Genomic DNA, 111,402 nt, shown 5'->3' with positions numbered 1-111,402 from the left:
CAGATCGCCGTCAACGCCGCCGTGGCCGGCGTGGGCGTGGCCTACGTGCACGAGCAGTACGCCGTGCGCGAGCTGGAGGCCGGTTCGCTGGTGCGTTTGCTGGAGGATTGGTCACCGGGGCTGGGCCGGCCTTTCCTGTACTACCCGCGCCAGCGCTATGTGCCTTCGGCCTTGCGGGCCTTCATCGATTTTGCGAAGGCGCGGGGTGGGGGTGCGGTGGCGGCTTAGATAGGTCTGGGGAAGGGCGGCGTGTCATGCGTTGCGTCGCAAGGCCACCACGCTCCACCACACACCGTCGCGCCCCAGCACGTCGCCGCGCGTGCCCTGGTGGTGGCAGGTGAAGCCGTGTTCCGCCGCCAGCGCCATGGTCTCCTCGGCCGACACGTCGAACATGCGGCGCTCGTCCGGCACCGGCCCATGGCGCAGGGACATCACCACCTGGCCGCCATCGGCCACGAGTTGCGCGAGGGCCGGCATGCCGGCTGCGCGCTCGGGCGCATCCAGGTGCATCCAGACGGCGGTGAGCAGCACCAGGTCGAAGCGCTGGCCCAGGGCGCGCACGCGGTGCAGGTGCGGCAGGTGGTCGTCCACCCAGGCGAGGCCCAGCGCGGCGTGGCGGCGCTGGCCTTCGGCGCGCAGTTCTGCCGTCGGCTCGACGGCCGTGACCTGGTGGCCCGACTGCGCCAGCGCTGCGGCGTCGCGCCCCGAGCCGGCGCCGATGTCCAGCACGCGGCTGGGCGTGGTGGGAAACAGGTGCAGCACATCGCGGTGCAGGTCGGCGAACGACAGGCTTTCGTACTGGTCGGCCAGGGCGGCTGCGTGGGCGCCGTAGCCGGCTGTGCCGGGGATCTGGGTCATGGTGGCGGATGGTCGCATGGTGGGGGGACTGATCGTCCGCTGGCTCCCGCTCGGCGCGCGCGCATGCGGCGATTGTTCAGCGCGTGGAAACGATCCTTTGCCCAGTGGCTGGTTTTTCTTTCGGAGTGCGGCTTCCACAATTCAACCCATCGATGAGGCGCACACAAGCCGACTCATCGAGGACGGGGAAGGAAGGTCCAGCCCCGCCGACATGAGCAATCGCAACCGTCACTTTCAAAGGAATCCATCATGAACAAGTTCATCGCCTCCGCCCTGATCGCCGCCGCCGGTTTTGCAGCAGCTCCCAGCTTCGCTGGCGACAACATCAGCGGTGAAGTCGGCTACGTGCCCCCCGTGAGCAGCGCCAAGAGCACCCTGACCCGCGAAGCCGTGCGCGCAGACTACCTGCAAGCCCTGCGCAACGACGCGCTGCCCGAACTGGGCGAAGGTGCCGACGTGGGCGCCGTGGCCACAGCCAAGAGCACGCTGTCTCGCGATGCCGTCCGCGCCGAAGCCGTCTACGCCGTGCGGCATGGGCAACTGGTGGGCGGCGAAGTCTGAGAGGCTTCGAACGCTCCGTGACGAAACCGCCTTCGGGCGGTTTTGTCGTTCCTGGCGGCACAGTCGGCGCATGCCACGTCTGCTGCCGCCTGCGCGCACCGGCTGGCCGGCCCGGGGGCGACGCCCTTATTCGCCGTTCCCCGACTCGCCACTGCGCGCAGTCCGCCTCGCTTCCAGCTCCCGCCGCGTCCTGTCCAGTTCCGCGGCCAGCAGCTTCTCATCCGGCAGCACGGTCTGGTACTCGGCGGCCAAGACCTTGTTGGACAGTCCTTCCAGCGCGTAGTGCGCTTCGTTGCTGCCTTTGCTGGCGCACAGGATCAGGCCCACGGGTGGGTTCTCGCCGGGCTTCATCCAGTGCTCGCGGGCGTAGTTCAGGTACATATGCATCTGGCCCGCGTCGGCATGGCTGAACTTGCCGATCTTGAGGTCGATGACCAGCAAGCACTTCAGCTGGCGATGAAAGAACAGCAGGTCGACCCGGAACCAGATGTCGTCCAGCCGCAGGCGGCGCTGGCGGCCGACAAAGGCAAGTCGTCGCCCAACTCCAGCAGGAAGTCGGCCAGGTGCTCGATCAGCGTCTCTTCCAGGTCGGATTCGGAGTACTCGTCCTTGAGGTTCAGAAACTCCAGCACGAAGGGATCCTTCAGTGCCTGCTCGGGCGTGATGGCATCGCCAGACTCGGCGTGTTCCGCATTTCGCAGCATGGCCGCCTTGTTGCGCGACAGCGCGATGCGCTCATAGAACTGGCTGTTGATCTGGCGGTCCAGCTGGCGCACGCTCCAGCCGCAACGCAGGGCTTCGGTCTCGTAGAAGTTGCGGGCGCCGGGGCTCTTGAGGGAGAGTAGGCGCACGTAGGCGGACCACGGCAGCGGGAAGGCCTGCGCCAGCGGCGCCTGGCCTCCAGAAATCGCAGACAGTGTCTGGCGAATCTGGTTCATGGGCCACGCTTGGTAAAACATGCGCATCTGCTGAAGGTTCTGCCTGATGAAGCCACACCCGAAGCGCGCCGACAGGTCGGTGGACAGGCGCTGGATCAAGGCGTCCCCATACGCCGCCCGGTCCTTGCCACCCTGCTCGAATTCCACGATGCGCTGCCCGACTGCCCAATAGCTCGCCGCAATGAGCGAATTGACGCTACGCGCAGCGGAGCGGCGGGCGCTCTCCAACAACGCAACGATGTCGTGATGGATCCCGTCGTAGTCCTGCATGCGTCCGACGGCGCTGGGCAGGGCATCACCCACAGGGCCATCGGCGGAGGGGTGGGCCTTGGTCTTCTTGGTGTCCGACATGGATGATCATGCTGGCGCAAGGCTTGGGGTGACTCGCTGCGCCAGCGCGGTAGCGTCGCGGCCCGAGCCGGCGCCGATGCCCAGCACGGGCTGGGTGCCGTGGCACCGAATGGCGCCGCCACTCAATCGCCCGGGTGCAGCCTGCGCCCGAACGCCCCGTCGCCACTCACGCCCACGATCAGCCGCTGCGTGGCGCGCGTGGCACCCACGTAGAACAGGCGTGCCTCCTCCTGCTCGTCCTGGTCCGGCGCGGGCATGTGGCCCATGCCAGGCATGGCGACCACTGGGAACTCCAGCCCCTTGCTCACCCGCACCGTCATCACCGTGATGGCGTCGGCGGCGGGGTTGTAGTCGCCCGCGCGCTTGCGCAGCTGCAGCGGCAGGCCGCGCCGCCGCAATGCCGATGCGCAGGTGTCCATGGCCGCATAGTCACGGCAGACGATGGCCATGTCGCTCCAGGCGTGCCCTTCGCCGTCGTGCAGGCTGCCGAGCAGGTCGACGATGCGGTGCGCCTCCTGCTGCAAGGTCGGCAGGCGGATGAACACCGGCTCTGCGCCTTCGCGCCCGCACGAGACGGGCTGCACCAGCGGAATGCCGTCCTCGTCCTTCTCGTCCGGGCTCAGCAACTCGGCGGCGATCAGGCTGGCCGTCTGCAGGATCTGGCGCGTGTTGCGGTAGTTGATCTTCAGGATGGTGGTGCGCCCTTGCGCCTGGATGCCCACGCTCTTGAAGCTGAACTGCCGGTTGCGCTGGCGCTCGTAGATGCTCTGCGCATCGTCGTAGAGCAGCAGCAGGCTGTTCGTCTCCGGGTCCACCATCTGCGTGACCAGACGCAGCCAGGGCGGCGCGAAGTCGTGGCCTTCGTCGATCAGGATGGCCCGGTACTGGCCCGACGGAGTCTGCCGCCGGTCTACCGCGCGGATGACGCCCTCGACCATCTCGTCGAACATGCCCGGCCCCTGGCCCGGCAGCGGTTGGCCGAAGGCCACCAGCTGCTGGCGGCACCACTTGTGGAAGTGGCGCGCATGCACCAGATCGCCGAGGCCGCGTGCCAGCATCATGGCCGCCAGCTTCACGGCCAACGGCTCGTTGTAGCAGAGCACCAGCACGGGTTTGCTGCCCGGGCCGGCCGCTTTGGCCAGGTATTCGGCCCGGTAGCCCAGGATCATGGTCTTGCCCGAGCCCGCCACGCCGTGGATCACGCGGTGACCATCGCCCAGCGAGCGCGCCAGTTGCTCCTGCTGGAGGTCCAACACGCGCAGGATGTTGGGCAACTGCGCCTGCTCATCCTCGTCGTCGAATAGCGCGCCCTGGGTCTGCACGCGCACCTCGGGAAACACGATCCAGCGCACACGGTCGATCTGCGGCAGCGAGAGCACGCGCGACCCGAAGGCATGGGAAACATTGCCCACAGCCGCTGCTGGAATCGCTCGGCGTCTTCGCCCTCGTGCATCTCGTCCGCGCAGATGACGAGGTGCGGCTCGATGGCTTCGCCCAGACCGGATGACTCGAACTGCCGGCGCGTGATGCGCGTGAACACCACACCATGGCCCCAGGGAAACGCGAGCTTGCCCTGGTGCGGGCCGCTGGCCTGCAGGAGCTGGGCATCGCGCTCCAAGGCATTGACCACTTGGATGGCGCAATGCCGGGCCTGGGCCAGCGGGTTGATGACGGTCTTGGGCCGCCCGTCGGCCAGGATGTCCCAGCGCTGGGGCGTGGTGTTCACGATGGTGTCCAGCCGCCAGTCCTTGGTCTCCAGGATCAGCAGGCCACGCCGCGGGTGCAGGACGACGAAGTCCGGTGCGTCTGCTTCGGGCCGATGGGCACGTCGTACCAGAGTAGGTAGTCCTCATCGAGTTGCTGCTCCAGGCGTTCGGCGAGGCGGCGCTCGCCGCTGGTCATGCGGGGTTTGCAGGAGCCGAGGGAGGGGATGAGGGTGGCCATGGCGGGCGCCTTAAACGGTGCGGCTTCCCGCCAAGCTGGCTTCAGCAGCGACGTGCCTGTCGGTGGCTTTCAAGCGCCGGGGTGCGGCGGTGATCTTGCCGCTACGCATCCGGCGCTTTCTCGCCGTCCTGGATCAGCGCAGTCAACTCCGTTTCGATTTCTTCGACGGTCGGCAGTTGTGACTGCACCGACAAAGGAATGTCCTTGGTGATGAATGAACTCACGCCCATGGGTTTGTGGATGTCTCGCAAGGCGTACTCCACGTCCAGCTTGTCCTTGTCCTTGCACAGAATCAGGCCGATGGTCGGTTGGTCGTCCGCTGCGCGCAGTTGGTCATCGACCGCCGACAGATAGAAGTTCAGCTTGCCCACGTACTCCGGTTTGAATGCGCCTGCCTTCAGTTCAATGACCACATAGCACTTGAGGCGCGCGTGGTAGAACAGCAGGTCGAGAAAGTAGTCTCTGTCATTCACCACCAAGGGATACTGCCGACCCAGAAATGCAAACCCTTTGCCCAGCTCCAGCAGGAAGCGTGTGATCTGGGCCACCAGCTGGTTCTCGATGTCCCGCTCCACCGCCTGCGGGGCCAGCGTGAGGAAGTCGAACACATACGGGTCTTTCAGGCTTTGCTGTACCAGCTCCGACTGGGGTGCCGGCAAGGTCTTGGCGAAGTTGCCCACGGCCTGCCCCGCGCGCTCGTGGAAGCGTTGCGCAATCTGCCACTCCAGCACCGTGCGGCTCCAGCCGTGCTCGGTGCAGGCTTGTGCGTACAGCAACACCTGGTCCACCGACTTCACCTTGGACAGCAGCGTGCGCACATGGCCCCAGGGGATTTGTCCCACAGGCTGTGGGACGATTTCGAACTGCGGACTGAAGAAGGCATAAAACTGCCGCATCGCGAACAGGCTGGTGCGCGAGAAGCCTTTCATGCCGGGGTACGTGGCCTGCAAGTCCAGCGCCATCTGCTCAACCACTGCTGAACCCCAGGCGCGCTCGCGTTGCAGGACGTCCAGCTGTCGGCCAATATCCCAGTACAGACTCAGTAGCTCGGCGTTCACGGCCAGCACGGCCCGGGTCTGCGATGTCTGGATGCGCTGCTTGATGGCGGCCAGCGCCTGGCGGTAGTCGGTGTGGCGAGTGATCTCGGTCATGCCGTCAAGCTCCGTCCTGCTGCCAGACACGCGCGGACCCGATGCGTCGATACGGGGCCGCGCGCCGTGGGATGCAGGTCAAGTGTTCTTGTGTCGATGCGTTGGTGCAGGCTGGGGCAGCTGCGCGCTGCAGCTTTTGTCGGCATCGCGCGCCGCCGAAGCGGGGGCGTGCCGCTCTGAATCGTGTCCAGCCGGCAGTCCTTGGTCTCCGGGATCAGCAGGCTACGCCGCGGGTTTAGGACGACGAAATCCGGGTCCGTTTGCTTCAGGCCGACGGGCACGTCGTACCAGAGCAGGTAATCCTCATCGAGTTGCTGCTCCAGGCGTTCGGCGAGGCAACGCTCGCCGTTGGTCATGCGGAGTTCGCAGGAGCCTAGGGAGGGGACGAGTGTGGTCATGCCAGCGGACCTCACATAATGTGTGCGTTGCGCCGGCAAATGTGAAGATGCAAAGTCGACTTTCTCTCTGCAGGCTTCACGCTTCAGTGGGATTGCTCAGTGCCGCAGGCGCCAATGAGTTTCGGGTTATGGACATTCCGCCAATTTCGCAGCAATCAGAAAATTCCATCACAATTGCCCCTGATGGGACAAAGGGTTAACCGGCATGGTTGGATATTTGTGGCATCCCGGGCGTCGAGGGATGAGGTAATTTTACTGCGAACCAGAGTATATGAGGGAAGCCTTGCGTATATCTTCATCTTTATCGGCGCTTCCAAGGTCAATCATTTTGAATTCGTGAACTTTTCTGGCTGCAGTGTATTGACTTAGATCAAGCATGTAGGCTTCGAAAAGCTCGCCTGACGCTCCTTTTTTCAAGGTTACTCTTGATTTAACCGGATGCACCAATCGCAAGTCAATCAGTTGATCGATTGATTCGCGAACCGGTCCGACGAGTTTCTGAGAAACCAGGAAGACATTGCATTTTGATGTTTCGGTGCAAAAATCAACCAGCGATTTGAACTCGTCCTCGAGTATTTTTCGCTCAGAGTCTGTGTCCAGTTTAAACTCTTCCTGCTTCAGGGGTGAGTAGTCGCCAGTAGCAAGATTCACATCCTCCGCCCCAATTTTCGGTCCGCGATGATGGCTTTTGTCACGATTTCTGGCTTGATTAATTGAGTTTGCAAAAATTCCGATGAAGTCACGCGTGACTCCACCCGAGGCAATTATTAATCGATCAATGGCCGTAGGGTTGAGCAACCCGGATATGGTGAGTGGGGGCGTCTCATCGAGGAGATTTGTAAGTATTTTCCTTAGAAAGTCCCGAAGGGTTCCGTACTTCTCCAAAGAAATATCTAAGTTTATCTTTAGCTTGATCTGATCTTCGAATATGGTAGAGATCGTCGAGAATTAGAAATGCAGCACCATCCGAAAGCACTGATAATTGGAGAAAAAACTCCTTGAAGCGAAGGATGTTTTGATGTAAATACTCCACCTTGTGTGAAACATACTTTGCCTGTTCTTCCGTCTCTTCAGAGTCCTTGACGGCAATATTGGCTTTCGCCTTTATGCTTGCGCCAGGAATTCCACCATCTGCTTCAGCATTCAGCTCGGATGTCTGGTCGCCCGACTTTTTCTTTGTTTTCTGCTTTTCACTCGATTCGGGTTCTCGGAGCTGGTCCTCGAGATCTTTTATTAGCCGCTTTAGGGCGTCCGATAGTTCTGCTGTCTTATTTTTGTTGAATGGGGCTCGTGCTGGCTTAGCCTGAAAGATCTTGAGCCAGAAAGATTTTTTGCTGGCTGGGGCAGTTGCTGCTTCAACTAGCCATTTATTAAACTCTTGTAAGCTTTTTATCAAGACGCTGATGAGTACGTCGGGGTAGGTATGCCCCTTGAATGTTTCCATGTCGACGAAAGCAATTGGCCGCCGGTCAACCGTAAAATCAGCAACCGATTTTCTTAACAGACTTGACTTTCCAGAACCACGCCTGCCGAAAATCATGTGATGTTGCTTTGATTTTGCACGTGACAACACGCTGGGGGCGGGCTCAATGAATCTCTTTGCGCCCTCAGGAGTGGCTCGTGTCACCTCTTCGCACAGCACCAAAAGCTCATCTACAGCACTTAGTTCAAGTTGAGAACTTCTTTCGACAATTTTGGCTTTGGCCATATTAATTTATAGGTTGTTCGCGGCTCGTTTACTAGGCCGCTGTGGCCCTCCTGAGGGCGAACGCCGGGCCATCATACAAAGACACGAAATGTCTCCATCGCCTAATTTCTACAACGCAGCGCGGCGTAGCAGATCCAATCCGCCTTATGCAATACGCGTGTGGGTCCGTGGTCCTTCAACGGCTCCCTAGTGACGACCACCAAACATCCCCTCAATCTCCCCCGCATACGCCTTGTAAACACTCGCCCTGCGCACCTTCATCGTCGCCGTCACCTCCCCATCGTCGTGGTCCAGCTCCTTGGTCAGCAGGTGGAAGCGTCGAATGTGCGCCACCTGCGCCAGCCGAGCATTCCCACGGTCGATCTCGGCCTGCACCAGGTCTCTGACCTTCGGCAACTCCACCAGCGACCGAAAGTGCGTGAAGGCCAGCCGCTGGGCTTCGGCCCACTTGCCCACGGTCTCGTAGTCGATCTGCACCAGCGCGGCCACGAACTTGCGGCCGTCGGCCACCACGATGCATTCCTTGATGAAGGGGCTGCCCTTCATCTGGTTCTCGATCTCCGACGGCGTGAGGTTCTTGCCGCCGGCCGTGATCATGATGTCCTTGAGCCGGTCGACGATGCGCAGGTGGCCATCGGCGTCCTGCTGCACCACGTCGCCCGTGTGCAGCCAGCCGTCCTGCACCGCGGCGGCAGTGGCCTCGGGGCTCTTGTAGTAGCCCGCGAACACCATGTCGCCGCGGATCTGCAGCTCGCCCTGTTCGCCGATGCGCGCCTCGACGCCCCGCGTGGGCGGGCCCACGGTGCCGCTGCGCAGCTGGTCCACGGCCTGGCCCGTCACCATGCCGCTGGATTCGGTGAGGCCGTAGACCTCCACCAGCGGCACGCCCAGCGTGCGGAAGAAGCGCACCACGTCGGGCGGGATGGGCGCCGCGCCCGTCAGCGCCACCTTGGCGGCGCGCAGGCCGATGAAGTTCTGCAGCGCGCGCAGCACCGTCCAGTAGGCCATCGCAAAGCGCAGTCGCTCGGCGAGCGTCCACTGGCTGCGCGGCTTCTCGGCCAGCGGCGCGCCGGCGGCCAGGGCGCGCGCAACCAGCGCGCGCTGTAGTGGGCCGGCTTCCTGCACCTTGATGCTGATCGCCGCGTGCAGCTTCTCCCAGATGCGCGGCACGCCCAGGAACATGCTGGGCGCCACCTCGCGCAGGTCTTCCTGAACGGTGCGGATGGATTCGCCGAAGTGCACCTGCGAGCCCAGGTACAGCGGCACAAAGCAGCTCAGCATCTGCTCGGCCACGTGGCACAGCGGCAGGTACGACAGGTGCGTGGTGGCGCCGCTGAGGCCCAGCCGGTCGACGATGCCGGGCACCACGCCGCGGATGTTGCGCCACGACAGCATGGCGCCCTTGGGCGCGCCGGTGGAGCCGGATGTGTAGATCATCAGGCCGATGTCGTCCAGCGTCTGCGCGGCCAGCGCGGCGTCGATGCGGGCCAGGCCTTCACGCGCCTGCAGCTCTGCGCCCAGGCGTTCCAGCTCAGCGAACGAGACGATGCGCGCGCGCACATCGGGCGGGTAGCTGGCCAGGCCCTTGGTCTCCACCACCACGATGCGCTGCAGGCGCGGCAGCAGCGCCTGCGCGTCGAGGATCTTGTCCAGCTGCTCCTGGTCTTCGCAGACCACCACTTCCACGTCGGCATGGCCCACCACGTAGGCCACCTCGTTGCTGGGGCTGGTGGGGTACACGCCCACCGTCACCGCGCCGACCAGGCCCGCGCCCATCTGCGCCAGCACCCATTCCACGCGGTTCTCGGAGATCACGCCCAGGTGGCCGCCCGTGGGCAGGCCCAGCGACGCCAGGCCCAGGCCCACGTGGCCGGCGCGGCGCAGGTAGTCGGCCCAGGTGATGGGTTGCCAGATGCCGAAGTCCTTTTGCCGGATGGCCACGCGCGCGCCCTGGCGCTGCGCCTGTTCGCGCAGCATCTGGGGCAGGGTCTTGTGCGGGAGATCAGGCGCGGTCATGACAACCAGCGCTTGCGGCGCTTGTAGTGCTTGAGATCCTTGAAGCTGCGGCTCTCGCCACTGCCGCCCACGCCCAGGTAGAACTCGCGCACATCGGGGTCGGCCGCCAGCCGCTCGGCGCTGCCGTCGATCACGATGCGGCCGCTCTCCATGATGTAGCCGAAGTCGGCCACGGCCAGCGCCACGCTGGCGTTCTGCTCCACCAGCAGCATCGACACACCGCGCTCGGCATTGATGCGCGCGATGATGGTGAAGATCTCCTCCACCAGCATGGGCGACAGGCCCAGCGAAGGCTCGTCCAGCAGGATCAGCTGCGGCTCGGCGATCAGCGCCCGGCCGATGGCCAGCATCTGCTGCTCGCCGCCCGAGAGGTAGCCGGCCAGGCCCTTGCGGCGCTCGTGCAGCCGCGGGAAGTAGGCGTACACGGCGTCGAAGTCCTTGGGCGCGGCCTTGCGGCCGGTCAGCGCGTAGGTGGCGGCCACCAGGTTCTCTTCCACCGTGAGGTCTTCGAACACGCGCCGGCCTTCCATCACATGGGCCAGGCCGCGGCGCACGAGTTGGTGGGCGGGCTGCGCGTCGGTGGCCGCGCCGTCGAAGCGGATCTGCCCGGCCTGCAGCTCGCCGTCCTCCATGGGCAGCAGGCCGCAGATGGCCTTGAGCGTGGTGGACTTGCCGGCCCCGTTGCTGCCCAGGAGCGCCACGATCTGCCCGCGCGGCACGGCCAGCGACAGGCCGCGCAGCACCTGCACGACCTTGTTGTAGACCACCTCGATGTTGTTGACTTCGAGGATCGCGCCGGCGGCTGCGCTCATGTCAGTGAGCGCCCGGCCGCCCGAAGCCACTGAGCGCCCCCTTGGGGGGCAGCGATACGCGAAGCGATGAGCGTGGGGGCTTCATTTCTAGAGCTTGATCCAGTCGGAGGCCGCGACCATCTTCTGCGCCTTCATGTCCGCCCGGTACACGCGGCCCACCGGGATCGAGTTGCCCGAGATCGTGATCGGCGTGCCGATCAAACCGCCCGTGTCGAAGTCCTTGATGGTGTTCAGCGCGGCCTTGAGGTTCTTGCCGTCCAGCGGCTTGCCCGCGTCCAGCGTGCGCTTGGCCGCTTCGGCGAACAGCATGGCCGTGAGGAAGCCCTGGATGTAGGCCGTGCTCTGGTACTCCGGCCGCAGCGCGCGGATCTTCTCCAGCATCGGCGCCTTCTCGGTGTCGTAGTAGTAGCGGAAGGGCATCACGCCCATGAAGCCGTCGCCGGCCTCGCCCATCTTCATCACGGTGGAGCTGTCCATGGTCCAGAAGGTGCCCATCCACTTGCTGGTCATGCCCTGCTGCTTGCCCTGCTGGATGAACTCGGGGATGGGCGCGAGGATGTAGCCGTGGAAGATCGTGTAGTCGGGCGCGGCACGGCGCAGCTTGATGACCTCGGTCGACACGTCCACGCTGCCGGCCGGCGTCATGATCTTGACGGGCACAGACAGGCCCAGCTTCTTGGCCGTGGCCTCGCTGGTCTCGATCGGATCGCGGCCGAATTCCGAGTCGCTGTAGACGAAGGCCACCTTGGCGCCCGGCTTCTCCTTGGCGATGTGGTTCAGCAGGATGCCGAACATCTCGGTGTAGTCCGGCCCCACGAGAAACTGGTTCGGGTACTTGGCCGGGTTGTTCAGTTCGCTGGCGAACGATGCGCCGGCCATCAGCATCTGGCCGCTGCGGTCCAGCTCGGGGTTGATGGTCTTGGCAAAGCCGGTGGAGTCGCCGTAGTACAGGTTCACCTTGTTCTGGCTCGTGATCTTCTTGAAGGCCGCCACCGAGACATCGACCTTGTAGCCCGTGTCTTCCGGCACGTAGCGCAGCTTGCGGCCCTTGATGCCGCCCGCGTCGTTGACCATCTTCACGTAGTCGGCGATGCCCGCGTTGATGCCGATGCCGGCGAACGCGAACACCCCCGTCATGGGGATGGAGCCGCCGATGACGATGTCCTCGCCCTGGGCGCGCGCCAGGCGCGGCATGGCCCCGGCGACGAGGGCGGCGCCCCCGGTCAGCACCAGGGCGCGGCGGCGGGTGGAAGCAATGGCTTGTGCAGCACGCATGGCAGGTCTCCTTCAGTTTCTAAAAGGCCAGAGATGGAAGAAGCGGCGGATGCGCCGCCAGACTTCGGCGAGCCCGTGCGGCTCGAACACCAGGAAGCCCACGATCAAGAGGCCGAACACGACCGTGCGCACGGGAGAGAGAAACACCGTCATCTCGGTGCCGCCGGGCAGCAGGTCGAAGACCAGTTTCAGCACCTCGGGCACCAGCGTCATGAACACCGCCCCCAGGATGCCGCCCAGGATGGAGCCCATGCCGCCGACGATGATGGCGGCGAGGAAGAAGATCGACATCAGGAGCGGAAAGCTCTCGGGCGTGACCACGCGGAAGAAGTAGGCCCACAGCCCGCCCGCCACGCCCGCGTAGAACGAGGACAGCCCGAACGACAGCAGCTTGGTGCGCAGCAGCGGGATGCCCAGCACCTCGGCCGAGATGTCGCGGTCGCGCACGGCGATGAAGGCCCGGCCCACGCGTGTGCGGAACAGGTTGGCCGCGCCCAGCACCATGAGCAGCATCACCGGCACGATCAGCCAGTAGATGCGGAACGAGGTGTCCAGCGGCAGGCCGAACACCGTGGCCGGCTTCAGCGACAGGCCGGTGGTGCCGCCCGTGAACTTGAGGTTGGCGAACAGGAAGTGCGCGATGAACGAGGCCGCGATGGTGGCGATCGCCAGGTACAGGCCCTTCACACGCAGCGAGGGGATGCCCACCACGAGGCCGCCGACCATGGCCACCAGGCCGCCGGCCAGAATATTCAGGCCGAACGGCGTGCCCCAGCGCGCCTGCAGGATCGCCACCGTGTAGGCGCCCAGGCCCATGAACGCCGCCTGGCCCAGGCTCACGAGGCCGGTGTAGCCGGTCAGGATGTTGAGGCCCGTGGCGCTGGCCACGTTGATGGCCACCAGGCAGGCCAGGTAGAGCCAGTAGTCGCTTGCGATGAAGGGGAACAGGATGAGCAGCGCGGCAGCGATGGCGAGCCACACCTTCTGCGTGCGCGAGTCGAACAGCGCCGCATCGGCGGTGTAGGTCTGCTTAAGGGTGCCGATGCGCATGGCCTACAGTCTTTCGATCTCGTGCGTGCCGAACAGGCCGTAGGGCCGGATCATGAGCACGAACACCAGCACGATGAAGGTGGCCAACAGCTTGTACTCGCCGCCCAGGAAGGCCCCGGCCAGCGCCTCGATCAAGCCGATCAGCAGCCCGCCGACCAGCGCGCCGAGCACGCTGTCGAGCCCGCCCACGATCACCACCACCAGCACCGACAGGCCGAACACACCCATCGACGAGGAGATGCCGCCGATGGCGCCGACCACGATGCCGGCCACGGCCGCGATCATGGCCGAGGCCACCCAGGCCAGCGAGAACACGCGCGGCACATTGATGCCCATCATGGTGGCGGCGCCCTGGTCCGACGCGGTGGCGCGCAGCGCCACACCGCCGCGCCAGAAGCGGAACAGCAGCAGCACGAGCGCGATCAGCACCAGCGCGGCCAGCGCGCCGTAGGCCACCTTGGGTGCGAGGAAGGCCTCGCCGACCATCACGGGCGCGGTCGGGAAGAACTCGGGCAGCCGGCGTTGGTCTGCGGTCCAGATGATCTCCACCAGCCCCACGAGGATGGACGCCAGCCCCACCGTGACCATGAACACCGAGATCGGCGGCTCGCCCAGCAGCGGCCGGATCATGGTGCGCTCGACCACCGCGCCCAACAGGCCCGTGCCCAGCACCGCGCCCAGCACCGCCAGCCAGATCGGCAGCGCCATGGTGGTGGCGAAGGCGAAGAACAAATAGGCGCCCACCATCAGCATCTCGCCGATGGCGATGTTGACCACGCGCGTGGCCTTGTAGACCAGCACGAAGGCCAGCGCCGCGAGCGCGTAGAGCCCGCCGCCGGCGACGCCGGTCAGCGCGATCTCGAACAGGTAGGCCCAGTCCATCATGCGGGGACCGCCGTGCCGCGCAGCTTGGCGCGCAACGCGCCCACGTCGCCCGCGCCGAGGTAGGCGCGCACCACCTCCGGATCGGCCTGCACCTGCTGCGGCGTGCCCTGCGCGATCACCTGGCCGAAGTTCAGCACCACCACGTGGTCCGACAGGTCCATCACCATGGCCATGTCGTGCTCCACCATCAACACGGTGATGCCCCATTCGCGCCGCACGTCGAGGATGAAGCGCGCCATGTCTTCCGTCTCCTCGCGGTTCATGCCGGCCACGGGCTCGTCCAGCATCAGCACCTTGGGTTGCATGGCCAGTGCGCGGGCCATTTCCACGCGCTTCTGCAGGCCGTAGGGCAGGGCGGCCACCGAGGCGTGGCGGATGTGGTCGATCTCCAGGAAATCAATGATGCGTTCCTCCACGTCGCGGCGCAGCTCGGCCTCTTCGCGGCGCGCGCGGCCCAGGTAGAACAGCGCGTCGAACACATTCGTCCTCAGGTGCGCGTGGCGGCCCAGCTTGATGTTGTCCAGCACCGTCATGCCGCGGAACAGCGCGATGTTCTGGAAGCTGCGCGCCAGGCCCATGGCGGCGCGCTTCGGCGCGGCAACGCGGGTGATGTCGGCACCTTCGAACTGCACGCTGCCAGCCGTGGGCCGGTAGAAGCCAGAGATGGTGTTGAACAGCGAGGTCTTGCCCGCACCGTTGGGGCCGATCACGGCCGTGATGCTGCCGGGCTGCACGTCGAAGCCCACGCCGTTGAGCGCCTTCACGCCGCCGAACGCCAGCGTCAGCGCGTCCACGCGCAACACGGGTTCGGCAGGGCTGGGCGACAGGGCAGCTGGCATGGCGGCTAGGGTTTCTTCCTGCATGCCGGCGGGGCTACTGGTTCGTAGAATTGCTACCCGCCGGTAACGCGCGATCTTCGTGACAACGCGTAACCCTCGGCATCGGGAAATACCCTGCGCATCCACGCCATGAGCACCACGCCGCGCCGCCGCACCGCCAAGGCCATCGCCTCGCCGTGGCTGGCCGGCGGCGCCCGCGTGGACCAGCGCGAGAAGAAGCGCCAGGCCGTGCTGCAGACGGCGGCGCGGCTGTTCAACGAACGCGGCTTCCACGCCACCTCGCTCGACGACATCGCCGAGAAGCTGCATGTGAGCAAGCCCACGCTGTACTACTACGTCAAGAGCAAGGACGACATCCTGCTCGAATGCGTGCGCACCGCGCTGGCCATGATGCAAGAGGGCATTGCCGAGGTGCGCCAGCGCGGCGGCCGCGCGCTCGACCAACTGCAGGCCTGCATGCGCAGCTATGCCGCCATCGTGATGGACGACTTCGGCCAGTGCGTGATCCGCATCGGCGAAGACCCGCTGCCGCCGCCGCTCAAGAAAGAGCTGCGGCGCCTGAAGGCCGGCATCGACCACGAGTTCCGCCGCCTGATCGCCGAGGGCGTGGCCGAAGGCTCGCTCACGCCGTGCGACCCCAAGCTCGCGGCCTTCATGCTGGCCGGCGCGCTGAGCTGGGTCGGCCGCTGGTACCGGCCCGACGGCAGCATGTCACCCACGCAGATCGCCGACCAGGGCATCGCGCTGCTGCTGGGCGGCGTGCTGGCGCCGGTGCCTGCTCCTTCTTCTTCCATTGCCTTGCCCAAGTTGGGTAGGCGCGCACCACGAAAGACAGCCACATGACCGAAGACAACGCCCCCCTGCAGATCGGCCGCGAAGGCGCTGTCGCCACGCTGCGCTTCAACCGCCCGGCCGCGCTGAACGCGCTCGACGTGCCCATGGCCGAGGCCTTCCTCGCCGCGGCCAAGGACATCGCTGCCGACAAGAGCGTGCGCGCCGTGCTGCTCTCCGGCGCCGGCAAGGGCTTCATGGCCGGCGGCGACCTGGCCGTGCTGCAGGCCGACCCGCAGGGCGGCGCCAAGGCGCTGATCGGCCCGCTGCACGAGGCGCTGGTGGTGCTGGCCGGCATCGACGCGCCCATCGTGGCGCAGGTGCACGGCGTGGCGGCCGGCGCCGGTCTGTCGCTGATGCTGCAGGCCGACTTCGTGCTGGCCGCCGAGGGCACGCGCTTCAACCTGGCCTACGTGAACATCGGCGCCAGCTGCGACGTCGGCGCCTCCTGGGCGCTGCCGCGCTGGGTCGGCCTGCGCCGCGCGCTGGAGATCGCCATGCTGGGCGACATGCTCGACGCCGCGGCTGCCGAACGCATGGGGCTGGTCAACCGCGTGGTGCCGGGCGATGCGCTGGCCGGCGAGGCCATGGCACTCGCCCAGCGGCTGGCGAACGGCCCCACCGTGGCGCTGGGGCAGTTGCGCCGGCTGATGCGCGCCAGCTTCGACCGCGCGCTGCCCGAGCAGCTCGATGCGGAGTCCGCCGCGTTCCAGGTCTGCGCCGCCACCGAGGACTTCCGCACCGGCGTGGACGCATTCTTCGCGCGCGGTAAGCCGGCCTTCCAGGGCCGCTGAGCGCCGGGCGGCCGCTGCGGCTCAGCCGGCCGGCGCCGCGCCTTCGTATGCTGCCTGCAACAAGGCACGCAGCGGCGCGGCCTCGATCGGCCGCGGGTTCGGGTAGGCGTCGCGCAGGGCCAGCGCGCAAGCCTTGTCCAGATCTTCCTCGCGCATGCCGATGTCGCGCAGCGCCACCGGCGCGCCCAGCCGGCGCGCCAGCGCCTGTACACCCTGCGCTGCGTCGGCCGTGCCCAGCGCGGCGGCGATGCGCTGCATGGCCTGCGGCGCCGCGCCGGCGTTGTAGGCCAGCACATGCGGCAGCACCACGGTGTGCAGCTCGGCGTGGGGCAGGTTGAAGCTGCCGCCCAGCGTGTGGCACAGCTTGTGGTGCAGCGCCATGGCCACGCTGCCCAGCACCAGCCCGCACAGCCAGGCGCCGTACAGCGCGTCGCTGCGCGCGGCCAGGTCGTGCGGCGCGGCGTGCAGCGCGGGCAGCGCGCGGCCCAGCGCGGCGATGCCTTCGGCCGCCATCAGGCTGGTGACGGGGTTGCCGTCGGCCGCGTACAGGCCCTCGGCCGCGTGGGCGATGGCGTTGATGCCGCTCACGACCGACAGGCCCACCGGCAGCGCCAGCGTGAGCTCGGGGTCGTACAGCACGCTGCGGGGCAGCACGCGCGCGTCGCGGCCGGTGCGCTTGAGGCCGTTCTCGGTGAGACCGTAGATGGGCGTCATCTCCGAGCCGGCGTAGGTGGTGGGGATGGCCAGCACCGGCAGCGGCGACACCAGTGCGATGGCCTTGGCCAGCCCCACCGTGGAGCCGCCGCCCACGGCCACCAGCGCGTCGGCGCCGGCCGCCGCCGCCGCGGCGCGCGCGGCTTCGGCGCTGGCCATGGGCACGTGCATCACGGCACCGTCGAAGATGCCGGCGGCGCGCGGCCCGAGCAGCGCCGCCACCTGCTCGGCCTGGGCGCGCTGCGGCGCGGTGCACAGCACCAGGGCCTTGCGCGCGCCGAGCCGGTCCAGTTCGTCGGGCGCCTGCGCCAGCATGCCGGGGCCGAACAGCACGCGCTGGGCGCGGCTCTCGTAGGTGAAGGGGCGGTTCGGCATGGCGCTCACTCCACGCTGATCTTGCGCTTGGCGATGAGCTGGCCCCAGCGCTGGCTTTCGCGCTGCACCAGCTGGTCCATGGCGGCGCGGTCGCCGGCCACCACCTCGAAGCCGTTGTCCGCCATCCGGCGCGCCAGCGCCGGATCGCGCAGCGTGGCCGTCATCGCGGCAGAGAGCTTGTCCAGCACCGGTGCCGGCGTCCTGGCCGGCGCCACCATGCCCACCCAGGAATAGACCTCGAAGCCCTTGTGCACCTCGGCCACGGCCGGCACCTGGGGCAGCGCGGTGCTGCGCGCTTGCGAGGTGACGGCCAGTGCGCGCAGCTTGCCGGCCTGCACGTGCGACAGCACCAGCGGCAGGCTGGCGATCATCGAATCGACGTGGCCGCCCAGCAGGTCGGCGATGGCCGGACCGCCGCCCTTGTAGGGCACGTGCAGGCCGCGGCTGCCGGCGGTCTCGTGGAACAGCTCGGCCGCCAGGTGGTTGGAGCTGCCCGCGCCGACCGAGGCGTAGGTCACGTCGCGCTGGCGCGCGGCGGCCACGTAGTCCTCCAGGGTCTTGTGGGGGGAGGCGGCAGGCACCACCAGCACCATGGGCGAGCGCACGGCGTAGGAGACGCCGGCGAAATCGCGCAGCGTCTCGTAGGGCAGCTTGCGGTGGATGTGCTGCTCGGTCGCGTAGGAGTCGAACACCATCGCCACCGTGTAGCCATCGGGCGCGCTCTTGGCCAGCTGCGCCATGCCGATGGTGCCCCCGGCACCGCCCCGGTTGTCCACCAGCACCTGCTGGCCCAGCCGCTCGCGCAACGGCTCCTGCAGCATGCGGGCCACCTTGTCCACGGTGCCGCCGGCCGCGAAGGGCACGATCAGCGTGAGCAGGCGGCTGGGGTAGTCCTCCGCCCGCGCCGGCGCTGCGCCGGCCAGCAGCAGGGCCATGCCGGCCCCGAGCAGGGCCTGGCGCCGGCGCAGGTGGGTGGCGGGAAAGCGCGCGCGCTCGCGGGTTGTCTCGTGTGTGTGCATGGCGTGAAGGGGCAATCGGAAGAAGCGGCCGATGCTATTCTTTGCGCCACACGGGTGGAATGCCGCCCGCAGGCCAAATGCCTTTGCGCGAGGTGCACAGATGAATTCCCTGGGTTTTGCCGAAAGTCTGTCCCTGTTCGTCGACGTGGTGCAGGACAAGAGCTTCTCCGCCGCGGCGCGGCGCCGCGGCCTGGCCGCCTCGTCGGTGGCGCGCCAGATCGACGCACTCGAGCGCGAGATGCAGGTGCCGCTGCTGACGCGTTCCACCCGCGCGCTGGCACTGACCGAGGCCGGCGCGCTGCTGTACGAGCGCGCGCTGAAGATCCTGCACGACCTGATGGACACGCGCAGCGAGGTGGTGGCGCTGGACGGCAGCGTGCAGGGCCTGCTGCGCGTGAGCTGCGTGCCCGCCTTCGGCCGGCGCCATGTGGCGCCGCACCTGCCCGCGCTGTTCGACCGTTACCCGGCCCTGAACGTGGAGCTGGAGCTGACCGAGCGCGTGGTCGACCCGGTGGCCGAGCGCTTCGACCTCGTCATCCGCATCGGCGACCAACCCGACAGCGCGCTGGTCAGCCGGCGCATCGGCAGCCAGCGCTACGTGATGGGCGCTTCGCCGGCCTACCTGCGCCGCCACGGCACGCCGCGCTGCATGGCCGACCTGGCAGCGCACCGGCTGATCGACCGCCAGCACAGCACCAGCGTGCGCGGCTGGCGCGAGCTACCCGGCATCGACTGGCGCCAGCCGCCGCAGTTCGCGCTGGAGAGCAACGACTGCGACACGCGGCGCATGTGCGCCGCGCGCGGCCTGGGCATCGCGCTGATGCCCAACTGGGCCATCGGAGAAGACCTGGCGGCCGGCCGCATCGTGGAGCTGCAGCTGGAGGATGCGCCGCCGGCCGAGGTCAGCGGCATCCACCTGCTGCGCCCCGGCGGGCGCGCCAATGCCAAGGTGCGGGCCTTCACGGACCACCTGCTGCACAGCATCGGCCCCGCGGCCGGCTGGGTGGGGGCGGTGGTGCCGCAGGCGCGGGGTCCGGTGCCGCAGGCGGACACCATGCCGGCGTGAGGTCGGCCGGGCTGCCGGGCTCGGCGCAGGCCTCGGCCGCGCGGAGGGCAGTTGCCGGCCCAGCGCCGCCCCCGCCGATCCCCCAGCGGTCAGGCGGTCCAGAGCCGCTCGTAGCCGTGCGCCTCGAAGCGGTCGATCATGGCCTGCATGAACAGCCGCACCTTCGCGGGCAGGTGCCGCCGGCTCTGGAACGCGAAGTTGATCGTCAGGCGCGGCAGGTCCCAGTCGTCCAGCACCGCCACCAGCCGGCCCGCGGCCAGGTGCTCCTGCACGATGTACTTGGGTTGCACCAGGATGCCCAGGCCCGACAGCGCGGCCTGCACCACGATCTGGCCGTCGTTGGCTTCCAGCAGCGGCTTGACCACCACTTCCTCCCTGGCGTCGCCCTGGCGAAAGTCCAGCCGGTGCGGGTCGATGGCGTGCGTGTAGATCAGCATGCGGTGCTGCGCCAGGTCGGCCGGGGTGCGCGGCACGCCGTGCCGGTCCAGGTAGGCCGGCGCCGCCGCGAGGATGCGCCGCGTGGTGGCCAGCCGGCGGATGGTGATGTTCGAATCCGCCTCGAACTGGCGCGTGCGGATGGCCAGGTCGATGTTGTTGTCGATGATGTCGTAGTAGCGGTTGGCTGCGACCACCTCCACCGAGATCGCGGGGTAGCTGCGCGTGAAGGCAGGCAGCAACGGCTCGATGTGCAGCAGGCAGAACGACAGCGAGGCCGTCACACGCAGCACGCCGGTGGGGTTGGCGGTCGATTCGGTGACGGCTTCCTCGGCCTCGCGCAGGTCGGAGATCAACGCCCGCGTGCGCCGGTAGAACTCCGTGCCCGCATCGCTCAGCTGCAGCCGCCGGGTGGTGCGCTGCACCAGCCGCACGCCCAGGTGCTCCTCGAGCGCGAACAGGTGGCGGCTGGCGGCAGAGGTCGACATGCCCAGCGCCTCCGCCGCGCGGGTCAGGCTGCCGGTTTCGGCCACCTGCACGAACAGGCCCACCGATGCGAAACGGTCCATGGCTTTCTTTCCCGATTTGCGGGAAAGAATTTCCCGAAGATGCTCTTTTCTGCCGCCGGGCGCGAATCTACCATCTGCCCATGATCAAGCACATCGTCATGTGGAACATGCGCGGCGACACCCCGGCCGCCAAGCAGCAGGCGGCCCTGTTCCTCAAGAGCCGGTTCGAGAGCCTGCTTGGGGCCATTCCCGGCATGGCGCGGCTGGAGATCGGCCTGGACTGCAGCGGTGTCGACTACGCCTGCGACGTGGTGCTGTATTCGGAGTTCGAGTCGCAGCAGGCGCTGGACGCCTACGCCACCCACCCCGCGCACCTGCGGGTGCGGCAGGAACTGGAGGGCATGCGCATCGCCCGCCACCAGGTGGACTACGCCAGCGCTGCGGCCCCCTGATTCCCGCGCAACCGCCTTCATCCACAGGGCCGGCCATCGGCCCCTGCAACACGAGAGACAAGCATGACCCATCCCTCCCTGCGCTTCCTCCAAGGCCCGGCCCTCGCAGTGGCCTTGCTCGCGTCCGCCACCTGCGTGCACGCGCAGGACCGCTACCCGAGCAAGCCCATCCGCGTCATCGTGCCGTTCCCGGCGGGCACGGCGCCCGATGTGATGGCGCGCTACTGGGGCGACCGCGTGTCCAGGCAGCTGCAGCAGCCCGTGGTGGTGGAGAACCGGGCCGGCGCCTCGACCATCGTCGGCACGCAGGCCGTGGCTGCCGCGCCGGCAGACGGCTACACGCTGCTCTACACCGCCAGCGGAACCGTCACGATCAACCCCTTCGTCTACAAGAAGCTGCCCTACCAGGCGCAGGACCTCGTGCCCATCACGCGCATGCTGTCGATCCCGCTGGTGGTCTCGGTGTCGAGCCAGTCGCCCTACAAGACGGCGGCCGACCTCATCAAGGACGCCAAGGCCCGGCCCGGCAGCGTGAGCTATGCCTCCTACGGCGTGGGCACCGTGCCGCACATGTCCATGGCCTACTTCGCCAACAGCGCGGGGCTCAAGCTCAACCACGTGCCCTACCGCGACGGCGGCGTGACCGACCTCATCGGCGCGCGGGTCGACACGGCGTTCTCGCCCATCGCCGACGTGCTGCAGCACATCCGCTCCGGCAAGATCCGGCCGCTCGCAGTGTCCAGCGCCCACCGGCTCGAATCGCTGCCGCAGGTGCCCACGGTGGCCGAGGCCTTCCCCGGCTTCGAGGGCGATTCCTGGCACGGCCTGTTCGCGCTCAAGGGCACGCCACAGGCGGTCGTCGATGTGCTGGGCAACGTGTCGCGGCAGATCGCGGCGTCCGACGACTACCGCCGCTTCCTGGCCGAGCAGGGCCTGGTGCCCGTCGGCGGTTCGGCGGCAGACTTCGTGCAGGTGATCGACGCAGAATCGAAGCGCTGGGCCAAGGTCGTCAAGGACAACGACATCACGCTCGAATGAACCCCTCTTTCCCCCAACTGGCCAACCACCCATGAAGAACCTCGACGTCGTCGCGCTCTGCGGCAGCCTGCGCAGCGCCTCCCTCAACCGCCGTGCCATCCGGCTCGCACAGGAGGTCATGCCCTCCCACATGGCCATCGAGGAGCTGGACTGGCGCGCCGTGCCGATCCTCGATGCCGACGCGCTGGCCCATGGCTATCCGGCGCCGGTGGCCGCATTGCGCACGCGCATCCGCGCCGCCGACGCGGTGCTGATCGCCACGCCGGAGTACAACTTCAGCATCCCCGGCGGCCTCAAGAACCTGATCGACTGGCTGAGCCGCGGCGAGGACCAGCCCTTCGACGGCAAGCCCGTCGCCATCGTGAGCGCATCGCCCGGCCCGCTCGGCGGCGCGCGCGTGCAGTACGACCTGCGCAAGGTGCTGCTGTTCGTCAACGCGATGCCGCTCGTCAAGCCCGAGGTCTTCATCGGTGGCGCGACCGCGAAGTTCGACGCCGAGACCGGTGCCTGCACCGATGCGACCACGCGCGACTTCGTCACCAAGCAGATGGCCGCCTTCGCCGGCTGGATCGCCGCCGTGCAGAGAATGCAGGGCAGCACCGCCCCCGCGCGGCCCTGAGCCCCCGGCCGGCGGGGCGCACGCGACACCAACGAACAGGAGACACCATGGCCATGCGCCCATCCGACACCGGCCCAGGCGGCCTTGCGTACTTCCAGGAAGACAGCTCGGCCGAGGTCGTCAACGCCCGCATGGGCGAGGACGTGTCGCCGCGCCTGAAGCAGGTCATGGCCGCGCTGGTGCGGCACCTGCATGCGGCCGTGAAGGAGATCGAGCCCACGCACGAGGAGTGGCTGGCCGCGATCCGCTTCCTGACCGAGACCGGCCAGATGTGCAACGCCTGGCGCCAGGAATTCATCCTGCTGTCGGACGTGCTGGGCGTGTCGATGCTGGTCGACTCCATCAACAACCGGCGCCCGAGCGGCGCCACGCCCAACACCATCCTCGGGCCCTTCTTCGTGGATGGCGCGCCGCGCTACCCGCTGGGCGCGGACATCTGCCGCGACGGCAAGGGCGAGCCGACGGTGGTGCGTGGCCGGGTGGTGGACACCCATGGTCAACCTGTGCCCGGCGCCATGCTGGACGTGTGGCAGACCAACGACGACGGCTTCTACGACGTGCAGCAGCAGGGCGTCCAGCCCGAGGGCAACCTGCGCGGCGTGTTCGAGGCCGATGCCGATGGCCGCTATTGGTTCAAGACCGTCAAGCCGCGCCACTACCCGATCCCGTCGGACGGGCCAGTGGGCCAGCTGCTGGGCCGGCTGGGGCGGCACCCGAACCGCGCGGCGCACCTGCACTTCATCGTCACCGCGCCCGGCCACCAGCCGGTCATCACGCACATCTTCACGCCCGACTGCCCCTACCTGGGCGAGGACGCGGTGTTCGGCGTCAAGCAGGAACTGGTGGCCGACTTCCAGAAGGTGGACGATCCCGAGGAGGCCCGCCGCTACGGCATGGCAGCGCCGTTCTGGCGGGTGGACTGGGACTTCGTGCTGGCGCCCGCGGCGGGCGCGGCCTCGCGCGAGGAGCTGATCGGGCGCATCACGGCGGGCTGACCGTGCGGCGCGGCGCCAGGCCGCCGCCCGCCAGCGCGTGAGGTCTCGGCCGCGGCTGGCTGCCTGGGGCGTGGTGGGCCTGCCCGGTCTACTCGGTCTACTCGGCCGTGATGTTCGCCGCCTGGATGATCTGCGCCCACTTCTGCGTTTCCGCGGTGATGAAGGTGCTGAACGCCGCGGCCGTGCCGCCGCGCAGCTGCAGGCCCGCGGCTTCTGCCTTGCGGCGCACCTCGGGGTCGGCGATGGCGGCGTTGATCGCGCCGCCCAGCCGCTCCACGATGTCGGCCGGCGTGCCGGCCGGCGCCATCATCCCGTACCAGCCATAGCCGACGACCGAGGCCAGGCCCTGCTCGCGCAGGGTGGGCGCATCGGGGTAGAGCGGCGAGCGCTCCTCGTTGGCCACGCCCAGCACACGCAGCTTGCCAGCCTGCACGTGCGGGATGGCGGTGGAGATGGCCGTGAGCGTAGCGTCGATGCGGCCGGCCAGCAGCTCGGTGTAGGCCGGCGCGTCGCCCCGGTACTGCACGACGATGCCCTTGGCGCCCGCGGCGCGCAGCAGCAGTTCGGCCGTGAGGTGCGGCGCCGAGCCCGCGCCCGGCGAGCCGAAGGTTGCGCCCTTGGGGTTGGCCTTGATGTGGGCGATGAAGTCCTGCACGGTCTTGTAGGGCGCCGCGGCGTTGACGACCAGGAACAGCGGGGCGATGGCCGTGCTGGCGATCGGTGCGAAGCTCTTGTGCACGTTGTAGGGGAGGTCTTTGTACAAGGCCTCGCCGATGGCGATGGGCGCCGCCGCGTGCAGCAGCGTGTAGCCGTCGGGCGCCGCCTTGGCCACGAAGTCGTTGGCGATGCGCGTGCCCGCGCCGGCCTTGTTCTCCACCACGATGGCCTGGCCCAGCCGGCGCGACAGGTCGTCGCCCAGCACGCGCGTGAGGATGTCGTTGGAGCCGCCGGCGCCGTAGGGCGCGATCAGGCGGATCGGGCGGGCCGGCCAGCCCTGCGCGCTGGCGGGTGCGGCCCAGGGCAGGGCCAGGGCGGCGGTGCCGGCGAGGAAGTGGCGCCTGTTGAAGGTCATCGTTGTCTCCAGTCTGCTTTGTGCGGCCTCAAACGGGCCGGATGGGGGGATAGGTGAAGCGCTGCTCCAGGTGGTCGGCATGGGGCTGGTACAGCCGCAGCACCACGTAGAACGCCTCGTCGCGTGGCGCGGGCAGCCAGTTGGCGTCCGGCCCCGGGTCGTCGGCCTGCAGCCGGATCGTGAGGCTGCCGTCCGGCGCATGGCGCAGCCCGGGCGTGCGGTCGCCGATGGAGTAGCGCGCGATGGGGTTGGCCACGAACAGGCAGTCGCTGCGGCGGTACATGGTCAGCGACCAGAAGGCGCCCACGCGCGGCCCCGCGCCGGGCGCGAAGGTCAGCGCGTAGCGGCGCCCGCCGTGCAAGGCTGCGCCGTCCACATCGACCTCGGCCGTGGGGTACATGGCCTCGTCCATGCCGAGCGCGCCGATGAAGTTGCGCGCGATGCGGGCGCGGCTGCGCAGGTCGTCGCCCCAGTGCGTGCGCACCAGCACCGGGATGGCCCAGCCGCCGCCCAGCGCATGCGGCTGCTGGTCTGCGCGCAGCCGCGCGTAGACGGCGGGCAATGCGCCGGCCAGCGCCTCGGGTGTGGCGGGCGGCCACAGCAGCCGCTCGCCGGGCGGCGGCGGGTTGCGCTGCAGCGCCGTGGCGACGGTGGCGCTGTAGAGCTGGGGGTCGGGCACGCCGGTGTCTGCGGCATCGAGCCCCGTGTCCACGCGCATCGCGGCATCGCTGCCGTCCAGCCGCTCCATGCGCAACTGGGCCTGCAGGGCGCGCACCTGCGCGGCATCGGGGCCGTCGTCGTCGACCAGGATGCGGCCGATCAGCCAGACATCGTCGCCCGGCGCGGCGATCACCTGCGTAATGCCGGCCGGCACCGTGCCGAGCCACGACGGGCCGTGCACCAGCGTGCGCTGCGGGCGGTTGCCCGTGGCCCGGCGGCCGACGTAGGCGAACGGGTTGGTCCAGGCGTCGAGCAGGCCCAGCGTCCAGTAGCGCTCGCCCATGTCGGGCGAATCGATCACCACCGGGCCGGCGGAGAGGTCGAGCCAGGCGTTGCTGTAGACGGTGTCGTTGTTGGGGCTGACGACCTCGCGGTCGTCCGGCCCGAGCCGGCGGTGGGTGTGGGTGAACTGGTTGACCCAGCGCATGGCCGAGGCCCGGCCTTCGCCAGCGAAGCCGTGGCGCGGATGGCGCCGCGCGGTGGTGGCCGCGCGCATGCGCATCATCTCGAACAGGGGCAGCGTCTGGACGACGGCGGCGTCGGCGCCGTCGCTGGCGTGGGGCAGGGAGGTGGTCATGGTGGGGCGTTCGGTTGGGTTCAGCCGACGGCGCCGGCGCGCCGCAGCACGGCGATGTCGGACGCGCCGTAGCCGCAGGCGGCCAGCACGGCGTCGGTGTCGGCGCCGCAGGCGGGGGCGGCGGGCGGCGCGGCGCGCGGCGCGTCGCCCAGGCGGTAGGGCAGGGCCAGCGCGCGGTAGTGGCTGCCGTCGGCGGCCACGGCGTCCACCAGCATGCCGCTGGCGTGCAGGTCGGGGCTGTCCAGCACCTGGCGGTAGCTGCGCACGGCACCGGCCACGATCTGGTGGCGGCCGAGCAGGGCCACGCATTCCTCGCTGCTGAGGTCCGACAGGCATTCGCGCAGCACGGCGCGCAGCGCATCGCGGTGCTGCACGCGCTGCGCGTTGCTGCAAAAGCGCGCGTCGGTGGCCAGCGCCCGACGGCCCATGGCGTGGCAGAAGCGCACCCAGTGCGCATCGGCATAGGCCGACAGCACGATGTGGCCGTCGCGCGTGGGCACCACCTCGGCGGCCGGCGCGTTGTTCGGCTGGCCGGCGCCGATGCGCGTGGGCTCCGGCGCGCCGCCCAGGTAGTCGCACCAGGTGGTGGCCTGCAGGTGCAGCGCCACCTCCAGCAGCGAGGTGTGCAGCGTCTCGCCCGCGCCGGTCTTCTCGCGGCCGTAGAGCGCCGCCAGCACGGCCTGGGCACCCAGGTGGGCGGCCGCGGCATCGATGATGGGCACGCCCACCTTCTGCGGCAGGCCGTCGGGCTCGCCGGTGACCGCCATCAGCCCGCTCTCGGCCTGCGCGGCCACGTCGTAGCCGGGCCGCTCGCGCGAAGGCCCGTGCTCGCCGAAGCCGGTGATGGACAGGTAGACCACGCGCGGGTGGCGGCTGCGCACCGCCTGCGCGCCCAGGCCCAGCGCCTCGGCGGCGCCGGGGCGCAGGTTCTGGATGACGACATCGCTGTCGGCGATCAGCCGCCATGCCACTTCGCGGCCGGCTTCGCTCTTGAGGTCCAGCGCGATCGACTGCTTGCCGCGGCTGTAGCTGCGCAGCATGGACTCGCCGTAGCGGCCGATGTGGCGGGCCTGGTCGCCCGTGAGCGGCTCGATCTTGACCACGCTGGCGCCGAGTTCGCCGAGCACCATGGCGGCGCCGGGGCCGGCGATGTACTGGCCCAGGTCGAGCACGCGCACGCCCTGGAGCGGGGTGGCGGGGCGGGCTGTCTCCGGCGTGTTGTCGTTCTGCTTCATGGCCAGCGACGTTATCCTCGCCGGCGATTCTTGAAAATTCGCAAATCGTGAGGCTTCGATCACGGATCATGATCACCTTGGACGCCAAGACCGACCACCTGGTGCGCAAGCTGCGGCTGCGCCACCTCGAACTGCTGGTGGCGCTGGCCGACGTGTCCACCATGCGTGGCGCGGCGGCCCGGCTGCACCTGAGCCAGCCGGCCATCAGCAAGATGCTGGGCGAGGTCGAGGAGTGCTTCGGTGCGCGCCTGTTCGAGCGCGGGCACCAGGGCATCCACGCCAACGCGCTGGGGCACGGGGCCATCTACCGCGCCCGCGCCGTGCTGCACGAGCTGGCCCGGGCCACGGAGGACGTGGACGCCATGCGCGGCGGCGCCACCGCCGTGCTGCGCGTGGGTGCGCCGTCCGTCACTGCCACGGTGCCGGCCGCCATCGCCCGGCTGCGCGAGCGCCTGCCGGGCACCGCGGTGCACGTGCGCGAGGGGCGCGTGCAGGAGCTGTTCCAGCGCCTGCTGGACGGCGAGCTGGACTGCGTGTTCGGCGCGATCACGCCGCAGCTGCAGTCCGGCGACCTGCTGCCGCGGGTGCGGCCCGAGGTGGTGCTGGACGATGCGCTGTGCGTGCTGGCGGCGCAGGCCAACAGCCTGTGCGCGCGGCGCCGCCTGCGCTGGGCCGACCTGCGCGGTGCGGCCTGGGTGGTGCCGTCGCGCGAGACGCTGGTGCGCCAGGCCTTCATGACGGCCTTCCTCAACGACGGCGTGACGCCGCCCGAGCCGGTGGTCGAGGCGATGTCCTCGGTCACCGTGGGCGCCGTGCTGCGGCTGGACGCCAGCTTGCTGTGCGCCGTGCGGCGCGAGCAGGCCGTCGACGAGATCGCACGTGGCGGCGTGCGGCAGCTGGCGATGGAGCCGGCCATCGCGCTGCCGTCGTTCGGCCTGTTCACGCGCAGCGAGCGGGTGGAGCAGCCGGCCGTGCTGCAGGCCTTCGTGCAGGCCGTGCGCGAGGTCGGTGCGCGCGCGGCGCGCGGTGCGCAGATGGCGCCGCGGCGCGCGCGCGTCAGTCGAGCAGCTTGAGCCGCTGCACCTTGCCCGAGGGCCCGCGCGGCAGCTCGGCCACGAAGCGGAACTGCGCCGGCGTCTTGTAGCGGCCCAGCTTGTCCAGGCAGAACGCGCGCAGTTCCGCCTCCATCGCCGCAGACCCGCAGGCCATGCCGTCGCGCAGCACCACGCAGGCCAGGATCTCCTGGCCGTAGTGTTTGTCGGGCACGCCCACGGCCGCGGCCTCGCGCACGGCCGGGTGCTGCAGCAGGGCCTCGTCGATCTCGCGCGGCGCGATGTTCTCGCCGCCCTTGATGATGAGTTCCTTGATGCGGCCGGTGACGAAGAAGAAGCCGTCGGCGTCGCGGTGGCCCAGGTCGCCCGTGCGCAGCCAGCCGTCCGGCGTGAAGGCCGCGGCCGTGGCCTCGGGGTTCTTGTAGTAGCCGCGCATCACGTTGGGCCCGCGGATCGCGATCTCGCCGCTCTCACCGTCGGGCAGCGGGCGCAGGTCGGCATCGATCACGCGCGCCTCGCAGCCGCTGGCCCGGCCCACCGCGCCGAGCTTGCGCAGCGCCGGCGCCAAAGGGTTGGAGAACGCCGGTGCCACGGTCTCGGTCAGGCCCATGGTCTCGATCACGCCGATGCCGAACTTCTGCTCGAAGCCGCGCAGGTGCTCGGGTGGCAGCGCCGCCGAAGCCGAGCGGCAAAAGCGCACACCCGCCGTCGCGCCGGGCGGCGGTGCCTCGCCTTCGAGCAGGAAGGAGATGATGGTCGGCACCACGTTGATCCAGGTGCAGCGCTGCGCCTCGACCTGCGGCCAGAACGCGGTGGCCGAGAAGCGCGGCGCGATGGCCACGCTGCCGCCGTGCGCGAGCGGGGCCAGCATGGTCACGGCAAAGGCGTTGATGTGGTAGAGCGGCAGCACGCCTAGCACGCGGTCCCCGGGGCCGAGAGCGTGCTCCGCGCCGATGGCCTGCGCGTTGGCCGCCAGGTTGGCCTGCGTCAGCATCACGCCCTTGGGCCGGCCGGTCGTGCCCGAGGTGTACATCAGCAGCGCGGTGGCGTCCGGCGCGGGCGGTGCGACCCCGCCGGTGGGAGCAGCGGCGGGTGCCCCGGCGATCCGGTCGGCGGCCGGGTCGACCACCTGCAGCGCGATCGGCCGCGCGATGCCATCGAGCAGCGCGCGCACGCGCGCCTCCCACTCCGGCGCCACGAACACGAGCTTGCAGTCCGAATGGTCCAGCACATAGCGCATCTGCTCGGGCTGCGACAGCAGGTTGACCGGGTTCACGCAGCGGCCGCCGTACATGGCGCCCAGCAGCAGCAGCAGGGTCTGCAGGCCGTTGGGCATAACGAAGGCCACTGTGTCGCCAGCGGCCACGCCGGCACGCTCCAGCAGCGCGCAGGTGGCGCGGCAGTGCATGCGCAGCGTGGCGAAGTCGACGCTGCGGCCGTCCTCGCAGCCCAGCGCGTAGACGGCGTCGGGCCGGGTGGCCGCCTGGTGCTCGACCAGCGCGAACACCGTGCCCGGCGGGGCGGGCGCGGCCATCAGGCGTCTCCGTACTTGTCGAAGAAGCTGCCGAAGATCTCGCGCTCGGTCGGCACGCGCTCGGGGATGGGCCGTGACACGCGGGTGATGTTCAGGTAGTGGCGGTAGTTCATGTTGTCCGAGAAGTTGTTGCCGCCCCAGGTGCCGCAACCCATGGACAGCGAGAACGGCAGGCCGTTGTCGAAGCTGCCGCCCGTGGCGATGCAGTGCGGCTGGTTCAGGATCACGCGCGAGACCGGCAGCTGTTGGCCCAGCGCGAGCGCGCGCTCGGGCCGTGCGCTGTGCAGGCCCACCGAGTGGCCAGCGCCCTGGTAGGCGTAGAGCTGGCGCACGGTGTCGGCCGCCTGCGCGAAGTCGGCCACGCGGTACAGCGCGAGCACCGGGCTGAGCTTCTCGCCGGAATAGGGACGGTCTTCGCCGAAGCCGTCTTCCTCGATGACCAGCATGCTCGGCCGGCCCGTGGCAATGGCCTGCCATTCGCTGCGGCCGGCGCCTTCGCGCGCGGCCATCTTCTCGGCGATGCGCGTGGCGGACTGGCCGATGACGGCCGGCGACAGGCGCCCCTCGGGCCACATGAGCTGCTGCAGTTCGGCCTTGCGCGCGGCGCCCAGCACCGCGGCGCCGTGCGCCTGCAGCGCCGCCAGCAGCGGCGCGGCCACGCTGCCCACCGCCACCAGGCTGTTCTCGGACGAGCAGCTGGTGGCGTTGTCGAAGGTCTTGGACAGCACGATGCGCTCGGCCGCCAAGGCGGCATCGGCTGTCTCGTCGACGATGCTGGCCACGTTGCCGGCCCCCACGCCGAAGGCCGGCGTGCCGCAGGTGTAGGCCGCGCGCACATTGGCCTGCGATCCCGTGGCCACCACCAGGTCGCACTGGCGCATCAGCTCGTTGGTTGCGGCCTTGTCGATCGGTGCCGGCAGGCATTGCACAAGATCGCGCGGCGCGCCGATGCGGTCGAGCTGCGCGTGGATGTATTCGATCAGCCGCGCGCAGGTGCTCCAGCCCTTGGGCGAGGGGGCCACGATCACCGCGTTGCGGCCCTTGAGCGCGTTGATGATCTTGTTGGCCGGCGTGGCCGCCGGGTTGGTCGAGGGCGTCACCGCGCAGACCACACCCACGGGCCGTGCGATCTCGGTGATGCCCTTCTCTGCGTCCTCATAAATCACGCCGACGGAGCCCGCGCCCTGCAGGTCGCGCAGCAGGCCCATGGTCTTGCGGTGGTTCTTGCGGATCTTGTCGTCCACCTTGCCGATGCCGGTGTCGGCCACCGCCAGCTCGGCCAGCGCGCGGTTGCGGGCCGGCTCCATGATGGCCCAGCCTGCGGCGGCCACGAGCTCGTCCACGCGCTGCTGGTCGTAGCCATCGGCCACCTGCTGCGCCACGCGTGCGCGGGCGACGAGCGCGGCCACCGTGCGTGCCGCGGAAGAATCCTTCGCTTCGTTCATCTGCATGTCATTCCACCTTGATATTGGCATCGCGGGCCAGGCGGGCCCACTTCACGAGTTCGCTGTCCACCGTCTGCGCCAGTGCCGAGGGCGTTCCGCCCACGCCTTCGCTGCCCTGCTCGAGCAGCTTGGTGCGGATGTCGGGCTCCTGCAGCAGTTCGTTGAGGATGCGGTTGAGCTTGTCCACCACCGCGCGCGGCGTGCGCGCGGGCACGAACATGGCGTACCAGGAGTCGACCTCGAAGTCCGCCACGCCGGCCTCCTGCATGGTCGGCACATCCGGGAAGGCGGCGCTGCGCTTGAGCGTGGACACCGCCAGCGCCTTGAGCTTGCCCGCCTTGACATGCGCAGCCGCGGCCGGGATGGACACCCACAGCAGGGGCACCTGGCCGCCCAGCACGTCGGTCACGGCCGGGCCGCCGCCGCGGTAGGGGATGTGCGTCATCTGGATGCCGCTGCGCAGCTTCATGAGTTCGCCGGCCAGGTGGCCCGGCGAGCCGTTGCCCACGGTGGCGTAAGACAGCGTGCCGGGCTTGGCCTTGGCCTGCGCGACGAGCTCGGCCACCGTGCTGGCGCCGAACTGCGGATGGGCCACCAGGATCTGCGGCAGCGAGGCCACGGTGCCGACGGGCTCGAAATCGCGTGCCGTGTCGAACGCCATCTTGGTGTAGATGGCCGGGTTGATGGTGTGCGAGGACAGTGTGAACAGCACGGTGTAGCCGTCGGCCGGCGCCTTGGCCGCCAGTTCGGTGCCGACCAGGCCGGCCGCACCGCCGCGGTTGTCGATCACCACGGGCTGGCCCAGCAGGGCCTGGAAGCGCGGCTGCACGATGCGCGCGATCACATCGGTGCCGCCGCCCGGCGGGTAGGGCACGAGGAACTTGACGGGTTTGTCGGGATAGGCGTGCGGTCCCTCGGCACGGGCAGCCCAGGGCAGCAGCGCCGCAGCGGCACCCCCCGCAAGGCTCAGGCAGCAGGCTCGTCGGCCGCGTTGGAAGGTTTCCATGCTGTTTGTCTCCGGTGTGTCTCTGACGGACGTTGGAATGGCGGCGTACCTGCCGCCTGCGGGCAGCCCAGCATGTGGCTCGCTTCGCGGGCACATGCCACAAGCATCTCGGACAGGGCGCGCGACTGCGCGCGGGCGAATCGGATCGAGGGCACGCTCATGCCGACCGCCACCACGGCCTGGCCGCGCGCGTCGAACACCGGCGCGCCCAGGCCGCACACCCCGGTGCGCCATTCCTCGCGGTTCTCGGCGAAGCCGCGGGCGCGCACGCGGCCCAGCTCGGCCAGCAGCGCGGCATGCTCGGTGATGGACCGGGGCGTGTGCGCGACGAGCGCCCCCAGCAGCGCGCGCAAGGCCTCGGCATCAGGCTGCTGCGCGGCCAGCAGCGCCTTGCCCGAGGCCACGCAATAGGCCGGCGCACGGCCGCCGATGCGCGAATAGGCGGCCACGGGCAGCGGGCTGTCGAACTTGTCCAGATACAGGATCTCGGCGCCGTCCAGCGCCGCCAGGTGGATGGTCTCGCCGCTGGCCTGGGCCAGCCGCGCCAGCAGCGGGCGCAGCAGGGCCGGGATGTCGGCCGCCGCGCCGGCCTGCGCCCCGAGTTCGAACAGCTTCATGCTGGCGCGGTAGCCGCTGGTGGCTGGGTCCTGTGTGGCCCAGCCGCATTCGACCAGGGTCTGCAGCGTGCGGTGGGCGTTGCTGCGCGGCACGCCGAAGGCCTGGGCGACTTCGGTGACGCGGCACTCTCGTCCGGCACGTGCGAGCCACTCGAGCACGGCCAGACCCTTGGCAAGCGTAGAATCCATGTGGTTCCAATATATAGAACGGTGTTTGAAATATTGGGACAATGTAGGCCTTGGGCCGGAGCCGGTCAAGCTGCGGGCGGGTGGCTGGGCGCTGGCTATAGTCCCCCGATGGCCAAAGACAAGTCGATCTACACCTGCAGCGAATGTGGCGGCACCAGCCCCAAGTGGCTGGGCAAGTGCCCGCATTGCGAAGCCTGGAACACGTTGGTGGAGACCGTCGCGCAGCCGGCTGGCAGCGGCAAGAACCGATTCGCCTCGCTGGCGCCGACGGCCGAGCTGCAGGTGCTGGCGGACATCGAGGCCAGCGATGTGGCGCGCACGCCCACCGGCCAGGAGGAGCTGGACCGCGTGCTGGGCGGCGGCATCGTCGATGGCGGCGTGGTGCTGATCGGCGGCGACCCCGGCATCGGCAAGTCCACGCTGCTGCTGCAGGCGCTGGACGCGCTGCAGCGCAGTGGCATGCCCACGCTGTACGTGACGGGCGAGGAGAGCGGCGCCCAGGTGGCGCTGCGCTCGCGCCGGCTCGGGCTGGACAACAGCCAGGTGCCGGTGCTGGCCGAGACGCAGCTGGAGAAGATCCTCGCCACGCTGGACGCGCGCAAGCCCGGCATCGCGGTGATCGACTCGATCCAGACCGTCTACAGCGAGCAGCTGACGTCCGCGCCCGGCTCCGTGGCCCAGGTGCGCGAGTGCGCGGCCCACCTCACGCGTGCCGCCAAGTCCTCAGGCACCGCCATCGTGCTGGTGGGCCACGTGACCAAGGAGGGCGCGCTGGCCGGCCCGCGCGTGCTCGAGCACATGGTCGACACTGTGCTGTACTTCGAGGGCGACACGCACAGCAGCTTTCGCCTGGTGCGCGCGATCAAGAACCGCTTCGGCGCGGTCAACGAGATCGGCGTGTTCGCGATGACCGAGCGCGGCCTGAAGGGCGTCAGCAACCCGAGTGCGATCTTCCTGAGCCAGCATGCCGAGCCCGTGCCCGGCAGCTGCGTGCTGGTCACGCTGGAGGGCACGCGGCCCCTGCTGGTGGAGATCCAAGCCCTGGTGGACGACGGGGGCCCCAGCCCGCGCCGGCTGTCGGTCGGCCTGGACCGCGACCGCCTGGCCATGCTGCTGGCCGTGCTGCACCGCCACGCCGGCGTCGCCTGCCTGGACCAGGACGTGTTCGTCAACGCCGTGGGTGGCGTGCGCATCGCCGAGCCTGCCGCCGACTTGGCGGTGCTGCTGTCCATCACGAGCAGCCTGCGCGGCAAGCCGCTGCCCAAGGGCTTCGTGGCCTTCGGCGAAGTCGGCCTGGCGGGCGAGGTGCGGCCGGCGCCGCGCGGCCAGGAGCGCCTGCGCGAGGCGGCCAAGCTGGGCTTCTCGGTGGCGGTGGTGCCCAAGGCCAATGCGCCGAAGAAGCCCATCGAGGGGCTGACCATCCACGCGGTGGACCGGGTCGACGAGGCGGTGGCGGTGCTGCGTTCGGCCTAGAGAAACCGCGCCGGCGCGGCCTCTCGGTGCGGGAACAGCGCCAGCCAGGGCTTGGCCTGTGGTCCTCAGGCCGGTGGCGTGGCCAGGCCCGCGGCCACCGCGGCCAGCAGGCCGCGCAGCCAGCGGTGCCCGGCCTGGTGCTGCGAGCGCTCGTGCCATAGCTGGTAGAAGCGCATGCGCGGAAAGCCGGCCGGCACTGGCACCGCCACGAGCGGCAGCTGGCGTACGAACTGCGCCGCGAAATGCCGGGCCGTGGTGAACACCAGGTCGGTGCCGACCAGCAGGTGCGGCGCCAGCGCGAAGTAGGGCACCGTCATGCGTGCATCGCGCGTGCGCCGCAGCGTGGCCAGGTGTGTCTCGACCACGCCGCGCTGCGCCTGCGTGTAGGGCGTGGGCACCAGGTGCTGGGCCTGCAGGTACTGCTCCAGCGTCAGCGCCTCTTCGCTGGCCAGCAGGTTGCGTGCGCTCATGAGGCAGACCAGTTCGTCTTCCAGCAGCAGCGACAGGTGCAGCCGCTCGGGCGGCTGCGGCCAGTTGCCGATGACGATGTCGAGCTCGCCCTGGGCCAGCGCGCGTTCGTAGTCGTAGGTGGTGCTCAGTGCGTGCACCACGAGCCGGGCCTGCGGCGCCTCGGTGCGAAAGCGGGCCGTGGCCTCGACGAGGAACTGCGCGGCCAGGTAGTCCGGCAGCGCGATGTGGAAGGTGGATGTGCTCGCGAAGGGCTCGAAGCGCTCGGGCCCGGCCAGCATGCGGTCGATCTCGGCCAGCGCGTCGCGCGCGCGGTCGCGCAGCTGCAGCGCGCGCTCGGTCGGCACCATGCCGCTGCGCTCGCGCACGAGGATGGGGTCGCCGAACAGGTCGCGCAGCCGGCGCAGCGCCGTGCTGATGGCGGGCTGGGTCTGGTTCATGCGCGCCGCCGCGCGCGAGACGCTGCGCTCGGCCACCAGCGCCACGAGCACGCGCAGCAGGTAGGTGTCGATCGGGTCGGTGGCGCGGGACATCGGGTGGATGGGTCGGCGGGGACTATCGCAAAACCGTGATGCCGCACATTCTAGAAAGCGCACGCCGCCGCGGGCTGCGCTGCCTACAGTCGCCTGGCAGTCCCACCACACCCTTCAAACAACAGGAGACAACCATGGCCACGGATGCAGCGATCGCACCGATTCTGGACAAGCCCGCCGCGACGGAACTCGACGGCGTCTACCGCAAGATCATCTTCCGATTGATCCCCTTCCTGATGCTGCTCTGGGTGCTGGCCTGGATCGACCGCGTCAACATCGGCTTCATCAAGCTGACCATGCTGGACGAGCTCAAGTGGAGCGAGGCCGTCTATGGCCTGGGCGCCGGCATCTTCTTCCTGGGCTACTTCTTCTTCGAGGTGCCGAGCAACCTGCTGCTGCAGAAGATCGGTGCCAAGAAGACCATCATGCGCATCACGATCGGCTGGGGGCTGACCTCGATCGCCACCATGTTCGTGACCACGCCGACCATGTTCTACAGCCTGCGCTTCCTGCTGGGCGTGTTCGAGGCGGGCTTCTACCCCGGCATCATCCTGTACCTGACCTACTGGTTCCCGAACGACCGGCGCGCCAAGGCCTTCGGCATGTTCATGTCGGCTTCGGCCTTCGCGGGTGTCATCGGCGGGCCGCTGGCCGGCGCCATCATGAACAACCTGCACGGCGTGAACGGCTGGTCGGGCTGGCAGTGGGTGCTGCTGATCGAGGGCATTCCATCGGTGCTGGCCGGCATCGCCACGTACTTCTACCTGACCGACCGGCCCGAGCAGGCCCACTGGCTCACGCCGCGCGAACGGCAGCTCGTGCAAACCGACCTGGAGCGCGACCGCAAGGCGCTGGGCGAGCGCGAGCACAGCCTGCTGGCCTCGCTCAAGGACGGCAAGATCTGGCTGTTGATCCTGGTCTTCTTCTGCATCATCGCGGCCAATTCCTCGCTGACCTTCTACGGCCCCACGCTGGTCAAGGAAGTGGGCTTCACCAACCCGCTGATGGTCGGCTGGATCATGTCCGGCGCCTACCTGTGCGGCGCGGCCGGCATGATCTGGAACGGCTTCCACTCCGACCGCCACCAGGAGTCGCGCTGGCATTGCGGCCTGGCCGCGGCGCTCGGCTCGGCGTCGCTGCTGGTGATCGCGCTGTTCCTGCAGCACAGCCCGGCCATCGTGCTGACCGCGCTGACGCTGGCCATCGTCGGCACCATGGGCGCCATCCCTGTGTTCTGGCAAATGCCCAACCGCTTCCTGGCCGGCACGGCCGCGGCCGGCGGCGTGGCGCTGATCAACTCGGTGGCCAATCTGGCCGGCTTCGGCGCGCCCTGGATGCTCGGCCTGATCAAGACCTCGACCGGCAGCCTGTCGCCCGGGCTGTACGTCGTGGCCGCGGTGGAGATCTGCGCCACGGTGCTGATCCTGCTGTGCGTGCCGCACCTGAAGAAGGCTGCACGCTGAACGTCCTCAACTTCCTGGAGAACCCCATGCCAACCGCCTTCGAGCTCGCCGAGCTCAACGCCATGGACCGCGCTGCCTTTGCCGCCGCAGTGGGCAGCAGCTTCGAGCATGCCGCCTGGGTGGCCGAAGCCGCCTGGGCCGAGCGTCCCTTTGCCAGCGTGGCGCAGTTGCACGCCGCCATGCTGGCCGTGGTGCGCAGCGCGCCCGACGAGCGCCAGCTGGCCTTCCTGTGCGGCCACCCGGAACTGGCCGGCCGCGAAGCGCAGGCCGGCACCATGACCAGCGAATCGGTCGGCGAGCAGGGCAGCGCGGGCCTCGATGCGCTGAGCCGGGCCGAGCTGCTGGAGATCCAGCGGCTCAACCAGGCCTACCGTGCGCGCCACGGCTTTCCGTTCATCGTCGCCGTGCGGCGCAGCAGCAAGCAGCAGATCTTCGCGGCGCTGCGCTCGCGCACCGAGGCGCCCACGCCGGCCGAGCGCCAGGAGGCGCTGGCGCAGATCGGCCTGATCACGCGCGGGCGCCTCGAAGCGCTGGTCGCGCAGTCCGAGGAGGTCGCGCCATGACGCTCCCCACCCACGACGAGCGCCACATGCTGGACGCGATCCGCCTGGCCATGGACAACGTGCACGCGCGCCGCACCTGGCCCTTTGGCGCCGTGCTCGTGCGCGACGGCCAGGTCGTCGCCACCGGCGTGAACCAGGTCGAGGCCCTGTGCGACCCCTCCGCCCATGCCGAGATGCAGGCCGTGCGCGCAGCCGCCCAGGCGCTGGGCAGCACCGACCTGTCGGGCAGCACGGTCTACGCCAGCGGCTATCCCTGCCCCATGTGCCTCACGGCCATGCTGCTGGCCGGGGTGCGCGAGGTGTTCTACGCCTACTCGAACGAGGACGGCGCGCCCTTCGGCCTGTCCGCCGAGCGCGGTTATGCCGAGATCGCCCTGCCGCCGGCCGAGCGCAGCATGCCGCTGCGCCCGCTGCCCGTGCGCGACGCGGGAGAAGACCTCTACGCGGCCTGGGCCCGCCTCGCGCCGGCGGGCTGACACGCCGGGGGCATTGCCGGGCGCCGGTGGCGTCGGGCGACAATCGGCCCATGAACTTTCAGAGGATCCTCATCCCGGCCCTTGGCCTCATCGCGGTGTTTTTCGCCTGGCGCAACTACGGCTTCGGCGGCGTCGCCCTCGTGGCCGGCGCGCTGGTCATGTGGGGCATGCTGCACGTGACCCGCATGATGCAGGTCATGAAGCGCGCGTCCGACCGGCCCATCGGCTTTGTCGGCAGCGCCGTCATGCTCAACGCCAAGCTCAAGCCCGGCCACACCCTGCTGCACGTGGTGGCCATGACGCGCGCGCTGGGCCAACTGCTCAGCCCCAAGGACGAGCAGCCCGAGGTCTACCGCTGGACCGATGCCGGCGGCTCCTATGTGGACTGCACCTTCCAGGGCGGCAAGCTCCAGCACTGGCAGATGACCCGTCCGCAGGCCGAGTCCGAGCCGGCCGGGGCGCCGCCGGCCGCGCCGTAAAATCCGCCGTTTTTCGCCCCACCGGCAGCTTCCCCACCAAAGGACTTCGCGCATCATGAGCCTCATCCCCCCCGCGCCCTCCATGGCCGACCGCGACGGCAAGATCTGGATGGACGGCCAGATGGTCGACTGGCGCGACGCGAAGATCCACGTGTTGACGCACACGCTGCACTACGGCTGCGGCGCCTTCGAAGGCGTGCGCGCCTACAACACGGTGGACGGCACCGCCATCTTCCGGTTGCAGGAGCACACGCAGCGCCTGTTCAACAGCGCCAAGATCCTGCGCATGCAGATCCCGTTCAGCCAGGAGCAGTTCAACCAGGCCCAACTCGACGTCGTGCGCGAGAACCAGCTGGAAAGCTGCTACCTGCGCCCGCTGGTCTGGATCGGCTCGGAGAAGCTGGGCGTGAGCCCCAGGGGCAACACCATCCACGCCATGGTCGCCGCCTGGGCCTGGGGCGCCTACCTGGGCGAAGAGGGCATGAAGCGCGGCATCCGCGTGAAGACCTCCAGCTACACGCGCCACCACGTCAACATCACGATGACGCAGGCCAAGGCCGTCAGCAACTACAGCAACTCGATCCTCGCCAACATGGAAGCGCTGGACGACGGCTACGACGAGGCACTGCTGCTCGACGCCTCCGGCTTCGTCAGCGAAGGCGCGGGCGAGAACGTGTTCGTCGTCAAGGACGGCGTGGTCTACACGCCCGACCTGTCGGCCGGCGCACTGAACGGCATCACGCGCAACACCGTGCTGCACATCTGCAAGGACCTCGGCATCGAGCTCGTGCAAAAGCGCATCACGCGCGACGAGATCTACATTGCCGACGAAGCCTTCTTCACCGGCACGGCCGCCGAAGTCACGCCGATCCGCGAACTCGACCGCGTGGAACTGGGCAGCGGTTCGCGCGGCCCGGTCACCGAGAAGATCCAGAGCGCGTTCTTCGACATCGTGAACGGCCGCAATCCCAAGTACGCCCACTGGCTGACCAAAATCTGATTCCCATGAGCACCACCGCCACCATCGAACTGCTGGCCAAGGACCTGAACTCCCAGGGCGGCGTCTTCTGCCCTGCGCCCCAGGCCGGCATGCAACTGTGGAACACCCACCCCAAGGTCTACCTGGACATCGCCAAGACCGGCGTGGCCAAGTGCCCCTACTGCGGCACCGCGTACCAGCTCAAGGCCGGCGAGCACTTTGGAGCCGGGCACTAAGACCCGTTCGCTCGTCATCGCGCCGCAGTGGATCGGCGACGCGGTGATGACCGAGCCGCTGATGCTGCGGCTCCACCAGCGTGGCGAGCGGCTGAGCGTCGGTGCGCTGCCCTGGGTGGCGCCGGTCTACCGCGCCATGCCGCAGGTGGCCGAGGTCATCGAGTTCCCGTTCCAGCATGGTGGCCTGCAGTGGCAGGCGCGCCGCGCGATGGCGCGCCAACTGCGCGGCCGCTTCGACAACGCCTACGTGCTGCCGAACTCGGCGAAGAGCGCCTTGCTGCCCTGGCTGGCCGGCATCCGGCGCCGCGTCGGCTACCACGGCGAGATGCGCTACGGCCTCCTCACGCAGCGGCTGCCCAACCCGCCACGCGACGAGCGACCGCCCATGGTGGGCTTCTATTCGGCGCTGTCGGGCGAGCGCGGCACCGAGGCCGACCAGCCGCGCCTGCTGTTGCCGCCGGCGCAGATCGACGCCGTGCTGCAGGCCCATGGCCTGGCGCGGCGCGGCTTCCACGTGTTCGCACCCGGTGCGGAGTTCGGCCCGTCCAAGCGCTGGCCGCCCGGGCACTACGCCGAGCTGGCCACCGGCCTGGCCCTGCCCGTGCTGCTGCTGGGTTCGGGCAAGGAGCGCGCGCTGTGCGAGGAGATCGCCGCTGCCGCCAACGCCCGCGCGCCGGGCCGCTGCATCAACCTGGCGGGCAAGACCGCGCTCGTCGATGCGTTCTGCCTGATCGCCGCGGCCCACAGCGTCGTCTCCAACGACTCCGGCCTGATGCACGTGGCAGCCGCCTTCGGCACGCCGCAGGTCGCGGTCTATGGCTCCACCAGCCCCGAGCACACGCCGCCGCTCAGCGGTGCGGCCACCGTGCTCTGGCTCAAGCGCGACCCGGCCTACCAGCCGCCGCTGGACTGCGCGCCCTGCTTCCAGCGCGAATGCCCGCTGGGCCACAACCGCTGCATGGTCGACATCCGGCCCGTGCGCGTGGCCGAGGTGCTCGCTACCATCGCCTGAATTTCTTCAGGAGACCGGCCATGCGCCACGCATTCCTGGGCACGGAACTGCCCATCGTCCAGGCCCCCATGGCGGGCTCGCAGCGCAGCCGGCTCGCCGCCACGGTCTGCGCGGCGGGCGGCCTGGGCTCGCTGCCCGGCGCGATGTTCGACGCGGCGGGCTTGCGCACCGAGCTGCAGGCCCTGGCCGCCCAGGTGCGCGGCGCCTGGAACGTCAACTTCTTCGCGCACCAGCCGCCGGCGCCCGACGCCGCGGCCGAGGCGCGCTGGCGTGAGCGGCTGGCCCCGTACTACGCCGAGCTGGACATCGACCCTGCCGGCGTGCCGGCCGGTGCCGGCCGCCAGCCCTTCACGGCCGCCATGGCCGAGGTGCTGGAAGAGTTCCAGCCCGCCGTGGTCAGTTTCCACTTCGGCCTGCCGGCACCCGAGTTGCTGGCGCGCGTGAAGGCCCGCGGTGCCCAGGTGTGGTCCTCCGCCACCACCGTGGCCGAGGCCGTCTGGCTGCAGCAGCATGGTGCCGACGTGGTCATCGCCCAGGGCCTGGAGGCCGGCGGCCACCGTGGCCATTTCCTGTCGCACGACCTGGGCCTGCAAAGCGGCACCATGGCCTTGCTGCCGCAGATCGTCGATGCGGTGTCCGTGCCCGTGGTCGCGGCCGGCGGCATTGCCGACGCACGCGGCGTGCAGGCCGCGTTGGCGCTGGGCGCCGCGGCCGTGCAGGTGGGCACGGCCTACCTGGGCTGCGACGAGGCCGAGACCAGCGCGCTGCACCGCGCCGCGCTGCGCGACCTGGCCGCGCCGACCGAATTGACGCGGCTCTTCACGGGCCGCCCCGCGCGCGGCATCGTCAACCGGCTCATGCGCGAACTCGGTGCGCTGAGCCCGGACGCACCGGCCTTCCCGACCGCGACGGCGGCGCTGGCTCCGCTGAAGGCCAAGGCCGAGGCGCAGGGCCTGACCGATTTCACCTCGCTGTGGTCGGGCCAGAACCGCAGCGGCTGCAACGAGCCCAGTGCGGCGCGGCTGACACGCGCGTTGGCCGGCCTCTGACAGGGCAGCGCGGCGGCGCTGCCAGCATCGTTTCTTTTGCCTTCGAGGAGACACGCCATGCAGAGCAAGAACACGATCTGCCTGTGGTTCGACGGCGACGCCGAGGCGGCCGCCACCTTCTACGCCAGGACCTTCCCCGACAGCGCGGTCGGCGCCGTGCACCGCGCGCCGGGCGACTTCCCGTCGGGCCGGCAGGGCGACGTGCTGACGGTGGAGTTCACCGTCGCCGGCATCCCCTGCGTGGGCCTGAACGGCGGCCCCGCGTTCAAGCACAGCGAGGCCTTCTCGTTCCAGATCGCCACCGACGACCAGGCCGAGACAGACCGGCTGTGGAACGCCATCGTCGGCAACGGCGGCCAGGAGAGCGAATGCGGCTGGTGCAAGGACCGCTGGGGCCTGTCGTGGCAGATCAGCCCGCGGGTGCTGCTCGACGGCTTCGCCGACCCCGATCCGGCCGTGGCCAAGCGCGTGTTCGAGGCCATGATGACCATGCGCAAGATCGACGTGGCCGCCATCGAGGCGGCGCGCCGCGGGCCTGCCTGATCAGGCAGGCTTGTTCTTGAGCTTGCCCTTGGGCATCACCGTCGTGGTGGGCGGCGTGGGCCGGGTCGAGGTGCTGGTGCTCAGGCTTGGTGGAGCACTGCTGTCCTTCTTCGGTTTCTTGGTCATCTTGTTGCTGCGCTGTTCGCCTTTGGCCATGCTGTTCTCCAAATTGAGTCGCCGAATATAGCGAGCTTGCAGGCGCATACTCGCGCCCCGATGGAACATCCCGTACCGACGCACACCGCCGTCCTGCAGCCCCGGGCCGAAGGGGCGGCGCTGCAGGCGCTCCGGCGGCCGGGGACCCAAGGCGAGCAGCGCGCAAGTGCGGTCGGCCACGGCCCGTCCGCCTGCGTGGCGTGAGTCCGCAGGCAAGGGCATGGACACCCGCCAGATGCGCTGCGTGGTGGCGGTCGCCGAGACCGGCAGCCTCACGCGCGCGGCAGAGCGCCTGGGCCAGGCCCAGCCGGCGCTGACGCAGACGCTGAACCGGCTGGAAGCCGAACTCGGCACCCGGCTCTTCGTGCGCAACCGCCGGGGCGCAGTGCTGACCGAGGCCGGCCAGGCCATCGTCGACGACCTGCGCGCCAGCCTGGCGCACGGTGACGCCGCCGGCGAGCGGGCACGCGCCATCGGTGCCGGCCGGGCCGGGCGCCTGACCATCGGCTTCGTCACGCATGCGGTGTACGAGGTGCTGCCCCGCGCGCTGCGCCGCTTGCGTGCGGCGCATCCGCAGGTGGACGTGGTGCTGCGCGAGATGAGCAACGCCGAGCAGGTGGCCGCGCTGGAGGGTGGCCGGATCGACGTGGCGCTGCTGCACCCGCCGGTGTCGGTCAACGCGCGCGTGCACGAACTGCTGCTGGGCGGCGAGACCTTCGTGGCCGCGCTGCCGGTGGCCGATGCGCCGGCCGATGGCGGCCCCGTGTCGCTGGCCGACATCGCGCGGCACGGCCTGGTCTGGTTTCCCGAGCAGCAGATCCCGGCCCTGCGCGCGCGCCTGCTCAGCGCTTTTCGCAGCGCCGGCCACGACGTGCACGTGGTGCAGGATGCCAACCGCACGCTGACGGTGCTGGCCTGCGTGGCGGCGGGCCTGGGCTGGTCGCTGCTGCCCAGTTCGGTGCGCGCGCTGCAGCACGAAGGCGTGCGCTTCGCCGAGGTCAGCGATGTCGACGTGCTGCCGCGGTTCGAGCTGTCGGCGCTGTGGCGCATGCGCTCGCGGCCCGGTTTCGCCGACCTGTTCGCAGAGATGCTGAGGGCGTAGCGTTCGCCGCAGCGGCGCGGTGCGCGCCTGTCGGCCACCGCCGGTCCGACGGGCTGGCCAGGGCCAGGGGCAGGCTCGCATATTGCTAAGCATGGGTGTCACTTCGACGAGAGGACGCCATGCGCAACTTCCACCCGACCCGGCGCACCGCGCTCCAATGGCTCTCTGCCGGCGCCGCAGCCGCCGCGCTCCCGGCCCGAGCCGAGTGGCCCGACAAGCCGATCAAGATCGTCGTGACCTTCCCGCCCGGCGGCTCCAGCGACGTGCTGGCGCGCCTGATGGCCGAGCAGCTGGCCAGGAAGCTGGGGCAGGCGGTGGTGGTGGACAACCGACCCGGTGCGGGTGGAACCATCGGCGGTGCGCTGGTGTCTGCCGCCGCGCCGGACGGCTACACGCTGATGCTCTCCAACACCACGCCCATCGCGCTCGGCCCCTTCACGCTCGACAAGCAGCCCTACGACCCGGTGGCTGCCTTCACCCACATCGCCTACCTGGGCGCGGCGCCCCTGGTCGTCATGGCCAGCAAGGCCGCGGGCCTCAAGACCTATGCGGAGTTCGAGGACGCCGCGAAGAAGCAGGGGCGGATGGACTTCGGTTCGGGCGGGCCCGGCTCCATCGGCCACATCCATGGCGAGCTGCTCAAGAAGACCGCCGGCCTGAACATGGTGCACGTGCCCTACCGCGGTGGCGCGCCGATGACCACCGACCTGATCGCGGGCACCATTCCCATCGGCATCGACGTCATCACCGCCTATGTGCCGTTCTTCCGGGCGGGCAACTGGTGCCGCTGGCGGTGACGGGAGCGCAGCGCTCGCCGCTGATGCCCGACGTGCCCACCATCGTCGAGCTCGGGCAGCCCAAGCTGGTGCTGGAGAACTTCTTCGGCCTCTCAGGCCCCGCCAGGCTGCCGGCCGAGCTCGTGACGCGGCTGCACGCCGCGTGCAACGAGGTGCTGGTGATGCCCGACATCCAGAAGAAGCTGACCGAGCTGGCCATCGTGGCCAAGCCCGAGACGGTGGCCATGTTCAACGGCCTCGTCAAGGACCAGGTGGGCGTGCTGGGCCAGGCGGTGAAGGGCGCCGGGATCAAGCTGACCTGAGCGTCAGTCCAGCTGGATCTTGTTGTCCTTGGCCAGCTTGGTCCACCTGGTCAGTTCGGCGCGGCGAAACGCGTCGAGCTCGGCCGGCGTGGAGCCGATGACTTCGGCGCCTGTCGCTTCCAGCCGCTTGCGCACCTCGGGATCCTGCAGGACCGCGGCCAGCTCTTTCGACAGGCGTTCGGTCACGGCGGCCGGCGTGGCGGCCGGCACGAACACCGCGTTCCACTCGTAGACCTCGTAGCCCGGCAGGCCGGCCTCGGCCACCGTGGGCAGCTGCGGCAGCACGGCCGCGCGCGCCTTGCCCGTGACGGCTACGGCGCGCAGCTTGCCGCCCTGGATGTAGGCCAGGCTGGACGCCAGGCTGCCGAAGAACACCGGCACCTGGCCGGCCATCACGTCGGTCAGCGCCGGGCCGCCGCCCTTGTAGGCCACGTGGGTCATGCGCACCCCGGCCATGGCGCTGAACTGCTCGGCCGCCAGGTGCTGGGCCGAGCCGTTGCCCGAGGACGCGAAGTTGATCTCGCCCGGCTTGGCCTTGGCCTGGGCGACGAGGTCCTGCACGGTCTTGATGGAGGTGGCGGGGTTCACCACCAGCACGTTGGGCACCTTGACCAGCAGCGACACCGGCGCCAGGTCGCGCAGCGTGTCGAACGGCATCTTGCTGCGCAGCGCCGGGTTCTGCGCGTGGTTGGACGCGTCCAGCAGCACCGTGTAGCCGTCGGGCGCGCTCTTGGCCACGAGGTCGCCACCGATGGCGCCGCCCGCGCCGGCGCGGTTGTCCACCACCACCGGCTGGCCCAGGCGCTGCGACAGCGGCGTGGCCAGGATGCGGGCCACCGCGTCGAGCGTGCCGCCCGGCGGGTAGCTCACGACCAGCTTGATGGGCTTGGCCGGCCAGGCCTGCGCCTGTGCTGCCACGCTGGCAAGCGCCAGGGCCGCGGCGCACAGGGCGCGCATCCAGTGCGTTCTAGGGTGCATGTTCGTCTCCAGGTTCGAATTGAAAGAGTTCGGCCGGTGTGTCCACCAGGATGCGGCGCCGGGCTGCGGCGTCCGGCACCCAATCGGCCAGCGCGGCATGGGCCTGGGTGTAGTCCACCTGCTCGCGGTGCTGCGTGTGCGGCCAATCGCTGCCCCACAGCAGCCGCCCAGCGCCGAAGGCGCCGAGCAGCGCCTGTGCGGCGGCGCGCGCCGGTGCGCCATCGGCCTGTGGCCAACTGCGGTACGCCGCCGACAACTTGACCCAGGTGCGCCCGCCCGCGGCGGCGCCGAGCAGCCAGCCGGCGATGCCGGCGGGGCCGGGCAGCCCGAAGTGGTCGACCACCAGCCGGCAGCCCGCATCCAGCACCGGCTGTGCGGCCAGCGCCAGGTCGTGCGCGGGCCGGTGCACTTCCACGTGCCAGTCCAGCGCACGCACGCGGGCCAGGAGCCGCTGCCAGGGCGGTTGCGACAGGGCGGGCAGCGGCAGGCCGACCAGGTTCAGGCGGATGCCGCAGACACCGACAGCAGCCAGCGACTGCAGGTCGGCCTCGGCGATGCCGGGATCGACCACCGCCACGCCGCGCAGGCGCTGCGGCGCCGCCCGCAGCGCCGCGAGCAGGAAGCGGTTGTCCGTGCCGAGGAAGCTGGGCTGCACCAGCACCCCGCGCGACACGCCGTGCGCGTTCAGCAGCGCCAGGTAGTCGGCCAGCGTGGCGTCGTAGTCGGGCGCGTGGCGGCGCTGCGCCGCCAGGGGCAGCCCGCGCACGAACACGTGCGCGTGGCTGTCGACCGCGCCGATGTCCGCCTGCGCCACCTCACTCGTCCTTCATGCCGGTGGCCTTGACCACCGCGCCCAGGCGCGCGCGCTCGTCGGCGATGAACTTCTCGAAAGTCACGCGCGTGCCACCGATGGGCTCGATGCCCATGCCCTTGAGGCGGTTGGCCACCTCGGCCGTCTTCATCGCCGCGTCGATGGCGGCGGCCATCCGGTCGAGGATGGCCGGCGGCGTGTTGCGCGGCGCGTGCACGCCGGCCCAGTGCGCGATGCGCAGTTCGCCATAGCCCTGCTCGGTGGCCGTGGCCAGATCGGGGTAGGCCGAGATGCGGGCTGTCCAGGTGTCGGCCAGCGCCTTCAGCTTGCCGCTCTTGAGATAGGGAATGGCCACGATGCTGGCCTCCGACGTTGCCTCGACCTGCTTGCCCAGCACCGCGGTGATGGACTCCGAGCCGCTCTTGTAGGGCACGATGTCCAGCTTGGTGTCGTACTTCGTCTGCAGCACGCCGGCCACGAAGTGGGGCGTGCTGCCGGTGCCCGCGGTGGCCCAGTGGAAGCCGTCGCCCTTGCGCGAGGCGGCGATGAACTCCTTGAGCGTGTTGTAGGGCGCGTCGGCCGGCACCAGGATGACGGAGGGCGCCAGGCCGATCATGGCGACCGGCACCAGGTCGGCATCCTGGTACGGCATGCGCTTCTTGATCATGCTGTTGGAGATCACGCCGGCCGCGCTCGCCAGGAAGGTGTAGCCGTCCGGCGCCGCCTTGGACACCAGATCGGCACCCAGCGTGGTGCCGCCGCCCGGCTTGTTTTCCACGATGACGGGCTGGCCGAGCGCCTTGCTGGCGCCCTCGGCGGCCGAGCGCGCCATCAGGTCGTTCGCGCCGCCGGCCGAGAACGGCACGATCAGGTGGATGGGCTTGGTGGGCCAGGCGGCCGGGGCTTGTGCCAGCGCGGCGCTGCAGGCCAGGGTGCTGGCCAGGGCCGTGGCCAGGGCGCGGTTCAAGAAGGGGTGCATGCTGTCTCCGTGGGGGGCCGCGGTGCGCGGCTGCCCCAGTATCTGAAGCCGGTGCCCTGCTGGGAACGCCAGCCTGCGTTGCGTTTGCATACGACGCGCTTATGGAAGCCTGGCCGCTGGCGCCGCGCCGCTGCAGCGGTGGCGCATACTCGTCGCCCCATGGAAGACCCGAACCAGACCGTCATTCCCGCCGCCTTCATGGCCCTGTACACCGCCAACGGCCGGCCCACCGCAACGCGCGCCCACGTCGAGGCGCGGCACGACTGGTGCGAAGACATGGCCGTGCAGATGACCACGCTGTGCGACAGCCTGGAGCACCGGCACGACCTCTCCAAGGAAGAGGTGCTGCGGCGCTGCTGGATGGGCCTGCTGCAGGACGGCAGCGGTGTCGAGCCGCCCGAGGCGAACTGGGTCGTTGCGCGCACGGCCGAGCTGCTGGAGTGGCCGCAGCCGGCGTTCCTGCAGGCGCAGGGCTGATCCAGGCTCGCTCAGGGATCGAAATCGGCCCAGACGCCTCGCTTGGCTGGCCCACGCGCGGCGCGGCGTGCACGCTGCGGGCACGCGCGCCTTCGGAGTTACTGCTGGCGCAGTTTGGTGGCTACCGGGCCCTTGGTGTCGTTGCGCTGCAGGAAGGCGTCGCCGCGCTGGACTCCGCGACCGCTGGCATCGGCAGGGTCTTGGCCAGCTGCGGCAGCGGCACCGCCTCGCGCCACGCAGCCGTCGCATGTGCAGTAGATGACATCGGGCGTGGCCATTTGGCGTTGTGGAAGCCCGCCCGCGTCTGCTGCCGGCGGCCGTTGTTCGGGTGCATGGCGTCAACCGACCCTGTGAATTAAGACTGCTCTCTAGAGAGAGCTTCGGCGCGCTTCCCGGCAGGCGACGTGTACGCAAAACAAATGAAGAATGCGCACGGATGCAATCCAGCTGCTGGCATGATCGCCCGCCGCTAAGTTGTAACGAATGGCGTTACAACAACAGGATCGAGCTTATTAAAACAGGAGAAGTGAGTGAGCAAATGTGAACGAGTGGATGTCAGCAAACTGAAGCTCTCCTCATTGACGCTATGCGCTGTGTTGCTGGCAGCGTGTGGCGGTGGTGGTGACAGTGAAGAATCCCAGAATGCCCCGGCTCCTGCCCCGGGAACAGCACCAGCACCAGTCCCAGCGCCGCCACCAGTCCCAGCGCCGCCACCAGTGCCAGCGCCGCCACCAGTGCCAGCGCCGCCACCAGTGCCAGCGCCGCCACCAGTGCCGGCCCCGCCGCCAGTGCCCGCGCCGCCACCAGTCCCGGCCCCGGCACCAGTCCCGGCCCCGCCATCAGTCCCAAGCCCTGCACCAGCCCCAGCCCCAACTTATGCGCCAGTGGCTTCGATCGCCGATGCTGCTTTGCCGGGGCTGGTGCTGATGGCCAACGCAGGCCGGTACACAGATTATTCAAGCTTGGGGTACCTTGTGCCGGCTGATCCGCAGTGGTTTCAGCCTTCTATTGCCGCAAACGGTTTCGATCTCACCAAGGCGCACAGGCAGGGGTTCTCGATCACCGGTGCGAGAGATCCAGTGAATGGCTCGACATTGAACGAAAACCTGTTTCTGATCAATGCGCGGACCCTGACCACTCCATTGGCAGGCATTCCGGTGACGAGGCACGCCAGCGATTTTGCCGATGTCGACGATCCGAATTCACCCAATACGGTCTTGCAAAAATCATGGTGGGTCGTCGACCACAATCTGGCGAGCTATGGCGCTGTCTACAGCACCTTTGCACTGTGGTCTTACGTAGGGTCTGCACATTCGGGATATTTTTCTGGCCGGCCCACGTTCTGGGGTGCCTATGCCTATGGAAGTCCGACGAGCCCAAGTGAGATACCGACCAGCGGTTTGACGCAATATAGTGGTCTGGCGGGGATGCAATATCTATTTCCTGCCTGGGATCGAATGTATTCAAACTACGGGCCTGTTCGTATCACCTTCGACGCAGGTAGCCAGACAGCCACCGTGAATGTTGATGTAGTCAGTACATACAGCATCGTCCATTTCCAACCCATTGGAGGCCCCAGCACCCACAGCGAGTCCAATGATGTTGGAAATCCACAAGGCCCGGTCAGTACGCTGACATGCACTGCGAACGTCGACATGGCAACAGGCATGTTTCGATGTGTCCTGCCGTCGAACGCCAATACTGAGGTTTCTGGGCGCTTCTATGGTCCCGCGGCAAGCGAAGTGAGTGGTGTTGCAAGAACCTACACGGCCAGCGGATCCAATTCAAACTGGGGAATGATCGGTGGTTTCACTGCCAAACGGGATTGACAATTCAAGGCTGCAGCTTCCTTGCGGCGTGGGGCGAAGGCGCTGCATATCCCTCAATCTCGGCACCTCGGACGGACGTTCGACGATACGCTGAACGGAGCCATCTACAGGATGGCCTGCGGCGAACACGATGGCTTCGTCGCGGTGCAGGTCGATCAGCGCGTTCGCAGTTGGAGCCCAGCGCACTCTGCGTCAGCGACGCTGGTTCAGGCCGTGGAAATCACTTCGTTCGGCAACATCGCCTTTTCGAAGATTCGATTACGCACCGACCGATGTCAGCGGCGAACTTCCAGGGCGACCCATGTTCTGGAGTCGTCCGCGTCTCCAGGCATGCGCAGTTTCAGGCCGCGTCCGGCAGCGCAATGACGAAGCAGGCCCCGCCGCCCTCGCGCCCTTCGCAGCGCGCCGAGCCGCCATGGCGCTCGGCGATCGACTTGACCAGCGCCAGCCCCAGGCCCACGCCGCCATTGCTCTCGCTGGCGCCCGGCAGGCGGTAGAAGGGCTCGAAGATGCGCTCGCGCAGCGCCGGCGGCACGCCGGGCCCGCGGTCGAACACGCGCAGCACGGCCTGGCGGCCATCGTGCTGCAGGCTGGCGCTGACCTCGCCACGGCCGTAGCGGCGCGCGTTCTCGAGCAGGTTGCGCACGGCGCGACGCAGCAGCTTGGGCACGCCGCGCACCTGCACCGGGGCGGCATCGCTGCCGTCCTCTGCACCGGCCTCGAAGGCCACGTCCAGCCGCGCGCATTCCTCGGCGGTCAGGCCCGTCCAGTCCACCTCCTCGACGGTGCCCATGTCGGCCTCCTTCGCGTCGAGCCGGCTGGCCAGCAGGATCTCGTCGATGAGCTGGTCGAGCTCGCCAATGTTGCGGCTGATCTCGTCGCGGATCTCGGGCGTGGGCGCCAGGCTCATCAGCTCCAGCCCCATGCGGATGCGCGCCAGCGGCGAGCGCAGCTCGTGCGAGGCGTTGGCCAGCAGCGATTTCTGCGCGCGCATGAGCTGGTCGATGCGCTCGGCCGCGGTGTTGAAACGCTGCGCCAGGAAGCCGACCTCGTCGTCACCGCCCACCGCCACGCGCGCCGACAGGTCGCCCGCGCCCCAGCGCTCGACGCCGCTCTGCAGCCGCTCGAGCCGGCGCGTGAGCCGGCGCGCCACCGGGTACATGACCAGTGCGCAACCGATGCCCACCATGCCCAGCACCCAGAAGAAGCCGTCCGGCGGGCGGCCCCAGATCGAGCGCGGCGGCCGCGGCATGTGCAGCACCAGTTCCTGTCCGTCCTGCATGCGCACCAGGAATTCCGGCCCGCTCTTGAACTCGGCGTACTTGGCCACCGTGGCCGGGTCGGGCGGCTCGTTGTCGCCGTCGGAATGCTGGGGCACCTTGCCGTCCAGGTCGCGCCAGCCACGCCAGGCGCCCTGGCCGATGGTCTCGCCGGCCATGTTCTGCACGACCACCGTGCGCGCCGGCGGATCGGTCGTGAGGCGCCAGGCCCAGCCCAGCAGCAGCATGAGCACGGCCACGGCCGCCAGCACCGACAGCCAGATGCGCACGTACAGGCGCTGCAGCACGCCGGGCAGGCGCCTGGGCGTCGCCTCAGTCCTGCTGCTTGGCGAAGACATAGCCGGCGCCGCGCACCGTCACGATGCGCTTGGGGTTCTTCGGGTCGGCCTCGATGGCCGCGCGGATGCGGCCCATGTGCACGTCGATCGAGCGGTCGAAGGCCTCGAGTTCGCGGCCGCGCACGGCCTCCATGATCTGGTCGCGGCTCAGCACGCGGCCGGCGCGCTCGGCCAGCGTCACCAGCAGGTCGAACTGGTAGGCCGTCAGCTCGCAGGCCTGGCCGGCCACCGTCACGCTGCGCGCGTCGCGGTCGATGTCCAGCGAGCCGAAGCGCAGCACCTGGGTGGCCACGGGGGCGCCTTCGCTGCGCCGGCGCAGCACGGCGCGGATGCGCGCCAGCAGCTCGCGCGGCTCGAAGGGCTTGGGCAGGTAGTCGTCGGCGCCGAGCTCCAGGCCGATGATGCGGTCCAGCGGGTCGCCCTTGGCGGTCAGCATGAGCACGGGCACGCGCGCCATCTCGCCCTGGGCGGCGCGGATGCGGCGGCAGACCTCCAGGCCGTCCATGTCGGGCAGCATCAGGTCCAGGATCACGAGCTCGGGCAGGCCGCCGGGCTGCTGCAGCCGCGCCAGCCCCTCGGTGGCCGTGGCCTTGTGCTCCACCGCGAAGCCGGACTGGCCCAGGTACGCGCCCACCATCTGGGCCAGCCGGGTGTCGTCCTCGATCATCAGCAAAGGAGTGGTCATCGGTGTTTTTCTGTGCAGGCAGGGCCTGGATGCGCCATGGTGCGGCGCGTGCGCCGACCTGTGTTGTCACGCCCGTAAAGTTAAGTAAACGGTGGTGTGCGCGGCTTGACGGGAATGCGGCGGCCCACCAGCCAGACCAGCAGGAGCACGGGCACGCCCAGCAGCGCCGTACCGGTGAAGAAGCTGGCGTAGCCGAAGCTGTCCACGTACTGGCCCGAGAAGCCCGCGATGAACTTGGGCAGCAGCAGCATCAGCGAGCTGAACAGCGCGTACTGGGTGGCCGAGTACTGCACGTTGGTCAGGCTGGACAGGTAGGCGATGAAGGCCGCCGAGGCGATGCCGCCCGCCAGGTTGTCGGCCGAGACCACCAGCGTGAGCGCCATCAGGTCGTGCCCGCGGCCGGCCATCCAGGCGAACAGCAGGTTGCTGGCCGCGCTGAGCACGGCCCCCAGCATCAGCACGCGCAGCACGCCGAGCCGCATGGCCATCGCGCCGCCGACGAAGGCGCCGACCAGCGTCATGACCACGCCGTAGACCTTGCTCACGGTGGCCACTTCGCCCTCGGAAAAGCCCATGTCCACGTAGAAGGGGTTGGCCATGATGCCCATCACCACGTCGCTGATGCGGTAGACGGCGATCAGCGCGAGGATCTGCGCGGCCTGCCAGCCGTAGCGGCGGAAGAAGTCGGCGAAGGGCTCGACCAGCGTCTGCTGCAGCCATTCGCCCGGGCTGCGCGCGGGCTGGAAGGCGCGCGGCACCGGTTCGCGCGAGAGCAGCACCGTCAGCACGCCGACCACCATGCTCGCCGCCATCGCCAGGTAAGCCATGGTCCAGGCCGGGTTCTCGTAGCCGCTGGCCTGCACGCGCGCACCGGCGACGATCCACAGCACGCCGGCGCCGGCCCAGATCATGGCCAGGCGGTAGCCGGTCTGGTAGGCGGCGGCCAGCGCGGCCTGCTTGTCGGTGGCGGCCGATTCGATGCGGAAGGCGTCCAGCGCAATGTCCTGCGTGGCCGAGCCGAAGGCCACCAGCAGCGCGCACCAGACCAGCGGCTCCAGCCCGCCGCGCGGGTCGGCCAGCGCCATGCCCACCAGGCCGGCGACGATGAGCGCCTGCGACAGCAGCAGCCAGCTGCGGCGCCGGCCCAGCCAGCGCGTCAGCAGCGGCAGCGGCAGGCGGTCCACCAGCGGCGCCCAAACCCACTTGAAGCCGTAGGCCAGGCCGACCCAGCTCAGGTAGCCGATGGTGGTGCGGTCGATGCCCGCCCCGCGCAGCCGGAAGCTCAGCGTGCCCAGCACCAGCAGCAGCGGCAGCCCGGCCGAGAAGCCCAGCGCCAGCATGCGCAGCGTGGCCGGCTCCAGGTACACGCGCAGGGTCTCGGCCCAGGAGGGCCGGGCCGGTGCGGAGGGGGCCGCACCGGCCTCAAGTTCTACGGACTTTGCCGGGCTCGACGTCATCTGGGAATAATACGTTGCGGTCTTTTGTCACCGGCCGCGCGAAGCACCCGATGAAGCCCTCCAAGACCCTTGTCGCGCTCGGCCTGGCCGGCGCCCTGCTGAGCACCCCGGCGCTGGCGCAGCGCGAGGGCGTGAGCGTCGGCCAGAACTCGGTGTTCACCGGCCTGGTATCGGCCGACCAGATCGAGGCGACGGCCCTGCAGCAGTACCGCCAGGTGCTGCGCGAGGCGGCCCAGCAGAACGCATTGGCGCCGGCCAACAACGCGCAGCTGCAACGGCTGCGCGCCATCGCCACCCGCATCATTCCGCATGCCATCGACTGGAACCCGCGCGCCAAGGACTGGAAGTGGGAGGTCAATCTGATCGGCAGCAAGCAGGTCAACGCCTGGTGCATGCCGGGCGGCAAGATCGCCTTCTACACGGGCATCCTGAACCAGCTCAAGCTCAGCGACGACGAGGTCGCGGCCGTGATGGGCCACGAGATTGCCCACGCGCTGCGCGAGCATGCGCGCGAGCGGGCCGGCAAGAGCGCGGCCACCAACCTGGGCGCCAATGTGTTCTCCGAATTGCTGGGCCTGGGCACGCTGGGCCGCACCGTCGTGGGCGGCGGCGTGCAGCTGATCGGGCTGTCGTTCTCGCGCGAGAACGAGACCGACGCCGACCTCGTGGGCCTGGAGCTGTCCGCGCGTGCCGGCTACGACCCGCGGGCCGCCGTCACGCTGTGGCAGAAGATGAACGCTGCGGCCCAGGGCGCGCCGCCGCAGTGGCTCAGCACCCACCCGTCGGGCAGCACGCGCATCACCGGCATCGAGCGCAACCTGCCCAAGGTCATGCCGCTGTACGAGCGTGCCCGCGGCGGCGGCTGAGCCTGTAACGCGCCGTCACATCACGTCATGGGGCTGTCAAGGCGGCCCACAAGAATCCGGGGCGTGACCACGCTCCATCCCCCCCCCCCCCCCCGCCCCGCCCGTCTCGCCATGGCCTTGTGCACTGCCGGTGTCCTGGCCCTGCTGGCCGCTTGCGGCGGCAGCGACGATCCGGCCTCCGAGACCCCTGTTGCCCAGCCGGCCCAGGCCACGCTGGCCGTGCTGGCCACGACGGACCTGCACAACAACATCCGCAGCTACGACTACTTCAAGCTCGCGGCCGATCCGTCCTACGGCTTCGAGCGCACCGCCACGCTGGTGCGCCAGGCGCGCAGCGACTTCGCCAACACGCTGCTGGTGGACAACGGCGACACCATCCAGGGCACCGCCCTGGCCGACTACGAGGCCGTCGTCAACCCCATCGCCTGCACGCAGCAGCACGCCATGTACAAGGCCATGGGCGCGCTGCAGTACGACGCGGGCACGCTGGGCAACCACGAGTTCAACTACGGCCTGCCGTTCCTGAACCGGGTGCTGGGCGGTGGCCTGAACGTCGATGGCGTCGATGCCTCGTTGAAGTGCGCCGGCCCGGGCTTCGCCATGGTGCTGGCCAATGTCCGGAGCAGCAAATCGAACCAGCCGCTGGTCCAGCCCTACGCGGTGCTGGAGCGCACGGTGCAGGCCCGGCGCACCGACGGCACCCCTGTCGCGCTGCCGATCAAGATCGGCGTGATCGGCTTCACCACGCCCGGCATCCTGAACTGGGACAAGCGCTTCCTCGAAGGCAAGGTCGGTGTCGAAGGCGCCGTCGAGGCGGCCACGCGCTACATCCCCGAGGTGCGCGCGCAGGGCGCCGACATCGTGGTCGCGCTGCTGCATGGCGGCATGGACGGCGCGGGCTACTCGCCGGGCATGGAGAACCCCGGCCTGCACCTGGCCCAGGTGGCTGGCATCGACGCGCTGGTCATGGGCCACCAGCACGGCGTGTTCCCCGACCGCGGCGCGCGCCCGGCCTACACCCAGCCCGGCGTGGACAACGCCGCCGGCACCGTGCATGGCGTGCCGGCCGTGATGCCGAGCTCCTGGGGCAAGTCACTGGGCGTCATCGAGCTGGCGCTGCGCTGGGACGGCACGCGCTGGAGCGTGGACAAGGCGGCCAACAAGAGCGCGCTGCGCAACACGTTGACGGCGGCGCAGACCCAGGCCAGCCCGGCGCAGTACGTGGCCGTGGACGCCAGCATCGCGCCGCTGGTCGAGGCGCCGCACCAGGCCACCATCGCCTACGTGCAGCAGCCCATCGGCAGCACCGACTTCCGCATGAGCACGCTGTTCGCCGACGTCGGCGACCCGGGCGCGGTCCAGATCGTGAACGCGGCGCAGCAGAGCTATGTGTCGGCCTACATCCAGGCCAACCTGCCGCAGTACGCCAGCCTGCCGGTGCTGTCGGTCAGCGCGCCGTTCAAGTCCGGCTTCCAGGGCGCGGGCGACTACACCGACGTGGCCGCCGGCGCGCTGGCCATCTTCAACGCGGCCGACCTCTATCTCTACCCCAACACGGTGTACGCGGTGAAGGTCAACGGCGCCGACATCCAGCAGTGGCTGGAGGCCGCGGCGCAGCGCTTCAACCGCATCGACCCGGCGGCGACCGCGGAGCAGGCGCTGATCAGCAGCTTCCCGGGCTACAACTTCGACATGTTCACGACGCCCGACATCCAGTACGAGATCGACGTGACGCAGGCCCAAGGCAGCCGCATCAAGAACCTGCGCTACCTGGGCCAGCCGATCGACCCGGCGCAGGAGTTCGTGATCGCCACCAACAACTACCGCGCCACCAGCGGCGCCAGCTTCATCCCCAAGCTGGACGGCTCGGCCACGATCTGGGCCTCGCCGGACGCCAACCGCGACGTGCTGATCAACCACATCCGCGCCAACCCGCAGGTCACGCGCAGCAACGACGGCGCGGCGCGCAGCTGGCGCTTCACGCCCGTGGCGACGGCCGGTCCCGTGGTGTTCAGCAGCGCGCCGGGGGCGCTGCCGGTGGCCCAGGCCGCAGGCCTGGCCAACATCTCGCTGCTGGCCGCCGACGACGGCTCGGGCAAGGGGCTGTCCAAGTACGCCGTCGATTTGTCGCGGTGACCGGCCGGACGCTGGCGCCTGGACCCGGCCGCGGCCTCACTCGGCCTTGATCGCGCCGTCCTTGATCACCTGGGTCCACTGCGCCACCTCGCGGCCGATGGCGCCGGCGGCCTCCTGCGGCGTGGTGTAGGCGGCCACGGCACCCTGGGCCAGCAGGCCCTCGCGCACGGCGGGCTGGACCATGACGTCCTTCAAAGCGGCGTTCAGGCGCTCGACCACGGCGGCCGGCGTGCCGGCCGGCGCCAGGATGCCGAACATCGAGCTGACCTCGAAGCCCTTGAGGCCGGCCTGGGCCGCCGTCGGCACCCCCGGCAGCGTGGCCACCGGCTCGGCCGTGGCGGTGGCCAGCGCGCGCAGCTTGCCGCTCTTGATGAAGGCCTGCGCCGCGGGCACGGTGTCGATCATCAGGTCGACCTGGCCGCCCATGAGATCGGTCAGCGCCGGGCTGCTGCCCTTGTAGGGCACGTGCAGCAGCTTGATGCCGGCCTGGCGCTGGAACATCTCGCCGGCCAGGTGCTGCGGCGAGCCGTTGCCCGACGACGCGTAGCTCAGCGGCTGCTGCCGGCCCTTGGCCAGCGCCACCAGTTCGGCGATGTCGTTGGCCTTCAGCCCGGGATGCACCACCACCACCAGCGGCACCCGGCCGACGATGGAGACCGGCGCGAAGCTCTTGACCATGTCGAACTGCGCGGCCGGGCCGACCAGCGCGCTGTTGATCGAGTGGCTGGTCAGCGCGCCCAGCAGCAGGGTGTAGCCGTCGGGCTTCTCGCGCGCCACCATGGCCGCGCCGATGTTGCCGGCCGCCCCGGCCTTGTTCTCCACCACCACGCTCTGGCCCAGCACGGTGCCCAGCTGCTGCCCGACCACGCGGCCGATCACATCGGTCGCGCCGCCAGGCGGGTAGGGCACGACCAGGCGGATCGGCCTGTCGGGATAAGTCTGCGCGAACGCCGGTGCGGCGGACGCGAGCAGCAGCGCCGCGGCGCCGGTCAGCAGGCGGCGCCGGCGGGCCGGTCGGGCCAGTCGGTCAATTGGCGGGATGTCATGCATGGGGCGTCCTGTTCGAATGGGGTCGCCCGGATTTTTGTCGAGAAGATTATTAATAATATAGGTGACAATACCGAGACCCGTCCGCGGCCATCCACCGCACACTGCCCCGACCTCCCCACGCCGAGTCCAGACCCATGTCCAAGCCACCGCACACTTCCCCGGACGCCGCCGCCGCGCCGGCCGCCAGCCACCCCACCGCCCCGGCCGATGCCGCGCAGGGCATGTCCAAGGGCCTGACCAGCTACGGCGACCGTGGCTTCTCGCTGTTCCTGCGCAAGGCCTTCATCAAGGGCGCGGGCTACACCGACGCCGCGCTGGAGCGCCCGGTCATTGGCATCACCAACACCGGCAGCAGCTACAACCCCTGCCACGGCAACATGCCGCAGCTGTTGGAGGCGCTCAAGCGCGGCGTCCTCATGGAGGGCGGGCTGCCGATGGACTTCCCGACGCTGTCGATCCACGAGAGCTTCTCGGCGCCGACCAGCATGTACCTGCGCAACCTGATGTCCATGGACACCGAGGAGCTGATCCGCGCGCAGCCGATGGACGCCATCGTGCTCATCGGCGGCTGCGACAAGACCGTGCCGGCGCAGCTGATGGGCGCGGCTTCGGCCGGGTTGCCCGCCATCCAGCTCATCACCGGCTCGATGCTGACCGGCTCGCACCGCAGCGAGCGCGTGGGCGCCTGCACCGACTGCCGGCGCTACTGGGGCAAGTTCCGCGCCGAAGAGATCGACGCCGAAGAGATCGCCGACGTCAACAACCAGCTGGTCGCCAGCGTGGGCACCTGTTCGGTGATGGGCACGGCCAGCACCATGGCCTGCATCGCCGAGGCGCTGGGCATGACGGTGCCGGGCGGGGCCTCGCCGCCCGCCGTCACGGCCGACCGCATGCGCGTGGCCGAGCGCACCGGCATCGAGGCCGTGCGCATGGCGCGTGCGCGCCTGGGCATCGACCAGATCCTGACCGCCAAGGCCTTCGAGAACGCCATGCGCGTGCTGCTGGCCATCGGCGGCTCGACCAACGGCATCGTGCACCTGACGGCGATTGCCGGGCGGATGGGCTTCGACGTGGACCTGCACGCGCTCGACCGCATGGGCCTCGAGACCCCGGTGCTGCTGGACTTGAAACCCTCCGGCGACCACTACATGGAAGACTTCCACGATGCCGGTGGCATGGCCACGCTGCTGCGCGAACTCAAGCCGCTGCTGCACCTGGATGCGCTGACCGTCACCGGCCGCACGCTGGGCGAGGAACTGGAGGCCGCCGGCCCCGGCTTCAAGCAACATGTGGTGCGCCCGTTCGACCAGCCGATCTACCCGCAGGGCGGCATCGCCGTGCTGTGGGGCAACCTGGCGCCGGGCGGCGCCATCATCAAGCAGTCGGCCGCCGACCCGAAGCTCATGGAACACGAAGGCCGCGCCGTGGTGTTCGAGAACGCCGAAGACCTGGCGCTGCGCATCGACGATCCGGCGCTGGACGTGCACGCCGACGACATCCTGGTGCTCAAGAACATCGGGCCCAAGGGTGCGCCCGGCATGCCCGAGGCCGGCTACCTGCCGATCCCGAAGAAGCTGGCCAAGGCCGGCGTGAAGGACATGGTGCGCATCTCCGATGGCCGCATGAGCGGCACCGCGTTCGGCACCATCGTGCTGCACGTGACGCCCGAGGCCGCGGTCGGCGGGCCGCTGGCGCACGTGCGCAGCGGCGACCGCATCCGCTTGAGCGTGGCGGCGCGCGCGATCGAGCTGCTGGTCGACGACGCGGAACTGGCGCGCCGGGCGGCGGCGCACCCGGTCGTCGAGCCGACCGCCGAACGCGGCTACCGCAAGCTGTTCCTGCAGACCGTGACCCAGGCCGACCAGGGCGTGGACTTCGACTTCCTGCGCGCCACGCAAAGGCGCGGCAAGACGCCCACCGCCTGACGGCCCGGCGGCCCGGGCGGCTTGCGCCACAATCCGGGCCCGTTCGCTCCGACCCGCCTTGCCGACGATGGCCCCTTCGCCCGATTCCGATGCCAACACGGCCGCTGTCGATGCCGCGCCGCCGCCTGCAAACGACCTGGCCGCCATCGTCGCCACGCTGGAGGAAGACATCGTCTTCGGCCGCCTGCATCCGCGCGAGCGGCTGGTCGAGGACGAGCTGATCGAGCGCTTCGGCGCCAAGCGCCATGTGGTGCGCGAGGCCCTGGCCACGCTGGACCGCATGGGCCTGTTGGAGCGGCGCAAGAACATCGGTGCGCTGGTGCGGCACTTCTCCGCCCAGGAGGTGGCCCAGCTGTACGCGCTGCGCGAGCTGCTGGAGACCGAGGCCGCGCGGCAGATCCCGCTGCCGGTGCCGGCCGAGCAGCTGCAGGCGCTGGTGGCGGTGCAGCAGCAGCACGACGCTGCAGTCGACTCGCAGGATCCGCGCCGCGTGTTCCGTGCCAACCTGCTGTTCCACCGCGCGCTGTTCGCGCTGACCGGCAACGCGGTGCTGCAGCAGGCCATCACCGAATACGCGCGCCAGACGCACCCGATCCGCTTCGCCTCGCTGGTCTCGCCCGAATACCGCGAACGGGCGCGTGCCGAGCACTGGCAGATGATCGAGGCGCTGCAGCGCGCCGACCGCACGACGCTCGTGCGCCTCTGTGCTGCCCACCTGCCTCCTTCGCGCGACGCCTACCTGGCCGCCAACCAGCTGCGCTTCGGCGCCTAGGCTGCTGGCCGCGCCCGACACCAACCGCGACGTGCCGATCGCCTCCATCCGCACCCAGCCGCAGCCCCCGCCGCGGCGCGCGCCGCGGGCCTGGCCAACACGCGCTGCTGGCCGGCGACGGCTCGGGCAAGGCCCGGCCCGGTACGCGCTCGACCTGGCGCGGTGATCACTGCGGCGTGATGTTGGCCGACTTCACGAGGCGTGCGTAGTTCTGCGCGTCCTGGTGGATGAAGGCCTTGAACGCCTGCGGTGTGTCGCCCACCGGGATCAGCGAGGTCTCGGCCAGCTGGCGGCCGAGTTCCCCGCCCAGTGCCTTCTTGATGGCCGCGTTGAGCGCACCGACCACGGCGGGCGGCGTGCCGGCCGGCGCGGCGATGCCGGTCCAGGTCACCACCTCGAAGTTCGGCAATCCGGCCTCGCGCATGGTCGGCACGTCGGGCAGCAGCGGCGAGCGCTGCGCGCTCGTCACCGCCAGCGCGCGCAGCTTGCCGCTCTTGACGAAGGGCACGGCCGTGGGCGAGGTGTCGAAGACCATGTCGATCTGCCCGCCCATCAGGTCGGACAGGGCCGGCGCACCGCCCTTGTAGGGCACGTGCAGCATCTGGATGCCGGCCTGCTGCATGAAGATCTCGGTCGAGAAATGCTGGGCCGAGCCCACGCTGGCGGTGCCGAAGCTGACCTTGCCGGGCTGCGCCTTGGCCAGCGCGATGAGGTCCTGCACGCTCCTGGCCGGCGAGTCCGGGGGCACGACCAGAACATTGGGCTGGTCGACGATGCGCATGATGGGCGCGAAGGCCTTCTCGGGGTCGAATGGCGGCTTGGCGTACAGGTGCTGGTTGGCCGCGAACACGCCGGCGCTGCCGACCAGCAGCGTGTAGCCGTCGGCCGGCGACTTGGCCACGAACTCGGCGCCGATGTTGCCCGAGGCCCCCGGTTTGTTGTCCACGATGAAGGGCTGCCTGAGCTGCTCCTGCAGGCTCTTGCCGAGCAGCCGCGCGACCAGGTCGACGCTGCCGCCGGGCGGGAACGGCACGATGAGCTTGACCGGCTTGCTCGGGTAGTCCTGCGCCATGGCCAGCGGCGCGATGGCGGCCAGCAGGGTGAGCAGCAGGCGTCTGGGAGAAGGCAGTCGGGAAGGCATGGCGAACCTCACAAGGGCAGGGGGGTGGTCGGGGCGCAGAACAGCGCGGCGGTGGCGGGGCCGGCGAGGCGCATGATCACGCCCCCTGGCCGTGGTGCAGCACGGTGCCGAGGATCTGCGGATAGGGCTCGCCCCGGCGCAGCCGGGCCAGCGTGTCGATCTCCCGGCGTTGCAGTTCCAGGGCGCGGTGGGTGGCCTCCTCGATGTCGGCCGGCGGCAGCACCAGCACGCCGTTCTCGTCGGCCAGGATGGCGTCTCCGGCGTGCACCGTGACGCCACCGCATTGCACCGGCGCGCAGAAGCTGCCGCTGCGGCCGATGGCGCGCGTGGTGCGCGCGGCCAGGCCGCGCGCCCAGACCGCGATGCCGGCCTCGCGCAGCTCCTGCAGGTCGGTCACGAGGCCGTCGACGACGATGCCGGCGGCGCCGCGCAGGGCGGCCGCCAGTGCGCTGGCGCCGCCGATGCAGGCGATGGCCGCGTCGCCGCCACGGTCCACCACGAGGACATCGCCCGGCCGCAGCTGGCCCAGCGCATGGTGCAGGATGGAGCCGTCCAGGCCGTCGCAGCGCACCGTCACGGCGGTGCCGGCGCGGCGTGCCGCACCGGCGATCGCCCGCACGCCGGGGTCCATGAAGCCGTCGTCGCGGAAGTGGCCGATCGTGGCCGGCTCGGCCTGCAGCAGCCGGGAGAGCAGGGGCGGCGCGATCGCTTGCGGCAGGGGCCCGAGGGTGATGCAGCTCATCGTTGTTTCGCAGTGATGACAATGCGGTCATGCTAGGCACAACCCCCCGCCGGAGATATTGATGATTTGTGCGCAAGCTTGATAAGCGGCCTGTATCAATGCGATTCACCCTGCACCAACTCGAAGCCTTTGTCTGGACCGCGCGGCTCGGCACAGTGCATGCCGCGGCCAAGCAGCTCAACCTCACGCAGCCGGCCGTCTCCAACCGCATCAAGGACCTGGAGGAGGAGATGTCGCTGCAGCTGTTCCAGCGGCACAACCAGCGCCTGCAGGTCACGCCCCAGGGGCGCAACGCGCTGGTCTATGCCGAGCGCGTGCTGGCCTCGGCGCAGGAGATGGCCCGGCTCGACCAGGGCAACAGCATCAGCGGGCTGATCCGCATCGGCGTGGACGAGTCCTGCGCCATCGTCGGCATGCCGCAGATCCTGAAGGAGCTCAAGGACAGCTTTCCCGGCCTGCGCGTGGACCTCACGGTGGGCGGCGGCGCCGAGCTGCTGCGCCGCATCGACAACGGCGAGCTGGACGTGGCGCTGCACACCGGCCAGAGCGAGCAGCCCAAGGTGGCCAGCAGCTTCATCGGCTGGACCGAGCACCAGTGGCTGGCCGCGCCCGACCTCGTGCTGCCGCCCGGGCCGTTCCTGCCCGAGCAGGCGCTGGCCTGCCGCATCGTCTCGAACCCGCCGCCCTCCACGCTCAACACCTCGGTCACCAAGTGGCTGCGCGGGGGCGGCTGCGAGTTCGAGGAGTACAGCCGCTGCAACTCGCTGTCGCTGATGCTCGCGCTGGTGCTGTCGGGCCACGCCATCGCGGTGCTGCCGGTCTCCATCGCGCGTGCCCATGTGGAGTCGGGCGCACTGCGCGTGCTGGACGCGCGGCCCGCGCTGCCGGCCGTGCCCTACTACTTCTCGTACCTGGCGCACCACCGCATCGAGACGGCGGCGCGCATCCTGACGATCGCGCAGCGCAACCTCGTGATGGCGCGCTTCTTCGCGCAGGGCCTGCCGCCGCCCGCGCCGGCGGTCGGCTGAGCGGCGCCACCCTGGAGCTGCTGCCACGGTCCGAGATGCCCGCGTCCTACACCACGAATTCCGCGCCACTGGCACGGACACCCGTGTCCGGCGGTAGGCTTGGGGCCTTTGAGGGAGCTACAGCATGCTGAAAGTGCGAATGCCCGGGAGCCTTGCGTCCTGGGTCCTGGAGAAACCCGTTGGAGCGGCGCGGAGGCATCCCGCACGCAGCGCCAGATGAGCGTGTCGACAGAGCACCCCGCTGTGCGGCACGCCTGCACCATGGACGCGCCGGACCTCGCCGCGGTACTGGAAAGCACCGACATCGACCGGCTGGCGTTCGGCGTGATCGGCTTCGACGCCAACTGCATCGTGCAGACCTACAACCAGCTGGAATCCGCATCCGCCGGGCTGCGGCCCGAGCGGGTGGTCGGACAGCACCTGTTCGAGTCGGTCGCCCCCTGCATGAACAACTTTCTCGTGGCGCAGCGGTTCGAAGACGCCGCGGAGCAGGGCCGCCCGCTGGACGACACGATCGACTATGTGCTGACCCTGCGCATGCGCCCGACACCCGTCAAGCTGCGGCTGCTGGCCGATCCGGCGCTGCGCTGGCGCTACGTGCTGGTGCAGCGCTAGTGCCGGGCTCCACAGCGCCCGAGGTGCCGGAAGACAGCGACGCGTTCCAGTCGCTGATCCAGTTCCTCTACCAGACGCCGGTGGGCCTCATCGATGCCGATGCCGATGGCCGCATCCGCATGATGAATCCCATGGCCGCACAGCTGCTCATGCCGCTGGCCCGCCACGCGGTGCTGAGCAACCTGTTCGATGTCCTGCAGGAGGTGGTGCCGCAGGTGCGCCGACTGGCCGCCGGCCCGGTCGGCCCGCGCGGCGTGCTGTGCGAAGGCCTGCGTTTCGAGGGCGGCGGCCCCACGGCTGCAACGCACCCGGCGCGCCAGCGCATCCTGGCGCTCAGCCTGTTCAGCACCGACGGCACGCGGCTGACCGCCGTGGTGCACGACGCCACGCAGGACGAACGGCGCCAGCGGCGGCGCGTCGATGCCGCGGCCCAGACCGACCGGCTGACCGGCCTGGCCAACCGGCAGGCGCTGCACGCCTATCTGGCGGCCCGCCTGGAGCAGGGCGCCGGACAGGCGCGGCCGCTGGCCCTGCTGTTCATCAACAGCGACCGCTTCCAGCATGTCAACGACACGGTCGGCCAGACCGCGGGCGATGCGGTGCTGGCCCAGCTGGCAGGGCGGCTGCAGGCCCTGGTGGATGCGGCACCGGCCGAACCGCAGGAGACCGTGCCGGCGCCGCTGGAGATGGCGATGACGCAGCGGGCACTGGTCGCGCGCATCGACGGCGACGAGTTCGCCGTGGCCTTCGAGCCCGAGCCGGGCGCCGGCGCGCAGGCGGCCCGCGCATTGGCGGCCAGGGCGCTGCTGGCGCTCGGACAACCGTACACGCTGGACGGCCAGGCGCTGCGTTGCCAGGCCAGCATCGGCATCGCCTACGCGGCAGAACAGGCGCAGACCGTGGGCGACCTGCTGTACCACGCACGGCTGGCCATGGTGGCGGCCAAGCGCGCAGGCGGCAACCGTGCGATGGAGTTCGCGCACGCGCTGCGCGAGCAGGCACGCCAGCGCAGCGCCACCGAGAACGAGCTGCGGCGTGCCGTGCATGCCGACGAGCTGTTCGTGGTCTACCAGCCCGTGGTGTCGTTGCGCAACGGCCGTGTCGAAGCCGTCGAGGCGCTGGTGCGCTGGCGGCACCCGGTGCGCGGCCTGGTGTCCCCGGTCGACTTCATCGGCATCGCGGAGGAGACCGGCCTCATCGTCGAGGTGGGGGCCTTCGTGCTGCGCGAGGCCTGCCGGCAGTTCATGCGCTGGCAGCGCCAGCACGGCACGCGCGCACCGGCGCTGATGGCGGTGAACCTGTCGCGCGGACAGCTGCCGCACCCCTCGCTCGTCGACGATGTGGCCGCCATCATCGAAGCCACCGGCATGCGGCCCGGCCAGCTGCAGCTGGAGGTGACGGAGAGCATGGCGGCGCAGGATGCCGCGGTGCAGACGCGCCTGCGCGACCTCAAGCGGCTGGGGCTCACGCTGGCGCTGGACGATTTCGGCACCGGCTATTCGTCGCTGGCCAGCCTGCACCAGCTGCCCGTCGACGTGCTGAAGATCGACCGTTCCTTCGTCAGCCAGCTGGAAACCAGCCGGCACCACCGGGTGCTGGTCGAGTCCACCGTGCGCGTGGCGCAGAGCCTGGCCTTGCGCACGGTGGCCGAGGGCATCGAGACCGAGGCACAGGCGGGCATGCTGGCCGCCATGCAGTGCGACAAGGGCCAGGGCTACCACTTCGCCCGCCCGCTCGGCGTGGCCGAGTTCGACGCCTGGCTGCAGGCGCGCCCGTAGGTTCGGCAGCCGGGTGCGCCCGCCGCGCCTTCAGCGCTCGGGGCCGGCGGGGCCGGGGCCAGCGCCGGGCCGCCCGTTGCGCGCCGGCACCGCCAGGCCCAGGCGGCGCGCCAGCCGCACGAGATTGGCGCGGTCCATCTCCAGCGCGCGCGCCGCGGCAGCCCAGTTGCCGTGCTGTGCGGCCAGGGCCTGTTCGATAGCCAGGCGCTCGAAGGACGCCACCTGCAGGCGCAGCGGCTGGCCGGCCACGGCCACTGCTGCGGCCGGTGCGGCCGGTGTGGCTGGTGCGGCCGGTGCGGCGGCCGCCGCGTGCGACGCCGCCGGGGCGTGCGGCAGGCCGAGGTCTTCGGCGTCCACGCTCAGCACACGCGGCCGCTGGCCATGCCGGCCCAGCGCGCGCAGCGCCGCGCGCGCCAGCACATGCTCGAGTTCGCGCACATTGCCCGGCCAGGCATGGGCCAGCAGCGCCTGCTGCGCCTGCGCATCCAGCCGCACATTGCCCAGCCCGAGGCTGGCGCGCTGCTCCTCCAGGAAGGCGCCGGCGAGCAGCAGCACATCGCGCCCACGCTCGCGCAGCGGCGGCACCGCCAGCGGGTAGGCGCCGAGCCGGTGGTACAGATCGGCGCGGAAGCGCCCGGCGCGCACCTCGGCCGCCAGGTCGCGGTTGGTGGCGGCGACCAGGCGCACGTCCACACGGTGTTCGCGGTCCGAGCCCAGGCGCTGCAGTTGCCCGTTCTGCAGCACGCGCAGCAGCTTGGCCTGCACCGCCAGCGGCAGCTCGCCGACCTCGTCGAGGAACAGCGTGCCGCCATCGGCCAGCTCGAACTTGCCCTGGCGCTCGGCCACGGCGCCCGAGAAGGCGCCGCGCACATGGCCGAACAGCTCGCTCTCGACCAGGTTCTCGGGCAGGGCCGCGCAGTTCAGGCTCACGAGCGGGCGCGCGGCGCGCGGTGAGGCGGCATGCAGGGCCTGCACGACGAGTTCCTTGCCCACGCCGGTCTCACCGCCCACCAGCACGGTCAGGTCGCTGGGGCCGACCAGCGCGATCTCGCGCAGCAGCGCGCGGTGCGCGGCGCTGCGGCCCACGAGCCGGCGCGTGCGTTCGCGGCCGGCCGCGCGGCGGTATTGCTCGGCCCGGCGCTGGGCCTCCTCGGCACGCAGCGCGAGATCGTCCATGCGCTCCGCCGCGGCCACGGTGGCGGCGGCCAGGTCCGCCAGGCTCTGCAGGGTTTGCATGTCCACCGCCTCGAAGCGCGACAGCGCCAGCGCATCCAGCGTCATGAGCCCCCAGGTGCGGTCCTGCACGCGCAGGGCGCAGCCCATGCAGTCGTGCACGGGCAGGTGGCCGTGCACATGCTCGACCAGGCCGTCGTAGGGGTCGGGCAGGCCGCAGTCGGGCGCGAAGCGCAGTGGCTCCTCGGCCTGCAGCAGCGCCTGCAGGCGCGGGTGCTGGCCGACCAGGAAGCGCCGGCCCAGCGTGTCGGGCGCCAGCCCGTCCACGGCCAGCGGAACCAGGGCGTCGCCATCGAGGCGCAGCAGCGCCACGGCATCGGCCGGCAGCAGCCGGCGCACCGCGTCGAGCAGGCGGCGGTAGCGCTCGGACGGCGGGATCTGGCGTGCCAGGTCGGCCACCAGCGGCAGCATGGCGGCGAGCAGGGATTGGGGAGTCATCATGTCCCGAAAGAGGTCATCAAGACCGGTTTTCAAGCTGCGTCATTTTGACCTGAGGCTCGGCAAGCCGTTGCAGCGCAAGGATTTTTTCCCTGGCACGAACGCTGCCTGTGCATGCGGGTCATCCACCAATCGAGTCCCCCATGCTGACCCCTGCGCAACGCGACATCGTCAAGAGCACCGTGCCCCTGCTGGAAACCGGCGGCGAGGCGTTGACCACGCACTTCTACCAGCTGCTGTTCCGCGACCATCTCGAGGTGCGGCCCCTGTTCAACCAGGCCCACCAGGCCAGCGGCGACCAGCCGCGCGCGCTGGCCAACGGCGTGCTGATGTACGCCAAAAACATCGACCGGCTCGAAGCCCTGGGGCCGCTGGCGCAGCAGATCGTGCAGAAGCATGTGGCGCTGCAGGTGCAGCCCGAGCACTACCCCATGGTGGGCGACAGCCTGTTGCAGGCGATCCGCGAGGTGCTGGGCGCCGAGATCGCCACCGATGCCGTGATCGAGGCCTGGGCCGCGGCCTACGGCCAACTGGCCAAGCTGTTGATCGGCGCCGAGGCCGCAGCCTATGCCGACAACGCCCAGGCGCCGGGCGGCTGGCGCGGCGCGCGCGCCTTCCGCGTGGCATCGAGGCAGCGCGAGAGCGCCGAAATCACCTCCTTCCACCTGGTGCCGGCCGATGGCGGGGCGCTGCTGGACTTCCACCCCGGCCAGTTCCTGGGGCTGCGCCTGGTCGTGGGCGGCCAGGAAATCCGCCGCAACTACTCGCTGTCGGCCGCGCCCGATGGCCGGCAGTACCGCATCAGCGTCAAGCGCGAACCTGGTGGCCTGGCCTCCAACCACCTGCACGACCGCGTGCAGGAAGGCGACCTGCTCGATGTCTTCCCGCCGGCCGGCGCGTTCACGCTGGCCGCGGGCGACAAGCCGCTGGTGCTGATCAGCGGCGGCGTCGGCATCACGCCGACGCTGGCCATGCTGGACGCCGCATTGGCCGCCCCGGGCCAGCGGCCCGTGCACTTCATCCATTGCGCGCGCAACGCCGACGTGCACGCCTTCCGCGCCCATGTGGACGCCCAGGCTGCCCGGCACCCGCGCCTGCAGGTCTTCTACTGCCACGAGGAGCAGGCCGGCGCCGGCCCCACCGCGCATGCCACGGGCCGGCTCGACCGTGCCCGGCTGCAGGACTGGCTGCCCGCGGACCGCGACCTGGACGCCTACTTCCTGGGCCCCAAGCCCTTCATGGCGCAGCTGCAACGCGACCTGCAGGCCCTGGGCGTGCCGGCCGCGCAGGCGCGCTACGAGTTCTTCGGCCCGGCATCGGCGCTGGCCTGAACGCCCGGCCAGCCGGCGCGCGTTGCAGGTGGATGCCGGCGTGCGGGGCGATGGAGTCCATGGCGCGCGGGGAGTGCGGCGCTACCAGGCTTGCGCGGCCGGCGTGCCCTGGTGGTAGCGCAGCTGCCAGCCGGCCGTGGTCTGCATCCACAGCGACATGCGCAGCGTGTGCTGCGTGGGCCCGCCGGCGTCGCGCAGCACGGAGCGAAAGTGCAGCAGCGCCATGTCTGGCGCCAGACGCTCCATGCGAAAAGCGTCCGACACCACATCGGGCCGGTCGGCCTGGCGCGTGAGCCAGGCCAGCACGGTGGCGCGGTCGTAGGCCAGCCCGGAGCGGCCGACCTCGTGGAAATCGGCATGGAGCAGCCGCTCCAGCCGCGCGGGCGTGCAGCGGTGGCCGGGATGGTGCAGCTCGGTTTCGAGCGCCTGGAGTTCGTCGAGCAGGGTGGTCATGCGGGCGGCCTGGGTTCGGGGGCGAGTGGGCGCAGCACGGCGTGTTTGCAGAAAAGGATGGTCGCGGCCACCCGCGCGTGCAGCAGCGCGTGCCGCACGTCCGGCGGCAGCGGTGCGGCCACGGCCACCATGCGGTCGATGTCGCTGCAGGGCTTGAGCCCGCCATCGATCGCCGAGCCGTACAGGTGGATGGCGCGCAGGTGCCCACCGAGCTGGCGTTGCAGGACGGCCTGCACGCCGGCGATCTGGGCCGCGATGGCCTCGGGTGGCCGGGCGATGGCCACGCTCAGCGCGACCCCTGGGCCAGGGGCCTGGGTGTCGGGGCGAAAGCCGGTGGGGGAGGTGTCGTTCATGGAGGCACGCGGGGAATCGGTCGAGCGGCGATTCTGTGGCCGGTACCGCGTTGCCGGCGATGCCCTCATGCCGAGGCGGGATGGGTTCGTCCAAGCGCTTCGAGCATCGCGGCAGCCCCCCGCTACCGCACAATCCGCCCCGGTCGCACAACGCAAATCCACCACCCCACAGCGACCGGAGGCCCGCCATGCTCATGCCAGAACTGCTGAAGACCGTGATCCGGGAGCTCACGCTGCGCGAGCCTCTGGCCCGCACGCCCGAGCCCACCCAGGCCATGGAGGAAGAGGACGCCGTGGCCGCCTATGCCAATGGCGGCCGCGAGAACGGCGCGCTGTCGGGCGCCTACCTCTACCACCTGGCGCAGATGTGCCGCATGGTGCCGCCCGGCGGCACGGTGCTGGACCTGGGGTGCGGCCCCGGCAACCTGCTCGGCCAGTTGGCCGAGCTGAACCCGGGCGCGCGCTTCATCGGTGCCGACCTGTCCCAGCCCATGCTGGAGCGCGCGGCGCAGGCCTTCCACGCGCGCGGCATCGCCAATGCCACGCTGCAGTGCGAGGACATGACCACCTTGGCCGGCATCGCCGACCAGAGCGTCGACCTGGCCGTCTCTTCCATGGCCTTCCACCATCTGCCCGACGAGGACGCGCTGGACCGCGCGTTCGCGCAGGTGGCACGCGTGCTCAAGCCGCAGGGCACGGTGTACTTCAACGACTTCGGCCGGCTGCGCAGCGCCGAGTCGATCCGCTACTTCGTGAGCCGCGCCGCCGCCGGCGAGAGCCGCGCGCTGATCGACGACTACATCCACTCGCTGCACGCGGCCTTCACGCTGCAGGACTTCGAGCGCGTGGCGCAGCGGCACCTGGCCGGCCGGGCGCAGATCTACGCGACGGCCGTGAGCCCGTTCACGGTGGTGCTGCGCAGCCCCGTGGCCATGGGGCCGGCCAGTGTCGCGTCGCAGTTGAAGCAGCGCTTTCGCGCGCTGCCGGCGGCGCGCAAGGCCGATGTGCGCCAGCTGTCGCTGTTCCTGCGCCTGGGCGGCCTGCCGAGCGCGATGTAGCGGCGGCTCAGCGGTACAGGGCCAGCGCGCCGATGCGCCGCTCGATGTCGGCCTGCATGCGCTTGTAGGCCGGGCTGCCGGGCTCGCCATAGCGCTTCTGGAACATCGGCTGCGGCAGGAACTCGGGCAGGTCGCGCACGCTGGGCAGCAGGTCCTGCTCGGTCAGGCCGGCGGCCACGCGGCGCTGCAGCCGCTCCTGCGCCGCGGCCGGGCCGACCGCCAGCGCGCCCAGGCGCGCGCCGGCCCGGTCGGCCGCCAGGTCCACGAACGAGAAGCCGCTGCCGCCCGCGCCCGCATCGTCCAGTTCCTTGTAGAGCCCCACGGCGTCGGCCAGCGGCGTGCCGGCCACGGCCGCCAGCGCGGCCGACACGCTGAAGTGCTGGGCCAGGTCGCCGCGGCCGGCCAGCTGCACGCGCTGCGGCCGCGGCGCCGGGCCGTCGGCCGCCGCGGGCGCAATGGCCGCCAGCCCTTTGCCGTTGACGTAGAAGGCCAGCACCAGCAGCGCGGCGCGCTGCTCCTGCGCGCGTTCTTCGGGCGTGGCCTTGGTGCCGCCGGCGCGTTCGCCGGCCAGGGCCAGCAGCGGCTGCAGCAGTTCGTGCAATGCCACGCCTTGCGGCTGCGGTGCGTCCACCAGCTGCGCCAGCCGCTGCTGCTGGGCGCGCAGGCGTTGCACTTCCTCGGGGGGGAGCAGGGCAGCCTGCAGCGGGCCGGGCAGGCCGTCGTGCCATGCGTAGACCACGCTCAGGGCCTGCGGCGTGATCTGCACCCGCTGCACCGCATCGGCCGCGGTGCCGAGCCCGGGGTTCTGCTGCAGCCAGGCCATCCCGCGCGCGAGCAGCCAGTCGGCGATGGGCTGCGGCACTTCCAGCCGGCCCAGCCGCAGCGCCTGCACCCGCGGCAGGCCCTCGGTCTGCACCAGCTGCCCTTGCACGTTGAGCCAGGAGCCGAACGGACTGCTGGGCAGCGGCAGGCTGAGCTGCACGCGGGCGCGGCCGTCCTGCAGCTCGGCCACGGCCTGGCCGCGGGCTGCGTGCGCGGCCAGCTGCGGCAGCAGCAGGTCGAGCTCTTCCTGCGTCAGCGTGATGGTGCGCAGCACGCCTTGCGGCGCCCTGCGTGGATCGTTGCGTTCGGCCAGGCGCAGCGCGCGCGCCACGTCGGCCGGCGTGGTCACGGCCAGGCGGACCACGCTGGGCTGGTGGTCGGTGCAGTACCAGGCCAGCACCAGCAGGCCGACCACGCCGAGGGGCAGGATGACGGCGGCGGCCAGCAGCAGGGTGGCAAGGCTCTTGGCAAGGAAACGCATCGGTCGATGCTACGGCATGGGGCAGTGTCATTCCGGCTTGTCCGTCTGCTGCGATCATGGTGCACTGCGCCGGCTTGCCGCCGTACAACAATCCATCAGAGAGCTCCATGCGACCGACCACGCCATCCCTCTTCCCGATGCGTTACAGCAGCTTCGCGCTGTGCCTGGCGGGCCTGGCGGCCAGCGCGGTCGCGGTGGCGCTGACGCCCACGGCCTGGCCGGCATGGCTGGCGCTGCTGGTGTTCGCGGTGCTCAGCGGAACCGGCGTGCACGACCTGCGCCAGACGCGCCACGCCATCCTGCGCAACTACCCGGTGATCGGCCACATGCGCTTCCTGCTGGAGTTCATCCGGCCGGAGATCCGCCAGTACTTCATCGAGAGCGACGCCGAAGCCGCGCCGTTCTCGCGCGCGCAGCGCTCACTGGTCTACCAGCGCGCCAAGGGCGACCCCGACAACCGGCCCTTCGGCACCCACCTGGATGTGAGCCTGCTCGGCTACGAGTGGATCAACCACTCGATGCAGCCGACGCGGCTGGCCGGCCACGACTTCCGGGTGGACATCGGCGACACCGGCGCCCCGGCCCACACCCACCCCTGCACCCAGCCCTACAGCGCCAGCGTGTTCAACATCTCGGCCATGAGCTTCGGCGCGTTGTCGGCCAATGCCATCCTGGCGCTGAACCGCGGTGCCAAGCTCGGCGGCTTCGCGCACGACACGGGCGAGGGCTCCATCTCGCAGCACCACCGCGTGCACGGCGGCGACCTGATCTGGGAGATCGGCTCGGGCTACTTCGGCTGCCGCAACGACGACGGCAGCTTCAGCGCCGAGCGCTTTGCCGCCAACGCCACCGACCCACAGGTCAAGATGGTGGAGATCAAGCTGAGCCAGGGCGCCAAGCCCGGGCACGGCGGCGTGCTCCCCGGGCCCAAGGTGACGATGGAGATCGCCGCGGCGCGTGGCGTGCCTGTGGGCATCGACTGCATCTCGCCGTCCTCGCACAGCGCCTTCAGCACCCCGCTGGAGATGATGCGCTTCGTCGCCGAGCTGCGGCGCCTGTCGGGCGGCAAGCCGGTGGGCTTCAAGTTCTGCCTGGGGCACCCATGGGAGTGGTTCGCCATCGTCAAGGCCATGCTGCAGACCGGCATCACGCCGGACTTCATCGTCGTCGACGGGGCCGAGGGCGGCACCGGCGCGGCGCCCGTGGAGTTCAGCGACCACGTGGGCGCGCCGCTGCAGGAGGGGCTGCTCATGGTGCACAACACGCTGGTCGGCGTGAACCTGCGCCAGCGCATCAAGGTCGGCTGCGCCGGCAAGGTGATCACGGCGTTCGACGTGGCGCGCATGATGGCGCTGGGGGCCGACTGGTGCAACGCGGGCCGCGGCTTCATGATGGCGCTGGGCTGCATCCAGGCCCAGGCCTGCCACACCGGCCACTGCCCCACGGGCGTCACCACGCAGGACCCGGTGCGCCAGCAGGCGCTGGTGGTGCCGGCCAAGGCCGAGCGCGTGCACAACTTCCACCGCAGCACGTTGCATGCACTGCAGGAACTGGTGCAGGCCGCAGGGCTGGAGCACCCGCAGCAGATCACCGCGCACCACATCGTGCGGCGCATCTCCGACACCGAGGTGCGCCTGCTGTCCAACCTGATCATGCGCGTGGCCCCCGGCGCACTGCTGGGGCCGGTCGACCAGCTGCACAACGTGTTCCGCTACTACTGGCCGATCGCCACGGCCGACAGTTTCCAGCCGCTCAAGGAAGGGCTGCACGCGCAGGGGCTCCACGCGCAAGGGCTGCACGCCGAAGCGGCATGAGGCAGTCGCTAGCCGCGCGCGTCGTCGGGCGCCAGCGGCTTGCCGGGCTTGTCGCGGCCCAATTCCTCCATCATCTTCTCGCCCTTGGTGTCCTTGCCGTCGCTGGGCACGGACTCTTCCTGGCGCAGCTCGGGCTCTTCCTGAGGAGCTTTCTGGGGCTTGGCGGGGGCGGGGTCTGTCATGGCGTCTCCGGGGTTGGGCAAAGCTCCAGCTTGGCAGGGCAGCGAGGCGCTGGCGCCCGGCCAGCGGCGCGAGCCCCTGTAGTCGCGGGCCGACGCCGAGCGCGGACTGGCATGGCTTTCGCGTGACAATCGGCGCCCCCACCGACCGGAGATCCGCCTTGGACATGCCCGCCCACCAGCTCACGATGACCGTGCTCATGACGCCGGACACGGCCAACTTCTCGGGCAACGTGCACGGCGGCACCATCTTGAAGCTGCTGGACCAGGTGGCCTACGCCTGCGCGGCGCGCTACTCGGGCTGCTACGTGGTCACGCTGTCGGTCGACCAGGTGATGTTCCGCGAGCCCATCCTGGTCGGCGAACTCGTCACCTTCCTGGCCTCGGTCAACTACACGGGCACCTCGTCGATGGAGATCGGCATCAAGGTCATCGCCGAGAACATCCGCACCCAGGCCTCGCGCCATGTGAACAGCTGCTTCTTCACGATGGTGGCCGTGGACGAGGAGCGCAAGCCGGTGGCGGTGGCGCCGCTGCGGCCGTTCTCGCCCGACGAGCGCCGCCGCCATGCCCAGGCGCAGGAGCGCAAGCAGCTGCGGCACGAGCTGGCCAAGCGCTCGCAGGAGATCCGGGCGCAGCCTGATTGAGAGGCCAGCGCCTGCAGGCTGCCGTTCCACCATGCAGTTTTGAACTTGGGCGCACCAGGCCTGCGCAAGCCCTCACGGGCCGGCTTGCGCCCTACCATCCTGCGCAGAGGACGCTGCACGGCGTCCCGCACAGGAGACAGGCTTGACGCAAACGACCACGGCGCCGCCCCGGCGCATCCATGAGCTGCTGGACCCCTGGGTCCGCACCCAGCCCGACGCGCCGGCCGTGCGCGACGCCCACACCGCCCTCGGCTATGCCGCGCTCGACGGCGCCGGCCTGGCCACGGCCGCCGCGCTGCAGGCCGCCGGCGTGCGCGCTGGCGACCGTGTGCTGCTGGTCGGTGAGAACTGCGTCGCGCTGTGCGTGCTGGTGCTCGCGCTGAGCCGGCTGGATGCCTGGCCGGCCATCGTCAACGCGCGCCTGTCGCCGCGCGAGATCGACGAGTTCATCGCCCACTCCGGCGCGCGGCGCGTGCTCTACACCGCGCATGTCTCGGCCGACGCGGCCCGCCATGCCGAGCGCCATGGCGCCGCGGCCGTGGACTGGCCCGGGCTCGACGGGCTGCTGCTGGGCCCGCTGGCCGATGCGGTGCAGCCCGAGCCCAGCGCGGCGGACGCGGCCGAACAGGTAGCCGCCATGATCTACACCTCCGGCACCTCGGGGGCGCCCAAGGGCGTGATGCTGAGCCACGCCAACCTGCTGTTCGCGGCCAACACGCTGCGCACGCAGCGGCGCTTCGGCCCGGGCGACCTGCTGTACGGCGTGCTGCCCATGGCGCATGTGGTCGGCCTGTCGATCCAGTTCCTCGGCAGCATGGCCAGCGGCGCGGCACTGCTGCTGGAGCCGCGCTTCACGCCGCAGGCGCTGGCCGACGCGCTGGAGCAGCAGGGCGCCACCGTCTTCATGGGCGTGCCGGCCATGTTCGCGCGGCTGCTGGAGCTGCGCCAGGGCCGGCCGCTGGCGGCGCCGCGGCTGCGCTTCATCGGCGTGTCGGGCTCGCCGCTCACCACCAGCCTGAAGGCCGACGTGGAGCGCGTGTTCGGCCTGCCGCTGCACAACGGCTACGGCCTGACCGAGACCGCGCCCACGGTGGCGCAGACGCCCGTCGATGCGCCGCGCGCCGATTGCGCCGTGGGCCCGCCGGTGCCCGGCGTGCAGGTGCGGCTGCTCGACCGCGCAGGCCAGCCCGTGCCGCCCGGCGAGGTCGGCGAGTTGCACGTGCGCGGGCCCAACGTGATGCGCGGCTACTACCGCAACCCGGAGCAGACGCGCGCCGCCGTCGACGCCGAAGGCTGGTTCAACACCGGCGACCTGGCCCGGCGCACGGACGATGGGGCGCTGCACATCGCCGGCCGCACGCGCGAGCTCATCATCCGCTCCGGCTTCAACGTCTACCCGGTCGAGGTGGAGCAGGCCATCAACGCCTTCCCGCAGGTCGTGCAGTCCGCCGTGGTCGGGCGCACCGTGGAACACAACGAGGAAGTGGTCGCCTTCGTCGAGACCCAGGGCGGCGCGGCGCTCGACGAGGACGGCCTGCGCCGCCACCTGCGCGAGCGCCTCTCGCCCTACAAGCTGCCCAGCGAGATCCGCTTCCTGCCGGCGCTGCCGGCCGCGCCCACCGGCAAGGTGCTCAAGAACGTGCTCAAGACACTGGCCCAGCAGCCGGCGCAGGGCGGCGTGCCGCCGGTGCTGTGACCCCCCGAACCATTGAAGGAGACCGCATGACAACCCCCACCCCCAAGGCCGTCCTGGTGATCGGCGCCGGCGATGCCACCGGCGGCGCCATCGCCCGGCGTTTCGCGCGCGAGGGCTACATCGCCTGCGTGACGCGGCGCAGCGCCGACAAGCTCGCGCCGTTGGTGGCGCAGATCGAGGCCGAGGGCGGCAAGGCCCACGCCTTTGGCAGCGACGCGCGCAAGGAAGAGGAGATGGTGGCCCTGGTGCAGAAGATCGAGGCCGAGATCGCGCCCATCGAGGCGGCGGTGTTCAACATCGGCGCCAACGTGCGCTTTCCCATCACCGAGACCACGGCCCGCGTGTACTTCAAGGTCTGGGAGATGGCCTGCTTCGGCGGCTTCCTGATGGGCCGAGAGGTGGCCAAGGCCATGCTGCCGCGCGGGCGCGGCAGCATCATCTTCACCGGGGCCACGGCCAGCCTGCGCGGGCGCGACGGCTATGCGGCCTTTGCCGGGGCCAAGGCCGCACTGCGCGCGCTGGCGCAGAGCATGGCCCGCGAGCTGGGGCCCAAGGGCATCCATGTGGCCCACCCGGTCATCGACGGCGCCATCGACACCGAGTTCATCCGCACCACCTTCCCCGAGCGCTACGCGCTGAAGGACCAACAGGGTATCGTCGACCCCGAGAGCATCGCCGAGGCCTATTGGCAGCTGCACCAGCAGCCACGCAATGCCTGGACGCACGAGTTGGAGCTGCGGCCCTGGCTGGAAGCCTGGTGAACGAAGAACCGTCTGCAAGGAGACACCGCATGACCGCCCCCAACGTCCAGTTCCTGTTCGATTTCGGCAGCCCCAACGCCTACCTGTCCCACCGGGTCATTCCCGCCATCGAGGCGCGCACCGGCGTGCGCTTCGACTACGTGCCCATCCTGCTGGGCGGGCTGTTCAAGCTCTGCAACAACCGCTCGCCGGCCGAGGCCTTCGCCGACATCCCCAACAAACGCGCCTACGAGCGGATGGAGGTCGACCGCTTCGTCGCCCGGCACAGCCTCGGCAACTACCGCTTCAACCCCTTCTTTCCGATCAACACGCTGCAGCTCATGCGCGGCGCGGTGGCGGCGCACAAGCTCGGCTGCTTCGCGCCCTATGTGGAGGCGGTCTATGTGGCCATGTGGGAGCGCGGCCTGGACATGGGGCAGCCCGCCGTCGTGACCGCCACGCTGGAGGAAGCCGGCCTGCCGGCCGCGCAACTGCTCGCCACGGCGCAGGACGCCGACGTGAAGGCCCAGCTGCTGGCCAACACCAACGAGGCGCACGCGCGCGGCGCCTTCGGCTCGCCGAGCTTCTTCGTCGGCGACGAACTCTTCTTCGGCAAGGACCGGCTGCGCGAGGTCGAGGAAGAGATCGTGCGCCAGCGCGGCTGATTGCCCGCGCAGTGCGCTACGGCGTGGCGCGCGCCGGCAGCAAGGGCGCCACGAACGCCTGCGCCACGGCCAGGTTGCGCGCTGCCAGCGTGCGGAACGCGGGCGGGATGGTGACGGGCAGGGCGGCGTGCTGCGCGGCGGTCCAGAAGCGCTCGGCCGCCAGCGCTGCGCGGGCCCACACCGCGGGCTTGGCGCCGATGCTGCCGATGCGTGGTGCGATGGGCAGCAGGTCCGGGTCCACGCCTGCGCCGATGGGGGCGTAGCGCATCGGCAGGATGTCGTAGGCCGGCGCCACGCCCTGGTATTCGCCATCCTCGCCGATCAGCAGCGAGATGTTCTCGAAGTGCCGGTCTCCGTTGCCGATCAGTTCGCTGAAGGCGGCCATGACGTCGATGCGCCGCGCATCGTCCGCGGACAGGAAGCCGGCCAGCTCGCAGCGCGCTGCGAACTCCGACCAGGTGTCGCGTGCGCCGAAGAATTCATCGTCGACCGACCCTGCGGACAACATGCCGATGCGGCCGTGCAGCCCGATCCGGTCGAAGCGGCGCACCTCCAGGAACACATGGTCGCCTGACGCCAGCAGTTCCGACGCTGCCGCAGGCACATCCACTTCGGCCAGTGCGCGCAGGGCCAGGTGCTCCAGGGGCAACAGGTCTGCCATGCGGCTGCCCTTGCGCGCGAACTTGACGATCACATGGCCGGCGTCCTGCACCACGCCCAGGAACTTCGGCTGTTCGCCGCCGGCGCTGGAGCCGAACGAAGCCTCCTTGAGCGCGCTGGCCATGGCCACGTAGTGCGCCAGCTTGTCCCGGGCCGGCGTGGCCTCGGCCTGGCGCAGATCCATCTCCAGCTGCAGCGACAGGTCGCCATAGACCAGGTTGCCCGCCAGGTTCAGTCCCCGGGTGAACAGATAGGCGATGCGGTGGTCGTCGCTCCAGTCCCTGAGGCTCAGCGGCAGGTGCAGCAGCGACGCGACGGATTGCGCCACCTGGCGGCCCAGGAAGCCGGACGGCGCGGAGAAGGCCATGTAGGGCGGCAGGCCGCCGTACAGCCGGGTCCTGCTGCGCGTCCCGCGCTCCAGCGTCGCGCCGCCGCCCAGGAATTCCACCTGGGCGAACGGCTCGATCGCGCCCGTGGCCGTGACGCGGTAGACGGTCTGGCGCGGCAGCAGTCCTCCGGGCAGGGCGCGCAGGCGCGCGTATCGCGGCGTGCGCTCACCGGGAATGCGGAACTGCGTGAATAGTTCAGGCGCTGCCTGCAGCGTGCGCGACAGCGTGGGCTGGCTGATGCCGAGAGCCGCGCCCAGCGCTTGCGCGGACAGCGGCTCGTCGCGCAGCAGCGCTTCGAGCGCCCGCGTGCGGTCCTGGAGCGCCGGTGGATGCCGTCCTGCAGCCATGTTGAAGAATTATTCGTGAATAGTTCGACGAATAATATATGCAGGCAGCAGCCGACCTTCAAGCTCCAACCGCGCCTCGATCGCCCGGACCGTCTCGATCAGCCGCGGCTGCACCAGCCGCGTGAGCATCTCGGCCGAGGTCGCCGTGGCCGGGCAGGCGGCGTTGACCACCATGGGCGGCAGGCCCTGGCCGGTGCGCAGCGGCACGGCGATGGCGTGGATCTCGGCATGCCAGTCGCCGAACGAACTGCAGTAGCCGTGGGCGGCGATGTCGGCTGCGGCCTGGTCGATGCCCTTTTGCAGGCGCGGCCACTGCAGCGGGTCGAGCGCGCGCAGGCGGTCTTCCAGCCCCTGGCGCAGCGCCGGCTCGGCACCGGCCAGGAAGGCCCGGCCCATGGCCGTGGAGGCCAGCGGGATGCGCGAGCCGATCTCCAGCCGCAGCGTCACGAGCGAGTAGCCGCGGCAGTTCTCGATGTAGAGCATGGCCAGGTCGTCGCGCGTGCCCAGTGAGACCAGGGTGCTGGTGGCGTTGGCCAGCGCCTGCATCAGGGGCCGGCTGACCTCCTTGACGTCCAGCCGCGCCAGCGTGGTGCCGCCGAGCGCCAGCGCCGCCACGCCCAGGCGGTAGCGGCCCGACTCCTCAATGTGGTGCAGGTAGTCCAGCCGCGTCAGCGTGTGGGTGAGGCGCGTGACGGTGGACTTGGGCAGCTTGCAGCGCTGGGCCAGCTCCTGGTTGCCCAGGCGCTCCTCGCCCGACTTGAAGCAGCTCAGCACCTTGAGGCCACGCGCGAGCGCGGTGACGAAGTGGCGGTCCTGCGGGTCGCGCGTGGTGGGGGCGGCAGGGACCTGGGTGTTCTGCACTGCAGTTTTTGATCGGGTGGCCATGCTGCCATTTTCGCCGCTTGCTGCTCAGAATGGCACCGACCGGAACGACCGACTGCAGTGCAGAACAAGAGGGGTGCATTGCAGGCCCGCCCAACCACCCTCATCGGAGACCACCATGCAGCCCATCCCAGCCGCCGTCGGCGCCCACAGCTTTCCCGCCATCGAGCGCGTGCACTTCGGCCGCCCCGCGGCCGAGGCCATCGTGACCGAGGCCGAGCGCGCCGGCGCGCGGCGCGTGTTCATCATGGCCAGCCGCACGCTGAACACCACCACCGACGTGGTGCGCGGCATCGCCGCGGCGCTGGGCGAGCGCCATGCCGGCACCTTCGACGGCATGCCCCAGCACACCACGCGCCGCGGCGTGGCGCGTGCCGCGCAGGCGGCGCAGGAGGTGGGGGCCGACCTGGTCGTGGCCGTGGGCGGCGGCTCGGTCATCGACGGGGCCAAGATGGTCACGCTGTGCCTGCGCCACGGCTTCACCGACGAGCACCTGCAGGGCCTGGACGCGTTCGAGACCAAGCTCAGCCCCGAGGGCCGCATCGTGCGGCCGAGCTTCGAAGGCCCGCAGGTGCGCATGGTCGCCGTGCCCAGCACGCTCAACGGCGGCGAGTTCAACGCCGGCTGCCTGGTGACGGACGAGCGCCACCACCACAAGCAGACCTTCTTCCACGCCCACATGATGCCGCGCATGGTGGTGCTGGACCCGGCGCTGACGGTGCACACGCCGGCCCACCTGTGGCTGGGCTCGGCCACGCGCGCGCTGGACCACGCCATCGAGGCGCTGCTGTCCATCTCGCCCACGCCGCTGTCGGACACCGTGGTGCTCGAAGGCATCCGCCGCATGGCCGCGCTGCTGCCGCAGTGGCAGGCCGACCCCGGCAACCTGGAGCTGCGCGCGGCCTGCCAGATCGCGTCGTGGCTGTGCTCGTACGGGCTGTCCAGCCGCAGCGTGTTCGGCGGCGTGATGATGGGCCCCAGCCACGCCATCGGCCATGTGCTGGGCGGCACCTGCGGCGTGCCGCACTACTTCTGCACGCCGGTGCTGATGCCCGCCGTGCTGCGCTGGAGCGCGCCGTCAACGGCCGAGCGCCAGCGCCTGCTGGCCGAGGCGCTGGGCCGGCCCGGCGTGCCGGCCGGCGATGCCTTCGCCGACCTGGTGGCGCAGCTGGGCCTGCCCGGCAACCTGCGCGCCGTGGGGGTGCAGGCCGAGCAGTTCGACAACATCGCGCGCATCAGCATGGGCGAGATCTTCACGCGCGGCAATGCGCGGCGCATCACCGAGCCGGCCGACGTGCTGGAGATCCTGCAGCTCGCGGCCTGATGAGCGGGACCATGGCCACGGTGCAGGCGCTGCTGGACCGCCTCATGGACGGGGCGGGCCAGATCCTCGGTGCGCGGTTGGGGGGCCTGCGCGGCAGCACCTGAGCGCCAGCGCTTCGGCTACGGGCAGCCTGCAGGCACTGCGATGCGGTGCTGCTGCGCCAGCTCCTTGGCGCGCGCCAGCACGGCGGGTTCGGTGAAGCGCGGCCCCAGCACCAGCGCGATGAACTTGAAGTCGACCGCCGCCGTGGCGCCCTCTGCTGCCTGGAACAGCGCGGCCACCATCACCGGGCTTTTGCACGAGACGCGGATCACGTCGCGGTAGTAGGCGCGCCAGAGCCGGCCGAACACCAGGGGGTTCAGCTCGCGCGTGATGACCCACTCGTCGAAGGCGTACTGCCAGTACTTCACCAGCTGCGCGAATTGCGCGGGTTCAGGCATCTCGGTCAAGGTCCAGAACCGCGCGGGCATGGACGCACGCAAGGCATTGAAGCCCACGCGCAGGTTGCGGAAGGTGTCGGCGCGCGAGGCCAGCAACGTGAAGGACAGGCCGACGAAGGCGACCGTGGCCGAGCACGCGAGGATCACCGCTGTCAGCAACGGCACGCTGAGCCAGCCGAAGACCAGCGGCGAAGCGGCAGCGGGCGACACCGCGCTGGCAGCGATCTGGGCAATGGCGGGAGCGGCGGCCGAGGTCATGGTGAGGGAGCAAGCGCTGCGATGGGGGGCGATAGGTGGGGGCCACCGGCGGGGGCCTGAAATCCATCTTAGCTGTATTTAAAAACAGTGTTCGACCTCATTGCAACGAATCGTGTCTTTGCCCCGCACCGCCCCGCAGGCCCGCGCCGACCGCTTCGGCAGGCCGCGCCTGGCGTACCGCATGGAGCAGGCCGTCCACCAGCACGTTGTGCGGTCCGGGCCGCCACACGGCATAGGCCTCCGACAACGCCGTGACGCCTTGCAGCGAACGGAACACGGCGCCTTGCAGACCGCAGCGCTGCATGGCCTGCGGCACCAGGGCCACGCCCAGCCCCTGCGCCACCATCGACACCACCGCCAGCCAGTGGCGCACTTCGTGCCGGACTTCCGGCAGGAAGCCGGCCTGTGCGCAGATGGCCAGGATGCGCTCGTGGTAATCGGGCGAGGCGGCGCGCGAGAACAGGACGAAGGCCTCCTCGCGCAGCGTGGCCGGCGCCACGCGGCGCTTGCGCGCCAGGGCATGGTCCGCTGGCAGGCAGGCCACGAAAGGCTCGCTGAGCAGCAGGCGCGCGCTGAGCTCGGCCGGAAGCCGCGCGGTGTGCATGAAGCCCAGGTCCAGCCTGTCGTGCAGCAGGTCGGTGATCTGCTCGGCCGAATTGAGCTCGGCCAGGCTGATGCGCACGGCCGGATGGCTGGCCTGGAACGCCGCCAGCGCCTGCGGCAGGCCGCGGTACAGCATCGCGCCGACGAAGCCGATCCGCAGCCGCCCGGCCGAACCGGCCGCCACCTCGCGCGCCTCCAGCGCCGCCTCCTCGGCCTGGCGCAGCAGCTTGCGCGCCGACGCCCGCAGCGCCTGGCCGGCCGGCGTGAGCCGGACCTGCTTGCTGTTGCGTTCGAACAGCCGCGCGCCCACGCTGTCTTCCAGTTGGCGGATCGCCACCGACAGCGGCGGCTGCGAGATCGCCAGCCGCTCGGCGGCACGGCCGAAGTGCAGCTCGTCGGCCAGCACGGCGAAGTAGCGCAGGTGGCGCAGTTCCATCAATAGGTATCTCCTATGGATCAAGTCAGCAACGATATTGGACATGCATGGTTCAAGCCTGCACCATGGCGTTTCAACGGAGACAGACCATGCCCCAAGACGCAGCTGCCGACCACGCCGCCCATCCCATCCCCGACCGCCACGGCCAGAACCTGTTCGCGACCGACACCGAGTTGCAGCAGCTGCTGGCGCTCTACCTGCCCGACGAACTGCGCCGCCACATGCTGCCGCACTTCGAGCGGCTGGGCGCCCTGGCCGGCGGCCCGCTCGACGATCTGGCCGGCACGGCCGACCACAATCCGCCGGTGCTGGAGCACCGCACGCGCACGGGGCTGGACGTGCAGACCATCGTCAAGCACCCGGCCTATGTGGAGATGGAGCGGCTCGCGCTCTCCGAGTTCGCCATGGGCTCCATCTCGCACCGCGAGGAGAGCTTCGGCTGGCAAGGCAAGATGCCGCCGGCCGTCAAGTACGTGCTGTTCTACCTGTTCGTGCAGGCCGAGTTCGGCCTGTGCTGCCCGGTCTCGATGACGGACTCGCTCACGCGCACGCTCAAGAAGTTCGGCGACCCGGCGCTGGTGGCGCGCTGCCTGCCACGCCTGACCTCGTTGGATTTCGACGAACTGGCCCAGGGCGCCATGTTCATGACCGAGCAGGCCGCCGGCTCCGACATCGCCGCCACGCTGACGCGGGCCACCGCGCAGGGCGACGGCAGCTGGCGCCTGACCGGCGACAAGTGGTTCTGCTCCAACCCGGATGCCGACTTCGCCATGGTGCTGGCCCGGCCCGACGGCGCGCCGGCCGGCATCAAGGGCGTCTCGCTGTTCCTGCTGCCGCGCCGCCTGGACGACGGCAGCCTGAACCACTACCGCATCGTGCGCTTGAAGCACAAGCTGGGCACACGCTCCATGGCCTCGGGCGAGATCACGCTGGACGGCGCGGTGGCCTGGCTGGTGGGCGAGCGCGGCCGCGGCTTCGTGCAGATGGCCGACATGGTCAACAACTCGCGCCTGTCCAACGGTGTGCGCTCGGCGGGCATGATGCGCCGCGCCTGTGCCGAGGCCGAGTTCATCGCCAGCCAGCGCATGGCCTTCGGCAAGCGCCTGGCCGACATGCCGCTCATGCAGCGCCAGCTCGACAAGCTGCGCCTGCCGGCCGAGCAGGCGCGCAGCATGGTGTTCCAGACCGCGCAAGCGCTGGCACGGTCGGATGCGGGGGAGGAGGGTGCCTACGCGCTGCTGCGCATCCTCACGCCCATGATCAAGTTCCGCGCCTGCCGCGATGCGCGCAAGGTCACGGGCGACGCGATGGAGGTGCGCGGCGGCTGCGGCTACATCGAGGAATGGTCCGACGCGCGCCTCGTGCGCGACGCGCACCTGGGCTCGATCTGGGAAGGCACCAGCAACATCGTGGCGCTGGACGTGGTGCGTGCCATCCAGCGCGAGAACGCGCTGCCCGTGCTGCAGGCGCATCTGCACGCGCTGCTGGACGGGGCCGCCCCGGCCCCGGCCTTCGCGCGTGCGCTGCGCGAGGCCCTCGCGCGCGCCGCAGCGCTCGGGCACACCGCGGCGGCCCAGGGCGGTGAGGTGCTCGCGCGCCAGGCCGCATCCGGCCTGTACCACTGCACCAGCGCCATCGCCATGGCCTGGGAGGCGCAGCGCACGGGTTCGGCCGCGCGGCTGCGCTGGGCGCAGCTGGTGCTGCTGCACCGCGTGCTGCCGCGCGACCCGCTTGCGATGGCCGACATCCCAGCGGACTGGCAGGCCGGCGCAACGCATCCCGCCGCCATCGCCGCCTGAGCTTTTCGATCCCCGCGCCCGCCCGCCGCATCCGGCGGCCGGCCGCCGCACTGCCCCCAAGGAGACAACCATGCGCATCCTCGCCACCCTGCTGTCCGCCGCGCTGCTGGCCATCGCGCCCATGGCCCAGGCCGAAACCTTCCCCGACAAGCCCGTCATGCTGGTCGTGCCCTTCCCGCCCGGCGGGCCGACCGATGCCATGGCGCGCACACTGGCCGCCGAGATGAAGGACAAGCTGGGCCAGCCCGTGATCGTGGAGAACCGCGCCGGCGCGGGCGGCAACATCGGCGCCGAGTACGTGGCGCGCGCCGCGGCCGACGGGCAGACGCTGCTGTTCGGCACCTCGGGCCCGCTCGCGATCAACGTCAGCCTGTACCGCAAGAGCGGCTACGACCCGGTCAAGAGCTTCGCGCCGGTGATCCAGGTCGGCCACCTGCCCAACATCCTGGTGGTCAACCCCAACGTGCCGGCGCAGAACGTGAAGGAGCTGATCGCCTACGCCAAGGCCAACCCGGCCAAGCTCAGCTATGCCTCGTCGGGCAACGGCGCGTCCTCGCACCTGGCCGGTGTGCTGTTCAACGAGAAGGCCGGCACCGACATCCAGCACATTCCTTACAAGGGCACCGGCCCCGCGCTGAACGACCTGCTGGGCGGCCAGGTCAGCATGAGCTTCACCGACGTGCTGACCGCACTGCCCTATGTGAAGGCCGGCAAGCTGCGCGCGCTGGGCATCGCCACGGCACAGCGCTCGCAGGCGCTGCCCGACCTGCCAACGATTGCCGAGCAAGGCGTGCCCGGCTACGACGTGAGCGTGTTCTTCGGCATCGTGGCGCCCGCCGGCACGCCGGCCGAGCGCGTTGCCAAGCTCAACAAGGCGTTCGTGGAGGTGCTGGCCAGCCCCAAGGTCAAGGAGCTGTTCGCCACCCAGGGGCTGGAGAGCGCGCCCGACCATGCGCCCGCGCAGCTGGCCAAGTTCATCGCCGCGCAGAAGACCGCCTGGGCGGCGGTGGTCAAGCAGTCCGGTGCGCAACTCGACTGATGGCAACCGTCCAGTAACCTCGGGCGTTTTCGACCCAACCCGACGTTTGCCATGCCTTCTTTCGACAACGAAGCCCCCGACACCCTGTTCAGCCTGCGCATGCCCATGGTCCAGGCCTTCGGCCTGCGCGGCCTGCACATCGAAGGCGACGAGGCCCGCGTGCTGATGCCGGCCAACCCGCAACACGCCAACAGCCGCGGCGACGTGCACGGCGGCGCCTACGCGGTGCTGATGGACAGCGTGCTCTCGTGCGCCGCGCGTGCGCACGACCCCGCGCGCTACGGCGTCATCACGGTGGACATGGCGCTGCACTATGTCGCCGGCACCCGCGGCGACGTGACCGCCACGGCCCGCTGCGAGCGGCGCGGCAAATCGCTGTGCTTCGTGCGCGGCGAGGCGCACGACGCCGACGGCAACCTGCTCACGCTGGCGACCGGCACCTTCAAGCTGGTGGAGCGCACACCGTCCAAGGACTAGGAGACTTCCCATGACCACTGCCCCCGGCGCCCTGGCGGGCATCCGCGTGCTCGACCTCTCGCGCATCCTCGGCGGCCCCTACTGCGGCCAGATCCTCGGCGACCACGGCGCCGACGTGCTCAAGGTCGAGCCACCTGGCGGCGACGACACCCGCACCTGGGGGCCGCCGTTCAAGGACGGGGTGGCCTCGTACTACCACGGGCTGAACCGCAACAAGCGCGTGCAGCACCTGGACCTGAGCGACCCGGCCGAGCGCGACAAGCTGCTGGCGCTGGTGGGGCAGGCCGACGTGCTGGTCGAGAACTTCAAGACCGGCACCATGGAGCGCTGGGGCATCGGCTACGCGCAGCTGTCCGAGCGCTTTCCGCGCCTGATCTGGTGCCGCGTCTCGGGCTTCGGTGCCGACGGCCCGCTCGGCGCGCTGCCGGGCTACGACGCCGCCGTGCAGGCCATGACCGGTCTCATGAGCGTGAACGGCGAGGCCGGTGGCGAGCCGCTGCGCGTGGGCCTGCCCGTGGTCGACATGGTCACCGGCCTGAACGCGGTGATCGGCGTGCTGCTGGCGCTGCAGGAGCGGCACAAGAGCGGCCAGGGCCAGCTCGTCGAGGCCGCGCTGTACGACGCCGGCATCTCGCTGCTGCACCCGCATGCAGCCAACTGGTTCATGGACGGCCGCGTGCCGGGTCGCACCGGCAACGCCCATCCCAACATCTACCCCTACGACACCGTGCGCACGGCCACCGACCCGGTGTTCCTGGCGGTGGGCAACGACCGCCAGTTCGCCGCCCTGTGCCGCGTCATCGGCGTGCCCGAACTTGCCGCGCACGCGGACTACCGCGAGGCCGGCGGCCGCTCGGTGCACCGCGATGCGCTCAAGCCGCTGCTGGAGGCCGCGCTGGCGAAGTTCGACGGTCGCCAGCTGGTCGACGACCTGATGGCCGCCGGCGTGCCGGCCGCGCCCGTGCTGGCTGTGGACGCCGCGCTGACGCACCCGCACACCGCGCACCGGGGCATGGTGGTTGAACTGGAAGGCGGCTACCGCGGCGTGGGCGCACCGGTGAAGCTGAGCCGCACGCCGGCCAGCTACCGGCATGCGCCGTTGACGCCGGGCGACGCGTTCCTGGCTGCGCCTGACGCTGGCTGATGCGCGTGGGGCCGGCGGCGCAGTTCAGCTCTGCGCCACGCCCAGCAGCGCCAGTGCTTCGTCGAAGCGGTAGTCGGCGATGTGGCGGCCCAGCGCCGCGGTCTCCGTCCCGAGCTCGGCTTCGAGCGTGCTGCGGTGCTGTGCGAAGTAGTCGAGCACACCAGGGTCGCTGTCGCGCAACAGGGCGATGAGCCTGGCGCTGCCAGCGTCGACCGGGCTGCGCAGTGCCGCAGCCGTGACCTTGGTCTCGACCTCGGCCTCCGCAGGCAAGGCCTCGGAGAGCCCCCGCACGAGCGGCTGCAACAGGCGCTCGGCGGCGTCCAGCTGCGGCGCCAGGTCCGTTGCCGGCCTGCCGGCGGCGATGCCGTGCTCCAGTTCGCCGACGAGCCGGGCCAGCGGGCCGGCGCCGATGCCGGCGGCCAGGCCGCGCAGCGTGTGCGCGACGCGCCTGGCTTCGGCACCGTCCTGCCGCTGCAGGGCTTGTTGCATGCGCGCCACCGCGTCGGCCTGGCTGCCCGCGAAGCTGCGCAGCATGCGCAGGTACAGGGCCTCGCGTCCGCCCAGCTGCCGCAGGCCGCGCTGCGCATCCAGGCCGTCGATTGGTAACGCGAAGGCCGTGATCGGTGGCGCGGGTGCAACCGGCAGCGCGGGCTGCGCCACGGCGGCCGCCGAGGCCACTGCCGCCATCGGGGCCACCGCTGCCGGTTGTGGCCCAGCCAGCCAGCGCAGCAGGCACTGCCACAGCGCCTGCAGATCGATCGGCTTGGACAGGAAGTCGTCCATGCCGGCGGCCAGGCAGCGTTCCCGGTCGACCGCCATCGCGTTGGCGGTCATGGCGACGATGGGAAGCTGCGCGGCCGTCAGCCTGCGGCGGATCTGCCGGGTCGCCTCGATGCCGTCCATGCCGGGCATCTGCATGTCCATCAGCACCAGCGCGTAGGGCCGCGTGGTGGCCAGGTCCAGCGCCTCCTGGCCATTGCACGCCACGTCCACCGTGATGCCGACCTCGGCCAGCAGTTCGCTGGCGATCTCCTGGTTCAGCAGGTTGTCCTCTGCCAGCAGCACATGGAAGCCGCGCAAGGTGGCGAGCCGGGCCGGATCGACCGCCGGCGGCGCGCCCGCCGCCGCCCCTGCGGTGCCGAGCTGCAGCCGCACGGTGAACCAGAACGTCGAGCCCTGGCCCGGCGTGCTGTCGACGCCGACCTGGCCGCCCATCAGCTCCACCAGGTTCTTGCAGATGGCCAGGCCCAGCCCGGTGCCGCCGAAGCGGCGTGTAGTCGACTGGTCGGCCTGCGAGAAGCTCTGGAACAGCCGCCCGATCTGCTCGGGCGTCAGCCCGATGCCGGTGTCGCGCACCGCGAAGCGCAGCAGCACGCCGCCTGCGTCCAGCGCGTCCACGCCCACCTGGACCGCCACCGCGCCGCGTTCGGTGAACTTGATGGCGTTGGTGGCGTAGTTGATCAGCACCTGGCCCACCCGCAGCGGATCGCCGCGCAGGTGCGGCGGCACGTCCGCTGCGGTGGTGACGGTGAACGCGAGGTGCTTGGCATCGGCCTTCCCGGCCACCACGGTGCGCAGGTTCAGCAGCACCTGGTCGAGGGCGAAGTCGGTGCACTCGATGTCCACCCGGCCCGCCTCGATCTTGGAGAAGTCGAGGATGTCGTTCAGGATGCCCAGCAGGTGCTCCGCCGCGCCCTGGATCTTGCACAACTGGTCGCGCTGGCGCGCGTCGGCGGCGGACTTCAGCGCCAGGTAGCCCATGCCCATGATGGCGTTGATCGGCGTGCGGATCTCGTGGCTCATGGTGGCCAGGAAGCGGCCCTTGCTGGCCGCGGCGTCCTCGGCACGCTCCTTGGCCTCGGTCAGCGCCACGGCCTGCTCGCGCAGGGCCTGGGTGCGCGCGTCGACCTGGCGTTCCAGACCGGCCGACAGCGCGCGCAGTGCCTGTTCCATGGCCTTGCGCTCGGTGATGTCCGAGGAGATGCCGGCCACGCCCGCGATGGCGCCATCGGGCAGGCGGATCGGGAAGCGCCGCGACAGGAAGGTGTGCTCCTGCCCGTCGACGCTGCGGTGCTCCTCGCTCTCCACCAATGCGCGGGCCGCCAGCACCTCCTGGTCGTATTGCAGCAGGCGGCTGCCGAAGCCGTCGGGCCAGACCGCTTCCGGCGTTCGGCCCTGGATGTCGGCCGCGGCGACGCCATGGGTGCGGGCGTAGGCCTTGTTGACAAACGTGAAGCGACCGGCCAGGTCGCGCGCATAGACATTGGCCGGCAACTGGTCGATCAGCATCTGGTTCAGCGCCAGCAGGCTCCGCGCCTCGGACTGCAGCGCCCGGCTGAAGGCCACCAGCATGAAGGGCAGGACCACGCTGCCCACGGGCGGCACGTCCCATAGCCGCAGGCGCGAGACGAGGGCCACCACGGTGCTGAACACGAGCAGCGCCAGACCCAGACCGACCCAGCCGGCGCCGGGCCGCCGCTGCATGGTGCGCAGCGCGCAGGCGCCGTAGCCGATCAGCACCACGAGGGCCAGCATGAACACCTGGGCACCTGGGTGCGTGGGGCCAACCGCCAGCGTCACTCCACCACCCCAGGGCAGTGCAATGCGCTCCAGCACGGGTGGCTCGGCGAAAAACGCCGTGTACGGTGCGAACCAGTTCAGGCACCACATCCCCACAAACACCACCGTCAGCGGCCACAGCACCCAATGCGGGCGCACGTCGGTGTAAAGCGCGATGAACCACAGCACGCACAGGTACAGCATGGCCACCGTGGCCAGGTTCAGCCGCGCCAGCGCGATGAAGGCTGGCAGCTCGGTGCTGCCGACCATGCCGATGTACAGCAGGTTGCCCGATGCGATGCACACGCACAGTGCCGCCAGCAGCCATTGCGCCTGGCGCAGGCGCGGCAGGTTGTTGTCCGCCACGTGGTTCAGCGCGCCGTAGGCACAGAAACCCGTGACCAGGTAGATCGCTGGCTCCAGTACGTTCATGGGCATCCTCAAACGGTCGCGTGGCCGCAGAGCAGTATCCCGCGGCTGCCTCGGATGCACCCCAATCCAGGTGTGCACAGTCGACGACTGGTCGCCGTTTGTGCGCCAGACGGTCGTGCCGCCAGGTGTTCAGACCGTTGGTGCAGCGCCCGTCGTGCAATGGCCCACGAACTCTGCCGCCGTCCGCCCCAGCGCTCGGTGCCGGTGCGTCACCACCGCCAGCCGGCGCACCGCCTTCGGCAGCCGCGTGCGCAGCGCCACCAGCCGGCCCTCCTCCAGGGACTGCGCCACCGCCTGGAGCGACAGGCAACCCAGCCCCGCGCCGGCCGCCACCAGCCGCTTGATGGCCTCGGTGCTGCCCAGCTCGAAGCCCACGTCCAGCCGGTCCAGGTGTGCCATGAGCCAGCTGTCCGTGGCCTGGCGCGTGCCGGACTCGGGTTCGCGCAGGATCCAGGTGGCGTCGGCCAGTTGCCGGTGGGTGGCCACGCGCGCGGCCAGCGGGTGGTCGGGCGCGGCCACGATCACGAGTTCGTCCTGGCGCCAGGGCCGCACCATGAGGTCGGGGTGCGTCTGCGGTCCCTCGATGAAGCCCACGTCCACCGTGAAGGCGGCCACCGCCTCGATCACCTCGCTGGTGTTGGCGATGCGCAGGCGCACGCGGCTGCGCGGGTGGGCGCGTGTCCACTCCGCCACCAGGCCGGGCAACAGGTATTCGCCGATGGTGAAGCTGGCCGCCACGTGCAGCGGAGTGGCGTGCTCGCCCGCGAACAGAGTTTGCAGCTCGGTGGCGTGTTCCAGCACGGTGCTGGCGCGCGGCAGCAGCGCGCGGCCGTTCTCGTTGAGCAGCAGGCGCCGGCCCACGCGGTCGAACAGCGGCACGCCCAGGGCGGCTTCCAGCTCGGCCAGCGCGGCGCTGGCGGCCGACTGCGAACGCGACACGCGCCCCGCCGCGCCGCGGGTCGAACCGGCGTGCGCCGTGGCGACGAATACCTCCAGCTGGCGCAGGTTCAGCCGCAGGCGCTGATCAGGTTTTTCGATCATCGTGAGAAAAATTATCGGCTTTTTGATGCGACTACGGGGCTATACGATGGGCCGCCGGTTATTTGCTTATGCCGATCGGCGCATAACGAAACTCCCACGAGGCGCCTGTGTTCCAGTTCCTCTCTCTCGAGCCTTTGCACGACCCGCTGGCCGCGCCCGCACCCACCGACGCCACCACGGTCAAGACCACCACCTGCTACATGTGCGCCTGCCGCTGCGGCATCCGCGTGCACCTGCGCGAGGGCGAGCGCGGCCCCGAGGTGCGCTACATCGACGGCAACCCCGCGCACCCGCTGAACCAGGGCGTGATCTGCGCCAAGGGTTCGGCCGGCATCATGAAGCAGTACTCGCCGGCCCGGCTCACGCAGCCGCTCAGGCGCAAGCCGGGCAGCGAACGCGGCGCCGGCGAGTTCGAGCCGATCTCGTGGGACGAAGCCCTGGGCCTGCTGACCGAGCGGCTCGCCAAGATCCGCGCCACCGACCCCAAGAAGTTCGCCCTCTTCACGGGGCGCGACCAGATGCAGGCGCTCACCGGCCTGTTCGCACGCCAGTTCGGCACGCCCAACTACGCGGCGCATGGCGGCTTCTGCTCGGTCAACATGGCGGCCGGCATGATCTACACCATCGGCGGCAGCTTCTGGGAGTTCGGCGGGCCGGACCTGGAACGGTCCAAGCTGTTCGTGATGATCGGCACGGCCGAGGACCACCACAGCAACCCGATGAAGATGGCGCTCGGCAAGTTCAAGCGCGCGGGCGGCCGCTTCATCGCCATCAACCCCATCCGCACGGGCTACGCGGCGATTGCCGACGAGTGGATCCCGATCAAGCCCGGCACAGACGGCGCGCTGTTCATGGCGCTGCTGCATGTGCTGATCGCCGACGACCTGATCGACCACGACTTCCTCAAGCGCTTCACCAACGCGCCGCAGCTCGTGGTGCTGGACGACGGCGCGCGCGACGGCCTGTTCGCCTTCGACCCCGACCCTGCGCGCGGCCCGCCGGGCGACGGCCGCCACCCGCACAACAAGCTGATCTGGTGCAAGAACGGCGGCCGTGCGCTCAACGCCTACCCCGAAGGCATCGCCGACGGCTGCGACCCGGCCCTCGAAGGCCACTACACCCTGCCAGACGGCACACGGGTTGCGCCGTCGTTCCAGCTGCTCCGGGAGCGCGTGGCCGACTGCACGCCCGACTGGGCCGAGGCCATCTGCGGCGTGCCGGCCGCGCGCATCCGCCAACTGGCGCGCGAGATGGGCGAGACCGCCATGCACCAGGCCTTCGAGCTGCCCATCCCCTGGGAAGACGCCTGGGGCAAGCAGCACCCCACCACCATCGGCCGGCCCGTGGCCTTCCACGCCATGCGCGGGCTGGCGGCGCATTCCAACGGCTTCCAGACCGTGCGCGCGCTGTCGGTGCTGATGAGCGTGCTGGGCACCATCGACCGGCCGGGCGGGTTCCGCCACAAGGCGCCGTACCCGCGCCACATCGTGCCCAACTACCGGGCCTTCAACGACCCGGCCATGATCCAGCCCAACACGCCGCTCAACGCGGCGCCGCTGGGCTTTCCGGCCAATCCGGACGAACTGGCGATCTACCCCGATGGCTCGCCGATCCGCATCGACCACGCCTTCTCGTGGGAGCACCCGCTGTCGGCCCACGGGCTCATGCACAACGTGATCACCAATGCGGTGAAGGGCGACCCCTACCGCATCGACACGCTGATGATCTTCATGGCCAACATGGCCTGGAACAGCAGCATGAACACGCAGGCCGTGCGCGAGATGCTCAACCGCAAGGACGAGCATGGCGAGCACTGCATCCCCTTCCTCGTGGTCTGCGATGCGTTCCAGAGCGAGACGGTGGCCTTCGCCGACCTGGTGCTGCCCGACACCACCTACCTGGAGCGGCACGACGTGATGGGCATGCTCGACCGGCCGATCTCCGAGTTCGACGGCCCGGTCGACTCGGTGCGCGTGCCGGTGCTGCCGCCCACGGGCCAGTGCCGGCCGTTCCAGGAGGTGCTGATCGAACTGGCCTCGCGCCTCAAGTTCCCGGCCTTCACTATGGCCGAAGGTGCGCCCAAGTTCAAGGACTACCCCGATTTCGTCGTCAACTTCCAGCCGGCTCCGGGCATCGGATTCCTGATGGGCTGGCGCGGCAAGGACGGCACCGACCACCTGCGCGGCGAGCCCAACCCCAGGCAGTGGGAGATGTATGCGCAGAACAACTGCGTGTTCCAGTACCACATGCCCGAGGGCATGCAGTACATGCGCAACTGGAACCGCGCCTACCTGGACTTCGCCAAGGACAAGGGCTGGCGGCAGAAGAACGACCCGGTGCAGCTGGCGCTGTACAGCGACACGCTGCAGTGCTTCCGCCTCGCGGCCCAGGGCAAGTGCGGAGGCCGCCAGCCGCCCGAGCACCTGCGCGAGCGGATCGCCACTTACTTCGATCCGCTGCCCTTCTGGTATGCGCCGCTGGAGGAGGCCGCCACCGACCTCGCGGCCTACCCGCTCAACGCGGTGACGCAGCGGCCCATGGCGATGTACCACTCCTGGGACTCGCAGAACGCCTGGCTGCGCCAGATCCACAGCCACAACTACCTGCACGTGAACCCGAAGACGGCGCTGGCCGCGGGCATCGTGGATGGCGGCTGGTGCTGGGTCGAGAGCCAGTGGGGCAAGGTCCGCGGCATGGCCCGCTACACCGAGGCCGTGGAGCCCGGCACGGTGTGGACCTGGAACGCCATCGGCAAGGCCGACAGCGCCTGGCAGCTCGCACCGGGATCGGACGAGGCGCGCAAGGGCTTTTTGCTCAACCACCTGATCAGCGAGGAGCTGCCATGTGCGGGCACGCCTGCCGGCACCATCAGCAACTCCGATCCCATCACGGGCCAGGCCGGCTGGTACGACGTGCGCGTGCGCATCCGCCCTGCCGAGCCCGAGGAGCCGCACGAGAGCTACCCGCAGTTCGCCGCCGTGCCGCCCGCACCCGGCGTGCGCGGCAAAGCCCAGCGTGTGTTGGCGTATTTCGCAGGGGGCAAGAAATGATCCAGTGGCTCAAGGACCTGCTCAGCCCGCAGGCGCTGGTGTCGCCCGCACCGGCTCCCGCGCCAGCCAACCCGCCCAGCGCGCGCTGGAAGCAAGGCGACACGCTAGCCAAGCAGCTGGCGCTCGTCATCGACCTCAACGTCTGCGTGGGCTGCCACGCCTGCGTGACCTCGTGCAAGGAATGGAACACCTCGGGCTCGGCCGGCCCGCTGGCCGACGAGCGCGCCTACGGGGCCGACCCCACCGGCACCTTCTTCAACCGCGTGCAGACCTACGAGGCGGGCGTGTTCCCGACCATGGACACGGTGCACTTTCCCAAGAGCTGCCTGCACTGCGAGGATCCGCCCTGCGTGCCGGTCTGCCCCACGGGCGCGAGCTACAAGCGCGCCGAGGACGGGATCGTGCTGGTCGACTACGACAAGTGCATCGGCTGCAAGTACTGCGCCTGGGCCTGCCCCTACGGCGCGCGCGAGCTCGACGAAGAGCGCCAGGTCATGACCAAGTGCACGCTCTGCGTGGACCGGGTGCACGACCAGAAGCTCGCGCCAGAGGACCGCAAGCCCGCCTGCGTGAAGGCCTGCCCGACCAACGCGCGGCTGTTCGGCGATGTGAAGGACCCGAACAGCGAGGTCTCCATCGCCATCCGCGAGCGCGGTGGCTATGCGCTGATGCCCGAGTGGGAGACGCAGCCGGCCAACCAGTACCTGCCGCGGCGGTCCATGCAGTCGGCACCGGGGGAGAACCCATGAACCCCGCCATGTCCGTCGTGGTGTTCACGGCCATCGCCGGCGCCGCGCAGGGCCTGGTGGTGGCGCTGGCCATGGCCACGCTGATGGGGGTGGCCATGCAAGGCGGCTTCGTCGCCAACACGCTGCTGCTGGCCGCCGCGATGGCCACCGTCGGTCTCCTGTCGTCCTTCGGCCACCTGGGCCGCAAGGAGCGGGCCTGGCGCGCCGTGCTGATGTGGCGCACCTCCTGGCTCTCGCGCGAGTGCCTGGTGCTGCCGGCCTTCATCGGCTGGACGCTGCTGTGGTGGGCGCTGCTGCCGGCCGACGGCGCGGCGCCGGTCTGGTTGCCGCTGGGCGCCTTGGTGCTGGCCGCGCTGCTGTGGCTGTGCACGGCCATGATCTACGCCTGCCTGCGCTTCATCCAGGAGTGGGCGCAGCCGCTCACGCTGGTCAACTTCATCCTGATCGGCCAGGGCGCGGGCCTGGTGCTGGCCAGTGCGCTAGCGGCGGGCGCGGACGAGGATGCCTTGCTGCGCCGCACCGGCCCGGCTGCACTGGGCGTGCTGCTGGCGGCGCTGGCGGCGCGCTGGGCCAGCCTGGCGCGCAACGCGGCGCTGCGGCCGAAATCCACCCTGCACAGCGCCACCGGCATCCGCACGCCCAGGCTCGTGCAGACATCCATGGGCATGTCGGCCGGCGCGTTCAACACGCGGGAGTTCTTTCACGGCAGGACGCAGGCCTTCCTCAAGAACCTGCGTTGGCTGTTCCTGCTGTGCGGCTTCGTGCTGCCGGCGCTGTGCGCGGCGGGCGCGCTGGCCGGCGGCCCGGGCTGGCTGTGGGGCCTCGCCGTGGCGCTGCAGGTGCCGGGCCTGCTCGCCGAGCGCTGGTTCTTCTTCGCCCAGGCACGGCATCCGCAGAACCTGTACTACCAGGTCGTCTCCTGAACGCACCGCCCCCTGCCGCGCGGCATGGGGGCAGCGCTGCCTTCAGGCCTTGTAGGCCGGATCGTTCACCGTGGCGACTGGCGCGATGAAGCTCACCAGGTTGCCCAGGTTGCCCACGAAGGTGCTGCTGTTGATGACCTGCTCGGCCACGGGCGGGCTGGAGACATAGGGCTCCTTGGCCGGCATCTGGTTGCTGCCGAACGGCGAGGTGTCGAACTGGTCGCCCACGTGCGTGCTCATGTACTCCTTGCCCAGGTAAGGCGTGCTCGGCCCGTCCTGGGTGTAGGCGTTGGTGAAGGTCGACTGCGGTTCGCTCCAGTGGCTCTTCTCGCCCAGGCTGTCGATCAGGGTCTGGGTCTGCTCCTGGCTCCGCGCCGCCGTGCCCTTCACGGCATTGGCCCACAGGTGCGGGAAGTCCACCTCGCCATTGACGGTGAAGTAGGTGGGCAGCGCCCGTTCGCCCTGCACGTTGAGCGGCGAGCTGGCCACCATCGCGGCGATCTCGGCATTGGAGAGCGCCTGCATCCTGGCCAGCGTCGCCCGGGGCCCGGCGGTGCTGGCGTTCTGCGAGGCACCGTAGTGGCCCGGCGTGCGGCGCCAGTCGTGGTCGATGAAGTAGGCGCCGTTGTGGATGTTCGTCCCGTAGCGGTGCGGGAAGCGCGGGCGGTTCGACTCCAGCTCCACGACCCGCGCGTGCGTGCCGGTCAGGATGCTCTCCGGGTCGCCGTCCGGCCGCTCCGCGGTGCGCGAGCGCTGGTTGTTGCGCAGCGCGCAGGTGTCGATCCAGTCGAACACCTTGCCGAGCTTGGACAGGTACTTCCTGTCGCCGGTCAGCCGGAAGTAGTGGAACAGCTGCGTGGCGTTGGTGATCGAGACCGAGGGGCTCAGGCCGCGCGGCTCGTAGCTGCGTGCCGCGGCCGGCAGCCCGGCCTTGCGCAGCACGCCGTAGGCATCCACCGTGTCGGCGGACAGGTGCTGCAGGCCCCAGCCGGCCTGCGGCGTCGCCGTCGCATTCGGGTTGCTGGCCTTGGTGGTGTCGCCGTCGTACTCGTACATGATGTTGTACATGCAGTCCATGGCGGCCACGGCCGGGGCCTTCAGGCTCATGTCGCCCAGGCCGAAGGAGGCGAGCATCAGGAACTTGATGTTCTCGCCCATCACGTCGTCGTTGAAGGTCACGAAGTTCGTGTAGTCGCCGTCTTCCATGCCGCTGAAGATGCCGGTGTAGCCCGGCTGGCCCGGCACGCCGCCCGGGCCCTGGACGATGTAGTCGCCATTCTGGTTGCCGGCCACCAGCTGCTCCCAGCCCGGCCCGGTCGGCGGCCAGTTGGGCGCCGGCATCGCCTTGGTGGCGTTGTAGGCGCGCGGAAAGCGCTGCGGCCAGCCGCCGGCGACGACGCCGCTCTTGAACTGCGCGTCTAGCACGAAGGCGATGGCCTTGTCCAGCGCGGCCTTGAAGCGCGGGTCCTTCTTCTCCAGGTACATGCGCAGCATGAACTGCGCGGACACGGCCGTGGTGGCGTCGTCGAAGGTGGCGTTGCCGTAGTAGTGCTGGAACTCCTCCAGCCGCCAGCCGTTGGCGCCGACCGTCTCGTACCAGCGCTTGAGCGCCGGCTCGCCGGCCAGGTCGTGGATGTAGTTCCAGCCGCCCGAGGCATGCTGGGCCTCGACCATGACCAGCGCCGTGCGCTCGGCGGCCTTGTAGAAGGTTTCGTCCTTGGTGGCATGGTAGGCATCGATCAGGGCGTGGCCCACCGATGGCGTGCCGGTCGGCTGCATCCACACCATGGTGGGCGTGGCCTCCATCTCGCCCCAGCACTTGTTGCGGTTCGCGGCCAGGTAGGACCAGACGTAGGCGCCGCTGGACGACACGCTCTCGTCCATGTAGCGCGCGGCCCGCCGCATCGCGAGCTTGGTCGACTGGCGGAACGGATCGGGGTCGACGGGCAACTCCGGCTCGGCCGGGTTGACCGGCTCGCCGCCGTCATCGCCGCCGCCGCAGGCGGTGGTCAAAAAGGCTCCGGCAACGGAACCGAGGAAAAGTCTGCGCTCCATGGTGTCTCCTCCAGGTGGCTGTGAAAGGACGCGGGGCCCCCAGGGGCTGCGTCAGGGAAGCACGCGGCAACTCATACGATGTCTTGCCCATCGAATGCGCGCCACGTGCCAGATTTCTTGTAAGTAAACGTTTAACTTCCGCACCAAACGCTGGCCAGTCGTCGTACGACTGACTGTATGGCGCCTTCGAACGGGAAGTCAATGCACCATGGGCCTGGGGAATACCCGGGTTCCAGGGGGCCGCCCAATGGCCGCTGCAGTCTGGGCAGCGGCCGGTGGCCGGTGGCCAGTGGGCTGCGGGCGGCGCGGTGCGCTGCCGGTTCCTCAGTCGCTGTCCGCCTGCAACGCGGCCACCTCCGCCTCGCTCCAGCGCGGCGTGATGTGCTGGGGGCAATTCCAGTCGAACGCTTCCAACCGCAGCCGCACGATGCGCTCGGGCTTGCCGCGGTAGCCGGGCACCACCACCTGGTCGGTCAGCGCCGGGTCGGCGTCGAGCGCCAGCACCTGGGCATGCGCGTAGATCTTCAGCCGCGCCCGGCGCCGGTAGTCCATCAGGAACAGGCTCACCCGGTCGTTGGCGCGCAGGTTGCCCGCGCTGATGTACTGCCGGTTGCCGCGGAAATCCGCGAAGGCCAGCGTCTGCGCGTCCAGCACCTTCAGGAAGCCACGCGGCCCGCCGCGGTGCTGCATGTAGGGCCAGCCGGTCTCGGACACGGTGCCCATGTAGAAGCTGTCGCGGTCGGCGATGAATTGCGCCTCGGCTTCGGTGAAGCGGTCGAACGCACGGTGGCCCGGGAAGTCGGTCCACAAGCCGTCGGCGCCCATCTCGGCTTGCGCGGCGCGCACGCTCGGGGTGATCGCGATGTCGAGGAATCCGTAGGCCATGTGCTTCTCCTGGTTGGGAGTGCCCATGGTCCACCTTTCCGGCAAGCTTGATAATCCGGCGATTCGGAGAATCACTCTCCCGGAATATGAGAGGACGAATGGACCGCCTCGATGCCATGGCGATGCTGGTGAAGGTGACCGAGACCGGCAGCCTGTCGGCGGCTGGCCGGGCGCTGCAGGTGCCGCTGGCCACGCTGAGCCGCCGCGTCGCCGACCTGGAGGCGCAGCTGGGCACGCGCCTGCTGTTGCGCACCACGCGCAAGCTCACGCTGACCGATGCCGGCCACGCCTATGTGGCCGCCGCGCGGCGCATCCTGGAGCTGGTGGACGCGGCCGAACAGGAGGCGGCCGGCGAGTACACGGCGCCCAAGGGCGAGCTCGTCGTCACAGCGCCGGTGCTGTTCGGCCGGCTGCATGTGCTGCCCATCGTGGCGGACTTCCTGGCGGCCTTCCCGCAGATCGACATCCGCCTCGTGCTGGCCGACCGCAACGTGGACCTGCTCGACGACCATGTGGACATGGCGGTGCGCATCGGCCGCCTGCCCGACAGCGCCATGGTCGCCACGCAGGTCGGCCTGCTGCGCACGCTGGCTTGCGCCAGTCCGGCGTTGCTCGCCGCGCAGGGCGTGCCGCAGCTGCCCGAGGATCTGGCCCGGCTGCCCTGCATCGCCGTCGACACGCCCATGCCCGCACCGTCCTGGCGCTTCCGCGATCCGCTCACTGGCGCGGCGCGCGATGTCGCGGTGCGCCCGCGGCTCACGGTCACGAACCCGCAGGCGGCGGCCGATGCCGCCGTGCGCGGCGTCGGCTTCGTGCGGCTCCTGCATTACCAGGTGGCCGATGCGTTGCGCAGCGGCGCGCTGCAGCCGGTGCTGGAGGCCTGCGAGCCCGCGCCCGCGCCGGTGCACTTGGTCCACGCCGCGCGCGGGCAGATGCCGCTCAAGATGCGCCGCTTCCTCGACGCCGCCGCGCCGCGGCTGCGGCAGGTGCTGGCGCAGATCGCCGCGGGCGCGCCGGCCTAGGGGCGGCGGGCGGCGTGCGCTCGTGCGCGCAGGTCCGCAACGCCTGCAGCATGCGCTGCAACGCCGGGCTGTCGTCGTCGGCCGCCCAGGCCATGCCGATGGGCCCCACATCCACCTTGAGCCGCAGCGGCAGCACCTGCAGCACGCCCAGCGCCGCGTAATGCCGGCCGGCCGCGCCGGACACCACGACCAGGCAGTCGCTGGCCTGCAGCAGCCGCTGCACCAGGCCCGGTGCGCCGGTCTCCAGCCAGGGCACGGGCGGCGCCAGGGCCTGGTCGAGGAAGCTGGCGTCGACGGCGCGCCGCAGCATGGTGTGGCGCGGCGGCAGGATCCAGGGCCAGGCCGCGGCCTGCGCCCAGTCCGCCTTGCCGCTGCCAAGCGGGTGGTGCAGGCCGGCCACCACGCAGTGGGGTTCGGCGTACAGCGCCTGCGCCGCCAGGCCCGGCGCATAGGCGCGCTCGTCCAGCCGGCCGACGATGAGGTCGAGTTCGCGCCGCGCGAAGCGCTCCCACAGGCCCTGGGCGATGTCCTCCACCACCTCGAAGTGCGGCGCCGATCCCTCGGCCCGCAGCGCCAGCAGCGCCTGTGGCAGCAGGTCGATGCTGGGGCCCGTCATGCTGCCGATGCGCAGCAGGCCGTCGGCGCCGCGCGCCACGGCCGCCAGCTCGTGCTCCAGCCGGCGGCTGTCGGCCACCACGCGGCGCGCATGGCGCAGCACCGGCGCCAGCTGCTGCGTGGGCTTGAGCTGGCGCCCGCGCACGAACAGCGGCACGCCCACGGCCGCCTCGATCTCGGCCAGCCACTGCGAGACGGCGGGCTGCGTGCTGCCCAACGCCGGCGCGCTGGCCGTGAGGCTGCCATGGCGCGCCACGGCCAGCAGCACCTCGAAGTGCCGCAGCCGCAGCCGGCGCAGGTGCAACGCGAGCATCTCGCCGTCGCCAGCCATGGGTTTCTCTGATGCATCGATCATGGTTTTGCTGTGGATCGTGATGGATCGGCGGCGCATCATCCGGCCACGCAGGCCTTCCTGCAAGGAGCACACGATGCACATGCGCCGAAGAACCGCCCTGGGACTTGCCATGGCCTGGGCCACCTCCGCCACCTCTGCCGCGTGGGCGGCTGCGGACAAGCCGATCCGCCTCGTCGTGCCGTTTCCGGCCGGCGGCGGCACCGACATCGTGGCCCGCAAGCTGGCCGAGCAGCTGCGCCAGCGGCTGGGCCAGCCGGTGCTGGTGGACAACCGGGCCGGCGCCAGCGGCAACATCGGTGCCGAGGCCGTGGCGCGCGCCGCGCCGGACGGCAGCACGCTGATGCTGACGGCCGCGCCGTTCGCCATCGCGCCGGCCATGTTCAAGAGCCTGCCGTTCGACCCGGTCAAGGACTTCACGCCCATCGCGCAGCTGGCCACGGTGCCGCTGCTGATCGTGGCGCGCGCCGATGCGCCGTTCGCCAGCGTGGCCGACATCGTCGCGGCGGCGCGCAAGGCGCCCGACAGCCTGAGCTACGCGAGCTTCGGCAACGGCTCGCCGCCGCACCTGGTGGGCGAGAGCATCCGCCTGCTGTCGGGCGTGCGCTTCGCGCACGTGCCGTACAAGGGTGGGCAGGCGGCGCTGGCCGACATCCTCTCCGGCCGGATCGATTTCGCCATCATGGACGTGGTCTCGATGACGCCGCTGGTGCAGTCCGGCCGGCTCAAGGCGCTGGCCATCACGGGCGCGCAGCGCTCGCCCTCGCTGCCCGACGTGCCCACGCTGACGCAGGCCGGCGTGGCCTTCGACACCGTGGGCTGGTATGCGGTGTTCGGGCCGGCCGGCATGCCGGCGCCGTTGGTGGCGCAGCTCAACGCGGCCATGGGCGAGGCCATGGCCACGCCCGAGATGCGCACGCTGATCGTGCAGGGCGGTTCGATCCCGATCGAGCCCGCGCTCTCGGCCGCGCAGTGGGGCCGCCAGTTCGCGCAGGACGTGCAGACCTGGGCCCGCGTGGCGCGCGAGTCCGGCGCGCGCATCGAATGAGCGCCGTCCTGCAAGCACGCGTGCAGGTGACGCGCGACATCGTCTACGGCCATGCGCGCGTGGACTGCGCCGACGGCCGGCCTGGCCGGCTGCGCGCGCTGCGGCTCGACCGCTACGCGCCCGCCGACGACGGCGGTGGCGCCCCGCGCCCCGTAGCCGTGCTGGCGTTCGGCGGCGCCTTCCACCGCGGCAGCAAGGAAGACGACGCGTTCGAGACGCCCGAGGCGCGCAACACCTCGGTGGCCGACTACTGCCGCCTGCTGGCCGGCCAAGGCATGGTGGCCTGTTCCATCGACTACCGGCTGGTGCAGGAAGACCCGGACCCGGGCAGCACCTGCGCGGTGGCAGAGCCGGCCAGCATCCCGCGCTCGCGCGTGGACGTGGTGCGCGAACTGCTGGGCCTGCCACCGGCCACCGATGCCATGCTGTGGCGCGGCATCGAGGCGGCCAGCGACGACATGGCCATGGCCGCGCGCCACGTGCTGGCGCAGGCCAGCGACTGGAACATCGATCCGCGGCGGCTGGTGCTGGGCGGCTTCTCGGCCGGTGCGCGCACGGCGCTGAACGCGGCCTTCGCCGAGGGCGTGCCGGCCGCGGCGGTGGTCGCGCTGTCGGGCTACATGGATGCCCACGACCAGCTCCGCCACCTGGCCGCGCGCCGTGGCGTGCCTGCCCCGGCCGTGCTGCTGGTCAGCGCCGAACACGACCTGGACTACATCGCGGCGCACACCCCGGCGATGGCGCAGGGCTTTCGCGCGCAGGGCGTTGTGTGCGAGCGGGTGCTGGTGCCGGGTGCCGGGCACTTCTATCCCGCCGACGCGCTCGCGCAGCGCGAGGACGGCGCGACGACCACGGTGCAGGCCAGCCTGCTGGCCTTCCTGCGCCGCCACGGCCTGCTGCCCGCCTGAGCGCACGCGAGACCCGCGCTGCCTCGTAGCACTCTGAGCGGCCTCAGCCCGGCGCGGGCCCCGTGCTTGCCCGCACCACCAGCGTGACCGGCAGCAACGGATTGCCAGGCGGCGCATCACCGCGCAGGCTGGCCAGCAGCAGCCGGCCGGCCTGCTCGCCGATCTCCTGGATCGGCAGGCGCACCGTGGTGAGCGGCGGGTGCAGGAAGGCGGAGAAATCGTTGTCGTTGAAGCTGGCCACCGACATCTGCGCCGGCACGGCCACGCCGGCCTGGTCCAGCGCCGACAGCGCACCGGCTGCCAGGTAGTCGTTGGCGCAGACCACGGCCGTCACCGGCGTGCGCCGTGCGCGCAGGGCCTGCATGGCCGCGAAGCCCTGCGCGAAGCCGGTCTCCGTCTCGACCACGGCCGCGGGGTGCAGCTGCAGGCCATGCCGCGCGATGGCCGCCGTCAGGCCGCGCAGGCGACGCTGCGCGCGCTCGTTGTCCACGGTGCTGCCGCTCAGTATGCCGATGCTGCGGTGGCCCAGCCCCGCCAGGTGCGCGATGAGCTGCGCGCCGGCATCGGCCTCGTCGAAGCCCACGCAGGGGCCCTCGGCGCTGTGCTCGGCCCACAGCAGGACGAAGGGGCGCCGGTGCGCGGCCAGCGCCGCGAACATGGCGGGCGGCTGGTCGGCGCCGAGCAGGGCCACGGCGTCGACGCCACGCTCCAGCAGCGCGCGCAGCAGGGCCGGATCGTGGCCGCGCTCACGCTCGGGCGCCGACAGCAGCAAGGTGTAGCCCGCTGCGGCCAGCGTTGCCTCCAGCGCCTGCACCATGGTGGGAAAGGAGGAGCGGCCGAAGCGCGGCACGATCGCGCCCACCGTGAAGGTGCGGCGCATCGCCAGCGCCCGCGCCGCGCCGTTGGCCACATAGCCCAGGCGTTCAGCGGCGGCCAGCACACGCGTGCGCGTGGCTTCGCTGAGCATGTCCGGGCGCGACAGTGCGCGCGACACCGTGCCGGCCGACACGCCGGCCAGGGCGGCTACATCGGCCAGCGACGCGGACCTGGGCGGTGTACCTGGCACGGCCGCGGAGGAGGAGGGCAGGGGCATGGACGCCAGTGTCGCGCATCCCGCCTGCCTCACGCGAAGGGCCTGCAAGCGTGTGCACCGCCGGCACGCGTTGCGCTGTGAAGATCTTGATCCATCGGTCACATCGATTGGTGAATTCCCGGATGCGGCTCAAAAACAGCGTCGACAACAATGGATGCAAGCGCTTGCATAGCGGCTTCCCGCGCCACTCCCGCGCGGGCCTACAGAGGAGACGACCCCATGCGCACCTTTTCCCGCCGTGGCCTGCTGGCCCTGCCGCTGGCTGGCCTGCTCGGCGCTGCCCCATGGCTGCCGGCCCACGCCCAGACCGGCTTCCCGATCCCCGGCAAGCCCATCCGCATCGTCGTGCCGTTCTCGGCCGGCGCCGGGTCGGACAACACGGCACGGCTGATCGCGCGCATGTTCAGCGAGGAGCTGGGCGGCCAGCCTGTGGTGGTCGACAACAAGCCGGGCGCCGGCACGTTCATCGGTGCTTCCGAGGTGGCACGCGCTCCGGCCGACGGCCACACGCTGCTCTACACCATCGTCGTCACGCACACGCAGAACCCGCACCTGTACAGCAAGCTGCCCTACGACCCGGTCAAGGACTTCACGCCGCTCACGCAGGTGATGAAGTCGGCCACCGTGCTGACCGCGCCCATCAACGCGCCGTACAACTCGGTGCGCGAACTGGTGGCCTATGCCAAGGCCAATCCGGGCAAGCTCAACTTCGCCTCGTTCGCGCTGGGCTCGACCTCGCACCTGAACGGTGAACTGCTCAAGATGCGCGCCGGCATCGACATGGTCCACGTGCCCTACAAGGGCACCGCCGACGCCTCGCAGGCGCTGATGGCCGGCGACGTGCAGCTGTACTTCGACGGCACGGCCACCGCGGTACAGGCCATCAAGTCGGGCAAGGCCAAGGGCCTGGGCGCGGCGAGCCGACACGCGTGTCGGCGCTGCCCGATGTGCCCACCATGGTCGAGCAGGGCGTTCAGGGCCTGGACATCGTGGGCTGGCAGGGCATCTTCGGCCCCGGCCACATGGCGCCGGCCACGGCGCAGAAGATCTCGGCCATCCTCGCCAAGATCGTGCGCAGCCCCGAGATGCTCAGGCTCATCGAGGCCCAGGGCAACGAGCCCTCCGGCGCGTCCGGCGCCGATTTCGCGGCCATCGTGCAGCGCGACACCGAGCGCTGGGGCGAAGTGATCCGCGCTGCCAAGATCAAACTGGATTGAGAAGGAAGACCACCATGTTCGATACCGTCATCCGCGGCGGCACCATCGTCGACGGCAGCGGCGCGCCGCGCTTCACCGGCGATGTCGGCATCACCGGGGGCCGCATCGCCGAAGTCGGCGGCAAGCTGGGCGCCGGCAGGCGCGAGGTCGATGCCACGGGCGCCATCGTCACGCCGGGTTGGGTCGACGTGCACACCCACTACGACGGCCAGGTCACCTGGGATCCGTACCTGAGCCCGTCCACCGACCACGGCGTGACCAGCGTGGTCATGGGCAACTGCGGCGTGGGCTTCGCGCCGGTGCGGCCCGACAAGCACGACTGGCTCATCAGCGTGATGGAGGGCGTGGAAGACATCCCCGGCACCGTGCTGGAGGAAGGCATCCAGTGGGAGTGGGAGAGCTTCCCCGAGTACCTGGACGCCTTGGCGCGCAAGCCGCGCGCGCTCGATGTCGGCGCGCAGATCCCGCACTCCGCGCTGCGCACCTATGTGATGGGCGAGCGCGGCATCACGCACGACGAGGCCACGCCCGCAGACATCGCACAGATGGTGCAGCTGGTGCGCGAGGCCCTGACGGCCGGTGCGCTGGGCTTCTCGACCACGCGCACGCTGATCCACAAGTACCAGCAGCGCAAGTACCCGCCCGGCACCTTCGCCTCGCCCGACGAGATCCTCGGCATCGCACGCGCCATGGGCGAGGTGGGCCACGGCGTGTTCCAGATGACGTCCAACCACAGCCAGATGGAGACCGAGGTGCCCTGGCTGGCCGAGGTGGCGCGGCGCAACCGCCTGCCCGTGGCCTTCGCGCTGGTGCAGACCGACCAGACGCCCGACACCTGGAAGCGCCTGCTGGCCGCGCTGGACGCCGCGCAGCAGGAAGACATCCCGCTCTACGGCGCCGTGGCGGGCCGGCCGGCCGGCATCCTGATGGCATGGCTGGGGTCCACCCACCCCTTCATGGCGCACCCGCTGTGGCAGCAGCTGGCGCCGCTGCCGTGGGATGAGAAGTTGGCGCGCCTGCGCGACCCCGCGGTGCGCGCCCAACTGACCGACGCCGCCGCCATGCGCCAGGCCATGGAGCACGACTCGCGCCTGGCCTACCTCACGCAGAGCTTCCACAAGATGTATGCGCTGGGCGCGGAGCCCGATTACGAGCCGGCGCAGGAGAACAGCATCGCCTCCATCGCGCAGCGCGAAGGCCGCTCGCCGCTGGAGGTGGCCTACGACATGCTGATGGCGCTGGACGGCAAGGGCATCGTCTACTTCCCGAGCTTCAACTACGCCTACAACGACCTCAGCCAGCTGCACACCCAGCTGCAGCACCCGCGCACGATGATGAGCCTGGCCGATGGCGGCGCGCACTGCGGCTACATCTGCGACGTGAGCATGCCCACCTACATGCTCACGCACTGGGCGCGCGACCGCACGCGCGGGCCCACGCTGCCGCTGGAACTCATGGTGCAGCGCCAGACCCAGGGCACCGCCGCCATCTACGGCCTGCACGACCGCGGCCTGCTGCAGCCGGGCTACCTGGCCGATGTGAACATCATCGACTTCGCGCGCCTGCGCATTCCGCCGCCCTACGTGGCCTTCGACCTGCCGGCCGGCGGGCGCCGCCTGGTGCAGACGGCCGAGGGCTACCGCGCCACCTTCAAGGCCGGCGAGGCCATCATGGAGAACGGCCAGCGCACCGGCGCGCTGCCCGGCCGGCTGCTGCGCGGGCCGCAGCGGCTCACTTGAGCGACAGGATCCAGCGCGCCAGCGTCAGGGCCTCGGCTTCGGTGACCTGGGCCTGCGGCGGCATCGGCGTCGTGCCCCAGACGCCGCCGCTGCCCTCGCGGATCTTCTGCGCCAGCTTGGCATCGGCCCCGGCCTCGTCAGCGTACTTGGCCCCGACGGCCTTGAACGCGGGACCCAGGTGGTTGCGGTCGACGCGGTGACAGGCAAAGCAGTTCTTGCTCTTGTACATCTCGTCGTCTTGGGCAAGTACGGCCGGCGCGGCCGCGCCGAGCACACCCGCGACGCAGAGCAGCACGGCTGTCCGCATGGCCCGCCTCAGCCCGGCGTCAGGCGCGCGATCGCGCCCTCGTCCGTGGCCACGTACAGGTTGCCGTCGGGTCCCTGCACCAGCGAGCGGAAGCGCCCGGCCGGCATGGGCAGCGTGACCGTGGTGCGCGTGGCCGACAGGCCATCGGCCGCGATGGCCAGCACGTCCAGCCGGTTGCCCACCGGCGTGCCGTGGATGCCGATGCCGGTCAGGCTGATGACCATGCGGCCGTCCCAGCCCTTCCATTGCGGGCCCGACAGGAAGGTGCCGGAGGACATGCCCTGCGACAGCCCGTCGTTGTTCCAGGCCGGCTTCATCGCGTTCGGGTAGGTCTTGCTGTCCGTCATCGGCATGAAGACCGAGCGCACCTTGGGGTCCACCGCGCCCATCTGGTTGGGGCTGTAGCCACAGTAGTTGTCGGGGCAGGGGCCGCGGCCGGCCATGTTGGGGCGCGGGTCCCAGCCGGCGTTGCCGCCCGGCACCAGGGCCGTCACCTCGTCGGAGTGCCAGGGGCCGTTCTCGGCGGTGTAGGGCTGGTTGGTGCCTGGCCGGAAGGCGATGCCCTGCGGATTGCGGTGGCCGTAGGTGTAGATGCGCGGGTCGAAGCCGGCCGGCGCGCCGTTGCCCGGAGCGGCCTTGCCGTCGCGGTCGATGCGCAGCACCTTGCCGCCGACACGGGTCGGGCTCTGCGGCACCTCGCCGTTGTGCGTGTCGCCGGTGGTCACGTACAGGTAGCCGTCGCCCGGGCTGAAGCGGATGCGCCCGCCGTTGTGCGCGCCGGGGCCGCCGAACGGGTGGTCGCTGGCGCGCGGCTTGTACGGAATGTCGGCGACGATGTCGACGCGCTCGGACACGGCAGTGGCACCTTCGTTGACCTTGAACCGCATCACGCGGTTGGTGCCGGGCGCCGTCATGCTCGAGGTCGACATGACGTAGAGGTAGCGGTTGCTGGCGAAGTTCGGATCGACGGCCACCCCCATCATGCCGGCCTGGCCTTCGCAGAACAGATCGCCTGCGCTGGCGGCATAGCCCTTCGCATCCTTCATGCCGAGCAGCTTGACGACCGTGCCGTTGGTCTGCCGCACCGAGAGGCCGAGGCATTTCTCGGTGAAGAACATGGTGCCGTTGGGCAGGAAGGCCATGTCCCATGGGCTGTCGAGTTTGGTCAGCACCGCCTGGTGCGACAGCATGGGCACGGCCCCCTGCGGTGTGGCTGTCGTCATGGTGGAAGGCGTGCCGCAGGCCGCGAGCACGCAAGGGAGCACCCCCAAGATCATTCGATTCATCGCTTGTCTCCTGTTGTGGGTCTTGTCCCCCTGCAAGGGGTGCGCGATGCTATGCCTGTGCCACAGGCACGGTCAAGCCGGCATCGTGCCGCCGGTTTCGTGCACCAACGCCTCCAGCGCCGCCACCGGCAACTGCCCTGCAAGCCCGATCGCGACCAGCATCGCGCCGCCATCGGGCGCCGCAGCGGGCCGCAGGCTGGCGTGGCGGCCGGCGAACTGCAGTGCGTGCCAGTCGTCGGGCCCGGTGCGCACGATGCCCTTCATGCGCAGCACACCGGCCGGCACCTCGGCGAGCCATTGCGCCAGCCGCTCCTGCGGCAGGCCGTGCGGCGGCCGCGCCGACCAGGTTGCGAACTGCTGGCCGTGGCGCGCCTGCGGGAAGTGCAAGCGCGCGTCGCTGCGCGGTGCTGGCGGCTCGGCCGCGCGCAGCAGTGCGGTGCCGCTCAGCAGCGCCAGCGGCGCTTCGGCGCGCACGGTCTCGCAGCGGCGGGCGCGCGGCGCGTGCGTGGCGACCCAGGCATGCACGCGCTGCAGCGTCGCGGCATCGGCCAGGTCCGCCTTGTTCAGCAGCACCAGGTCGGCCTGCGCCAACTGGCGCGCCAGTGTGTCGGTCAGCAGCCGGTCGGCGGCCTGTGCCAGCACTGCGTCGGCATCGACCAGCACCACCACGCCATCGAGCACCAGCGCCGGATCGGCCTTGCCGAGCTGGGCGATGCGCCAGGGGTCGGAAACGCCGCTGGCCTCGATGACCACCGCGTCGAAACGCGCACGCTGCTCCAGCACGCCGATCAGCGCGCGCGACAGGTCGTCGCCGATCTGGCAGCAGACGCAGCCGTTGCTCAGCGCGAGGGTGTCGCCGCTGTTGTGTTCGATCAGTGCAGCGTCGACATTCAGCGCGCCGAAGTCGTTCACCAGCACCGCCAGGCGCTGGCCGTCGGCGTGGCGCAGCCAGTGGTTCAGCAGTGTGGTCTTGCCGGCGCCCAGGAAGCCGCCGATGACGGTCAGCGGCAGGCGCGGCGGCGCACAGGCCATGGGCCTCAATCCGCCTGGAACACGCGGCCGGACAGCACCGTGCCCCAGACGCGGATGTCCTTCAGCGCCATCGGATCGACGCTGAGCGGATCGTCTTCGAGCACGCAAAAGTCGGCACGCTTGCCGCAGGCGATGGAGCCGATCTCGTGGTCCAGCCTCAGCGTGTAGGCCGGCCCCAGCGTGACCGCGTGCAAGGCCTGCAGCACCGTCAACCGTTCGCCCTCGCCGAGCACGCGGCCCTTGGGCGTCACGCGGTTGACCGCGCACCAGGCCGTGAACAACGGCGCCAACGGCGTGACCGGCGCATCGGAGTGGATCGCCAGCGGCACGCCGGCCGCCAGTGCGCTGGCGCAGGCATCCAGCCGCATGGCGCGGTCCGGGCCCATGGTCATCTCGTAGTGCTGGTCGCCCCAGTACCAAAGGTGGTTGGCGAACAGGTTGGCGGCCAGGCCCAGCGCGGCCATGCGGCGGAACAGCGGCGCGTCGATCATCTGGCCGTGTTGCAGCGTGTGGCGGTGGTCGGGCCGTGGCGCGCGCGCCAGCACGCGGCCGATGGCGTCGATGGCGACCTCGCTGGCCTCGTCGCCGTTGGTGTGGGTATGCACCAGCAGGCCGGCGCGGTGGTAGGTCTCGAAATCGGCCTCGTACTGCGCGGGCGCCATGACCCAGATGCCATTGGGCGCGCCGTTGAAGTGGCCGGGCCAGCGCAGCCGCGCCGAGAAGCCCTGGATCGAGCCGTCCAGCATCATCTTGACCAGGCCGTAGCGCAGCCGGTCGGTGTTGCGCGCCATCAGCGCCTTGACGTGTTCGGCGCCGGCCTGCGCGGCGTGCGTGCCGTGGAAGGCCTGGAAGGCCGGCAGGATGCGGATGGAGACGGCGTCGTCGGCCAGTGCGCTCTCCAGCACGCGCACGTCGTCCGTGGTCAGCTTGTTGACGAGGTCGGTGGCGGTGGTCACGCCCTGGCGGCAGGCCAGCCGCGCGAAGGAGCGCACGCCGGCCTCGGTCATCGGTGCCAGCAGGCCGGCATTGCCGACCTTGCGCAGCACCAGGAACATGGCGGCCGGCTCCTGCAACTCGCCCGTGGGCTCGCCGGCCTGCGCATGGCCGGCGGCGAACTTGACCACGCCCTCGACCTCGTTGTCCCGCGTGATCTCGGCAGTGCGCAGCATGGCCGTGTTCACGTTCATGAGGTGGCCGTTGGCATGCGCGACCACGATCGGCCGCGTGGCGCTGGCGCGGTCCAGGTGCTCGACCGTCATGCGCTCGCCGCCGAAGTAGATCGGGTCGAAGCCCCAGGCGATCAGCGGCTCGCCGGCCGGGCGGCCCTCGGCGTCCGCGCGCGCGGCCATCTCGGACAGGCGCGCGACCACGGCGTCCATGGAACGCAGCCCTGGCCATGTGGTGCCGGCCGGGTCGCGCCGGTCGAACCAGCCGGTGTACGTCCACTCCCACATGCTGCCTTCCTTGAGGTGGCAATGGCCTTCGACCAGGCCCGGCAGCAGCACCTTGTCGGCGAAGCGTTCGTCGAGCTGGTAAGGCCCCCAGGCGGCGCAGCGCTCCAGGTCGCCGACGGCCAGGATGCGGCCATCGCGGACGGCCACGTGCGTGGCTTCGGGCTGGCCGGCTTCGAGCGTGATGATCTTGCGGGCGCGGTAGATGGTGGTGGTCATGCGGGTGGTGTGGCTTTCAGGCGGGCATCGCCAGCGGTGGGACAGGGACTCCGGCGTGGTGCTCGACACGGATGCAGCGCACCCAGTGTCCGGGCGCGGCCTCGCGCAGCGGC

General features: G+C 70.3%; 102 protein-coding genes and 4 pseudogenes (2 of these 106 only partly in view). 51 read left to right on the top strand and 55 right to left on the bottom strand.

What is annotated here, in order from left to right; all coding sequences use genetic code 11:
- Positions 1-228 carry the 3' portion of a LysR family transcriptional regulator gene (locus tag DES41_RS17590; protein WP_114468928.1) on the top strand. The gene continues 681 nt to the left of window position 1, outside the view, so only the last 228 of its 909 coding nucleotides appear in the window; the start codon falls outside the window, past its left edge; the stop codon is at positions 226-228.
- A gap of 24 nt (positions 229-252) precedes the next feature.
- Here the strand turns inward: DES41_RS17590 and DES41_RS17585 are convergent, their stop codons facing one another.
- Positions 253-858 (bottom strand): class I SAM-dependent methyltransferase, encoded by a 606-nt coding sequence (locus DES41_RS17585; RefSeq protein WP_114468927.1) that lies wholly within the window; start codon positions 856-858, stop codon positions 253-255.
- A 249-nt stretch (positions 859-1,107) separates the two neighbouring features.
- Here DES41_RS17585 and DES41_RS17580 point away from each other — a divergent pair, with 249 nt between their 5' ends.
- On the top strand, positions 1,108-1,419 hold the full coding sequence (locus DES41_RS17580) for a DUF4148 domain-containing protein (RefSeq protein WP_114468926.1): 312 nt from the start codon (positions 1,108-1,110) through the stop codon (positions 1,417-1,419).
- Positions 1,420-1,545: 126 nt separating this feature from the next.
- Here the strand turns inward: DES41_RS17580 and DES41_RS17575 are convergent.
- The 12 genes and pseudogenes from DES41_RS17575 to DES41_RS17530 all read right to left on the bottom strand — a co-directional run bounded on the left by DES41_RS17575 (position 1,546) and on the right by DES41_RS17530 (position 14,786).
- A pseudogene (locus DES41_RS17575) lies at positions 1,546-2,708 on the bottom strand (PDDEXK nuclease domain-containing protein).
- Between the two features lie 122 nt (positions 2,709-2,830).
- Positions 2,831-4,652: pseudogene (locus DES41_RS17570) on the bottom strand (DEAD/DEAH box helicase).
- Positions 4,653-4,753: 101 nt separating this feature from the next.
- Positions 4,754-5,803: a PDDEXK nuclease domain-containing protein gene (locus DES41_RS17565; protein WP_114468925.1), complete on the bottom strand. Its 1,050-nt coding sequence runs from the start codon at positions 5,801-5,803 to the stop codon at positions 4,754-4,756.
- On the bottom strand, positions 5,800-6,201 hold the full coding sequence (locus DES41_RS39825; protein WP_114468924.1) for an NERD domain-containing protein: 402 nt from the start codon (positions 6,199-6,201) through the stop codon (positions 5,800-5,802). The genes DES41_RS17565 and DES41_RS39825 overlap by 4 nt, the downstream gene beginning before the upstream one ends.
- Before the next feature lie 252 nt (positions 6,202-6,453).
- The gene (locus tag DES41_RS37800) at positions 6,454-6,999 is read right to left on the bottom strand and encodes a hypothetical protein (RefSeq protein ID WP_147282873.1); all 546 of its coding nucleotides are present in this window, start codon (positions 6,997-6,999) and stop codon (positions 6,454-6,456) included.
- Positions 7,000-7,024: 25 nt separating this feature from the next.
- Complete coding sequence (locus tag DES41_RS37795) at positions 7,025-7,909, bottom strand: hypothetical protein (RefSeq protein ID WP_147282872.1); 885 nt, start codon at positions 7,907-7,909, stop codon at positions 7,025-7,027.
- Between the two features lie 186 nt (positions 7,910-8,095).
- Positions 8,096-9,925 (bottom strand): AMP-dependent synthetase/ligase, encoded by a 1,830-nt coding sequence (locus tag DES41_RS17555; RefSeq protein ID WP_114468923.1) that lies wholly within the window; start codon positions 9,923-9,925, stop codon positions 8,096-8,098.
- Positions 9,922-10,737, bottom strand: coding sequence for an ABC transporter ATP-binding protein (locus tag DES41_RS17550; RefSeq protein ID WP_114468922.1), 816 nt, complete (start codon positions 10,735-10,737; stop codon positions 9,922-9,924). Before DES41_RS17550 ends, DES41_RS17555 begins: the two co-directional genes overlap by 4 nt.
- A gap of 87 nt (positions 10,738-10,824) precedes the next feature.
- Positions 10,825-12,012 (bottom strand): ABC transporter substrate-binding protein, encoded by a 1,188-nt coding sequence (locus tag DES41_RS17545; protein ID WP_114468921.1) that lies wholly within the window; start codon positions 12,010-12,012, stop codon positions 10,825-10,827.
- A gap of 12 nt (positions 12,013-12,024) precedes the next feature.
- Complete coding sequence (locus DES41_RS17540; RefSeq protein WP_114468920.1) at positions 12,025-13,062, bottom strand: branched-chain amino acid ABC transporter permease; 1,038 nt, start codon at positions 13,060-13,062, stop codon at positions 12,025-12,027.
- A gap of 3 nt (positions 13,063-13,065) precedes the next feature.
- Positions 13,066-13,947 carry a branched-chain amino acid ABC transporter permease gene (locus DES41_RS17535; protein ID WP_114468919.1) on the bottom strand — a complete coding sequence of 294 codons (882 nt, stop codon included), beginning with the start codon at positions 13,945-13,947 and terminating at the stop codon, positions 13,066-13,068.
- Positions 13,944-14,786, bottom strand: a complete 843-nt coding sequence (locus DES41_RS17530) for an ABC transporter ATP-binding protein (RefSeq protein ID WP_114468918.1) — start codon at positions 14,784-14,786, stop codon at positions 13,944-13,946. Before DES41_RS17530 ends, DES41_RS17535 begins: the two co-directional genes overlap by 4 nt.
- 129 nt (positions 14,787-14,915) lie before the next feature.
- On the opposite strand from DES41_RS17530, the gene DES41_RS17525 reads away from it, so the two are divergent.
- Positions 14,916-15,629 carry a TetR/AcrR family transcriptional regulator gene (locus tag DES41_RS17525; protein WP_114468917.1) on the top strand — a complete coding sequence of 238 codons (714 nt, stop codon included), beginning with the start codon at positions 14,916-14,918 and terminating at the stop codon, positions 15,627-15,629.
- Positions 15,626-16,411, top strand: coding sequence for an enoyl-CoA hydratase/isomerase family protein (locus tag DES41_RS17520; protein WP_114468916.1), 786 nt, complete (start codon positions 15,626-15,628; stop codon positions 16,409-16,411). Before DES41_RS17525 ends, DES41_RS17520 begins: the two co-directional genes overlap by 4 nt.
- 21 nt (positions 16,412-16,432) lie before the next feature.
- Here the strand turns inward: DES41_RS17520 and DES41_RS17515 are convergent, their stop codons facing one another.
- Both DES41_RS17515 and DES41_RS17510 read right to left on the bottom strand, forming a co-directional pair.
- Positions 16,433-17,500, bottom strand: coding sequence for a maleylacetate reductase (locus tag DES41_RS17515; protein WP_114468915.1), 1,068 nt, complete (start codon positions 17,498-17,500; stop codon positions 16,433-16,435).
- Between the two features lie 5 nt (positions 17,501-17,505).
- Positions 17,506-18,519: a tripartite tricarboxylate transporter substrate binding protein gene (locus DES41_RS17510; protein WP_211332999.1), complete on the bottom strand. Its 1,014-nt coding sequence runs from the start codon at positions 18,517-18,519 to the stop codon at positions 17,506-17,508.
- Positions 18,520-18,619: 100 nt separating this feature from the next.
- Here DES41_RS17510 and DES41_RS17505 point away from each other — a divergent pair, with 100 nt between their 5' ends.
- Positions 18,620-19,585 carry a LysR family transcriptional regulator gene (locus tag DES41_RS17505; RefSeq protein ID WP_114468914.1) on the top strand — a complete coding sequence of 322 codons (966 nt, stop codon included), beginning with the start codon at positions 18,620-18,622 and terminating at the stop codon, positions 19,583-19,585.
- Between the two features lie 89 nt (positions 19,586-19,674).
- Here the strand turns inward: DES41_RS17505 and DES41_RS17500 are convergent, their stop codons facing one another.
- Entirely contained in the window at positions 19,675-20,589 is a 915-nt protein-coding gene (locus DES41_RS17500; RefSeq protein ID WP_114468913.1) for a LysR family transcriptional regulator, read from the bottom strand.
- 80 nt (positions 20,590-20,669) lie between these two features.
- On the opposite strand from DES41_RS17500, the gene DES41_RS17495 reads away from it, so the two are divergent.
- The 4 genes from DES41_RS17495 to DES41_RS17480 all read left to right on the top strand — a co-directional run bounded on the left by DES41_RS17495 (position 20,670) and on the right by DES41_RS17480 (position 23,633).
- A complete protein-coding gene (locus DES41_RS17495) occupies positions 20,670-20,981 on the top strand; it encodes a Dabb family protein (protein ID WP_114468912.1) in 312 nt (103 codons plus the stop codon).
- 63 nt (positions 20,982-21,044) lie between these two features.
- On the top strand, positions 21,045-22,019 hold the full coding sequence (locus DES41_RS17490; protein WP_114468911.1) for a Bug family tripartite tricarboxylate transporter substrate binding protein: 975 nt from the start codon (positions 21,045-21,047) through the stop codon (positions 22,017-22,019).
- A 31-nt stretch (positions 22,020-22,050) separates the two neighbouring features.
- The gene (locus tag DES41_RS17485) at positions 22,051-22,638 is read left to right on the top strand and encodes an NADPH-dependent FMN reductase (RefSeq protein WP_114468910.1); all 588 of its coding nucleotides are present in this window, start codon (positions 22,051-22,053) and stop codon (positions 22,636-22,638) included.
- Between the two features lie 53 nt (positions 22,639-22,691).
- Positions 22,692-23,633: an intradiol ring-cleavage dioxygenase gene (locus DES41_RS17480; protein WP_114469040.1), complete on the top strand. Its 942-nt coding sequence runs from the start codon at positions 22,692-22,694 to the stop codon at positions 23,631-23,633.
- 97 nt (positions 23,634-23,730) lie between these two features.
- Here the strand turns inward: DES41_RS17480 and DES41_RS17475 are convergent, their stop codons facing one another.
- From DES41_RS17475 to DES41_RS17465, 3 genes are read right to left on the bottom strand one after another with little or no spacing between them, the layout of a single operon-like run.
- The gene (locus tag DES41_RS17475; RefSeq protein WP_114468909.1) at positions 23,731-24,705 is read right to left on the bottom strand and encodes a Bug family tripartite tricarboxylate transporter substrate binding protein; all 975 of its coding nucleotides are present in this window, start codon (positions 24,703-24,705) and stop codon (positions 23,731-23,733) included.
- Between the two features lie 28 nt (positions 24,706-24,733).
- A complete protein-coding gene (locus tag DES41_RS17470; protein ID WP_114468908.1) occupies positions 24,734-26,002 on the bottom strand; it encodes a DUF1254 domain-containing protein in 1,269 nt (422 codons plus the stop codon).
- Between the two features lie 20 nt (positions 26,003-26,022).
- Positions 26,023-27,237, bottom strand: a complete 1,215-nt coding sequence (locus tag DES41_RS17465; protein WP_114468907.1) for a CaiB/BaiF CoA transferase family protein — start codon at positions 27,235-27,237, stop codon at positions 26,023-26,025.
- A gap of 68 nt (positions 27,238-27,305) precedes the next feature.
- Between DES41_RS17465 and DES41_RS17460 the strand changes: the two genes are divergently transcribed.
- Positions 27,306-28,310 (top strand): LysR substrate-binding domain-containing protein, encoded by a 1,005-nt coding sequence (locus DES41_RS17460; protein ID WP_245965750.1) that lies wholly within the window; start codon positions 27,306-27,308, stop codon positions 28,308-28,310.
- Here DES41_RS17460 and DES41_RS17455 read toward each other — a convergent pair.
- Genes DES41_RS17455 through DES41_RS17440 form a run of 4 tightly spaced genes read right to left on the bottom strand, consistent with a single transcriptional unit; the run spans position 28,294 to position 33,080 of the window.
- Complete coding sequence (locus tag DES41_RS17455) at positions 28,294-29,823, bottom strand: AMP-binding protein (protein ID WP_114468906.1); 1,530 nt, start codon at positions 29,821-29,823, stop codon at positions 28,294-28,296. The two genes, DES41_RS17460 and DES41_RS17455, sit on opposite strands and share 17 nt — an antisense overlap.
- Complete coding sequence (gene sauS, locus DES41_RS17450) at positions 29,823-31,268, bottom strand: acylating sulfoacetaldehyde dehydrogenase (protein ID WP_114469038.1); 1,446 nt, start codon at positions 31,266-31,268, stop codon at positions 29,823-29,825. The genes DES41_RS17455 and sauS overlap by 1 nt, the downstream gene beginning before the upstream one ends.
- A 7-nt stretch (positions 31,269-31,275) precedes the next feature.
- Positions 31,276-32,274: a tripartite tricarboxylate transporter substrate binding protein gene (locus DES41_RS17445; RefSeq protein ID WP_114468905.1), complete on the bottom strand. Its 999-nt coding sequence runs from the start codon at positions 32,272-32,274 to the stop codon at positions 31,276-31,278.
- Positions 32,235-33,080 (bottom strand): IclR family transcriptional regulator, encoded by an 846-nt coding sequence (locus DES41_RS17440; RefSeq protein ID WP_114468904.1) that lies wholly within the window; start codon positions 33,078-33,080, stop codon positions 32,235-32,237. Before DES41_RS17440 ends, DES41_RS17445 begins: the two co-directional genes overlap by 40 nt.
- Positions 33,081-33,188: 108 nt before the next feature.
- Here DES41_RS17440 and radA point away from each other — a divergent pair, with 108 nt between their 5' ends.
- On the top strand, positions 33,189-34,553 hold the full coding sequence (radA, locus tag DES41_RS17435) for a DNA repair protein RadA (RefSeq protein ID WP_114468903.1): 1,365 nt from the start codon (positions 33,189-33,191) through the stop codon (positions 34,551-34,553).
- A 65-nt stretch (positions 34,554-34,618) separates the two neighbouring features.
- Here radA and DES41_RS17430 read toward each other — a convergent pair whose 3' ends face one another.
- Positions 34,619-35,554 (bottom strand): LysR family transcriptional regulator, encoded by a 936-nt coding sequence (locus DES41_RS17430; protein WP_114468902.1) that lies wholly within the window; start codon positions 35,552-35,554, stop codon positions 34,619-34,621.
- A gap of 134 nt (positions 35,555-35,688) precedes the next feature.
- Here DES41_RS17430 and DES41_RS17425 point away from each other — a divergent pair, with 134 nt between their 5' ends.
- The 9 genes from DES41_RS17425 to DES41_RS17385 are packed head-to-tail and all read left to right on the top strand — an operon-like array spanning position 35,689 to position 42,354.
- The gene (locus DES41_RS17425; protein WP_114468901.1) at positions 35,689-37,017 is read left to right on the top strand and encodes an MFS transporter; all 1,329 of its coding nucleotides are present in this window, start codon (positions 35,689-35,691) and stop codon (positions 37,015-37,017) included.
- A gap of 26 nt (positions 37,018-37,043) precedes the next feature.
- Positions 37,044-37,580 carry a 2-oxo-4-hydroxy-4-carboxy-5-ureidoimidazoline decarboxylase gene (gene uraD / locus DES41_RS17420; protein WP_114469037.1) on the top strand — a complete coding sequence of 179 codons (537 nt, stop codon included), beginning with the start codon at positions 37,044-37,046 and terminating at the stop codon, positions 37,578-37,580.
- Positions 37,577-38,056 carry a nucleoside deaminase gene (locus tag DES41_RS17415; protein WP_114468900.1) on the top strand — a complete coding sequence of 160 codons (480 nt, stop codon included), beginning with the start codon at positions 37,577-37,579 and terminating at the stop codon, positions 38,054-38,056. The genes uraD and DES41_RS17415 overlap by 4 nt, the downstream gene beginning before the upstream one ends.
- 50 nt (positions 38,057-38,106) lie before the next feature.
- Positions 38,107-38,535, top strand: coding sequence for a glycerate kinase (locus DES41_RS17410; RefSeq protein WP_114468899.1), 429 nt, complete (start codon positions 38,107-38,109; stop codon positions 38,533-38,535).
- 55 nt (positions 38,536-38,590) lie between these two features.
- Positions 38,591-39,535 carry a branched-chain amino acid transaminase gene (locus tag DES41_RS17405; protein WP_114468898.1) on the top strand — a complete coding sequence of 315 codons (945 nt, stop codon included), beginning with the start codon at positions 38,591-38,593 and terminating at the stop codon, positions 39,533-39,535.
- Positions 39,536-39,540: 5 nt separating this feature from the next.
- Positions 39,541-39,750, top strand: coding sequence for a zinc-finger domain-containing protein (locus DES41_RS17400; RefSeq protein WP_114468897.1), 210 nt, complete (start codon positions 39,541-39,543; stop codon positions 39,748-39,750).
- A complete protein-coding gene (gene waaF, locus DES41_RS17395; protein WP_281277210.1) occupies positions 39,734-40,762 on the top strand; it encodes a lipopolysaccharide heptosyltransferase II in 1,029 nt (342 codons plus the stop codon). The genes DES41_RS17400 and waaF overlap by 17 nt, the downstream gene beginning before the upstream one ends.
- A gap of 20 nt (positions 40,763-40,782) precedes the next feature.
- Entirely contained in the window at positions 40,783-41,811 is a 1,029-nt protein-coding gene (locus DES41_RS17390; RefSeq protein ID WP_114468896.1) for an NAD(P)H-dependent flavin oxidoreductase, read from the top strand.
- A gap of 57 nt (positions 41,812-41,868) precedes the next feature.
- Positions 41,869-42,354, top strand: a complete 486-nt coding sequence (locus tag DES41_RS17385; protein ID WP_114468895.1) for a VOC family protein — start codon at positions 41,869-41,871, stop codon at positions 42,352-42,354.
- Here the strand turns inward: DES41_RS17385 and DES41_RS37790 are convergent, their stop codons facing one another.
- Positions 42,355-42,690: a hypothetical protein gene (locus DES41_RS37790; RefSeq protein WP_147282871.1), complete on the bottom strand. Its 336-nt coding sequence runs from the start codon at positions 42,688-42,690 to the stop codon at positions 42,355-42,357.
- Between the two features lie 40 nt (positions 42,691-42,730).
- Between DES41_RS37790 and DES41_RS17380 the strand changes: the two genes are divergently transcribed.
- Together DES41_RS17380 and DES41_RS17375 are read left to right on the top strand one after the other, a co-directional pair.
- Complete coding sequence (locus tag DES41_RS17380) at positions 42,731-43,612, top strand: LysR family transcriptional regulator (protein WP_114468894.1); 882 nt, start codon at positions 42,731-42,733, stop codon at positions 43,610-43,612.
- A 119-nt stretch (positions 43,613-43,731) separates the two neighbouring features.
- Positions 43,732-44,711: pseudogene (locus DES41_RS17375) on the top strand (Bug family tripartite tricarboxylate transporter substrate binding protein).
- A 3-nt stretch (positions 44,712-44,714) separates the two neighbouring features.
- Here the strand turns inward: DES41_RS17375 and DES41_RS17370 are convergent.
- The 3 genes from DES41_RS17370 to DES41_RS17360 are packed head-to-tail and all read right to left on the bottom strand — an operon-like array spanning position 44,715 to position 47,479.
- Positions 44,715-45,689: a tripartite tricarboxylate transporter substrate binding protein gene (locus tag DES41_RS17370; RefSeq protein WP_114468893.1), complete on the bottom strand. Its 975-nt coding sequence runs from the start codon at positions 45,687-45,689 to the stop codon at positions 44,715-44,717.
- Positions 45,679-46,503, bottom strand: coding sequence for an amidohydrolase family protein (locus DES41_RS17365; RefSeq protein WP_114468892.1), 825 nt, complete (start codon positions 46,501-46,503; stop codon positions 45,679-45,681). Before DES41_RS17365 ends, DES41_RS17370 begins: the two co-directional genes overlap by 11 nt.
- A gap of 1 nt (position 46,504) precedes the next feature.
- Positions 46,505-47,479 (bottom strand): tripartite tricarboxylate transporter substrate binding protein, encoded by a 975-nt coding sequence (locus DES41_RS17360; RefSeq protein ID WP_114468891.1) that lies wholly within the window; start codon positions 47,477-47,479, stop codon positions 46,505-46,507.
- A 159-nt stretch (positions 47,480-47,638) separates the two neighbouring features.
- Between DES41_RS17360 and DES41_RS17355 the strand changes: the two genes are divergently transcribed.
- Complete coding sequence (locus DES41_RS17355) at positions 47,639-47,956, top strand: hypothetical protein (protein ID WP_114468890.1); 318 nt, start codon at positions 47,639-47,641, stop codon at positions 47,954-47,956.
- A 555-nt stretch (positions 47,957-48,511) separates the two neighbouring features.
- Here DES41_RS17355 and DES41_RS38770 read toward each other — a convergent pair.
- Positions 48,512-48,829: a hypothetical protein gene (locus tag DES41_RS38770; protein ID WP_211332998.1), complete on the bottom strand. Its 318-nt coding sequence runs from the start codon at positions 48,827-48,829 to the stop codon at positions 48,512-48,514.
- A gap of 11 nt (positions 48,830-48,840) precedes the next feature.
- On the opposite strand from DES41_RS38770, the gene DES41_RS38440 reads away from it, so the two are divergent.
- The gene (locus tag DES41_RS38440) at positions 48,841-49,785 is read left to right on the top strand and encodes a HupA family protein (protein WP_170168183.1); all 945 of its coding nucleotides are present in this window, start codon (positions 48,841-48,843) and stop codon (positions 49,783-49,785) included.
- A gap of 340 nt (positions 49,786-50,125) precedes the next feature.
- Here DES41_RS38440 and DES41_RS17345 read toward each other — a convergent pair whose 3' ends face one another.
- The 3 genes from DES41_RS17345 to DES41_RS17335 form a co-directional block, all read right to left on the bottom strand.
- Positions 50,126-51,403, bottom strand: coding sequence for a sensor histidine kinase (locus DES41_RS17345; protein ID WP_114468888.1), 1,278 nt, complete (start codon positions 51,401-51,403; stop codon positions 50,126-50,128).
- Entirely contained in the window at positions 51,378-52,088 is a 711-nt protein-coding gene (locus DES41_RS17340) for a response regulator transcription factor (protein WP_114468887.1), read from the bottom strand. Before DES41_RS17340 ends, DES41_RS17345 begins: the two co-directional genes overlap by 26 nt.
- Before the next feature lie 80 nt (positions 52,089-52,168).
- Entirely contained in the window at positions 52,169-53,545 is a 1,377-nt protein-coding gene (locus DES41_RS17335; protein ID WP_114468886.1) for an AmpG family muropeptide MFS transporter, read from the bottom strand.
- A gap of 50 nt (positions 53,546-53,595) precedes the next feature.
- Between DES41_RS17335 and DES41_RS17330 the strand changes: the two genes are divergently transcribed.
- Both DES41_RS17330 and DES41_RS17325 read left to right on the top strand, forming a co-directional pair.
- A complete protein-coding gene (locus tag DES41_RS17330) occupies positions 53,596-54,411 on the top strand; it encodes a M48 family metallopeptidase (protein WP_114468885.1) in 816 nt (271 codons plus the stop codon).
- Between the two features lie 111 nt (positions 54,412-54,522).
- A complete protein-coding gene (locus tag DES41_RS17325; protein WP_245965749.1) occupies positions 54,523-56,547 on the top strand; it encodes a bifunctional 2',3'-cyclic-nucleotide 2'-phosphodiesterase/3'-nucleotidase in 2,025 nt (674 codons plus the stop codon).
- 36 nt (positions 56,548-56,583) lie between these two features.
- On the opposite strand, the gene DES41_RS17320 is transcribed toward DES41_RS17325, so the two are convergent.
- Entirely contained in the window at positions 56,584-57,597 is a 1,014-nt protein-coding gene (locus tag DES41_RS17320) for a tripartite tricarboxylate transporter substrate binding protein (RefSeq protein ID WP_114468883.1), read from the bottom strand.
- Between the two features lie 221 nt (positions 57,598-57,818).
- On the opposite strand from DES41_RS17320, the gene DES41_RS17315 reads away from it, so the two are divergent.
- Both DES41_RS17315 and DES41_RS17310 read left to right on the top strand, forming a co-directional pair.
- Entirely contained in the window at positions 57,819-59,522 is a 1,704-nt protein-coding gene (locus DES41_RS17315; protein WP_245965768.1) for an IlvD/Edd family dehydratase, read from the top strand.
- A gap of 67 nt (positions 59,523-59,589) precedes the next feature.
- Positions 59,590-60,294, top strand: a complete 705-nt coding sequence (locus DES41_RS17310; RefSeq protein ID WP_114468881.1) for a GntR family transcriptional regulator — start codon at positions 59,590-59,592, stop codon at positions 60,292-60,294.
- A 166-nt stretch (positions 60,295-60,460) separates the two neighbouring features.
- On the opposite strand, the gene DES41_RS17305 is transcribed toward DES41_RS17310, so the two are convergent.
- Complete coding sequence (locus DES41_RS17305) at positions 60,461-61,435, bottom strand: Bug family tripartite tricarboxylate transporter substrate binding protein (RefSeq protein ID WP_114468880.1); 975 nt, start codon at positions 61,433-61,435, stop codon at positions 60,461-60,463.
- A gap of 76 nt (positions 61,436-61,511) precedes the next feature.
- On the bottom strand, positions 61,512-62,177 hold the full coding sequence (locus tag DES41_RS17300; protein ID WP_114468879.1) for an RraA family protein: 666 nt from the start codon (positions 62,175-62,177) through the stop codon (positions 61,512-61,514).
- Positions 62,178-62,275: 98 nt separating this feature from the next.
- On the opposite strand from DES41_RS17300, the gene DES41_RS17295 reads away from it, so the two are divergent.
- The 3 genes from DES41_RS17295 (at position 62,276) to DES41_RS17285 (ending at position 65,598) form a co-directional block, all read left to right on the top strand.
- Complete coding sequence (locus DES41_RS17295; RefSeq protein ID WP_114468878.1) at positions 62,276-63,205, top strand: LysR family transcriptional regulator; 930 nt, start codon at positions 62,276-62,278, stop codon at positions 63,203-63,205.
- A 216-nt stretch (positions 63,206-63,421) separates the two neighbouring features.
- Entirely contained in the window at positions 63,422-63,820 is a 399-nt protein-coding gene (locus tag DES41_RS17290) for a phosphonate transporter (RefSeq protein WP_245965748.1), read from the top strand.
- Positions 63,820-65,598, top strand: coding sequence for a putative bifunctional diguanylate cyclase/phosphodiesterase (locus tag DES41_RS17285; RefSeq protein WP_245965747.1), 1,779 nt, complete (start codon positions 63,820-63,822; stop codon positions 65,596-65,598). Before DES41_RS17290 ends, DES41_RS17285 begins: the two co-directional genes overlap by 1 nt.
- A gap of 30 nt (positions 65,599-65,628) precedes the next feature.
- On the opposite strand, the gene norR is transcribed toward DES41_RS17285, so the two are convergent.
- On the bottom strand, positions 65,629-67,269 hold the full coding sequence (gene norR / locus DES41_RS17280) for a nitric oxide reductase transcriptional regulator NorR (protein ID WP_114469033.1): 1,641 nt from the start codon (positions 67,267-67,269) through the stop codon (positions 65,629-65,631).
- A gap of 143 nt (positions 67,270-67,412) precedes the next feature.
- On the opposite strand from norR, the gene hmpA reads away from it, so the two are divergent.
- The gene (gene hmpA / locus DES41_RS17275) at positions 67,413-68,600 is read left to right on the top strand and encodes an NO-inducible flavohemoprotein (RefSeq protein ID WP_114468877.1); all 1,188 of its coding nucleotides are present in this window, start codon (positions 67,413-67,415) and stop codon (positions 68,598-68,600) included.
- Between the two features lie 81 nt (positions 68,601-68,681).
- Here hmpA and DES41_RS17270 read toward each other — a convergent pair whose 3' ends face one another.
- Both DES41_RS17270 and DES41_RS39745 read right to left on the bottom strand, forming a co-directional pair.
- Positions 68,682-69,053 carry a nuclear transport factor 2 family protein gene (locus DES41_RS17270; protein ID WP_114468876.1) on the bottom strand — a complete coding sequence of 124 codons (372 nt, stop codon included), beginning with the start codon at positions 69,051-69,053 and terminating at the stop codon, positions 68,682-68,684.
- Positions 69,050-69,406 (bottom strand): hypothetical protein, encoded by a 357-nt coding sequence (locus DES41_RS39745; RefSeq protein ID WP_114468875.1) that lies wholly within the window; start codon positions 69,404-69,406, stop codon positions 69,050-69,052. Before DES41_RS39745 ends, DES41_RS17270 begins: the two co-directional genes overlap by 4 nt.
- A 188-nt stretch (positions 69,407-69,594) precedes the next feature.
- On the opposite strand from DES41_RS39745, the gene DES41_RS17260 reads away from it, so the two are divergent.
- Positions 69,595-70,464, top strand: coding sequence for a class I SAM-dependent methyltransferase (locus DES41_RS17260; protein ID WP_114468874.1), 870 nt, complete (start codon positions 69,595-69,597; stop codon positions 70,462-70,464).
- A 7-nt stretch (positions 70,465-70,471) separates the two neighbouring features.
- Here the strand turns inward: DES41_RS17260 and DES41_RS17255 are convergent, their stop codons facing one another.
- A complete protein-coding gene (locus tag DES41_RS17255; RefSeq protein WP_114468873.1) occupies positions 70,472-71,767 on the bottom strand; it encodes a hypothetical protein in 1,296 nt (431 codons plus the stop codon).
- A gap of 107 nt (positions 71,768-71,874) precedes the next feature.
- Between DES41_RS17255 and DES41_RS17250 the strand changes: the two genes are divergently transcribed.
- Positions 71,875-73,581 (top strand): FMN-binding glutamate synthase family protein, encoded by a 1,707-nt coding sequence (locus DES41_RS17250; protein ID WP_114468872.1) that lies wholly within the window; start codon positions 71,875-71,877, stop codon positions 73,579-73,581.
- Positions 73,582-73,589: 8 nt separating this feature from the next.
- Here the strand turns inward: DES41_RS17250 and DES41_RS38435 are convergent, their stop codons facing one another.
- Complete coding sequence (locus tag DES41_RS38435; RefSeq protein ID WP_170168202.1) at positions 73,590-73,763, bottom strand: hypothetical protein; 174 nt, start codon at positions 73,761-73,763, stop codon at positions 73,590-73,592.
- Between the two features lie 158 nt (positions 73,764-73,921).
- Here DES41_RS38435 and DES41_RS17245 point away from each other — a divergent pair, with 158 nt between their 5' ends.
- The 4 genes from DES41_RS17245 to DES41_RS17230 all read left to right on the top strand — a co-directional run bounded on the left by DES41_RS17245 (position 73,922) and on the right by DES41_RS17230 (position 77,508).
- The gene (locus tag DES41_RS17245; protein WP_114468871.1) at positions 73,922-74,407 is read left to right on the top strand and encodes an acyl-CoA thioesterase; all 486 of its coding nucleotides are present in this window, start codon (positions 73,922-73,924) and stop codon (positions 74,405-74,407) included.
- A gap of 142 nt (positions 74,408-74,549) precedes the next feature.
- Positions 74,550-76,103 carry a class I adenylate-forming enzyme family protein gene (locus tag DES41_RS17240; protein ID WP_245965746.1) on the top strand — a complete coding sequence of 518 codons (1,554 nt, stop codon included), beginning with the start codon at positions 74,550-74,552 and terminating at the stop codon, positions 76,101-76,103.
- Positions 76,104-76,129: 26 nt separating this feature from the next.
- The gene (locus DES41_RS17235; RefSeq protein WP_114468870.1) at positions 76,130-76,864 is read left to right on the top strand and encodes an SDR family oxidoreductase; all 735 of its coding nucleotides are present in this window, start codon (positions 76,130-76,132) and stop codon (positions 76,862-76,864) included.
- Positions 76,865-76,893: 29 nt separating this feature from the next.
- Positions 76,894-77,508 (top strand): 2-hydroxychromene-2-carboxylate isomerase, encoded by a 615-nt coding sequence (locus DES41_RS17230; protein WP_114468869.1) that lies wholly within the window; start codon positions 76,894-76,896, stop codon positions 77,506-77,508.
- Between the two features lie 16 nt (positions 77,509-77,524).
- On the opposite strand, the gene DES41_RS17225 is transcribed toward DES41_RS17230, so the two are convergent.
- Positions 77,525-78,904, bottom strand: coding sequence for a HipA domain-containing protein (locus DES41_RS17225; protein WP_114468868.1), 1,380 nt, complete (start codon positions 78,902-78,904; stop codon positions 77,525-77,527).
- A 9-nt stretch (positions 78,905-78,913) separates the two neighbouring features.
- Positions 78,914-79,765, bottom strand: a complete 852-nt coding sequence (locus tag DES41_RS17220; RefSeq protein WP_245965745.1) for an IclR family transcriptional regulator — start codon at positions 79,763-79,765, stop codon at positions 78,914-78,916.
- Between the two features lie 139 nt (positions 79,766-79,904).
- Here DES41_RS17220 and DES41_RS17215 point away from each other — a divergent pair, with 139 nt between their 5' ends.
- Positions 79,905-81,110 carry an iron-containing alcohol dehydrogenase gene (locus DES41_RS17215; RefSeq protein WP_114468866.1) on the top strand — a complete coding sequence of 402 codons (1,206 nt, stop codon included), beginning with the start codon at positions 79,905-79,907 and terminating at the stop codon, positions 81,108-81,110.
- A 119-nt stretch (positions 81,111-81,229) separates the two neighbouring features.
- Here DES41_RS17215 and DES41_RS17210 read toward each other — a convergent pair whose 3' ends face one another.
- Both DES41_RS17210 and DES41_RS17205 read right to left on the bottom strand, forming a co-directional pair.
- Positions 81,230-81,808 carry a hypothetical protein gene (locus DES41_RS17210; RefSeq protein ID WP_114468865.1) on the bottom strand — a complete coding sequence of 193 codons (579 nt, stop codon included), beginning with the start codon at positions 81,806-81,808 and terminating at the stop codon, positions 81,230-81,232.
- A 97-nt stretch (positions 81,809-81,905) separates the two neighbouring features.
- Entirely contained in the window at positions 81,906-82,847 is a 942-nt protein-coding gene (locus DES41_RS17205) for a LysR family transcriptional regulator (protein ID WP_114468864.1), read from the bottom strand.
- An 89-nt stretch (positions 82,848-82,936) separates the two neighbouring features.
- Here DES41_RS17205 and DES41_RS17200 point away from each other — a divergent pair, with 89 nt between their 5' ends.
- The 4 genes from DES41_RS17200 to DES41_RS17185 all read left to right on the top strand — a co-directional run bounded on the left by DES41_RS17200 (position 82,937) and on the right by DES41_RS17185 (position 87,306).
- Positions 82,937-84,646, top strand: a complete 1,710-nt coding sequence (locus tag DES41_RS17200; RefSeq protein ID WP_114468863.1) for an acyl-CoA dehydrogenase family protein — start codon at positions 82,937-82,939, stop codon at positions 84,644-84,646.
- 70 nt (positions 84,647-84,716) lie between these two features.
- Positions 84,717-85,685, top strand: coding sequence for a Bug family tripartite tricarboxylate transporter substrate binding protein (locus tag DES41_RS17195; protein WP_114468862.1), 969 nt, complete (start codon positions 84,717-84,719; stop codon positions 85,683-85,685).
- A gap of 51 nt (positions 85,686-85,736) precedes the next feature.
- Positions 85,737-86,162 (top strand): PaaI family thioesterase, encoded by a 426-nt coding sequence (locus tag DES41_RS17190; RefSeq protein ID WP_114468861.1) that lies wholly within the window; start codon positions 85,737-85,739, stop codon positions 86,160-86,162.
- A gap of 10 nt (positions 86,163-86,172) precedes the next feature.
- Positions 86,173-87,306, top strand: a complete 1,134-nt coding sequence (locus DES41_RS17185; protein WP_114468860.1) for a CaiB/BaiF CoA transferase family protein — start codon at positions 86,173-86,175, stop codon at positions 87,304-87,306.
- A gap of 24 nt (positions 87,307-87,330) precedes the next feature.
- Here DES41_RS17185 and DES41_RS17180 read toward each other — a convergent pair whose 3' ends face one another.
- On the bottom strand, positions 87,331-90,297 hold the full coding sequence (locus DES41_RS17180; RefSeq protein ID WP_170168201.1) for a PAS domain-containing hybrid sensor histidine kinase/response regulator: 2,967 nt from the start codon (positions 90,295-90,297) through the stop codon (positions 87,331-87,333).
- 129 nt (positions 90,298-90,426) lie between these two features.
- On the bottom strand, positions 90,427-91,338 hold the full coding sequence (locus DES41_RS17175) for a LysR family transcriptional regulator (protein ID WP_114468858.1): 912 nt from the start codon (positions 91,336-91,338) through the stop codon (positions 90,427-90,429).
- A gap of 107 nt (positions 91,339-91,445) precedes the next feature.
- Here DES41_RS17175 and DES41_RS17170 point away from each other — a divergent pair, with 107 nt between their 5' ends.
- The 3 genes from DES41_RS17170 to DES41_RS17160 are packed head-to-tail and all read left to right on the top strand — an operon-like array spanning position 91,446 to position 96,060.
- Positions 91,446-94,388: a molybdopterin oxidoreductase family protein gene (locus DES41_RS17170; protein WP_114468857.1), complete on the top strand. Its 2,943-nt coding sequence runs from the start codon at positions 91,446-91,448 to the stop codon at positions 94,386-94,388.
- Complete coding sequence (locus tag DES41_RS17165) at positions 94,385-95,137, top strand: 4Fe-4S dicluster domain-containing protein (RefSeq protein WP_114468856.1); 753 nt, start codon at positions 94,385-94,387, stop codon at positions 95,135-95,137. The genes DES41_RS17170 and DES41_RS17165 overlap by 4 nt, the downstream gene beginning before the upstream one ends.
- On the top strand, positions 95,134-96,060 hold the full coding sequence (locus tag DES41_RS17160; protein WP_114468855.1) for a dimethyl sulfoxide reductase anchor subunit family protein: 927 nt from the start codon (positions 95,134-95,136) through the stop codon (positions 96,058-96,060). The genes DES41_RS17165 and DES41_RS17160 overlap by 4 nt, the downstream gene beginning before the upstream one ends.
- A 42-nt stretch (positions 96,061-96,102) precedes the next feature.
- Here DES41_RS17160 and DES41_RS17155 read toward each other — a convergent pair whose 3' ends face one another.
- Together DES41_RS17155 and DES41_RS17150 are read right to left on the bottom strand one after the other, a co-directional pair.
- A complete protein-coding gene (locus DES41_RS17155) occupies positions 96,103-98,115 on the bottom strand; it encodes a pectate lyase (RefSeq protein WP_114468854.1) in 2,013 nt (670 codons plus the stop codon).
- Positions 98,116-98,439: 324 nt separating this feature from the next.
- Entirely contained in the window at positions 98,440-99,000 is a 561-nt protein-coding gene (locus DES41_RS17150; RefSeq protein ID WP_114469031.1) for a pyridoxamine 5'-phosphate oxidase family protein, read from the bottom strand.
- A 98-nt stretch (positions 99,001-99,098) separates the two neighbouring features.
- Here DES41_RS17150 and DES41_RS17145 point away from each other — a divergent pair, with 98 nt between their 5' ends.
- On the top strand, positions 99,099-100,022 hold the full coding sequence (locus DES41_RS17145; RefSeq protein WP_114468853.1) for a LysR family transcriptional regulator: 924 nt from the start codon (positions 99,099-99,101) through the stop codon (positions 100,020-100,022).
- Here the strand turns inward: DES41_RS17145 and DES41_RS37780 are convergent.
- Positions 99,940-100,992 carry a LysR substrate-binding domain-containing protein gene (locus DES41_RS37780; protein WP_170168200.1) on the bottom strand — a complete coding sequence of 351 codons (1,053 nt, stop codon included), beginning with the start codon at positions 100,990-100,992 and terminating at the stop codon, positions 99,940-99,942. The two genes, DES41_RS17145 and DES41_RS37780, sit on opposite strands and share 83 nt — an antisense overlap.
- Positions 100,993-101,065: 73 nt before the next feature.
- On the opposite strand from DES41_RS37780, the gene DES41_RS17130 reads away from it, so the two are divergent.
- Positions 101,066-102,037: a tripartite tricarboxylate transporter substrate binding protein gene (locus tag DES41_RS17130; protein ID WP_114469029.1), complete on the top strand. Its 972-nt coding sequence runs from the start codon at positions 101,066-101,068 to the stop codon at positions 102,035-102,037.
- Positions 102,034-102,945 carry an alpha/beta hydrolase gene (locus tag DES41_RS17125; protein WP_114468852.1) on the top strand — a complete coding sequence of 304 codons (912 nt, stop codon included), beginning with the start codon at positions 102,034-102,036 and terminating at the stop codon, positions 102,943-102,945. The genes DES41_RS17130 and DES41_RS17125 overlap by 4 nt, the downstream gene beginning before the upstream one ends.
- Before the next feature lie 43 nt (positions 102,946-102,988).
- On the opposite strand, the gene DES41_RS17120 is transcribed toward DES41_RS17125, so the two are convergent.
- Positions 102,989-104,038 (bottom strand): LacI family DNA-binding transcriptional regulator, encoded by a 1,050-nt coding sequence (locus DES41_RS17120; protein WP_114468851.1) that lies wholly within the window; start codon positions 104,036-104,038, stop codon positions 102,989-102,991.
- Positions 104,039-104,188: 150 nt separating this feature from the next.
- Between DES41_RS17120 and DES41_RS39110 the strand changes: the two are divergent.
- Together DES41_RS39110 and DES41_RS17110 are read left to right on the top strand one after the other, a co-directional pair.
- Positions 104,189-105,255: pseudogene (locus DES41_RS39110) on the top strand (Bug family tripartite tricarboxylate transporter substrate binding protein).
- Positions 105,256-105,269: 14 nt separating this feature from the next.
- Positions 105,270-106,994 (top strand): N-acyl-D-amino-acid deacylase family protein, encoded by a 1,725-nt coding sequence (locus DES41_RS17110; protein ID WP_114468850.1) that lies wholly within the window; start codon positions 105,270-105,272, stop codon positions 106,992-106,994.
- Here DES41_RS17110 and DES41_RS17105 read toward each other — a convergent pair.
- The 5 genes from DES41_RS17105 to DES41_RS17085 form a co-directional block, all read right to left on the bottom strand.
- On the bottom strand, positions 106,987-107,301 hold the full coding sequence (locus DES41_RS17105) for a c-type cytochrome (RefSeq protein ID WP_114468849.1): 315 nt from the start codon (positions 107,299-107,301) through the stop codon (positions 106,987-106,989). The two genes, DES41_RS17110 and DES41_RS17105, sit on opposite strands and share 8 nt — an antisense overlap.
- 8 nt (positions 107,302-107,309) lie before the next feature.
- Positions 107,310-108,587, bottom strand: a complete 1,278-nt coding sequence (locus tag DES41_RS17100) for a PQQ-dependent sugar dehydrogenase (RefSeq protein WP_245965743.1) — start codon at positions 108,585-108,587, stop codon at positions 107,310-107,312.
- Positions 108,588-108,659: 72 nt separating this feature from the next.
- Positions 108,660-109,619, bottom strand: a complete 960-nt coding sequence (locus DES41_RS17095) for a CobW family GTP-binding protein (RefSeq protein ID WP_114468848.1) — start codon at positions 109,617-109,619, stop codon at positions 108,660-108,662.
- A 5-nt stretch (positions 109,620-109,624) separates the two neighbouring features.
- Positions 109,625-111,289, bottom strand: a complete 1,665-nt coding sequence (locus DES41_RS17090) for an amidohydrolase (RefSeq protein ID WP_114468847.1) — start codon at positions 111,287-111,289, stop codon at positions 109,625-109,627.
- Positions 111,290-111,305: 16 nt separating this feature from the next.
- Positions 111,306-111,402 carry the 3' end of an ABC transporter ATP-binding protein gene (locus DES41_RS17085; RefSeq protein ID WP_114468846.1) on the bottom strand. The gene runs 932 nt beyond the window's last position, so only the last 97 of its 1,029 coding nucleotides appear in the window; the start codon falls outside the window, past its right edge — the gene reads right to left on this strand; the stop codon is at positions 111,306-111,308.

Origin of the sequence: Pseudorhodoferax soli, from assembly GCF_003337555.1 — a bacterium.
Classification (GTDB): domain Bacteria; phylum Pseudomonadota; class Gammaproteobacteria; order Burkholderiales; family Burkholderiaceae_C; genus Pseudorhodoferax; species Pseudorhodoferax soli.
This window is presented reverse-complemented; position numbering and strand designations above follow the sequence as displayed.

Bases quoted from the DNA above. Each gene is read 5' to 3' on its own strand.
- DES41_RS17585 (WP_114468927.1), bottom strand. From the start codon at position 858: ATGACCCAGATCCCCGGCACAGCCGGCTACGGCGCCCACGCAGCCGCC.
- DES41_RS17580 (WP_114468926.1), top strand. From the start codon at position 1,108: ATGAACAAGTTCATCGCCTCCGCCCTGATCGCCGCCGCCGGTTTTGCA.
- DES41_RS17565 (WP_114468925.1), bottom strand. From the start codon at position 5,803: ATGACCGAGATCACTCGCCACACCGACTACCGCCAGGCGCTGGCCGCC.
- DES41_RS39825 (WP_114468924.1), bottom strand. From the start codon at position 6,201: ATGACCACACTCGTCCCCTCCCTAGGCTCCTGCGAACTCCGCATGACC.
- DES41_RS37795 (WP_147282872.1), bottom strand. From the start codon at position 7,909: ATGGCCAAAGCCAAAATTGTCGAAAGAAGTTCTCAACTTGAACTAAGT.
- DES41_RS17555 (WP_114468923.1), bottom strand. From the start codon at position 9,925: ATGACCGCGCCTGATCTCCCGCACAAGACCCTGCCCCAGATGCTGCGC.
- DES41_RS17550 (WP_114468922.1), bottom strand. From the start codon at position 10,737: ATGAGCGCAGCCGCCGGCGCGATCCTCGAAGTCAACAACATCGAGGTG.
- DES41_RS17545 (WP_114468921.1), bottom strand. From the start codon at position 12,012: ATGCGTGCTGCACAAGCCATTGCTTCCACCCGCCGCCGCGCCCTGGTG.
- DES41_RS17540 (WP_114468920.1), bottom strand. From the start codon at position 13,062: ATGCGCATCGGCACCCTTAAGCAGACCTACACCGCCGATGCGGCGCTG.
- DES41_RS17535 (WP_114468919.1), bottom strand. From the start codon at position 13,947: ATGATGGACTGGGCCTACCTGTTCGAGATCGCGCTGACCGGCGTCGCC.
- DES41_RS17530 (WP_114468918.1), bottom strand. From the start codon at position 14,786: ATGCCAGCTGCCCTGTCGCCCAGCCCTGCCGAACCCGTGTTGCGCGTG.
- DES41_RS17525 (WP_114468917.1), top strand. From the start codon at position 14,916: ATGAGCACCACGCCGCGCCGCCGCACCGCCAAGGCCATCGCCTCGCCG.
- DES41_RS17520 (WP_114468916.1), top strand. From the start codon at position 15,626: ATGACCGAAGACAACGCCCCCCTGCAGATCGGCCGCGAAGGCGCTGTC.
- DES41_RS17515 (WP_114468915.1), bottom strand. From the start codon at position 17,500: ATGCCGAACCGCCCCTTCACCTACGAGAGCCGCGCCCAGCGCGTGCTG.
- DES41_RS17510 (WP_211332999.1), bottom strand. From the start codon at position 18,519: ATGCACACACACGAGACAACCCGCGAGCGCGCGCGCTTTCCCGCCACC.
- DES41_RS17505 (WP_114468914.1), top strand. From the start codon at position 18,620: ATGAATTCCCTGGGTTTTGCCGAAAGTCTGTCCCTGTTCGTCGACGTG.
- DES41_RS17500 (WP_114468913.1), bottom strand. From the start codon at position 20,589: ATGGACCGTTTCGCATCGGTGGGCCTGTTCGTGCAGGTGGCCGAAACC.
- DES41_RS17495 (WP_114468912.1), top strand. From the start codon at position 20,670: ATGATCAAGCACATCGTCATGTGGAACATGCGCGGCGACACCCCGGCC.
- DES41_RS17490 (WP_114468911.1), top strand. From the start codon at position 21,045: ATGACCCATCCCTCCCTGCGCTTCCTCCAAGGCCCGGCCCTCGCAGTG.
- DES41_RS17485 (WP_114468910.1), top strand. From the start codon at position 22,051: ATGAAGAACCTCGACGTCGTCGCGCTCTGCGGCAGCCTGCGCAGCGCC.
- DES41_RS17480 (WP_114469040.1), top strand. From the start codon at position 22,692: ATGCGCCCATCCGACACCGGCCCAGGCGGCCTTGCGTACTTCCAGGAA.
- DES41_RS17475 (WP_114468909.1), bottom strand. From the start codon at position 24,705: ATGACCTTCAACAGGCGCCACTTCCTCGCCGGCACCGCCGCCCTGGCC.
- DES41_RS17470 (WP_114468908.1), bottom strand. From the start codon at position 26,002: ATGACCACCTCCCTGCCCCACGCCAGCGACGGCGCCGACGCCGCCGTC.
- DES41_RS17465 (WP_114468907.1), bottom strand. From the start codon at position 27,237: ATGAAGCAGAACGACAACACGCCGGAGACAGCCCGCCCCGCCACCCCG.
- DES41_RS17460 (WP_245965750.1), top strand. From the start codon at position 27,306: ATGATCACCTTGGACGCCAAGACCGACCACCTGGTGCGCAAGCTGCGG.
- DES41_RS17455 (WP_114468906.1), bottom strand. From the start codon at position 29,823: ATGGCCGCGCCCGCCCCGCCGGGCACGGTGTTCGCGCTGGTCGAGCAC.
- sauS (WP_114469038.1), bottom strand. From the start codon at position 31,268: ATGAACGAAGCGAAGGATTCTTCCGCGGCACGCACGGTGGCCGCGCTC.
- DES41_RS17445 (WP_114468905.1), bottom strand. From the start codon at position 32,274: ATGGAAACCTTCCAACGCGGCCGACGAGCCTGCTGCCTGAGCCTTGCG.
- DES41_RS17440 (WP_114468904.1), bottom strand. From the start codon at position 33,080: ATGGATTCTACGCTTGCCAAGGGTCTGGCCGTGCTCGAGTGGCTCGCA.
- radA (WP_114468903.1), top strand. From the start codon at position 33,189: ATGGCCAAAGACAAGTCGATCTACACCTGCAGCGAATGTGGCGGCACC.
- DES41_RS17430 (WP_114468902.1), bottom strand. From the start codon at position 35,554: ATGTCCCGCGCCACCGACCCGATCGACACCTACCTGCTGCGCGTGCTC.
- DES41_RS17425 (WP_114468901.1), top strand. From the start codon at position 35,689: ATGGCCACGGATGCAGCGATCGCACCGATTCTGGACAAGCCCGCCGCG.
- uraD (WP_114469037.1), top strand. From the start codon at position 37,044: ATGCCAACCGCCTTCGAGCTCGCCGAGCTCAACGCCATGGACCGCGCT.
- DES41_RS17415 (WP_114468900.1), top strand. From the start codon at position 37,577: ATGACGCTCCCCACCCACGACGAGCGCCACATGCTGGACGCGATCCGC.
- DES41_RS17410 (WP_114468899.1), top strand. From the start codon at position 38,107: ATGAACTTTCAGAGGATCCTCATCCCGGCCCTTGGCCTCATCGCGGTG.
- DES41_RS17405 (WP_114468898.1), top strand. From the start codon at position 38,591: ATGAGCCTCATCCCCCCCGCGCCCTCCATGGCCGACCGCGACGGCAAG.
- DES41_RS17400 (WP_114468897.1), top strand. From the start codon at position 39,541: ATGAGCACCACCGCCACCATCGAACTGCTGGCCAAGGACCTGAACTCC.
- DES41_RS17390 (WP_114468896.1), top strand. From the start codon at position 40,783: ATGCGCCACGCATTCCTGGGCACGGAACTGCCCATCGTCCAGGCCCCC.
- DES41_RS17385 (WP_114468895.1), top strand. From the start codon at position 41,869: ATGCAGAGCAAGAACACGATCTGCCTGTGGTTCGACGGCGACGCCGAG.
- DES41_RS17380 (WP_114468894.1), top strand. From the start codon at position 42,731: ATGGACACCCGCCAGATGCGCTGCGTGGTGGCGGTCGCCGAGACCGGC.
- DES41_RS17370 (WP_114468893.1), bottom strand. From the start codon at position 45,689: ATGCACCCTAGAACGCACTGGATGCGCGCCCTGTGCGCCGCGGCCCTG.
- DES41_RS17360 (WP_114468891.1), bottom strand. From the start codon at position 47,479: ATGCACCCCTTCTTGAACCGCGCCCTGGCCACGGCCCTGGCCAGCACC.
- DES41_RS17355 (WP_114468890.1), top strand. From the start codon at position 47,639: ATGGAAGACCCGAACCAGACCGTCATTCCCGCCGCCTTCATGGCCCTG.
- DES41_RS17345 (WP_114468888.1), bottom strand. From the start codon at position 51,403: ATGTCTTCGCCAAGCAGCAGGACTGAGGCGACGCCCAGGCGCCTGCCC.
- DES41_RS17340 (WP_114468887.1), bottom strand. From the start codon at position 52,088: ATGACCACTCCTTTGCTGATGATCGAGGACGACACCCGGCTGGCCCAG.
- DES41_RS17335 (WP_114468886.1), bottom strand. From the start codon at position 53,545: ATGACGTCGAGCCCGGCAAAGTCCGTAGAACTTGAGGCCGGTGCGGCC.
- DES41_RS17330 (WP_114468885.1), top strand. From the start codon at position 53,596: ATGAAGCCCTCCAAGACCCTTGTCGCGCTCGGCCTGGCCGGCGCCCTG.
- DES41_RS17325 (WP_245965749.1), top strand. From the start codon at position 54,523: ATGGCCTTGTGCACTGCCGGTGTCCTGGCCCTGCTGGCCGCTTGCGGC.
- DES41_RS17320 (WP_114468883.1), bottom strand. From the start codon at position 57,597: ATGCATGACATCCCGCCAATTGACCGACTGGCCCGACCGGCCCGCCGG.
- DES41_RS17315 (WP_245965768.1), top strand. From the start codon at position 57,819: ATGTCCAAGGGCCTGACCAGCTACGGCGACCGTGGCTTCTCGCTGTTC.
- DES41_RS17310 (WP_114468881.1), top strand. From the start codon at position 59,590: ATGGCCCCTTCGCCCGATTCCGATGCCAACACGGCCGCTGTCGATGCC.
- DES41_RS17305 (WP_114468880.1), bottom strand. From the start codon at position 61,435: ATGCCTTCCCGACTGCCTTCTCCCAGACGCCTGCTGCTCACCCTGCTG.
- DES41_RS17300 (WP_114468879.1), bottom strand. From the start codon at position 62,177: ATGAGCTGCATCACCCTCGGGCCCCTGCCGCAAGCGATCGCGCCGCCC.
- DES41_RS17295 (WP_114468878.1), top strand. From the start codon at position 62,276: ATGCGATTCACCCTGCACCAACTCGAAGCCTTTGTCTGGACCGCGCGG.
- DES41_RS17290 (WP_245965748.1), top strand. From the start codon at position 63,422: ATGAGCGTGTCGACAGAGCACCCCGCTGTGCGGCACGCCTGCACCATG.
- norR (WP_114469033.1), bottom strand. From the start codon at position 67,269: ATGACTCCCCAATCCCTGCTCGCCGCCATGCTGCCGCTGGTGGCCGAC.
- hmpA (WP_114468877.1), top strand. From the start codon at position 67,413: ATGCTGACCCCTGCGCAACGCGACATCGTCAAGAGCACCGTGCCCCTG.
- DES41_RS17270 (WP_114468876.1), bottom strand. From the start codon at position 69,053: ATGACCACCCTGCTCGACGAACTCCAGGCGCTCGAAACCGAGCTGCAC.
- DES41_RS39745 (WP_114468875.1), bottom strand. From the start codon at position 69,406: ATGAACGACACCTCCCCCACCGGCTTTCGCCCCGACACCCAGGCCCCT.
- DES41_RS17260 (WP_114468874.1), top strand. From the start codon at position 69,595: ATGCTCATGCCAGAACTGCTGAAGACCGTGATCCGGGAGCTCACGCTG.
- DES41_RS17255 (WP_114468873.1), bottom strand. From the start codon at position 71,767: ATGCGTTTCCTTGCCAAGAGCCTTGCCACCCTGCTGCTGGCCGCCGCC.
- DES41_RS17250 (WP_114468872.1), top strand. From the start codon at position 71,875: ATGCGACCGACCACGCCATCCCTCTTCCCGATGCGTTACAGCAGCTTC.
- DES41_RS38435 (WP_170168202.1), bottom strand. From the start codon at position 73,763: ATGACAGACCCCGCCCCCGCCAAGCCCCAGAAAGCTCCTCAGGAAGAG.
- DES41_RS17235 (WP_114468870.1), top strand. From the start codon at position 76,130: ATGACAACCCCCACCCCCAAGGCCGTCCTGGTGATCGGCGCCGGCGAT.
- DES41_RS17230 (WP_114468869.1), top strand. From the start codon at position 76,894: ATGACCGCCCCCAACGTCCAGTTCCTGTTCGATTTCGGCAGCCCCAAC.
- DES41_RS17225 (WP_114468868.1), bottom strand. From the start codon at position 78,904: ATGGCTGCAGGACGGCATCCACCGGCGCTCCAGGACCGCACGCGGGCG.
- DES41_RS17215 (WP_114468866.1), top strand. From the start codon at position 79,905: ATGCAGCCCATCCCAGCCGCCGTCGGCGCCCACAGCTTTCCCGCCATC.
- DES41_RS17210 (WP_114468865.1), bottom strand. From the start codon at position 81,808: ATGACCTCGGCCGCCGCTCCCGCCATTGCCCAGATCGCTGCCAGCGCG.
- DES41_RS17205 (WP_114468864.1), bottom strand. From the start codon at position 82,847: ATGGAACTGCGCCACCTGCGCTACTTCGCCGTGCTGGCCGACGAGCTG.
- DES41_RS17200 (WP_114468863.1), top strand. From the start codon at position 82,937: ATGCCCCAAGACGCAGCTGCCGACCACGCCGCCCATCCCATCCCCGAC.
- DES41_RS17195 (WP_114468862.1), top strand. From the start codon at position 84,717: ATGCGCATCCTCGCCACCCTGCTGTCCGCCGCGCTGCTGGCCATCGCG.
- DES41_RS17190 (WP_114468861.1), top strand. From the start codon at position 85,737: ATGCCTTCTTTCGACAACGAAGCCCCCGACACCCTGTTCAGCCTGCGC.
- DES41_RS17185 (WP_114468860.1), top strand. From the start codon at position 86,173: ATGACCACTGCCCCCGGCGCCCTGGCGGGCATCCGCGTGCTCGACCTC.
- DES41_RS17180 (WP_170168201.1), bottom strand. From the start codon at position 90,297: ATGAACGTACTGGAGCCAGCGATCTACCTGGTCACGGGTTTCTGTGCC.
- DES41_RS17175 (WP_114468858.1), bottom strand. From the start codon at position 91,338: ATGATCGAAAAACCTGATCAGCGCCTGCGGCTGAACCTGCGCCAGCTG.
- DES41_RS17165 (WP_114468856.1), top strand. From the start codon at position 94,385: ATGATCCAGTGGCTCAAGGACCTGCTCAGCCCGCAGGCGCTGGTGTCG.
- DES41_RS17160 (WP_114468855.1), top strand. From the start codon at position 95,134: ATGAACCCCGCCATGTCCGTCGTGGTGTTCACGGCCATCGCCGGCGCC.
- DES41_RS17155 (WP_114468854.1), bottom strand. From the start codon at position 98,115: ATGGAGCGCAGACTTTTCCTCGGTTCCGTTGCCGGAGCCTTTTTGACC.
- DES41_RS17150 (WP_114469031.1), bottom strand. From the start codon at position 99,000: ATGGCCTACGGATTCCTCGACATCGCGATCACCCCGAGCGTGCGCGCC.
- DES41_RS17145 (WP_114468853.1), top strand. From the start codon at position 99,099: ATGGACCGCCTCGATGCCATGGCGATGCTGGTGAAGGTGACCGAGACC.
- DES41_RS37780 (WP_170168200.1), bottom strand. From the start codon at position 100,992: ATGATCGATGCATCAGAGAAACCCATGGCTGGCGACGGCGAGATGCTC.
- DES41_RS17130 (WP_114469029.1), top strand. From the start codon at position 101,066: ATGCACATGCGCCGAAGAACCGCCCTGGGACTTGCCATGGCCTGGGCC.
- DES41_RS17125 (WP_114468852.1), top strand. From the start codon at position 102,034: ATGAGCGCCGTCCTGCAAGCACGCGTGCAGGTGACGCGCGACATCGTC.
- DES41_RS17120 (WP_114468851.1), bottom strand. From the start codon at position 104,038: ATGCCCCTGCCCTCCTCCTCCGCGGCCGTGCCAGGTACACCGCCCAGG.
- DES41_RS17110 (WP_114468850.1), top strand. From the start codon at position 105,270: ATGTTCGATACCGTCATCCGCGGCGGCACCATCGTCGACGGCAGCGGC.
- DES41_RS17105 (WP_114468849.1), bottom strand. From the start codon at position 107,301: ATGCGGACAGCCGTGCTGCTCTGCGTCGCGGGTGTGCTCGGCGCGGCC.
- DES41_RS17100 (WP_245965743.1), bottom strand. From the start codon at position 108,587: ATGAATCGAATGATCTTGGGGGTGCTCCCTTGCGTGCTCGCGGCCTGC.
- DES41_RS17095 (WP_114468848.1), bottom strand. From the start codon at position 109,619: ATGGCCTGTGCGCCGCCGCGCCTGCCGCTGACCGTCATCGGCGGCTTC.
- DES41_RS17090 (WP_114468847.1), bottom strand. From the start codon at position 111,289: ATGACCACCACCATCTACCGCGCCCGCAAGATCATCACGCTCGAAGCC.